The sequence below is a fragment of the Rhizobium sp. WYCCWR 11128 genome (genome assembly GCF_013416305.1).
GTDB lineage: Bacteria > Pseudomonadota > Alphaproteobacteria > Rhizobiales > Rhizobiaceae > Rhizobium > Rhizobium indicum.
In genome coordinates this window covers 1-115,343 of record NZ_JACCEZ010000002.1, presented here as the reverse complement: position 1 = coordinate 115,343, position 115,343 = coordinate 1, and the positions used below count along the sequence as shown (strand labels likewise).

The window sequence follows — 115,343 nt, the reverse complement described above, 5'->3', positions numbered from 1 at the left end:
TCACCCGTCACCGTGACGCCGGCGGCGAAGACCATCTTTCCGTCTCCCTCGAAGGTTTTGCCTCCATGGAGCAGTCAGGCTCCTTCGCCGTCTGGTGGGAAGCGCACGGCCTGAAATACGGCATTCCGGCCGAGGTCTCGGTAGCGCTGTCGAGAGGCCATGTCGTCGTCGCCAACGGCTCGCGCTCCGCGCTTCACCGCTTCCAGGCCGCCTTCCCGCGGCTGAAAGTCATCAACGTCACCGCCCGCCCCGAAGTGCTCGCCGGTCGGCTGGAGGCGCGCGGACGCGAGACGCATGAAGATATCATGGCCCGGCTTGCCCGCGGACCGCTGACGGTGCGTGGCGAATACGACGTGGTGGAGCTCGACAATAGCGGCTCGCTCGAAGAGGCCGAGCAGAAGATGATCGAGATCCTCGACGGATTGCTGACCAAGGCGCCCTGAACAGATCGAGAGGAAGGGCATGCGCGCCATCAAGGTGGTCGACTACGATCCTTCCTGGCCGCGGCTGTTTGCCGAGATCAGCACCGAGATCTCGATCCTGCTCAGTGGGCGCCTGCTTTCCATCGAGCATATCGGCAGCACGTCGGTGCCTGGCCTGCCGGCCAAGCCGAAGATCGACCTCGATGCCATGATGATATCCGACGCGTTCCTGCCGGCGGCGATCGAGATCGTGCGCGCTGCCGACTTCGTCTTCCACGGCGATACAGGCGAGCAACGATGGGCCTTCACCCGCGATCATGACGGTTATGGGTTCAAGCTCTATCTTTGCGGGCCCAATAACTACGCGCATCGGGACCGCATTCTGTTTCGCGATTATCTCAGGGGTCACCCCGAGAGGGCCAAGGCCTATGCCGATCTGAAACGCCGGCTGGCTGCGGAGGCAGGTGGCGATTGGGATTTTTATACCGTCGGAAAGACCGAGTTTGTCAGCGAGGCGGTTCGGCTGGCTGCGTTAAGGACGTAAAGCTGGAATCCGTCAGACGCCCTGGCCGCCGGCGATTACTCGCCGTCGCCCCGTCCCGATACGATCTCGCGCTTACCGACATGGTTGGCCGGGCCGACGAGACCTTCTTTTTCCATGCGTTCCACCAATGAGGCAGCGCGGTTGTAGCCGATGCCGAGGCGGCGCTGGATATAGGAGGTCGAGCATTTCTTGTCGCGCATGACGACCTTGACCGCCTGCTCGTAGAGCTCGTTGCCATCCTCGGAAGCCATGGCGCTCTTGTCGAAGACGGCGCCGGCTTCTTCCTCTTCCGTCTCTTCCTCCTCGTCGGCGGTGACGGTGTCAAGATATTCGGGGCGACCCTGGGTCTTCAGATGGGCAACGACCTTTTCGACCTCGACATCCGAGACGAAGGGACCGTGGACACGGGAAATCCGCCCGCCCCCCTGCATGTGCAGCATGTCTCCCTGACCGAGCAGCTGCTCGGCGCCCTGTTCGCCGAGAATGGTGCGGCTGTCGATCTTCGAGGTCACCTGGAAGGAGATGCGGGTCGGGAAGTTCGCCTTGATCGTGCCGGTGATGACGTCGACCGACGGACGCTGTGTCGCCATGATCAGATGGATGCCGGCGGCGCGGGCCATCTGGGCGAGGCGTTGGATCGCCCCTTCGATGTCCTTGCCGGCGACCATCATCAGGTCGGCCATCTCGTCGACGATGACGACGATATAAGGCATCGGCGTCAGGTCCAGCGCCTGGCTTTCCTCGATCGGAGTGCCGGTGCCCTTGTCGAAGCCGACCTGGACCATGACATGGATGGTCTCGCCCTTTTCGCGGGCCTGGGCGACGCGGTCGTTGTAACCGTCGATGTTGCGGACACCGAGGCGCGACATCTTGCGATAGCGCTCCTCCATTTCGCGCACGGCCCATTTCAGCGCCATGACCGCCTTCTTCGGATCGGTGACGACGGGCGTCAGCAGATGCGGGATGCCGTCATAGACGGAAAGCTCAAGCATCTTCGGATCGACCATGATCAGCCGGCACTGTTCCGGCGTCATGCGGTAGAGCAGCGACAGGATCATCGTGTTGATGGCGACCGACTTGCCGGAACCGGTGGTGCCGGCGACGAGCAGATGCGGCATCTTGGCGAGCTCGGCAATGACAGGCTCGCCGCCGATGGTCTTGCCGAGGCCGAGCGCCAGCTTGTAGCCGCTCTTCTCGAAATCCTGGCTCTCGATCATCTCACGGAAATAAACGGTTTCACGCGTGACATTCGGCAGTTCGATGCCGATGACGTTGCGGCCGGGGACGACGGCAACACGGGCCGAAAGCGCCGACATCGAGCGGGCGATATCATCGGCAAGGCCGATGACGCGCGACGATTTCACGCCCGGCGCCGGCTCGAATTCGTAGAGGGTGACGACAGGGCCGGGACGGACATGGATAATCTCGCCCTTGATGCCGAAATCCTCCAGCACGCTCTCCAGAAGCCCGGCATTCTGCTCCAGCGTCTCCTGCGACATGATCTCGCCGAGGCGTTCCGGCGGTTCCTGCAGCAGGGCGCGCGGCGGGAATTCATAGCCGGATGCGTCGATCCTTTCGGGCCTCGCGGCCAGGCGCGGCGACGGCAGAACCGCGGCGACGGGCGGCGTGCGCTGCGGCGCTGGTGCTGTCTGAGGGGCTGATGCAATTTGAGGGGTTGGCGTGACCTGAGTGGCTGGCGCAGGCTGAGGTGCCAGCATGACCGGTGCCTCGACAATAATGCGCCTGGGCTTTTCCAGGGACGGGGCGGCCGCAGGGCGCACGGCAACCTTCGTGGAGACCGCGGCGGGCTGCGGGGCCGGGCGGGAGACGACGGGAGCGGTTGCCGGCCGGCCGGGGCGCCATTCCATGATCCGGAACAGCGACGTGATCGATTCGGGCGAGGTCTCGGTCTTCGGGAACGATATCAACGGCGGCGCGCGAACCGGCTCGGCCTCTTCGAAGGCCATGACTTCCCAGAAGGCGAAATCCGAAATCGAGGAAAGCTCGGCGCTGGCGCGGAAAGCCGGCGCGCCGGGCTCGTCAAGCAAAGGTGACTGCTGCAGTTCGACCCTGTGCGGTGCTGCGGAAATTTCGTCCGGCTCCGGCAGATAGATATCGAACGGCACATCGACGGCAACCGGCTCTATCCGTATCGCCTGCTGTCCAATCTGCGAATCATCGCGAACCGACTCATTCGGCGCGCGCCGCCTGCTGATCAGCGTTTCCGGCGTGCGGGTGAAACGGACATTCGGGGCGAGGGAAAAGTTGCTCTGCCAGATGGGTGCCGCCGGCTTCTCCCCTGGGTTCTCCTCCGGAAGGTCCGTTTCAATCTCGCTGGAAAAATCTCCGGCATCCGTCAAATTGGTTCTGGGAAAACGCATGCGTCCGCTACTCACTCATGCTTTGTAAATTACGACCCTACCGGGATAGAAAAGGAAGGTTAATAAGTTCCTTCCTGCCGTATCGTTCCGATACGACCCCTTTGGGTAAATCGCTGCACTTTCAATGAGTTCTGGTGGCGAGAAAAATCTTTGCGATTTTTGGGGAGGCGCTCTAAAGCGCGTCGCAATCTTTCAGATTCGCTGCTGCCGCTTTAGGCTTTATTTCCACGCATGTCGTTGTCGCAAAACCGCTGCACACTTTTGCGCGACATGCTTTAGTGCGCCTCGTCCCAATTGGTGGCGGCGCGGGCATCGACCCTTAGCGGCACGCGCATTTCCAACGCCGGCATGGTGGCGTTTTCCATGACCGAGACGATTGTTGGCATCGCCTTTTCGACATCCTCGTCCTCGACCTCGAAGATGAGTTCGTCATGCACCTGCAGCAGCATGCGGACGCGATCGGCGAGGCCGACGTCAACAAGCGCCGGCTCTATCTTGATCATTGCCCGGCGGATGACGTCGGCAGCCGAGCCCTGGATCGGCGCGTTAATCGCCGCACGCTCGTTAAAGGAGCGCACGGAGGGATTGGACGAGCGGATTTCGGGATAGTTGATGCGGCGACCGAAGATCGTCTCGACATAACCCTTGTCGCGCGCCATGGCCTTTCGGCTTTCCATATAGTCGCGGATGCCGGGGAAACGCTCGAAATACTTCTTGATGTAGTCGCCGGCTTCCGAACGCTCGATCGAAAGCTGATTGGCGAGCCCGAAGGCCGAGATGCCGTAGATGATGCCGAAATTGATTGCCTTGGCGCGGCGGCGCACCTCGCCCGGCATGCCTTCTACCGGCACGCCGAACATTTCCGACGCCGTCATGGCGTGGATGTCGACGCCATCTTCGAAAGCCTTGGTCAGCTGCGGGATCTCGGCGACATGGGCAAGCACGCGCAGTTCGATCTGGCTGTAGTCGGCGGAGATCAGCTTGTGGCCAGGCGTCGAGATGAAGGCGGTGCGGATCTTTCGGCCTTCTGCGGTGCGAACCGGAATATTCTGCAGGTTCGGCTCGGAGGAGGACAGGCGCCCCGTGGTCGTCGATGCCAGCGAATAGGAGGTGTGGACCCGCTTGGTCTCCGGATGGACATAGCCGGGGAGCGCGTCGGTATAGGTGGATTTCAGCTTGGTGAGCTGGCGCCAGTCAACGATCTTGCGCGGCAGCTCCAAACCGGCGGCGGCCAGATCCTCGAGCACCTGCGCGGAGGTGGACCATTGCCCCGTTTTCGTCTTGTTGCCGCCGGCAAGGCCCATCTTGCCGAACAGGATATCGCCCAGCTGCTTCGGCGAGCCGATGTTGAACCGCTCGCCGGCCAGTACGTAGATCTCGTCCTCGAGCCTTGCTGCACCCTGGGCCAGTTCGCCGGAGAGGCGCGACAGGATCTGCCGGTCGACGGTGATGCCGCGCGCTTCCATGCGTGCCAGTACCGGCAACAGCGGCCGCTCCAGCCGTTCATAGACGCTGGTCAATCCCGCCGCCGCCAGCCGGGGCTTCAGCACCAGCCAGAGGCGCAGCGTCACGTCGGCATCTTCGGCGGCATAGTGGGTGGCGCGGTCGATATCGACCAGATCGAAGGTGACGTTCGCCTTGCCGCTGCCCGCCACGTCCTTGTAAGGAATCGGGGTATGGCCGAGGAATTTTTCCGAGAGCGGGTCCATGCCATGCGCGCCGGTGCCGGCGTCCAGCACGTAGGAGATCAGCATCGTGTCGTCGAAACTCCTGGTCTCGATGCCATAGCGCTTCAACAGCAGGTAGTCGTATTTCAGATTCTGGGCGACCTTGAGAACCGCTTCGTCCTCCAGCAATGCCTTCAACCGCGGCAGGGCATCGCCCATCGGGATCTGGTTGTCGGCAAGGCCGCCGCCGAGCAGATCGCCGACGCCGTTCTTATGGACAAGCGGCACATAGGCGGCGCGGATCTTCGTGCCGGTGGGATCGGCCGTATTGTCGGCGATCGCCAGCGAAAAGCCGACGAGTTCGGCCTGCATCGCATCCAGCGACGTGGTCTCGGTATCGAAAGCAACGAGGCCGGTCGCGCGCGCATCGGCGATCCAGCGGTCGAGCGTTGCCAGGTCGCGGATCGTGACATAGGCCGAATGATCGAAGGGCAGCGTCGCAAAGGCCTCGGCCCGAGCGTTGGCAAGATCGGCGGGCGAAAAGGCGCCTTCGACGGCGGTCTTCGCCCTCGCGCGCGGCGGCAGCGGCACGGATTCACCCGAAACGTCGGGGATGCCGCCGGCAACGGGCTCGGGCTCGGCCGCATCGAGATCCGGGCCGCGGGCCGTCTCACCCCATTCGATGCGGACGATCGCCGGTTCGATGGCGCCGGCATCGCAAGCGCAGGCTTCGGCGACGCGGCGCGTCAGCGTGGTGAATTCCATCGTCTTCAGGAAGCCTATCAGCTTCGGGCCGTTCTGCGGCTCCAGCACCAGCGCGTCGAGATCGAGATCGAGTGGCACATCGGTGCGCAGCCGCACGAGGTCGCGCGAGAGCCTGGCCATGTCGATATTGGCGAGGATCGTCTCGCGGCGCTTGACCTGCTTGATCTCGGCGGCGCGTTCGAGCAGCGTATCAAGATCGCCGTATTCCTCGAGAAGCTGGGCGGCGGTTTTCGGGCCAATGCCGGGAATGCCGGGAACATTGTCGACCGAATCGCCGGTCATCGCCTGCAGATCGATCATCTTTTCCGGCGGCACGCCCCATTTCTCGATGACATCGGGAATGCCGATCTGCTTGTCCTTCATGCTGTCATACATGTGGACATTGGGGCTGACGAGCTGCATCAGATCTTTGTCGGAGGAGACGATGGTGACATCGGCGCCAGTCGCTTCGGCCTGGCGGGCATAGGTGGCGATGATGTCGTCGGCCTCGAAGCCTTCGGTCTCGATGCAGGGCAGATTGAAGGCGCGGGTCGCCTCGCGGATGAGGCCGAATTGCGGGATGAGCTCTTCCGGCGGCGCAGATCGGTTCGCCTTATAGGCGTCGTAGAGATCCTTGCGAAACGTCCTGGCGGAATAGTCGAAGATGACGGCAAGATGGGTCGGCGTCACGCCGACATCGGTATTGCGCGCATCCCTCAGCAGCTTCCACAGCATGTTGCAGAAACCGGACACAGCGCCGATCGGCAGGCCGTCGGTCTTGCGGGTCAGCGGCGGCAATGCATGAAACGCCCGGAAGATGAATCCGGAACCATCGACTAGGAAGAGGTGATCGCCTTTTTTCATGCGTGCATGGATAGCGCGGGCATGGGACGAGGTCCATATAGAGTTCGGCATAAAATTCGGCGCGCGGAAAGGATTATGGCGTTCGGAGCGTCACACAGCGCCGCACGTCTTTTCGGACGCGCAAAGGACGCTGAGCACTTGGCGTTGCTGCATAATTTTATCCTTCCATCGATTCCGATCTCAGGAATTGTACGGCACGGATTCCGGCTCACCAAACTGTTACCGATTTGTAACCACGGCCCTCCCTTGAAAAACCACATTCTGAGCCACAAATCGATGTCACCGGCGCTTGATTGCGTCGCGGGTCTGATCACCGGCTTGTCCCCCGCCGCGTCAGGCTTGGACAAAGGCCTTATCCCCCTCTCCGGGCCTTTGTCCCCACTTTAAAGTCGCCATGGCCAACCTCCAGGCCATGGCGACTTTTGTTTTACCAGGCACTCGAAATTCTGATCGCCGCTTGCATGTTTAGGAGCATCGTATGCGATTTGCTGCATTGTCTCCGGCATGGTTTTGAGCCTAACTTGCAATCATGGGATTTAACCGCATGGATTCGGGAGCCTACCTTGCCAGCCAGCTGGCGAAAGGGTTTGCCCGCTCGCTGCACCAGCGCGCGGTTGGGCTCGGTTTTTCTCCGGGCCAGTTCCCCATTCTGCTGGAACTCTGGGCCGAGGACGGGCTGACCCAGAAACAGCTTCTCGAGCGGGTCGATATCGAACAGGCGACCATGGCCAATACGCTTTCGCGCATGGTCCGAGACGGGTTGATCGAACGCCGGCCGCATCCATCCGACAAGCGGGCGCAACTGCTCTTCCTGACGCCGAAGGCCCGCGCCATGGAGGCCGAGGCAATCGAGACCGCGCGCGAGGCCGACCTTGCGCTGTTTAAAGGGTTTCGAGTTTTCGAGCGCGAGCTGACACTCGAATATATCCGCCGGCTTCTGGAAAACGCCAAGGCGCTCTGACCACTGCATAATTCCTTAAATCGGAATCGACAGCGTCCTTTGCGCGTCTGAAAAGACGCGCGGCGCTGTAAGATCACTCGCCAGCACACTGTGCGCGTCGCAGCGACGGCGCGCCGGTTTCGATCTGTGCGGTCAGGACGTTTTCGTGGGCGGCAAGCTTGATGCTCGGCTCGATATCCGGCTTGCCGAGTAAAAGGCCCTGTACTTGCGTGCAGCCTTCCTCGACGACGATCCGGCGCTGCATCTCGGTTTCCACGCCCTCCGTCACGACAGGCATGCCGAGGCTATGACCTAGGCCGATGATGGCGCGCACGATCGAGCGCGCCGCCGCATCATGTTCCAGCACTCCGGTGAAACTGCGGTCGACCTTGATCTTGTCGAAAGGGAATGAACGCAGGTTGGAAAGCGAAGAAAAACCGGTGCCGAAATCATCCATGACGATGTGAACGCCGAGCTTGTGCAGCCGCAATAGTGTCGTCATCACCCGGTCGCGATCGCGAATGAGGGCCGCCTCGGTGATCTCGAGCTCCAGCCGGCCGGGCGCAAGCCCGGTTTCGGCGAGGATCGCCTCGATCCGCTCGCAGAGGTTCGGCAGCATGAATTGCACCGGCGAGAGATTGACGGCGATCATCAACGGCAGCGGCCAGCGCACAGCCTCCCTGCAGGCCTGCTGCAACACCCATTCGCCGAGTTGGACGATCGAGCCGCTTTCCTCGGCGATCGGGATGAAGATATCGGGCTCGGTCAAGCCGTGACCTGGCCGGTTCCAGCGCATCAGGGCCTCGTAGCCGCCGATCTCGCCGCTCAGCGCATCGAGGATCGGCTGATAGTCGACATGGATCTGATTACGGATGATCGCATGGCGCAGTTCGCTTTCGATCTGGCGGCGGTTCCGTGCCGCCTTATCCATGTCCGCGTCGAAGAAACAGACCTTGCCGCGACCGTCATGCTTGACGCGGTAGAGTGCAGTATCGGCATTGTTGCAGAGTTCATCAGCAGCAGCGCCATCCGCGGGATAGATTGCGATGCCGACGCTGACGCCGACGGCGGTCGGGTCGCGCGCCGTGTCCATCTCGGCGGCGAATTCGTCGAGGATCGCCGCCGCAAGCTTTTGCGCCGCCGCCGGCTGCTGCCCGGCGGGCTGAATGATGGCGAATTCATCGCCGCCGAGGCGGGCGATCGTATCGCTCTCATCGGCCACGCGGCGCAGGATCGAGGCGACCTTGCGGAGAATACGGTCGCCTTCGGCATGACCGAAGATATCGTTGACGGCCTTGAAGCGATCGAGGTCGAGATAGAAGAGGGCAACCTCGCTGTTCTTTCGTTCGGCCATCTGCAGCGCCTGCCGGATGCGGGTATCGAACAGCGACCTGTTCGGCAGATCGGTGAGCACGTCGTGGTGGGCGAGATGCTCGATCATCTCCTCGGCCTGCCTGCGCTCGGTGAGATCACGCACCGCCAGCACCTCGCAGTTGTGCCCGCGATAGACGATCCTGCTCGCGGTCACTTCGACGGCGATCTCCCTGCCGTCCCTGGTGTTGAGCAGCGTCTCGCTGGGTCTGTTCTGCCCAGTTCCCTGAATAGCAGTCAAAACAGCCGAGGGCGCCTTGCCGGCAAGACCGGCAAGCTTCCAGCCGGAGAGCCCCTGGAAGCGTTCATTGGCATCGATGATCCGGCCTTCCCGCAGGATCAGCAGCCCTTCCTGTGAGGCATTCGCGAGCCCCCTCAGATCCGTCAGGTGGCTTTCGATAAAGACCACCGCCAGCGCGATCAGAATGAGCGCCGTCGCCGCCACAACGACGATCGCAGCAAGCAGGCTGGCGTCGAGCACCGTTGCCGGAACTTGCTTGCCGGGATCCGGCACGAGCGTGATGCTAGCCATCGAGATGAAATGGAGCGCGCAGATCGCGAGGACGAAACTGATTGACGAGGCGAGGAGCCGCCTCAGTCCCTTCAATTGGAAAAATGCGTGGAAGGCGGCGCTCGACAACAGCGCTCCTGCGAGAACCGCACTCAGCGTCATGGAGGGATCATAAAGAATTGCCGCCTGCGTTTCGATCGCCTGCATGCCGGTCAGGTGCATGGAGGCGATGCCGAGCGCCATCAGGACGCCGCCGCGGATGCGAGAAAACCTGCCGCGGCTTTCCGAAGCGACGAGGATCGCCGCCCACGAACCGACAACCGACAGGAGGAAAGAAAGCGCCGTCAGGCCCAGTTGGTAGCCGATCGGCATGCCGCCGTCATAGGCCAGCATTGCGATGAAGTGGGTTGCCCATACGCCGGTGCCGAAAGCGAAAGCCGAGGCGCCGATCCAGAGCTTGCGCCGCCCGGCATCGCATTCCTGGGCGCGGGAAAGCAGCAGCATCGCCGCCATAGCGCCGACCAGGCAGACGGCGGCCGCCGCAAGCACCAGCCGCCAATCGTGGTTGTCCCGAATACATGTAATGACCGAAAACATCTGCCCCTCCCACAGCTGAATTCGGTCAGGTTATTTAGGTTATGCTAAATAACTGTAAATTGAATTAGAAATCTCTTCTATATTATCCAGCAAATCTTCCTGATATTGATCTTTGACCGACGGGCCTTTCGCGCCGCCGATTTTTGTTTTTCCGCCTCGCCTGCTTTTCTGGTTTGGTCTATCGTCCGGCCGAATTTCAAAAAAGGAGTCGAAAATGACCGATATCAATCAGGTGCTTGAGCGCGCGGACCAGAACCTTCCATCGAGCCTCGAAAAGCTGTTCGAGCTTCTGCGCATCCAATCGATTTCCACCGATCCCGCCTATAAAGCCGAATGCCGGAAGGCCGCCGAATGGCTCGTCGCCTATCTCGGGACGCTCGGCTTTACGGCCTCGCTGCGCGATACGCCTGGCCATCCGATGGTGGTCGCCCACCATGCCGGCGCTTCCGCCGATGCGCCGCATGTTCTCTTCTACGGCCATTACGATGTTCAGCCGGTCGATCCGATCGAGCTCTGGGAAAACGACCCGTTCGAGCCATCGATCAAGGATGTCGGCGAGGGCCGCAAGATCCTGACCGGCCGCGGCACCTCCGACGACAAGGGCCAGTTGATGACCTTCGTCGAAGCTTGCCGCGCCTATAAGGAGATCAACGGCGCGCTTCCCTGCCGCATCACCATCCTCTTCGAGGGCGAGGAGGAATCCGGCTCGCCGTCCCTGAAGCCCTTCCTCGAAGCCAATACCGCCGAGCTCAAGGCCGATTATGCGCTGGTCTGCGATACCGGCATGTGGGACCGCGACACGCCGGCGATCGCCGCGGCGCTGCGCGGTCTGGTCGGCGAGGAAGTGATCGTGACGGCCGCCGACCGTGACCTGCATTCCGGTCTCTTCGGCGGCGCGGCCGCCAATCCGATCCACATTCTCGTCGAGGCTCTTGCCGGCCTGCATGACGAGACGGGCCGCATCACGCTTGACGGCTTCTATGATGGCGTCGAGGAAACGCCTGACAACATCAAGGCCTCATGGGAGACGCTCGGCAAGACCGCGGAGAGCTTCCTCGGCGAAGTCGGCCTTTCCATTCCATCGGGTGAAAAAGGCCGCTCGGTGCTGGAACTCACCTGGGCGCGGCCGACCGCCGAAATCAACGGCATCTGGGGCGGATATACCGGCGAAGGCTTCAAGACGGTGATCGCCGCCAAGGCTTCGGCGAAGGTTTCGTTCCGGCTTGTCGGAACGCAGGATCCGGCGGCCATCCGCGAGGCTTTCCGCAGCTATATCAGTGCGAAGATTCCCGCTGATTGCTCGGTCGAGTTCCATCCGCATGGCGGCTCGCCGGCGATTCATCTTTCCTATGATTCGCCTGTTCTCACCAAGGCGAAGAACGCGCTTTCCGACGAGTGGCCGAAGCCCGCCATCGTCATCGGCATGGGTGGGTCGATCCCGATCGTCGGAGATTTCCAGAAGATGCTCGGCATGGAATCGCTGCTCGTCGGCTTCGGCCTCAGCGACGATCGCATCCACTCTCCGAACGAGAAATACGAGCTCGTCTCCTACCACAAGGGCATTCGCTCCTGGGTGCGGATACTTCGAGCGCTCGCTGCCTGAAGGAAAAGGCGCGGCTTCCATCAAGCTGCGCCACGCAAAGTCGCGACAAACAAAAAGGCCGGTTCGACCCGGCCTTTCGTCATCCGCTCATCTCAGTGCCAGTTCATCCGTGGTCAAGGAGCAAGCAGGTATTGCAGTGAGACTGCCGCCGAAAGGTTAACGAACCGTTAACAGTACCGGCCTTGCCGGAAGCACCATCGCGGCTCCAAGGCGCGGACAGACATTTCGCCGTTCAAGCTGCGTTCATCGCGAGCGACATATAAGCCATTGAAAGATAAGACGAATGATGACGCCCTGACAGCTGCGGGCGATCGCTCTGTCTTTTGTTTCAATGGCATATGCCAAGGAAACGCGGCCAAGCGCTGCCTGAAAAACGTGCCAACAAGGACTGAGAAGCGTGAAAAATCTCTTTGTTAAAATCGCAGCCGCCGGCATGCTTATGCTGGCGCCCGCCATAGCGCAGGCCGCCGAGGGCTACTCGACGGCGAACGTCAACATGCGTGCCGGTCCGAGCACCCGATATCCTGCCGTCGCCGTCATCCCCGCCGGTTCTTCCGTCGAGATCCGCGGATGCCTTTCCGAGGTCAATTGGTGCGACGTCGAATTCTACGGCGGCCGCGGCTGGGTTTCCGGCCAGTATGTGCAGGCCCTCTACCAACAGCGCCGCGTCTATGTCGGCCCGCAATATTACCGTCCGCTCGGCATTCCGATGATTCGCTTCAGCGTCGACAATTATTGGGACCGCTATTACCGCAACCGTGATTTCTATCGCGACCGTGACCGCTGGAGCCGCGGCCCGGATTATTACTACCGCGACCGCGACAATCGGGATCGCGACCGCGATCGGGATAACCGGGATCGCGACCGTAACTGGCGCGAGCGGGATGGCGACCGAGATGGGCGCGACCGCGATCGTGACTGGCGCGACGACAATCAAAGGAACGATCGGCAAAGGGACGATCGGCAAAGAGGTGAACGGCAGAGGGACGACCGGAGAGGCGATGATCGCAGGCCGGACCGCAGGAATTTTGATTGCCGCCCCGGCGATCCCTCTTGCGACGAATGAAACAGAAAGGGACGCAGCGACGTCCTCTTCCGAGGCTTGAAGCCAAGGGAAAAAGCCCGGCGCTCCCTTGGGAGGGATGCACCGGGCCTGATGTCGATCGGCACGCGTTGAGGGGAGACGGCCGATCATTCGCGGGACGTGAGGGGCTGTCCCGCTTCTTCATAAACAATCGCGAAGCCTATTGGTTCCGCCTGCCGCATAATTCCTTGAAGCAGAACCGATTTGAGGAAACACTATGCGGCAATTCAATGTGTTACAGCCTCTTTTATGTCTCTCGAAAAGACGCGCGGCGCGGTAATCTACGTCGTATAGCACGTAACTCACGCCACGCACTTCGGGCCTTTGTTTTCACGACGCATGCCGCCTTGCCGGCGAGCGCAAGACAGGAGCCGCGGGGGGAAGCATCGAACCTCGAATGCGATCACCGACAATTTGACGTGAAGCCATCGCGAGGCACTTGTTTTGCGAGATTCTTTATTGCAGTTTTGTGAAGTTGCGGATTGATTTTGATCCGTTCGAGGCTGGACCCTGATGACACAAGACTACCTGGCTTTCTTCGGGCTTTTCGGCCCTCGGGCAGCCGCCACAGATGTTACCGTTTGGCATAAACACAACCCCATCCTGCCTGTGCGCCTCACCGATGGGGCGAGCCTCAACCCTTCCGGCCAGATCTGGCGCCGCTTTCATCTGGGCGAGTGGGAATATAAGCAGGACCCGGAATCGCTCGACGATTACGAGGCCCGACAGTTCTGAAGGCCAATGCTGTCGCCCGGCGCGATCTGCTTTACTTTCCATTATTAATACCCCGTTAAATCGCCGCATTTACAGTTCAGTCGGATGATCACGGCGGCACTCAAAGCGCTCCAGCGTCCTTTGCGCGTCTGAAAAGACGCGGGGCGCTGGAGAAGGGCACCGTTATGCGAAGTTGGCTTCGCGATCGAACATGGGGTGTGACCGGTCCGCGATGGCAGGCAGAGGCAGATCAGGCGACAGAATAGAACCCTCCTTCAGCGGCCGGCCGGCACGCGACGATGACGAATTCTCGCTCGATGCCGACGATCGCATCGCCGGAGGCCGATCTCAGCGCCGCGGCGGCTCGAAACCCCCGCCGCAGCGCGCCGCCCCCCGGCGGCAGCGCGAGCCGACGGAGCGTGAAAGCGGCGGGGTTTTCGGCTTCATGCGCCGCGTGATCTACTGGTGCATCGTGCTTTTCATCTGGGCCGGCATCGGCGTTGCCGGGCTCGTGGTCTATTATGGTTCGCGCATGCCGAGCGCCAGCACATGGGCGATCCCAGAGCGGCCGCCGAACGTCAAGATCACCGCCGTCGACGGTAGCGTCATCGCCAATCGCGGCGCCACCGGCGGCGAGGCGCTGTCGCTCGAAAACATGTCGCCCTATATTCCGGAAGCCGTCATCGCCATCGAGGATCGGCGTTTCTATTCGCATTTCGGCGTCGATCCGCTCGGCCTCGGCCGGGCGATCGTGACCAATCTCACGGCTGGCCACATGGTCCAGGGTGGCTCGACGCTGACGCAGCAGCTTGCCAAGAACCTCTTCCTCTCCCCCGAGAGAACGCTGGAACGCAAGGTGCAGGAGGTGCTGCTGTCGCTCTGGCTGGAGCAGAAATACACCAAGGACCAGATCCTTGCCATGTATCTCAACCGGGTGTTCTTCGGATCGAACGCCTATGGCGTCGAGGCAGCCTCGCGTCGCTACTTCAACAAATCGGCGCGTGACGTAAACCTCGGCGAGGCCGCGGTGCTGGCCGGCCTGCTCAAGGCGCCGTCGCGGCTTTCGCCGGCCCGCGATGCGGAAGCGGCGAATGCACGCGCCCAGCTCGTGCTCGCGGCAATGCGCGAACAGGGTTTCATCACCGATTCCGAGGTCAAAACGGCGATGTCGCAGACCCCGGCTTCAGCCAAGAGCTACTGGTCCGGCGCCGGGCACTATGTCGCCGACATGGTGATGGACCAGTTGCCAAGCCTGATCGGCGACGTCAAGGAGGACGTCATCGTCGATACGACCATCGACAAGTCGCTGGAAAAGAAGGCCGAGCAATCGCTGGTCGACGTACTCGACAAGGAGGGCGGCAAGCTCGACGCCTCGCAGGCGGCCCTCGTCTCGATCGACGGCACCGGCGCGATCCGGGCGCTCGTCGGCGGCAGGGATTATGCGACGAGCCAGTTTAACCGTGCCGTCAAGGCCAAACGCCAGCCGGGCTCCTCGTTCAAGCCCTTCGTCTATGCCGCCGCACTCGAGAAGGGGCTGACGCCCTATTCGGTGTTCAACGACGCGCCGATCCGGATCGGCGACTGGACGCCCGAAAATTACGAGAAGAAATACAATGGCGAAGTGACGCTGGCGACCGCGCTTGCCAAGTCGCTGAACACGGTGGCCGCCCAGCTGGTGATGTATGACGGGCCGGATCAGGTGATCAAGCTTGCCCACCGGCTCGGCATCGAAAGCGAGCTGCAGCCGAACGCCTCGATCGCGCTCGGCACGTCCGAGGTGTCGCTGATGGAACTCACCGCCTCCTATGCCGCCTTCATGAACGGCGGCTACAAGGCGACGCCGCACGTCATCCGCCGGGTGACGACGGCCGAAGGCAAGGTTCTCTACGAAAATACCTATGACAGCCCGCCGCGCGTGCTGTCCGAGCAGATCGTCGCCCAGATGGATGCGATGATGATGGGCGTCATCGACAACGGCACCGGCAAGAGCGCCAAGATCCCCGGCTGGCAGGCGGCGGGAAAGACCGGCACGACGCAGAATTCGCGCGACGCGCTCTTCGTCGGCTTCACCAGCAACCTGACCACCGGGGTCTGGTTCGGCAATGACGACGGCAAGCCGATGAAGAAGGTGACCGGCGGCGGCTTGCCCGCCAAGGCCTGGAAGGAATTCATGATCGCCGCCCACAAGGGTCTTTCGCCGGCACCGCTCTTCGGCAACGGCCAGTTGATCGCCGATCCGAACAATGGTCAGCCGATGGCTGAGGCACCGGGTAATGGGCAGTCGGGCAGCGGACAACCGATGACGGCCGAGGCGCCGCCATCGACGATCGGCGGCATTATTTCCGGCGTCTTCGGCGGCAACGACAACGCAAACCGCTATCCGCAAGCGCCTGTCCGGCAGCAGGCGGCGACCTCCGGCAGCGGCCCGGTTCCGCCCTCAGACATTGCCGAAGGCGGCGGTTCTGGCTATGAGGGCATGGTGCCGCCCGGCGATGTCGGGGGTGCGCAGACCACCTCTTCCGTCCAGCCGCGGCGCACGACGCTGCTCGATCTGATCATGGGCCAGTGAGACCTTTGCTGCATGTCCTACACAAGCCCGATGCTCTAAAGCGCGTCGCGATCTTTCAGAGTCGCTCCTCGCGCTTCAGGTCTTTGTTTTACGCATGTCGTTGTCGCAAAACGGCTGCGCAGTTTTGCGCGACATGCCCGAAAAAATGGCCGCTTTCCGGACATGGGGCGACCTCTTTCCCGGCTGCTGTAAAAATTGAACGCAACACATTCGTTTTGCTGGATTCCGGGGCATTTCTCGCCTTGCAGTCCAGAAAACCGCTCCTTATATACGCCGCATCACCGCAATCACGATTGCGTAATCTCAAGTAGACCCATCCCGTAAGGGGCTGTCAGGGAAATGCCTTCTCGGGGTTCCGACAGCTTGCTTCAAGGAGAGAATGACATGGCAAAAGTAATTGGTATCGACCTTGGAACGACGAATTCCTGCGTCGCAGTCATGGACGGCAAGGACGCGAAGGTTATCGAGAATGCGGAAGGTGCGCGTACGACCCCTTCCATGGTGGCATTTTCCGATGATGGCGAACGCCTCGTCGGCCAGCCGGCCAAGCGCCAGGCAGTCACCAACCCGACGAACACACTCTTTGCAGTCAAGCGCCTGATCGGCCGCCGCTACGAAGATCCGACCGTCGAGAAGGACAAGCACCTCGTTCCCTTCACCATCGTCAAGGGCGACAATGGCGACGCCTGGGTCGAAGCCAATGGCAAGGGCTACTCGCCCGCACAGATTTCCGCGATGATCCTTCAGAAGATGAAGGAAACCGCCGAATCCTATCTCGGCGAAAAGGTCGAGAAGGCCGTCATAACCGTTCCCGCGTACTTCAACGACGCGCAGCGCCAGGCAACCAAGGATGCCGGCCGCATCGCCGGTCTTGAAGTCCTGCGCATCATCAACGAGCCGACTGCTGCGGCCCTCGCCTACGGTCTCGACAAGAAAGAAGGCAAGACGATTGCCGTCTACGACCTTGGTGGCGGTACCTTCGATATTTCGATCCTCGAGATCGGCGACGGCGTCTTCGAAGTGAAGTCCACCAACGGCGATACCTTCCTCGGCGGTGAAGACTTCGACATGCGCCTTGTCGAATATCTCGTCGGCGAGTTCAAGAGAGACAACGGCATCGACCTGAAGAACGACAAGCTTGCCCTGCAGCGCCTCAAGGAAGCTGCGGAAAAGGCGAAGATCGAGCTTTCGTCCTCGCAGCAGACCGAAATCAACCTGCCGTTCATCACGGCCGACGCCTCCGGCCCGAAGCATCTGACGCTGAAGCTGACCCGCGCCAAGCTCGAAAGCCTGGTCGACGATCTCGTCCAGCGCACGATCGCGCCGTGCAAGGCAGCGCTCAAGGATGCCGGCGTCACTGCTGCCGAAATCGACGAAGTGGTTCTCGTCGGCGGCATGAGCCGCATGCCGAAGGTACAGGAAGTCGTCAAGCAGCTGTTCGGCAAGGAGCCGCACAAGGGCGTCAACCCGGATGAAGTGGTGGCCCTCGGCGCCGCCATCCAGGCCGGCGTTCTGCAGGGCGACGTCAAGGACGTCCTGCTGCTCGACGTGACGCCGCTGTCGCTCGGCATCGAGACGCTGGGTGGTGTCTTCACCCGCCTGATCGAACGCAATACGACGATCCCGACGAAGAAGAGCCAGACCTTCTCGACCGCCGAAGACAACCAGCAGGCCGTGACCATCCGCGTTTCGCAGGGCGAACGTGAAATGGCTGCCGACAACAAGCTGCTTGGCCAGTTCGATCTCGTCGGTCTGCCGCCGTCGCCGCGCGGCATGCCGCAGATCGAAGTCACCTTCGACATCGACGCCAACGGCATCGTCCAGGTTTCGGCCAAGGACAAAGGCACCGGCAAGGAACAGCAGATCCGCATCCAGGCTTCCGGCGGTCTTTCCGACGCCGACATCGAGAAGATGGTGAAGGATGCCGAAGCCCATGCCAGCGAAGACAAGAAGCGCCGCGAGGCGGTCGAAGCCCGGAACCAGGCCGAAAGCCTGATCCATTCCTCGGAAAAGTCGCTGAAGGATTATGGCGACAAGGTTTCCGAGGCCGACCGCACCGCGATCTCGGATGCGATCGCCGCGCTGAAGACGGCGTCGGAAGCATCCGAGCCCGATGCCGACGACATCAAGGCCAAGACCCAGACGCTGATGGAAGTGTCGATGAAGCTCGGCCAGGCGATCTATGAAGCGCAGCAGGCCGAAGGCGGCGCTGCTGGTGATGCCTCCGCGGAAGGCGGCGACAATGTCGTCGATGCCGACTACGAGGAAATCAAGGACGACGACCGCAAGAAGTCCGCGTAATCCGCGACGGCGTGGTTATGCTTCAACACCTGATCCGGCTGCTCACCATGGCAGCCGGAAAATCCATTTCCGGGGTTTAATCCTTAATGGCAAAAGCGGACTTTTACGAAACTCTGGGTGTAGCCAAGACGGCGGACGAGAAAGAGCTGAAAAGCGCCTTTCGCAAATTGGCGATGAAATTCCATCCGGACAAGAACCCGGATGACAAGGACGCCGAGCGGAAGTTCAAGGAAATCAACGAAGCCTACGAGATGCTCAAGGACCCGCAGAAGCGGGCGGCCTATGATCGCTATGGCCATGCGGCCTTCGAGCATGGCGGCATGGGCGGCGGTGGCGGCGGATTTGCCGGCGGCGGTTTCTCCGACATTTTCGAGGATATCTTCGGCGAGATGATGGGTGGAGGGCGCGCGCGCCAGCGCTCGTCAGGCGGCCGCGAACGTGGCGCCGATCTTCGCTACAACATGGAAATAACGCTGGAAGAGTCTTTCTCCGGCAAGACGGCGCAAATCCGCGTTCCGACGTCAATCACCTGCGACGTCTGTTCGGGTTCAGGCGCCAAGCCCGGCACGCAGCCGAAGAACTGCGGCACCTGCCAAGGAACGGGGCGCGTGCGCGCGGCACAGGGCTTCTTCTCGATCGAACGGACCTGCCCGACCTGCCACGGCCGCGGCCAGATCATTCCCGATCCGTGCCCGAAGTGCCACGGCCAGGGCCGGGTGACGGAAGAGCGTTCACTCTCGGTCAATATTCCCGCCGGCATCGAGGACGGCACCCGCATCCGCCTGCAGGGCGAAGGCGAGGCCGGCGCCCGCGGCGGACCGGCAGGCGACCTCTATATCTTCCTGTCAGTCAAACCGCATGAATTCTACCAGCGCGACGGAGCCGATCTCTATTGCGCCGTTCCGATCTCGATGACGACGGCCGCGCTCGGCGGCACCTTCGACGTGGCGACGCTCGACGGCACCAAATCGCGCGTTACCGTGCCCGAGGGCACCCAGGTCGGCAAACAGTTCCGCCTCAAGGGCAAGGGCATGCCAGTGCTGCGTTCGGTGCAGACGGGCGACCTCTACATCCAGATCCAGATCGAGACGCCGCAAAAGCTCACCAAGCGCCAGCGTGAACTGCTTCAGGAATTCGAGCAGCTTTCCTCCAAGGAGAACAATCCGGAATCGACGGGCTTCTTTGCCCGCATGAAGGAATTCTTCGAAGGCTGAGCCGCGATCGACATGCCCATTACGAAAGCCGGGACGGAAACGTCTCCGGCTTTTTTGTTTTAAGAATCCTGATTTGCGACATTCGCGTCCATGCCGGCGAATCTGTCCCGGATCGATACGGCAGCGGGCGGGACGACGACTTGCGTTAACGCAGCCAGATGATGCCGCTTGCAAGTTTTCCAAATGAATTCAGTCTCTGCCGTCAGTGCATGACCCCGGGAGCCGGAATCGATTTCGGGGTCATGCACCAAATCAAAGTGATAGAGCGTCCTTAGCGCTAGCGGGAACAAACAAACCAAGGGTATCAGCCATGGCGCCAGCCTTTTCATCTCAGTCCGAAGACGTCGACGTTCTCGCCGGCGCCATCTACACATGGTGCGCTGAGCGCAACATCAAGCTTCGCAGCCAGCAAGGCCTTTCCATTGCCAGCATCGCGATCGACCTCTATCATGCCGGCCACCAGACGCAGGACGATCTGCTGATGGCGCTGCACGAATGCGAGATTCACTGAAGCGCGCGGCATCGAACCTCAATCAGGCGGTCTGCTTCCGGTCTTTGTCCTGATGCAGGTCATCCCCCCAATATTGCTGCACACCCGCAGGTGTCCGGAAATCATCCAGACCTTGAATAGGTCGTGCTTTCCGTGGGAACCGTGATTGCTGCGCTGGAATCAGGCGGTGGTTTCGGCCGCTTCGCCCGTCATGAGGGTGACGATAGTCTTGACCGCTTCCTTGCCTGCCGGTGAGTTCAGCTTGTCGTAGCTCAGCGCAAGCGCATAGGCGTCGGGGCTGAGTTCGACACGGCTGCCGAATGGCGACATGCCGGCACCCTCGAAGAGAGCGGAGATCTCGACGTCGAGAAAAACCGCGATCTGATGCAGCTTGCTGGCGGAAACGCGGTTCGCCCCCTTTTCGTATTTCTGGATTTGCTGGAAAGTCAGTCCGAGTGCTTCGCCAAGCTCGAGCTGAGAAACACGGCGAAGGGCGCGAAACTGTCTGACGTTGCGACCGACGATAATATCAACCGGATCTGGCACTTCATCACTCTCTTATACATAAACGGTCCGTTTACCATATCGCCTGCACCGGATAACTCAACCCTGCAGTTGCAAAATTCAACCAACTTTTTTTGGGCTTTACGTTACGTCAGTAGCCTTAGAGGATGGCGGCAAACCTTGAATATCCGGCGCTGGAAGACATTGGCAATGACTGTCTACGGGATCGGTTTGGCGATGTCAGGCCATCTCGGATGGTTGTATTTTTAACCGAATTTCGAAGCCCCGTGGCTGCCATTCCATCGGGAGGATGTCGGACACAAGGACTTCGGTCACGGGATCATCTGGAATATATGTCCTGCGTGGCGCCAGCCGCCGCGTCCTGACGTCCGGCTGCAGCGGCGGTACGCGATCCACGGCCCAAAAGCTGCCAGCCTTGCCATCGGCGCTGCTTCGGCTTAGCTGTCACGCTTTACGATTCCGGACATTCGATGCCGCACAAGGTTTCTCTTTCCCGTCTGAAGCTGACAGACTTCCGCAACTATGTGGCGGCGGCCCTTGCACTTGATGGTCGGCATGCCGTGCTGACGGGAGACAACGGCGCCGGCAAGACCAATCTCATGGAGGCCGTCTCGCTGCTTTCGCCTGGCCGCGGTTTGCGCCGCGCGGCTTATGGCGACATTACCCGCGTCGGCGCGGCCGGCGGCTTTTCGATCTTCACCGCGCTCGACGGCATGGAGGGCGACGTCGAGATCGGCACCGGCATCGAAACGGGCGAGGAGACCACCGCCCGCAGGCTGCGCATCAATGGCACGACGGCAAAGACTGTCGACGAACTGACCGACCATCTGCGCCTTCTCTGGCTGACACCGGCGATGGACGGCCTCTTTACCAGCGCCTCTTCCGACCGGCGCCGCTTTCTCGACCGGCTGGTGCTGTCGCTCGATCCCGCCCATGGCCGCCGCGCCAGCGATTTCGAGCGCGCCATGCGCAGCCGCAACAAACTGCTGGACGAAGGCCGCTTCGATCCTTCCTGGCTTGCCGGCATCGAGGAGCAGATGGCAAGCCTCGGCATCGCCATGGCGCTTGCCCGGCAGGAGATGCTCGGCCTGCTGACCCGGCTGATCGAGGAAACACGAGAAAGCTCGCCCTTCCCTTCGGCATCGCTGCAGCTCTCCGGCTTCATGGACGGCCAGTTCTCGCGCCCCTCGGTCGACCTTGAGGACGACTACGCGGCGATGCTGGCGGAGAACCGCTACCGCGATGCCGGCGCAGGGCGCACGCTCGAGGGACCGCACCGGGCCGATCTTATCGTGCATCACCGCGAAAAGGCGATGGAGGCGGAGCGTTGCTCCACCGGCGAGCAGAAAGCGCTGCTTGTCGGCCTGGTGCTTGCGCATGCGCGGCTCGTCGGCAATCTCACCGGCCATGCTCCGGTCCTGCTGCTCGACGAGATCGCAGCGCATCTCGACGAGGGCCGCCGCGCCGCGCTATTCGACCTTATCGACGGGCTCGGCGGCCAGGCCTTCATGACCGGAACGGATCGCGCGATGTTTTCAGCGCTCGGCGACAGGGCGCAGTTTTTCACGGTGGCCGACGGAAGGGTGTTCGAATGACCGAGGCGGCTTTTCCCGGCGTCGGACGTCATGATAACATCGGCGCCATGGAACCGCTCAGCCCGGAAGAAATCGCGCGCTATCACCGCCACATCCTGCTGCCCGAGATCGGCGGCGCCGGCCAGCAGAAGCTGAAAGCCGCCCGCGTGCTGGTGATCGGCGCCGGTGGTCTCGGTGCGCCGGTTCTGCAATATCTGGCCGCAGCCGGCGTCGGCACGCTTGGGATCGTCGACGACGACCGGGTGTCGCTGTCGAACCTGCAGCGCCAGGTGATCCATGATTCCGGCACGATCGGCGAATTGAAGACCGAGAGCGCTGCTTTCGCCATCGCCAGGCTCAATCCGCATGTCCGACTGATCCGCTTCGAAGAACGCTTCTCCCAGGAGGCCGCCCGCCGTCAGCTCTCAGGCTTCGATCTGCTGATCGATGGCTCCGACAATTTCGACACCCGTTATGCCGCCGCCGATGCGGCTGATGAAGCGCGCATTCCGCTCGTCACCGGCGCCGTCGGGCGGTTCGACGGCTCGCTGACGGTTCTCAAGCCCTATGAAACGGCTGAGGACGGAACGCCCAACCCTAGATATCGTGACCTGTTTCCGGAAGCGCCGCCGGCCGGGTTGATTCCCGCATGCGCCGAGGCCGGCATCATCGGCGCGCTGACCGGCGTCATCGGCACGATGATGGCGATGGAGGCGATCAAGCTCGTCACCGGCACCGGCGAACCGCTGGTCGGACGGTTGCTGCTCTATGACGCGCTCTCGGCTCGGTTTGATACCATCCGCTACAAACGACGCCGTACAACACAGAGACAGGCGGGATGAGGATTGTTCCGCTTGATCAAACTTTCACGCGCTGGGATGAACTGCTGGCGCTGATCCTTTCCGCCTTCGCCTCCATGAATGGCAGGATCGACCCGCCATCTTCGGCGCTCAAGCTGACGACGGCATCACTGGCCGAAAAGGCCGGAACCGAGATCGGCCATGTCGCCATCGACGGCGAAAAACTGATCGGCTGCCTCTTCCTGCGGCCGGAGGCCGATTGTCTCTATGTCGGCAAGCTCGCCGTTCTGCCTGAGGTGCAGGGCAAGGGCCTCGGCAAACGGCTGCTGACAATTGCCGAGGAGACCGCTGCGGCGCTCGGTCTTCCCGCCTTGCGGCTGGAAACGCGGATCGAACTCACCGACAACCACGCCGTCTTTGCCGCCTGGGGATTTTCCAGAACCGCCGAAAAAGCCCATCCCGGCTTTGCCAGGACGACGTTCATCGAGATGCGCAAGGTCCTTGCGTCTTGATGCGCCTCGCGTGATTCGATCCTGAGATGCGCTTAGAGCGGTTCAGCTTTTAACGGAAGCGCAGGACCGCTCTAGCCTTTTGTTTTTACGCAATTCCGGACGGAAAACCGCTTCGCACTTTTCCTGGAATTGCTCTAGCGGCCGGGCAGTACCCGATTCGGCGGCCTGTGACCGTCGATGAAGGTGCGGATATTGATGATGACCTTGTCGCCCATGTCGATGCGGCCTTCGATCGTCGCCGAACTCATATGCGGCAGCAGCACGACCTTGCCCTCATTGGCGAGCTTGATGAGCCTCGGGTTGACGGCAGGCTCGTTCTCGAAGACGTCGAGGCCGGCGCCGGCAATCCGGCCCTCCCTCAGGCATTTGATCAGCGCAGCTTCATCGACCACGTCGCCGCGCGCGGTGTTGACGAGATAGGCCGTCGGCTGCAGCAGCGCCAGACGGCGGGCCGAGATCAGGTGGAAGGTCGCCGGCGTCGACGGGCAATTGACCGAAACGATGTCGACGCGGGCGAGCATCTGGTCGAGACTTTCCCAATAGGTCGCCTCCAACTCGTCCTCGACGGCCGGATTGACGCGCTTGCGGTTGTGATAGTGGATCGACAGGCCGAAAGCCTTGGCGCGGCGGGCCACCGCCGTGCCGATGCGGCCCATGCCGACGATGCCGATCCGCTTGCCGTGAATGCGCCGGCCGAGCATCCAGGTCGGAGACCAGCCTGCCCATTCGCCCGGCTTATCGGTCAGCACGCGCGCACCTTCGCCGAGCCTTCTCGGAACAGCGAGAATCAGCGCCATGGTCATATCGGCGGTGTCCTCGGTCAGGACGTTCGGCGTGTTGGTGACGGTGATGCCCTTGCGCGCCGCCGCCTCGACGTCGATGTGATCGGTGCCGTTGGAGAAGCTCGCAATCAGCTTCATCTGCGGTCCCGCCTGTTCGATCAGCGCCGCGTCGATGCGATCGGTGACGGTCGGCACCAGCACATCGGCGGTCTTGACCGCAGCGATCAGCTCGGGAACCGAGCGCGGCGCGTCGTCGATGTTCAGCTCGGCGTCGAAGAGTTCGCGCATGCGGGTTTCGACGGCATCCGGCAGCTTGCGGGTGATGTAGACCTTCGGTTTTTTCTTCGCTGTCATGGCTGCCTGTGGTGCCTTGTTCAGAGGTCTTTAACCAAGAGGGGTGATAATTTTCCCATTCCGGGCATTTTCTACCAGACCCGCACGCGAAGACAAACAAAACTCGTGGTGCAGCCGGGGAATGTCAGAGCCCGGAGCGCGAGCAGGCCGGGCCTGCCCGCGAATTCGAGCAAACGGAAACTTCCATGCGCAGCAAAGTCCTGAAGTCCTGCCTCGCCCTTGCCATCGCTCTGGCTGCATCCATGGGAAGCGTCGAGTTCGCCCATGCGCAGGCGGCCAAGGGGCCAAGCGGACTGCCATTGCCACGTTTCGTCACGCTGAAATCCAAGCGCGTCAACCTGCGCATCGGTCCGGGAACGGATTACGCCGTGTCGTGGATGTACCTGAAATCCGGCCTGCCGGTAGAGATCATCCAGGAATACGACAATTGGCGCCGCATCCGCGATGCCGACGGCACCGAAGGCTGGGTCAACCAGTCACTGCTGTCAGGTCAGCGCGCGGCGATCGCCGCCCCGTGGATGAAGACCAAGGGCAAGGGCATCTATGTCAATCTGCGCCGCGAGGCGCAGCCCTCCGCCTCGATCGTCGCCAAGCTCGAACCCGGCGTGATGCTGACGATCGGCGAATGCAATGGCGACTGGTGCCGCGCCGAATCTGACGGCGCCTCGGGCTGGGTGGCGCAGTCGGAGATCTGGGGCGCCTATCCCGGCGAAGCCTTCAAATAAGCCCTGCCCGTTTGGCGGCCTCGGAAAGCGAGGTCATCGGGCGCGGGCCGATCTGCTGGATGACGATGCCGGCAGCCAGGCAACCGAGCTTGCCGCAATCCTCGAGAGAGCGTCCCTGCGTGTAACCATAGAGGAAGCCGGAGGCGAAGAGATCGCCGGCACCGGTCGTATCGACCACTTCCCTGATCCTGATCGCATCGACGTAAAAACGCTCGCGGCCCTTCAGGATGACGGCGCCATTCTCGCTCATCGTCACGGCGGCGATCTTGCAATCGGCGGCGATCCTGTTCAGCGCCTCCTCGAAATCATCGGTCTCGTAGAGCGACAGCGCTTCCTGGCGATTGGCGAAGACGATATCGACCTTGCCGGAGCGCATCAGATCGAGGAATTCGCCGCGATAGCGGTCGACGCAGAAGCTGTCGGACAGCGTCATCGACATTTCGCGGCCGTTTTCATGGGCGATGCGGGCACAATCGAGGATCGCTTCCTTGGCGCGCGGCGGATCCCAGAGATAACCTTCGAAATAGGTAACCTTGGCGTCGGCCACGACGTCGGTCTCGACGTCTTCCGGGCCGAGCTCGACGCAAGCGCCGAGATAGGTGTTCATCGAACGCTCGCCGTCCTCGGTGACGAAGATCATCGAACGCGCCGTCGGCGGGAAGGTGCCCTTCGGCCGGGTCTGGTAGTGGACGCCCTGGGCGCGGATGTCGTGCGCGAAGATGTCACCGAGCTGATCTTGGGCGACATTGCCGAAATAGGCAGCCTTGCCGCCGAGGCTCGCCACGCCCGCCGCCGTGTTACCGGCGCTGCCGCCAGAAGCTTCGAGCGCCGGTCCCATGCGCGAATACAAGAGTTCGGCGCGTTCGGCATCGATGAGGTTCATCGCCGCCTTGGTGATCTGGTTGTCAATGAGGAACTGGTCGTCGCAACGGGCAATGATATCCACGATTGCGTTGCCGACTGTCAGAACATCGAATCTTGTCATGAAATGGGGGGTCCCGGAGTTTGTGATAGCCGGGGTTTGGTCTTAGCGAAATTTCCGCGGTTTGGAAGGATAAATGGTGGATGGTCTCTCTATTTCTTCGCAAAAGTGCCGCCTAGTCGTCATGTCCCTGTCATTTTCAATATCTAGAAATACTCGCAGGAAGACCGGCATGAGCAGCTTTCAGTTGCAGCCGGGCTTACGAAGGATGATCCCTTCGATCTTACCGGCGCGATGCTGACCACGGATGAACTGGCAGCTTCGTGATCCGGATATCCGGCACGGCCGGAGCGGAAAAGCGGGCTGTGCCCGCTTTTTTTGTTTTACCGATGCGCCTGATTGAACGGCGATTGCCTTTTCAATCCAAGCCGTTTGCTGCTACTGCATAATTCCTTAAATCGGAATCGATTTAAGGATAAAATTATGCAGCAATTCAAAGTGCTACAGCGTCCTTTGCGCGTCTGAAAAGACGCGCGGCGCTGTAGACGTCGAATACTCCCCCGCGCAGAGCAGCCTCCCCTATGTCAGCCATCATTTTCGACGTCCTTCCCGTCTTCATTCTGATTCTCATCGGCTGGGTGATCGTTCGCAGCGGATTGATGGCGTCGAATGTCGGCGAAGCGCTCAGCGAATTCGTCTTCAAGATCGCCGTGCCGCTTCTGCTCTTCCGGACCATCGCCGAGGCGGATTTTCATGGCGCCTCGCCCTTCCGGCTCTGGATCGTCTATTTTTCGGGCGTTGCCATCACCTGGACGGCCGGCCATATCGCCGCCACACGCCTCTTCGGCCGTGACGAACGGATCGGCGTGCTGGCCGGCGTTTCCTCGGCCTTCGCCAACAATATCTTCATCGGCCTGCCGCTCGTCGAGCGGACCGTCGGCGACGAAGGGCTGGTGGCGCTGTCGATCCTGCTTGCCGTACATCTGCCCGTGATGATGGTCGCCGGCACGGTGCTGATGGAGCATGCCGAGCGCAAGATCGCCGGCAAAAGCGATCGCAGCATGGTGCTCGTGCTTCGCCAGATCGCAGTCAACCTCGTGCGCAACCCGCTGGTGATAGGCCTTGCGGCCGGCATGGCCATGCACCTTTCCGGTCTCACCATGCCGACGACGCTGGCAACGGTCGTCGGGCAGATCGCCGGCATTGCCGGCCCGGCGGCGCTGATATCGCTCGGCATGGCGCTGGAGAGATACGGCGTCTCCGGCAATCTCGGTATCGCCAGCGTCACCTCGAGCCTGAAGCTGCTGCTGCTGCCCGGCTGCGTCTGGGCGGCGAGCCATCTCCTCGGCCTCAGCCCCGAATGGACGGCAGCGATCGTACTGACCTCCTCCGTCCCTACAGGCGTCAACGCCTGGCTGATCGCCAATCGCTTCGGCGTCGGTCACAGCCTCGCCGCCTCGACGATCACCGTGACGACGGCGCTCGGCGCCATCACGGTCTCGCTCTGGGCCTATTTCCTCGGCGCCTGAGCTGATATCCGCACAAAGAAAAGCCCGGCTTGCGGGCCGGGCTTCGATGTCATGCGATTGTCTGCCGCGTCACTGCGTCGCAGCGTTCGGATCCGGCAGCGGCACCGGCGAATCGGCGAGCGTGTGGAGGTAGAGGATGACGTTGGCGCGCTCCTGATCCTTCGCCAGACCGGCAAAGCCCATGGCGGTGCCCGGAACGTCCTTTTTCGGCGCCAGCAGGAACTTGTTGAGATATTCGAAGGTCCACTTCTCGCTGCCACCCTTGGAGAAATCCTTCATGGGAGCGGAATAGGCGAAGCCTGCATGCGAGGCGACCGGGCGATCTACGACACCAAAGAGGTTGGGACCGACTTTGTTCGGCCCCCCTTTGGTGGCGTCATGACAGGCCTGACACTTCTTGAAGACCGTCTCGCCGGCCTTGGCATCTGCAGAAGCGAGCAATTGCGCAATCGGAACGGCAACGGCAGGCGCAGCCTCGCCGCCAGCAGCGGGCGCCTCTTCGGCAACGATCGCGAAACCTTCCTTTTCCGGTGCTTCGGAATGGAAGATTCCTTCGGACGCGATGGAGACCGACATCAGAACGAAAATCGTTCCGAGCAGCGCCCCCACGGCCGTATTGACGTATGAATTCATCTGCAATGCTCCCCTTGCAGCCGGCAGATCATAAACCGGACCATCTTGAAATCGCGCGGAACCTATGTCTTTTGGCTGTTCGTTGCAACTGTCTAAATGGTCTTGCGCATGAGACTTTTTGACACTTTTCAGCCCGGAATAGAAGGCCCGAACAATGAGTGATTCAAATTTAGGCGGCGTGCTCGTATTGATCCCGGCGCGCATGGCCTCCACCCGGCTTCCGGGCAAGCCGCTGGCCGATATTTGCGGTCTGCCGATGATCGTCCAGGTGGCGCTACGCGCCAGGGAGGCAGCCATCGGCCGCGTCGTCGTCGCCGTCGACGACACCCGAGTGTTCGATGCCGTGGCGGCGGCCGGCTTCGAAGTCGTCATGACCCGCGTGGACCACCAATCGGGTTCCGATCGAATCTTTGAGGCGCTGACGAAAGTCGATCCGGAGGGCAAGGCGAAAATCATCGTCAACATCCAGGGCGATCTGCCGACGATCGATCCCGAAACGGTGCGTGCAGCCTTGCGCCCGCTCGAGAACGAGGCGGTCGATATCGGCACGCTGACAACCGAAATCGACAATGAGGAGGACAAGACCGCGCCGCACATCGTCAAGATCGTCGGCTCACCGATTTCCGTCGCCCGGCTGCACGCGCTCTACTTCACGCGCGCAACCGCCCCTTACGGCCAGGGGCCGCTCTACCATCATATCGGCCTCTATGCCTATCGGCGCGCGGCGCTCGAACGGTTCGTCTCGCTCGGTCCCTCGACACTCGAAAAACGCGAATCACTGGAGCAACTGCGGGCGCTCGAAGCCGGCATGCGCATCGACGCCGAGATCGTTGACACGGTTCCGCTCGGTGTCGATACTCCCGCCGACCTCGAAAAAGCGCGGCGCATCCTCTCCGCAAAGTCGAACTGACGGAACCATCATGAACATCAAGACCAACAGGATCGCCTTCCAGGGCGAATTCGGCGCCAATTCCGACATGGCCAGCCGCGACATGTTTCCGACCATGGAGCCGCTGCCCTGCCAGACCTTCGAGGATGCGTTCACGGCGGTCGACAACGGCGATGCCGATATCGGGATGATCCCGATCGAAAACACGATCGCCGGGCGCGTCGCCGATATCCACCATCTGCTGCCGGAGTCGCGGCTGCACATCATCGGCGAATATTTCATGCCGATCCGCTTCCAGCTGATGGTGCTGCCCGGTGTTACCAAGGACGAGATCCGCACGGTGCACAGCCATATCCACGCGCTCGGCCAGTGCCGCAAGATCGTTCGCGCCAATGGCTGGAAGCCGGTGATCGCCGGCGATACGGCGGGGGCGGCGAAACTCGTGCAGGAAACCGGCGACCGCTCGATGGCCGCCTTGGCGCCACGCCTTGCCGCCGATCTCTACGGGCTCGAGATCATCGCCGAAAATGTCGAGGATACGGAAAACAACGTCACCCGCTTCGTCGTCCTGTCCCGCGACGAGGAATGGGCGCAGCGGAATTCGGCGGAAGAAAAGGTCGTCACCACCTTCGTCTTCAACGTCCGCAACATTCCGGCCGCGCTCTACAAGGCGCTCGGCGGCTTTGCCACCAACAACATCAACATGACGAAGCTGGAAAGCTACCAGCTCGGCGGAAAATTCGTGGCGACGCAGTTTTACGCCGATATCGAAGGCCATCCGAACGATCCGAACGTGCGTCGGGCGTTGGAGGAACTGCGGTTCTTTTCCGAGAAAGTCCGCATCCTCGGCGTCTACAAGGGGCATGCGATGCGAGGCCTGCTGTAAGGCAAGCCCCGCAAGTCGCCTGAATTATTTATCCGGCTCACAGACACGCAGCCGATGCCCATCCGGATCGAGCACGACGAAGGTCGGGCCGAAATCCAGTTCGGTCAATTCCTGGGCGATCGGCAGACCGCGCTGGCGCCAGTCTTCATAATGTCTGGCGACGGCATTTTCTCCTTCGACCATGAAGGCCACTTCGCCTCGATTGCCGATGGCGGAGGGCTGCGGCTCGACCTTGCTGCGCCGCCAGAGACCGAGCGTGAAACCGCCCTCAAGCGGAAAAGCGACGAAATTCGGCGCTTCCACAGCCGGTTCGCGGTTCAGCAGATTCCGGTAGAAGCTGGCGCTTTCACCCGGGTCCTTGACGTAGAGAATTATGAGATTGGGGCTGGTCATTTCGGTTCTCCCGTTGTTTAAGAATGGCGCCGCCAGAGATCTCGTCTGCTGACAAATTATGGCAGCAGACTACCGAGGGCGTTGCTATCGCAACGCCCCGTTCTCGTCGGGCAGAATGTTGATAGGGGTGGGCGGCCTAAAGCGGTCGCGCATGTCGTTGTCGCAAAACCGCTGCACACTTTTGCGCGATATGCTTTAGAGCGGAAAACGCTCCTCGCAGCGCGGGTCGCGTCCGTCGATGAAGCCGAGGTCGCGCTTCAGGTAATCCGGTGTCGCTTCAAGGTCGAGGCCGGTGCGGTCTCCTCTGCGAAATCGGAAAATGTTCATGACCAGGTGCAGCAGGCCTGACGGTGCTGACTGGCGGACATCGGCAAAAGTCTCGGCCGAAATGACATCGGCAAAGGACTCGGCCGCAAAACGGTCGTTGGTGAAATGAATGGCTGGAGGCGTTACCATGATCAGTACTCCTTCCTGGTGGATTGGCACTGATAATAACTCCATCTGCTGACAGTTTATGGCAGCAGCGTTCAGTTCTCCATCGGCACGTCCTGCGTCTCGCGCCATTCCTTGAGGAGCACCGTGCGGCGGCGTGGGTAGCGCGCCTCGTGCAAGGCCATGTCGATGATGCGGTCGGTGCGGAAGTGTCGAAAATCCTGGCGCAGTTCGCACCAGGCCATGAGGACGCGCACATGCTCGTAATAGCCGAGCCCGAAAGGCCAGACGCGGCGGCGCGAAATACGGCCCTGCTCGTCGCCATAATGCAGTTCGAGGATACGCTCCAGGCGGATCGCCCTGCGGATGGCCGAAACGTCCGCCTTGTCCTCGTCCCTGCGTTTGGGACCGACGAAAAGTGCTGCCGAATCGATCATCTCGCGCATATCGGCCGGCAGCACGGCGGCAATCTTGGCCAGGGCGTCGGCACCGGCACCGGCAAGGCGCGGCTCGGCGGCGCGGGCCACCCAGCGCGAGCCGAGCACCAATGCCTCCAGCTCTTCTTCGGAAAACATCATCGGCGGCAGCATGAAGCCGGGCTTCAGCACATAACCGATGCCGGCTTCGCCTTCGATCATCGCGCCCTGGGCCTGCAGGCTGGCAATATCGCGATAGAGCGTGCGCAGGCTGACGCCGGTCTCCTGGGCAAGCACTGTGCCGGTCACCGGCCGCCGGTAACGCCGGAGCGTCTGGAGCAGCGTCAGCAGCCGTTCCGAGCGGGCAACCGGCATGGCGCTACCGCTTCCACTCCACCCAGTCGCGCATCAGGCGGTGGGCGATCGCCCCTTTCGGCGGCGAGGCCCTGCCTGTCGCGCTCGGGCGTTCCAGCATCTCGATCGTTTCCTCGCGGGTGAACCAGCGGCAATCTTCCAGCTCGGTCTCATCGCGGCTGATTTCGGTGGATTTCGCCTCGGCGTAACAGCCGATCATCAGTGAATGCGGCATCGGCCAGGGCTGCGAGGCGTGATAGCGGATGCGGCCGGTGCGGATGCCCGATTCCTCCAGCGTTTCGCGGCGCACGGCGTTCTCGATGGTCTCGCCGGGTTCGAGGAAGCCGGCAAGACAGGAATACATGCCGGGCGCGAAATGCGGACTGCGGCCGAGCAGGCAGAGGTCGCGCTGCTCGTCGACCGTCAGCATGATGACGACGGGGTCGGTGCGCGGGAAGATCACGTGTTCGCAGGCAGCGCAGACACGTTTGTAGCCGCCGATGTGGATCTCCATCGCCGAGCCGCAGCGGCCACAAAAGCGATTGTCGCCATTCCAGCGGATGAGGCTCGCGGCCTGGGCGAATTCGCCGAGCAACACTTCGTCGATCAGCATTTCGCGAAACAGCGTGCGGCCGTCGGCAGGCTTGTACTGGCTGGTGAGGTCGTCGACGTCGATGCCAACGGGAACGGCAAGGCGCGGCTCGCCGCTCTTGCGGTAACCGAGAAGCACGGTCTCGTCCCAATCCGGCTGCAATTCCTGCAGCTCGTAGCGGGCAAAGAGCGGGTCGAGCACCTGGCCGTCATGCTTCAGCACCAGCTTATCCCTGGTGAAGGCGAAGATATGGGTGCCTTCCTTGGCCAGCGCCTTTTCGACGGATTGTTCGTCGCGATGCTCGGAATCGCGGTTGAGGTCGTTGGCGGCAAAGGCCGTGAGATTGCTGGGTTCCGGATGCGGCACATCCGAATCGAAAAGCGAATGACTCATGATGAAAGGGCTTCCCGCAGCTTCGCAATAAATTCGTCTCTCTTTCCGTCTTCGTAGGGTTCAGCGCGCCCGAAGCCCCAGACGGGACCCGGCCAATTGGCATCGCCTTCGAAGCGGGCAATGACATGAACATGAAGCTGGCGGACGATATTGCCAAGAGCCCCGACATTGATTTTTGTCGCGCCGGTGATCTCCTTCAGCGCCTTGGCGACCAGCTCCGTCTCGAAGGCAAGCAGCACCTGGTCGAGCGGCGTCAGCTCGAAGATTTCGGTGATGTCAGCCCGGCGCGGCACGAGAATGAGCCAGGGCCAGCGGGCGTCCCTCGACAATCTCAGATCGCAGAGACCGGTGACCATGATGCTGACGCTGTCGTTTTCCAGCCGGGGATCGAGCGCGAAACCTTTCAAAGGGCATTCCTCCTGTCTTTTCCTACGACTAGCAGTTTTTTCGCATGTTGGCTTGCTTTTGATGACGATATTGCCGATATGTGCATCCGGGAGGTTGGTGGTGGACGAGCCACTCGCCAACCGGGTCAGGTCCGGAAGGAAGCAGCCCTAACGAGCCCGGCACGGGTCATCGTGCCAGCCTCCCACCTTCTCTCCACGAAGTGCCCGACAGTCCGGGCGACAAGCAGGGCGATGAGCGACACCGAGCGACAATCAAAAGATGCCGCCTCGACGGGCACCGGATACCGAGTGCTGGCTCGCAAATACCGCCCCAAGGATTTTACGGACCTGATGGTCGGCCAGGAGCCGATGGTCCGCACCCTCACCAACGCCTTCGAGACCGGCCGCATCGCGCAAGCCTACATGCTGACCGGCGTGCGCGGCGTCGGCAAGACGACGACGGCGCGCATCCTGGCGCGGGCGCTGAACTACAAAACATCGGAGATCGACAAGCCGACGATCGACCTTCGCACGCCGGGCGAACACTGCCAGGCGATCATGGAAGGCCGGCATGTCGACGTGATCGAGATGGATGCGGCCTCCCATACCGGTATCGACGATATCCGCGAGATCATCGAGCAGGTGCGCTACCGGCCGGTTTCGGCGCGCTACAAGGTCTATATCATCGACGAAGTGCACATGCTGTCGACACAGGCCTTCAACGGCCTGTTGAAGACGCTGGAAGAGCCGCCGGAGCATGTGAAGTTCATCTTCGCCACCACCGAGATCCGCAAGGTGCCGATCACCGTGCTGTCGCGCTGCCAGCGCTTCGACCTGCGCCGCATCAGCGCCTCCGATCTCGTCGGGCTGTTCACGACAATCGCGGCCAAGGAAGGCATCGAGGCGGAAGCTGACGCGCTGGCGATGATCGCGCGTGCGGCCGAAGGCTCGGCGCGCGACGGCCTGTCGCTGCTCGACCAGGCGATCGCTCATGGCGCAGGCATCGTGCAGGCGGAAGCCGTGCGCGGCATGCTCGGCCTTGCCGATCGCGCCCGGATCGTCGATCTCTTCCAGCATATCGTCAAAGGCGATGTGGCCGCCGCCCTCGGCGAGTTCCAGAACCAGTACGAAGCCGGCGCCAATCCGGTGGTGGTGCTGACCGATCTTGCCGATTTCACCCATCTGGTGACGCGGCTGAAATATGTGCCGGATGCGGCAAACGATCCTTCGCTCAGCGAGGTCGAACGCACCAAGGCGGCGGAATTTGCGAAGGGCGTTGCAGTGACGACGCTGTCGCGCATCTGGCAGATGCTGCTGAAGGGCATTCCGGAAACGGAAGGCTCGTCGCGGACGGCAGGGGCGGCCGAGATGGTACTGATCCGGCTTGCACATGCCGCGCATCTGCCGGCGCCCGAGGATGCGGCGCGGCGGCTTGCCGAATTTTCGGGCGACAATGCCGGCCCGCGGCCCTCTTCCCCACCTTCCGGCAATGGCGGCAACAACGGAACACGGGTTTCCTATCAGGGCAGTGTCGCCGCACGCGCGCCGGAAACAGCACCGAGCAAGCCACAGCCTTCAGCGCCAGTGGCGATGCTGCGCGCCGTGCCGAGCAGCCAGCCGGAAACGACGCCTGTCGGGCGGATCGAAACCAAGCCCACTGAAGCGCCGAAGCCGCTCGTCCCGATCAATTCGGTCAACGATATCGTCAACCTCGCCACCGAGAAACGCGATCCGAAGCTGAAGGCGATGGTGCGCACCTTCTTGCGCCCGGTCCGGATCGAAGCCGGCCGGCTCGACGTCAGCCTGGCTCCCGGTGCACCGACGACGCTGCTCAACGAGCTTGCCGTCAAGCTGAAGGAATGGACCGGCATCCATTGGATCGTCAGCCTCAGCCGCGACGAGGGTCAGCCGACGCTTGTCGAAGCGGAGGCCAGGACCCGGGAACAGCATGTGATCGACGCGCGCCAGGACCCTGACGTGGCGGCAATCCTTGCGCATTTCCCCGGCGCCAAGATCATCGACGTGCGCGTGCGGGCGCCCGAACCGGAGGAGGAAGGCGAGGCGACGCCGCCGGCCGCCGCCGAATCCGAGGAAGGCGACATCCTGCCGGGCGACGACATAGAATTCTAGGTTTCAAGAAGGAGCGAGACGATGCGCGACATCATGGGCATGATGGGCAAAGTCAAGGAAATGCAGGCCAAGATGGAGCAGATGCAGGCGGAGATCGCCGAGCTCACGGCCGAAGGCAAAGCGGGCGGCGGTCTCGTCGCCGTCGTCATCTCGGGCAAGGGCGAGCTGAAGAGCCTGAAGATCGACCCGTCGCTGTTCAAGGAAGACGATGTCGAGATCCTCGAAGACCTGATCGTCGCCGCTCACAAGGACGCCAAGGACAAGGCCGAGGCGCTCGCAGCTGAAAAGACCAAGGCGCTGACGGCCGGCCTGCCGATCCCGCCCGGCTTCAAGCTGCCATTTTGAGGCGGCCCTCATATCAAGGTGTCAAGTGATCTAGTGCGCTTCGTCGGCTTGGGATTCCAGCATGGCCCGAAGCTTGTAGTGAATTGGGGCCGCGAGATATCGCGCCCGATCTGCGCCCTGAAGCCTTCGGCCGAAGGTCTCCATTAGCTCGGGCATCGTAATCTTGTCTCCCGAAAAAGACGTGTATTCCATCGGCATCCCGGGCTCGGCCACGCCGCCCCGGATGACGCGGCAATAGATGCCGGGACGGGCGGCGGCAGTGTAACGCTTGACGAATTTCGGATCGGCCATCCTGGCGGCGAAGGTGGCGCAGGGCATACGGCATGCCGTGACTTCGAGGATGAGATCGCCAGCGGCGAAGCGGTCGCCGACGGCGACGTCGCGATTGTCCAGATCTGATATCACCATGTTCTCGCCGAAAGTACCGGCCTCGTAGGGTCGGCCCAGCTCCTGCGCCCACCAGTCGAGTGTCAGCGATCCCTCGATATAAACAGCCTGGTCGACGCCGCCATGGTGTTTGCGGTTGCAGATCGCATCGCCGACCAGACCTTCGGCATCGATCATCACCGCGCCGTTGACGGCGTGTTTGAAGATGCCGGTCTTGTAGCTCTTGCCCGGCAGTCTTTCCGGATTGCCGGTGCACAAGGCCAGGATTTTCATGGGATGGCCGATCCTTCCGCGATTCCGTTTTCGTTCCATATCAGTTAAGAACGGCGCATGGCAAAACGAGTCACCGGACCCGAAATCGAAAAACTCATCCAGCTGCTGGCGAAGGTGCCGGGCCTCGGGCCGCGCTCGGCGCGCCGGGCGGCACTGCATCTGATCAAGAAGAAGGACCAGCTGCTCGGCCCGCTGTCGAATGCAATGGGCGAGGCCTATGACAAAGTGAAGATCTGCTCGCGCTGCGGCAATGTCGATACGGTCGATCCCTGCATTGTCTGCACCGACACGCAACGCGATCAATCCGTCATCATCGTCGTCGAGGACGTATCGGATCTCTGGGCGCTGGAGCGGGCAGGCGCGATGAACGCCGCCTATCACGTGCTCGGCGGCACGCTGTCACCGCTCGACGGGGTCGGTCCTGACGATCTCAACATTCGCGGCCTGATCGACCGGGTCGGCGAAGGCGGCATCCGGGAACTGATCATCGCGGTCAATGCCACCGTCGAGGGACAGACGACGGCGCATTACATCACCGACCAGTTGCAGGGGCTCGACGTGAAGATCACGCGGCTGGCGCATGGCGTGCCTGTCGGCGGCGAACTCGACTATCTCGACGAGGGCACGCTTGCGGCGGCACTTCGGGCGCGGACGGTGATATGAGAGGCTTGCGTATGTTGCACCACACCCCCCTCTGCCCTGCCGGGCATCTCCCCCACAAGGGGGGAGATCACAAGTGGCTTTGGTTTCCCGCTTCATTGTCAGTTTGCCGCGCAGAAACGTCGATTATCGGCGGAAACCTCCGCGCCCAGCCGATCTCCCCACCTGTGGGGGAGATGCCCGGCAGGGCAGAGGGGGGTGTTCCACGGCGGCTGCGGATATTCGCACTCACATTGGCGGCAGCTCTCCTGCCCCTCTCCTGTTACGCGGCCCCTTCAAAAGCCGATGTCGAGGTGCAGTTCGAAAAATGGGTGCAGGCCGACCTCTGGCCGGAGGCGAAGGCGAACGGTATTTCGGAGAAGGTCTTTCAAGCCGCTTTCTCCGGCATCACGCTGAACTGGAACCTGCCCGATCTCGCCCCGCCCGGTTTCCCGCCGCCGAAGGAGCAGAAGCAGACGCAGGCCGAATTTTCCTCGCCCGCTCCCTATTTCAACGAGGACCAGCTGAAGAAGCTTGCCGCAACGGGACGCGGCTTTGCCGCCCAGTATGGCTCGACGCTGAAGCGGATCGAAAAGACCTATGGCGTGCCGGGCTCGATAGTGCTTGCCATCTGGGGCCGGGAAACGGGCTTCGGCGCCGCGAAGATCCCGAATTCGGCGATCGAGGTGCTGGCGACCAAGGCCTTCATGTCGACGCGCAAGGAGATGTTCCGCACCGAGCTGGTGGCCGCACTCCATATTCTCGACGGCGGCGACGTCACACCTGCCAACTTCAAGGGTTCGTGGGCGGGCGCACTCGGCCAGCCGCAATTCATGCCGACCAGCTATCTAAAATATGCCGTGGATTTCGATGGCGACGGTCACCGCAATATCTGGACATCGGTGCCCGATACGCTCGCCTCGATCGCCAATTACCTGGTCAAGAAAGGCTGGCAGCGCAACCGCGACTGGGGCTTCGAGGTGTCGATACCGGAGGCGGTCTCCTGCGCGCAGGAGGGACCCGATCTGGCAAAGCCGCTGTCGCACTGGGCCTCGCTCGGCATCGACCGCATCTCCGGCAAGGGCTTTCCCTCCGGCGAAATGAAGGCTGAGGGCATGATGCTGGTTCCGGCCGGCCGAGACGGACCGGGATTCATCGTCACGCCGAATTTCTACATCATCAAGGAATACAATAATTCCGATCTCTACGCGCTCTATATCGGCAATCTTGCCGACCGGATCGCCTATAATGGCGGCGCCTTCCAGGGCAGATGGGGCGATGTCGGCAAGATGCTGCGCTCGGACGTCGCCGCCATGCAGAAGGCGCTGGAACGGCAGGGCTATGATGTCGGCGGTTCCGACGGTCTGCCGGGCTACAAGACCCGGCGTTCGATCGGCCAGTGGCAGGCAAAGAACGGCATGAAGCCGACATGCTTTCCGGAGGCTGCGATGAAGGGCAAGCTGAAGTAACCGGCTTCAGAGCGGTTCAGTTTTCATGCAAGCACAGAACCGCTCTTACTTTTTGTTTTTACGCAATTCCGGACGGAAAACCGCTTCACACTTTTCCTGGAATTGCTTCAGAGATTGCGTTTCAAACCTTCATGGCTGGCGACGAAACCGAGCTTCTCGTAGAAGCGGATCGCATCCCCTCGCGTCTTGTCCGATGTCAACTGCACGAGGCCGCAGCCGCGCTCGGCGCATTGGGCGATCGCCCATTCGATGAATTGTGCGCCGAGGCCAGAACCGCGAAGATCGCTTGCGACACGCACGCTTTCGATCTGGCCGCGCCACATGCCCGTCCTCGAAAGACCGGGAACAAAACTCAGCTGCAGGCAGCCGACGACCCGATCGGTCGCGTCATTGGCGACGGCCAGAAGCTGATTGGCGTCCGCCTCGATCGCGGCGAAGGCCGAGAGATAACGCGCGTCGACAGGATCCGAAACGATCTCCCTTCTGCCGCCAAGATCGTCATCGGCCAGAAGCCGGACGATGGCAGCCAGGTCGGATTGGTGAGCGAGCCTGAATCTGTACATGTTTGATCTCTGCACACCTGGTCTCAATGATGCAGATCGATCGGCGCCTTGTGGAAGACGTCGTCACCCGGCGGAATGGCCTGGCGTTCGATCATGCGGTGGACATGCAGCGGACCTTCGCCGCGGTGAAGCGCACGCAGCCTGTCGGTGTTTTCGGCATCGGCCTGCGTGCGCCGCTGGTTGTGCCTTATGTATTCGACCCAGGTCGGCGTATGGTAGGTTTCCGTCCAAAGGCTGGGATTTTCGAGATCACGCATCAGCGCCCAGTTGCGGGCGCCGTCGCGGATGCGGATACGGCGGCGCTCGCCCATCAATTCCATGAACTCGGCAAGGTCCTCGTCGGCAATCTCGTAGTCGACCTGGATGACGATCGGGCCGCTGCGCGGCGTGATGTCGAGACTGAGGGCCGGTTCGGTGAAGCGGTTCAGCGGATCGAGGTTGAGCGAGGCAAAGGCCGGCATGGAAAAGCGCAGGCCGATGGCGATGCCGAGCAGCATGACGACGGATGACATCAGCAGAGCATCGGCGACGCCGTAGCGATCGGCGGCAACGCCCCACAGCCAGCTGCCGCCGGCAATGCCGCCGAAGGTGACGGTCTGGTAGAGCGACAGCGCCCGGCCGACCACCCAGCGCGGCGTCGAAAGCTGGACGATGGTGTTGAACAGCGATAGTGCGGAGACCCAGCAGGCGCCTGAAACGAGCAGCCCGGCGGAGGTCAAGACGGCACTCGGGCTCAAGGCTGCGATGACCGCACTCAGTGCAAAACCGGCAAAGGAGAGGCGGATGATCATCTCGCTGGAAAGCACCTGGCGAAGCCTGGCATTCAGCACCGCACCGCCGATTGCGCCGATGCCGAAGGCGCCGAGCATGAAACCGTAGGTCAGCGGCCCGCCGGCAACGAGATCGAGGGCGACGACCGGCAGCAGCGCCAGGATCGAGCTGGCGCCGATGCCGAAGAGCAGCCCTCTGACGAGGACCTTTTCGAGATTGGGCGACATCGAGACATAACGCAGGCCGGCGAAGATGGCGCTGCCTAGCGCCTCCCGCGGAAGGGTCGAGACGGGCGCGGCTGGCCGCCAGCGCAGCAGGGCATAGATCAAGGCGAGGTAACTCAGCGTATTCACCGCGAAGGCTGCGGCCGCGCCGGCAGCAGCCACGATGACGCCGCCGATCGCCGGGCCGACGCTGCGGGTGATGTTGAAACCCATGCTGTTCAGCGTGACCGCTGCCGGCAGATCGGCGCGCGGCACCATATCGCCGACTGATGCCTGCCAGGAGGGATTGTTGAGCGCGGTGCCGCAGCCGATCAGGAAGGTGAAGAAGAGCAGCAGCCAGGGCGTGATCCAGCCGAGCAGGGCTGAGGCCGTCAGCAGCGCCGAGACCGTGAGCATCATGCACTGCGCCGTCAGCATGACCCGGCGGCGGTCATAATTGTCGGCCAGCGCACCCGATATCAGCGAAAACAGCATAATCGGCAGCGCCGTCGAGGTCTGCACCAGCGCGACCATGTCCTCCGAGGCGGTGATCGTCGTCATCATCCAGGCGGCGCCGACCGCCTGGATCAGGCCGCCGAAATTCGAAGAAAGGCTCGCGAACCAGATGGTGCGGTAGGTATCGTGCCGCAAAGGCGCCAATGTCGACGAAGTGTAGGCCACGATTTCTCCCGCTTTTGTTATTGCGCGCCAACGGCAATATATGCGCAAGACCGGCGCTGGCCATAGGCCTGTTCACGCGCGGCAAGCGAATTGGCCGAATCGGTCGCGGACCTTGCAATTTCGGAAAAACCCGACTATATGCCTCTCAAATTCTTGATCGCTTGATGAAGAGTGGGCCGCAAGGACCCGCTCTTTTTTATTAGCGCGATCGCCGAAAAAGCATGAAATTGCGAGGAGCGCACCGCTTGTCGGATCTGACAAACGCAGACAATGAACGTGAGCCGCGGCTGATAACCGAAACCGGGCTCGACCAGCGTCTTGCCGATATCATCGAACCCGTTCTCGTCGACCTGGGCTTCCGCCTTATCCGCGTCCGCATGATGAACCAGAACGGTGCGACGATGCAGGTCATGGCCGAACGCAACGACGGCACGATGACGGTTCAGGATTGCGAAGAAGTCTCGATGGCGATTTCTCCCGTCCTCGATGTGGAAGATCCGGTCGATAAAGAGTATCATCTGGAAGTGTCTTCGCCCGGCATCGACCGTCCGATGGTGCGGAAATCTGATTTCGTCCGCTGGCAGGGCCACCTTGTGAAATGCGAGACGTCGATCTTGATCGACAATCGCAAGCGCTTCCGCGGCAAGATCGTCGAAGCAGGCACAGATGGTTTCACGCTCGAGCGTGACCAGATCGCCTATGGGGAAGAGCAGAAGGTCACCATTCCCTTCACGGCGCTTAGCGATGCGAAGCTCATTCTGACCGACGACCTGATCCGCGACGCGTTGCGCGCCGACAAGCTGGCGAAAGCCCAGGCCGCCAACCAGAACGAAGCGGACGACGAAGAATAACCGATCAACAGACCGCTCCAGGGACGGGACCCCTGGAGTAAAGACGGAGAAACAAGACAATGGCAGTCAGTGCGAACCGGCTCGAACTTCTGCAGATCGCAGATGCAGTGGCGCGCGAAAAAGTCATCGACCGCGAGATCGTGCTGGCCGCAATGGCCGATGCCATCCAGAAGGCGGCACGCTCCCGTTACGGCACCGAGTCCAACATCCGTGCCGACATCAATCCGAAGACCGGCGAAATCCGCCTGCAGCGCCTGCTCGAAGTCGTCGAGAAGGCCGAGGATTATTCGACCCAGATCCCGCTGGAGCTGGCCCGCGACCGCAACCCGGACGCCGCACTCGGCGATTTCATCGCCGATCCGCTGCCGCCGATGGATTTCGGCCGCATCGCCGCACAGTCGGCCAAGCAGGTGATCGTGCAGAAGGTGCGTGAAGCCGAGCGCGACCGCCAGTTCGACGAATTCAAGGATCGCACCGGCGAAATCGTCAACGGCACCGTCAAGCGCGTCGAATACGGCAACGTCATCGTCGATCTCGGCCGTGGCGAAGGCATCATCCGCCGCGACGAAATGATCCCGCGCGAAAACGTCCGCTATGGCGATCGCGTCCGTGCCTACGTCTATGATGTCCGTCGCGAGCAGCGCGGCCCGCAGATCTTCCTGTCGCGTACGCATCCGCAATTCATGGTGAAGCTTTTCACCATGGAAGTGCCGGAGATCTACGACGGCATCATCCAGGTAAAGTCGGTCGCCCGCGACCCGGGTTCACGTGCCAAGATCGCGGTGATCTCGAACGACAGTTCGATCGATCCGGTCGGCGCCTGCGTCGGTATGCGCGGCTCACGCGTTCAGGCCGTCGTCGGCGAGCTTCAGGGCGAGAAGATCGACATCATTCCGTGGAGCCAAGACCCGGCGACCTTCGTCGTCAACGCCCTGCAGCCGGCTGAGGTCGCCAAGGTCGTTCTCGACGAGGATGCCGAGCGTATCGAAGTCGTCGTTCCCGACGAGCAGCTGTCGCTTGCCATCGGCCGCCGCGGCCAGAACGTCCGCCTCGCTTCGCAGCTGACCGGCTGGGATATCGACATCATGACGGAGGCCGAGGAATCGGAACGCCGCCAGAAGGAATTCAACGAGCGTACCAATCTGTTCATGGATTCGCTCGATGTCGACGAGATGGTCGGCCAGGTTCTGGCTTCGGAAGGTTTTGCCGCGGTCGAAGAACTGGCTTATGTCGATCTCGACGAAATCTCTTCGATCGACGGTTTCGACGAGGAGACGGCGCAGGAAATCCAGCAGCGCGCCCGCGAATTCCTCGAGCGTCTCGAAGCCGAGATGGACGAGAAGCGCAAGGCGCTCGGTGTTCAGGACGAACTGCGTGAAATCAACGGCATGACCGCCCAGATGATGGTGGCGCTCGGCGAAGACGGCATCAAGTCGATCGAGGACTTTGCCGGTTGCGCTGCCGACGATCTCGTCGGCTGGTCGGAACGCAAGAACGGCGAAACGAAGAAGTTCGAGGGCCTGTTCTCGAAGTTCGACGTCTCGCGCGTCGAGGCAGAACAGATGATCGTCCAGGCCCGCCTTTCGGCTGGCTGGATCACGCAAGAGGACCTGGCGAAGGGGACCGAAGAAGAGGTCACCGAAGCCGAACAAGAAGCATGATGACCGCGCATGAACCGGACGCTCCTCTCGAGGACGACGATCTTGCAGGTTATGACGTGAACGGACGCATGTGCATCGTGACGCGCGAAAGCGGATCGCCGGAAGAGCTGATCCGCTTCGTCGCCGCTCCCGATGGAACAGTTGTCGCCGATCTGAAGCGCGAGCTTCCGGGACGCGGATGCTGGGTGAAGATCGACCGGTCGCTGGTCGACAGGGCGGTGGCGAAGAAGCTCTTCGCCCGCGCGCTGAAGACGGATGTAAAGGCGGCGGACGATCTCGGCGCGAGTGTCGATCGGCTGCTCGCGGCGCAATTGATGCAGATGATGAACATGGCGCGGAAAGCCGGCCAGTTCGTCAGCGGGTCCTCGAAAGTGGATGCCGCGGTCAGAAGCGGAGCAGCCCTTGCGGTGTTCCACGCGACTGGTGCAGCGGACGATGGCGTCCGGAAAATCGACCAGGCCCGCAAGGCCTGGCACCTCGGAATGGAGACCGAGGAGGAGATACCTTCCTTCCGTCTCTTCTCGGAGAGCGAAATGGAAGGCCTGATGGGCCAGAATGCTTTTATCCATGCCGCAGTGCTTGCAGGGCAGGCGGGTGAAGGTGTAGTGAAGCGCGCAAAGATGCTCGAACAGTACCGTATTGGCGGTCAGTCCCGGGCAGCGGGCGGCGCTGGCCGGCAAAAACAATGAGGCGGTCACCGGCATCGGCCGGTCCCATCCTCATTGATCGACAGTATTGAACGACAGGGTCTGATCTAGTCATCGCTCCCTGTCCGAAGGAACGGGAACGAATGACCGATAGTAACGACGACAAGACAATCAGCGTAGCGGGCAAAAAGACACTCACCCTGAAACCATCGGGGATGAGCCAGGGCACCGTTCGCCAGGATATGGGTCGAGGTCGCACCAAGGCGGTCGTCGTCGAGACCCGTAAGCGGCGCCCGATGCGCCCGGAAGACGAAAAGCCGATCACACCCGTCGCTCCGCCGGCCCCCGTGCGCGCAGCCGAACCGGCGCCCGCACCCGTGCAGGCGCGTCCGCAGCAGCCGACGCCGGCACCGCGGGTTCAGCAGGGCAACAACAACCAGACGAACCAGCGTCCGCCGCAGCAGTCTCACCAGCCGCCGCGCCAGAACGATCGTCCGCGCCCGGTGGTGTTGAACCATCTGTCGCCGGAAGAGATGGACGCCCGCCGCCGCGCGCTTGCCGACTCCCAGGCGCGTGACGCCCAGGATGCGATCCGCCGTGCCGAGGAAGAAAAGCTCCGTGCCGCCGAAGAGGTTATCCGCAAGGCAGCCGAAGCGGAAGAAGCTGCCCGCCGGGCCGCTGAAGAGGCCGTCCGGCAGGCTGAGGCACCCGCTGTTGCTGAACCGGCAGCCGCAGAACCGGCTCCGGCCGAAGCACGCACCGACGCCGCACGGCCGCAGCAGCCCGCATCGTCGGCACCGGCCGCACGCCGGCCCGATGCGGCTGGAGCACCTGCTGCCCGTCCGGCAGCCGGCGCTGCCGTCCCTGGGGCCGTTCGCGGCCGCCGCGACGAAAAGGAAGAAGACGATCGTGGCGCAGCGCGCGGCGGTCCGGTCCGTGGCCGCGTCGTTCGCCCGGAACCCGCAAAGCCGGTCACGACTCGTCCGAAGACGGATGAAGAGCGCCGTCGCGGCAAGTTGACGATCACCACTGCCAACGTGGACGGCGAGGACAATGCCCGCGGTCGTTCGCTCTCGGCGATGCGTCGCCGGCAGGAGAAGTTCCGCCGCGGTCAGATGCAGGAAACCCGCGAGAAGATCTCCCGCGAGGTGGTTCTGCCCGAGACCATCACCATTCAGGAACTGTCGCAGCGCATGTCCGAACGCGCCGTCGACGTCATCAAGTACCTGATGAAGGAAGGCCAGATGATGAAGCCGGGCGACGTCATCGACGCCGACCTTGCCGAAATCATCGCCGGCGAATTCGGCCATACGGTCAGGCGCGTGTCGGAATCCGACGTCGAACTCGGCATCTTCAACGTGTCCGACGACGATGGCGAACTGGTCTCGCGCCCGCCCGTCGTTACCATCATGGGCCATGTCGACCACGGCAAGACCTCGCTGCTCGACGCCATCCGTCATGCCAACGTGGTCTCCGGCGAAGCCGGTGGCATCACCCAGCATATCGGCGCCTATCAGGTGGAGCAGAACGGTCAGAAGATCACCTTCATCGATACGCCCGGCCACGCCGCCTTCACGGCAATGCGTGCCCGCGGTGCGCAGGCGACCGACATCGCGATCCTGGTCGTCGCAGCCGACGACAGCGTGATGCCGCAGACGATCGAATCGATCAACCACGCCAAGGCGGCTGGTGTTCCGATCATCGTGGCGATCAACAAGGTCGACAAGCACGAGGCTGATCCGCAGAAGGTCCGCAACCAGCTGCTGCAGCACGAAGTCTTCGTGGAATCCATGGGCGGCGAAGTGCTTGACGTCGAGGTTTCGGCCAAGACCGGCAAGAACCTCGACAAGCTGCTTGAGGCGATCCTGCTGCAGGCGGAAATTCTCGATCTCAAGGCCAATGCGAACCGGACCGCCGAAGGCACTGTCATCGAAGCCCAGCTCGATCGTGGCCGTGGTTCGGTCGCGACCGTGCTCGTCCAGAAGGGCACGCTGCGTCCCGGCCAGATCATCGTCGCCGGCGACGTCTGGGGCCGCGTGCGCGCTCTCGTCACCGACAAGGGCGACCATGTGAAGGAAGCAGGCCCGGCAACGCCGGTCGAGGTTCTCGGTCTTTCCGGCACGCCGCAGGCCGGCGACAAGTTCGCCGTCGTCGAAAGCGAAAGCCGCGCCCGCGAAATCTCGGAGTATCGTCAGCGTCTGGCCCGCGACAAGGCGGCTGCCCGCCAGTCGGGACAGCGCGGTTCGCTGGAACAGATGATGATGCAGCGCCAGAGCGTCGGCATCAAGGAGTTCCCGCTGGTCATCAAGGGTGACGTGCAGGGCTCGATCGAAGCGATTGCCGGTGCGCTGGAGAAGCTGGGCACCGACGAAGTCCGCGCCCGCATCGTCCATTCGGGCGCCGGCGGTATCACCGAGTCGGATATCTCGCTCGCCGAAGCCTCGAACGCGGCCATCATCGGCTTCAACGTCCGTGCGAATACGCAGGCACGCCAGTTCGCCGAGCGCGAAGGCATCGAAATCCGCTACTACAACATCATCTACGACCTCGTAGATGATGTGAAGGCAGCGATGTCGGGCCTCTTGTCTCCAGAGCGGCGCGAAACCTTCATCGGCAATGCCGAGATCCTCGAGGTGTTCAACATCACCAAGGTCGGCAAGGTCGCAGGCTGCCGTGTCGTCGAAGGCAAGGTCGAACGTGGTGCCGGCGTCCGCCTCATCCGCAACGACGTCGTCGTTCACGAAGGCAAGCTCAAGACGCTCAAGCGCTTCAAGGACGAAGTGTCCGAAGTGCCGATGGGTCAGGAATGCGGCATGGCCTTCGAAAACTACGAGGACATGCGCGCCGGCGACGTCATCGAGTGCTTCCGCGTCGAACATATCACGCGCACGCTCTAAGCTGCTGCGCCTGAACTTTTCCCAAAGCCATCCGCCAGCCGGCGGATGGCTTTCGGACATCTGCTGACTTGACCTTTTGGACCAAAAGAGTCATGGACGCTCTCCTTTGACGGGTTCGATTCCCAGCCGCATCGGCAAATAGAGATAACAATGACCAGAGTAACTTCTTCCGCGCCTTCGCAGCGCATGCTGCGCATTGGCGAACAGGTTCGCGCCGCTCTCACCCAGGTGCTGCAGCGCGGCGAAGTGCGTGACGAAATCATCGAGGCGACCGTGATCTCGATCTCGGAAGTGCGCATGTCGCCGGACCTCAAGATCGCCACCGCCTATGTGACGCCGCTCGGCGTTTCCGACCACAGCATCGTCATCGAGGCGTTGAACCGTCATGCAAGGTTCATCCGTGGCCGGCTCGGGCCGCAGCTTCGGCAGATGAAATACATGCCGGAGGTACGCTTCCGCGACGATACCAGCTTCGACAACTACAAGAAAATCGACGAGCTGCTGCGTTCGCCCGAGGTGAGCCGCGACCTCGACGGCGATAATGACGAACAATAAACAGAAGAGACGCATGTCCAAACCACGCAAACCCAAAGGCCGGCCGATTTCCGGCTGGCTGATCCTCGACAAGCCGGTGGATTTCGGCTCGACGGAAGCCGTCTCCAAGATCAAGTGGCTCTACAAGGCCGAGAAGGCCGGTCATGCCGGCACGCTCGATCCGCTCGCCTCCGGCATGCTGCCGATCGCGCTCGGCGACGCGACGAAGACCGTCCCCTACGTGATGGACGGCCGCAAGATCTATGAATTCACGGTGAGCTGGGGCGAGGAACGTGCGACCGACGATCTCGAGGGCGAGGTGACCAAGAGTTCGGACAAACGCCCGAGCGAACAGCAGATTCGCGATATTCTGCCTGGATATATCGGTACCATCAGCCAGGTGCCGCCGCAGTTTTCCGCTATCAAGATATCCGGTGAGCGCGCCTATGATCTGGCGCGCGAAGGCGAAACCGTCGAAATCCCCTCGCGTGACGTCGATATCTTCCGGCTGACCTTGCTCGCCTGCCCGGACGCCGATAGCGCGCATTTCGAAGTGGAATGCGGCAAGGGTACCTATGTCAGGGCGCTGGCGCGCGATTTCGGCCGCGAGCTTGGCTGCTACGGCCATGTGTCCGGGCTGCGACGCACCTTCGTCGCGCCTTTCGCGGAAGAGGCCATGGTGCCGCTTGCGGATCTCGTGGCACTGGAGGCGATCGAGGATATGGACGAGCGCCTGGCGGCCCTCGACGCGCTGCTGATCAACACCTGCGAAGCGCTATCCTCCCTGCCCCATCTGGTCATCAATGACGACCAGGCGCACCGGCTGAAGATGGGCAACCCGATCCTGGTGCGTGGCCGCGATGCGCCGGTTGCCGAAAGCGAAGCCTATGCGACGGCCCGCGGCAAGCTGATCGCGATCGGCGAGATCGGCCAGGGGGAGTTCCGCCCGAAGCGGGTTTTCGCCTGAGCCTATCTGGCTTTCTGACAACGACAGCGATTGTCAGCCGGTAGCGATGCGATATCTTCCCTGTCGGGCCATAGCGGCCCGAGGGGCCATGGGGGCCCGACAGAGGGAAAGACTATGCGTGGAACTGCTATCGGAATCCTGACGTTCTTTTCGATGTTGCTTGCCGTCACCGGCGCTCAATCCGCCGAGCGCTGGGCCGAGCTTCCGGCCTTTCCTTCGATGCCGGTGGCAAAGACGAGCGGCATGGCCGAGGTGAACGACATCAAGATGTATTACGCCGAATACGGCGAAGGCGACCCGATCCTCTTCATCCATGGCGGTCTTGGAAATGCCGAGGTCTGGGGTCACCAGGTCGCCGATTTTGCCAAGGATCATCTGGTCATCGTTGCCGACAGCCGCGGACATGGGCGCTCGACGCGCAGCCAGCAGCCCTTCGGTTATGATCTGATGACATCGGATTATGTGGCACTTCTTGACTATCTGAAGATCGACAAGGTGACGCTTGTCGGATGGTCGGACGGCGGCATCATCGGCATCGACATGGCGATGAAACACCCAGAAAAATTGACCCGCGTCATTGCCCAGGCAGCCAACGTCACAACAGACGGCGTCAAGGCTGACGTCATGGACAATAAGACCTTCAACGACTACATCAACGTCGCCGGGGAGCAGTACCGGAAGCTTTCGCCGACGCCGAACGAATATGACGCCTTCGTCAAGCAGATCTCCGAAATGTGGGCAACCCAGCCGGCCTGGACGGCCGCCGATCTTGGCAAGATCTCGGTGCCGGTCACACTTGCCATCGGCGATCATGATGAAGCCGTAAAGCTCGACCATACGGAAATGATGGCAAAACAGATTCCGGGCGCCAAACTCGTCATCCTGAAAGATGTGAGCCATTTCGCCATGCTGCAGGATCCTGCAGCCTATGACGGGATGATCCGGGGCGCCATGGCGGGCCGTTGAAGCCGCCAAGGACGACCCCTCTTTCCATTGATCCATATTTGGTTTATAGGCAGCGCCAGCATCGGGTACGCCCGTTTGCATTCACGGCCAAAGCTGGACGACATCCCGGCTTTTGGCGACTTTAATCTCCTCCTCTTAGAAAGGATCACCCGATGTCGATCACTGCTGAGCGCAAGTCTGCGCTGATCAAGGAATATGCGACCGTTGAAGGCGATACCGGTTCTCCGGAAGTCCAGGTCGCGATCTTGACCGAACGCATCAACAACCTGACCGAACACTTCAAGGACCACAAGAAGGATAACCATTCCCGCCGTGGCCTGCTGACGATGGTTTCGAGCCGCCGCTCGCTTCTTGATTATCTCAAGAAGAAGGATGAAGGCCGCTATTCCAAGCTGATCACCAGCCTGGGTATCCGCCGCTAAGATTGTCCGGCGGGCGCTTTCCGAGCGCCCGCCGGATCCTGTTTCGGGACACGGCTCCCGATGAAATGTTCCAACCGCGCCCTATCTTTTAGCGGTGGAAAGACCGGCAGACCCGGATGGGCCGGTTCTGCCAAACCAACCGTTGACCTGTCATGGGGCAGGATTGCCGGATGCTTTCGGCCAAGGCTTGTCAGTGAGCTTTGGCCCGGTTTCTCAGGAACGCCTGAGGAAACCGAGGATGAAAAGCCTCCCGTTGTCTTGCCCGTGATACGTCACATTGATTGCGGTCGACTGTGCGCTGCGCCTTGATATCGGCGATGGCGCGTGCTCCCGCATTGAAGGACAAGACATGTTTGATACACACACAGTGGAAATCGAGTGGGCTGGCCGCCCGCTGAAACTCGAAACCGGCAAGATCGCCCGTCAGGCCGACGGCGCCGTTCTCGCCACCTACGGCGAAACCGTCGTTCTCGCCACCGTCGTCTCGGCCAAGGCGCCGAAGGCCGGCCAGGACTTCTTTCCGCTCACCGTCAACTACCAGGAAAAGACCTATGCGGCCGGCAAGATCCCCGGCGGCTACTTCAAGCGCGAAGGCCGTCCGAGCGAAAAGGAAACCCTGGTTTCCCGCCTGATCGACCGCCCGATCCGCCCGCTTTTCCCTGAGGGCTACAAGAACGACACGCAGGTTGTCGTTACCGTTATCCAGCATGACCTCGAAAACGATCCCGACGTGCTGTCGATGGTTGCCACCTCGGCTGCGCTGACGCTGTCCGGCATTCCCTTCATGGGCCCGGTCGGCGGTGCGCGCGTCGGCTACATCAACGGCGAATACGTTCTCAACCCGCATCTCGACGAGATGGACGAATCGAGCCTCGACCTCGTCGTCGCCGGCACCTATGACGCCGTCCTGATGGTGGAATCCGAAGCCAAGGAACTTAACGAAGACGTCATGCTCGGCGCCGTCATGTTCGGCCACAAGGGTTTCCAGCCGGTTCTCGACGCGATCATCAAACTCGCCGAAGTGGCCGCCAAGGAGCCGCGCGACTTCCAGCCGGCAGACTACTCCGCTCTCGAAACCGAAATGCTCGGCCTTGCCGAAGGTGAACTTCGCGAAGCCTACAAGATCACCCAGAAGGCCGACCGCTACGCCGCCGTCGACGCCGTCAAGGCGAAGGTGAAGGCGCACTTCCTCCCCGAGGAAGGCGAAGCCCGGTACACACCCGAAGAAGTCGGCGCGATCTTCAAGCATCTGCAGGCGAAGATCGTCCGCTGGAACATCCTCGACACCAAGAGCCGCATCGACGGCCGCAACCTCGAAACCGTCCGTCCGATCGTTTCGGAAGTCGGTCTTCTGCCGCGCACCCACGGTTCGGCGCTGTTCACCCGCGGTGAAACCCAGGCGATCGTGGTTGCCACCCTCGGCACCGGCGAAGACGAGCAGTATGTCGACAGCCTGACGGGCATGTACAAGGAGCGCTTCCTGCTCCATTACAACTTCCCTCCCTACTCGGTTGGCGAGACCGGCCGCATGGGCTCCCCGGGTCGCCGCGAAATCGGCCACGGCAAGCTCGCATGGCGCGCGATCCGTCCGATGCTGCCGACGCCTGAGCAGTTCCCCTACACGCTGCGCGTCGTCTCCGAGATCACCGAGTCGAATGGCTCGTCCTCGATGGCGACCGTCTGCGGTACCTCACTCGCTCTGATGGACGCCGGCGTTCCGCTGGCAAAGCCGGTTGCCGGTATCGCCATGGGTCTGATCCTGGAAGGCGATCGCTTCGCTGTCCTCTCCGATATTCTCGGTGATGAAGACCACCTCGGCGATATGGACTTCAAGGTCGCCGGTACCGCCGACGGCATTACCTCGCTGCAGATGGACATCAAGATCACCGGTATCACCGAAGAGATCATGAAGGTCGCCCTTGGCCAAGCCCAAGGCGGTCGCGTCCACATCCTCGGCGAAATGTCCAAGGCCATCACCGAAAGCCGTGGCCAGCTCGGCGAATTCGCTCCGCGCATCGAAGTCATGAACATCCCGGTCGACAAGATCCGTGAAGTCATCGGCTCCGGCGGCAAGGTCATTCGCGAAATCGTCGAAAAGACCGGCGCGAAGATCAACATCGAGGACGACGGCACCGTCAAGATCGCTTCGTCCTCCGGCAAGGAGATCGAAGCGGCCCGCAAGTGGATCCACTCGATCGTTGCCGAACCTGAAATCGGCCAGGTCTACGAAGGCACGGTCGTCAAGACCGCCGACTTCGGCGCCTTCGTCAACTTCTTCGGCGCCCGCGACGGCCTCGTCCACATCTCGCAGCTTGCTTCCGAGCGTGTTGCCAAGACCCAGGACGTCGTCAAGGAAGGCGACAAGGTCTGGGTCAAGCTGCTCGGCTTCGACGAACGCGGCAAGGTTCGCCTGTCGATGAAGGTCGTCGACCAGGCCACCGGCCAGGAAATCCCGAACGAGAAGAAGAAGGAAGAAGCGGCCGAATAAGCCGCCTTCCAGATTCAATACCGGGCGCGGGAATGCTTCCGCGCCCTTTTTTGTATCCTAAAGCGCGGCGCGATCCTTCAGATCGCTTACCGCACTTCAGGTCTTCGGTCTTGCGTGTGTCGTGCTCGCAAAACCGCCGAACACTTTTGCGCGACATGCTTTAAGACGAGACGAGACCATGAGCAGCGAGACGCTGAAGACCCTGTTCCATCCCTTTGCCAGCGGCACAGTCGCGGCGCCCGGCGAGGGCGAGCGCGTGCTCTTCCTCGGCGCCGAGGCAGGCTTTGCGCTGCCGGAAGGCTTTGCCGCCTCGCTCAGCGCCGTCCAGGGCTTCCGGCCGCTCTATCGCCAGCTGCTGGCGCAGCGGATCGAAGCGAAGCCGGAGATCGACGGCGAGGACTACGATGCGGCTCTGGTGCTCTGCACCAAGCACAAGGGCGAGAACGAGGCCAATCTCGCCGCTGCGATCGCCCGCACGCGGCTCGGCGGCCTGATCGTCATTGCCGGCGCCAAGGAAGACGGCATCCAGCCACTGCGCAAGCGGATGGAAGGTTTCAATCTCGCCGTCGACCATATGCCGAAATATCATGGCGTCGCCTTCTGGTTTGGCCGGCCGGCGGATGCCGACGAGATTATCTCCAAGCTGGCAAAGGCGCCGGTGCGCGTCGACGGTCGTTTCCAAGCGACTCCAGGCATGTTCTCGCATGACCGCATCGATGCCGGATCGGAGCTGCTCGCCTCGCGCCTGCCTGAGGATTTCACCGGCGACGTTGCGGATTTCGGCGCCGGATGGGGCTATCTCTCCGTCGAGCAGGCGCAGAAGTCGCGTGGACTGACGCGCCTCGACCTCTACGAGGCCGACCACGCGGCTCTGGAGGCTGCCAGGGATAATCTGGCTAAGAACTGCCCGAACGCGCCTGCACGCTTCTTCTGGCACGATCTGGCGGGTGAGCCGGTCAAAGACAAATACGATCTCGTCATTATGAACCCGCCCTTCCATGAGGGACACGCGGCCGATCCGGCGCTCGGCCAGGCAATGATCAAGACGGCCGCATCCGCCCTTCGCGGCGGCGGCCGCTTGATGCTCGTCGCCAATCGCGGCCTGCCTTACGAGCCCGTTCTGGCGGCAAATTTCAGGGAAAGCGGCGAAACCTGCCGCAACGCCCGGTTCAAGGTTCTCTGGGCGAAGAAATAAGCCTACGGGGCTTCGACGCTGATCCTATCATCGAACAACAAAAAGGCCGGGCGCATCATCTGCGCACGGCCTTTGAGTTTCAAATGGGGTAGCCGTTTACTCGACGTCCGCCCTGCGCAGCGCTTCCAGCGTCGGCATGGAGGTGACGTTGAAGCCGGCGTCGACGAAGTGGATTTCGCCGGTGACGCCGGACGAAAGGTCGGAGAGCAGGTAGAGAGCCGAGCTGCCGACCTGATCGATGGTCACGGTCTTGCGCAGCGGCGCATTGCGCTGGTTCCAGGAGAGGATCGCGCGCGCATCGGAGATGCCGGCGCCGGCAAGCGTACGAATCGGGCCGGCGGAAATGGCATTGACGCGGATTCCGCGCGGGCCGTAATCGGCGGCGAGATAGCGCACCGAAGCCTCGAGCGCTGCCTTGGCAACCCCCATGACGTTGTAGTTTGGGATGACGCGCGTCGAGCCATTATAGGTCAGCGTCAGCATCGCACCACCATCTTCCATCAACGGAGCGCAGCGCTTGGCGATCTCGGTGAAGGAGAAACAGGAAATGACCATGGTGCGGCTGAAATTCTCACGCGTCGTATCGGCGTAGAGACCCTTCAGCTCGTTCTTGTCGGAAAAGCCGATGGCATGGACGATGAAATCTAGCTTGCCCCAACGCTCCTGGATCGCGTCGACCACGGCATCGACCGAGGCGACGTCCTCGACGTCGCAGGGCAGCACGAAATCCGAGTTGACCTCGGCAGCAAGCGGCCTGACGCGCTTGCCGAGCGCATCGCCCTGATAGGTGAAGGCGAGTTCCGCACCCTGTGCGGCGAGAGCTTTTGAAATCCCCCAGGCGATCGAGTGGTTGTTGGCGACGCCCATGACGAGCCCGCGCTTACCCTGCATGATTCCCGTCATATTATTATCCGTTATAGCGCTGGAAGACGAGCGTGGCGTTGGTGCCGCCGAAGCCGAAGGAATTGGAGAGGGCAATGTCGATCTTGGCGTCGTCGATGCGCTTGCGCACAATCGGGACACCTTCGAATTCGGGATCGAGCTCGGTGATATGAGCGCTTTCGCCGATGAAGCCTTGCTGCATCATCAGCAGGGAATAGATCGATTCCTGCACGCCGGCTGCGCCAAGCGAATGGCCGGTCAGCGACTTGGTCGACTGGATATGGGGGATCTTCGAGCCGAATACTTCGCGGATGGCGCCGATTTCCTTGCTGTCGCCAACCGGCGTCGACGTGCCGTGGGTGTTGACGTAGTCGACATCGCCTTTAACGGTGGCGAGCGCCTGGCGCATGCAGCGGATAGCGCCCTCGCCCGAAGGGGCGACCATGTCGTAGCCGTCTGAGGTTGCGCCGTAACCGACGATTTCGGCGTAGATCTTGGCACCGCGGGCCTTGGCGCGCCCCAGCTCCTCGAGCACCAGCACGCCGGCGCCGCCGGCGATGACGAAGCCGTCGCGGTTGACGTCATAGGCGCGCGAGGCGCTGTCCGGCGTGTCGTTGTACTTAGAGGACATGGCGCCCATGGCGTCGAAGAGGTTGGACATCGTCCAGTCGAGATCCTCATGGCCGCCAGCGAACATCACGTCCTGCTTGCCCCACTGGATCATCTCGGCGGCGTTGCCGATGCAATGCGCCGACGTCGAGCAAGCCGACGAGATCGAATAATTGACGCCGTGGATCTTGAACCAGGTGGCGAGCGTGGCCGATGCGGTCGAGGACATCGCCTTCGGCACGGCGAAGGGGCCGATGCGCTTCGGGCTGTTGTTCTTGATGGTGATTTCGGCAGCTTCGATCAGCGTGCGGGTGGACGGACCGCCGGAGCCCATGATGATGCCGGTACGCTCGTTCTGAGCGTAGTCTTTCTCTTCCAGGCCGGAATCGGCAAGTGCCTGCTTCATGGCCACATGGTTCCAGGCGCCGCCCTGCGACAGGAAACGCATGGCGCGGCGGTCGACCAGTTCGGCAAGTTCCGCCGAACCGAGCTTTGGACTGCCCCAGACCTGGCACTTGAACCCATGTTCGGCGAAATCGCTCGAAAAGGAGATACCCGACTTTGCCTGCCGCAAGGATTCGGTGACTTCGGCCGCGTCGTTTCCGATCGAGGACACGACACCCAGACCTGTGACAACTACCCGTCTCATCTGATCAAACCTTTGTTGTTTTCGTCAGCCGCTCGAAATGCGGTTTCAGGCCGTCTTGTCTTTCGATAGACCGACGCGAAGGTCGGCCGCCTGATATATGGTCTCGCCGTCCGCCTTTAGCCAGCCGTCGGCGGTGCCGAGGACCAGACGGCCACGCATGACACGCTTGAAGTCGATGCCATATTCGATCAGCTTCGTCTGTGGCCGGACCATGCCCTTGAATTTCACTTCGCCGGTCGAAAGTGCCATGCCGCGGCCTTCTTCGCCGAGCCAACCCAGAAAGAAACCGGTCAGCTGCCACATGCCGTCGAGACCGAGGCAGCCCGGCATGATCGGATTGCCTTCGAAATGGCAGGGGAAATACCAGTCGTCCGGGCGTACGTCATATTCGGCCCGGAGGTAGCCCTTATCGAAGGTGCCGCCCGTTTCGGAAATGTCCGTGATGCGGTGAACCATCAGCATGGGCGGCAGGGGCAGCTGCGCATTGCCGGGGCCGAACAGCTCGCCATGTGCGCAAGCGATGAGTTCTTCATACGAGAAGCTGGACTGTCTGGTCGTCATAAAGTTTCTTTTTCCCCCCGCGTCAAGCCGATGGATGTGAACGTGTAGTCCAAGTTCTTCAGAAAATGAAGCACAAGCAAGGCAGCTTCATTCATCGCCCCGGACCAGGCTTGCGCCATTATTTGGTGGTCGCATACAGGAAGGCTAGGGCTGGGACCAGACCTATTTGCGTCAAAAGCCCGTTTTTGCCTCGTTTATCAGGCTCCCGTCCCCATTGAACTATTGAAAGGCTCCGATGCAAAAGTTATACCGCTTAAAGAAACATGATTGCTTTATGCCAGAATAACCGGAGTTGGTTTTGATGACGGGTGCATTCCCGATCGCAATAGAGGTAAGGCTGCGCGGTGCAGGCCTGCGCCCCACCCGCCAGCGCGTCGCGCTCGGCGACCTCCTTTTTGCCAAGGGCGACCGGCATTTGACCGTCGAGGAACTGCATGAAGAGGCGGTTGCCGCCGGCGTGCCGGTGTCCTTGGCAACCGTCTACAACACGCTGCACCAATTCACGGAAGCCGGTCTCATCCGCGTTCTCGCCGTCGAGAGCGCCAAGACCTATTTCGACACCAATGTTTCCGACCATCACCATTTCTTCGTCGAAGGCGAAAACGAGGTGCTCGACATTCCCGTCAGCAACCTGACGATCGCCAATCTGCCGGAACCGCCTGAGGGCATGGAGATCGCCCATGTCGACGTGGTGATCCGCCTGCGGGCGAAGCAGGGCTGACGACACCTCTAAAGCGACGCCCTTTAGATCTTTATTTTTATGCATGTCGTTGTCCCAAAACCGCTGCGCACTTTTGGGCGACATGCATTAGGCTTCACATGACATCGTCGGGATGCCGCCCGGGCTTGTGCCTGTACGTCGGGAAGGTCCAGCCGAACCACAGGGCGCCACCGCGCACCGCAAAGGCCGCCACGACGCCGCAGGCAGACGCCAGATAGAGCTGCATTCCGAGCGCATTGGCGGCCGTGAACACGCCGGCGCCGATAAGGGCTGCGGTCACGTAGATTTCCGGCCTCAACAGCACCGAAGGCTCGTTTGCCATCAGATCGCGCAGGATGCCGCCGAAGGTCGCCGTCAGCGTGCCGGTGACGATCGCAATCGTCGGCGAGCCGGTGGCGGCGAGACCCTTGGCGGCGCCGATCACGCAATAGGCGGCAAGGCCGATCGCATCCAGCCAGATCAGCAGGCGATAGCGCGATTCCAGCAGATGGGCGGTGAAGAAAACAATGACGCCCACGATGCAGCAGACGAGGATATAGGCGGGGTTCAGCACCCAGAAGACCGGCACGCGGCCGAGCACGATATCGCGCACGGTGCCGCCGCCCGTTCCCGTCACCATGGCGAAAAACAAAAAACCGATCAGGTCCAGTTGCTTGCGCGAGGCGGCGAGCGCACCTGTCGCGGCAAACAGCGCAATGCCGGCATAATCGAGATAGACGAGCAAGGACATGCGGCCCCCGGAACCGGCGAACAATTTCCGGAAAGAAACACGGCGGCAAGGGCGGCGCAAGGCGGCGCGGCCATAAAGGTGAAGTCTTTGTTTGCTGCATGTCGTTGTCCCAAAACCGCTGCACACTTCGGGCGACATGCATTGGGAGCCTTTATCCGAAAGAGGAAAGCCGTGAAAACGCTGGTGCTCGCCGTTCTGAATATCGTCCTGCTGCTTGCCATGCCGGCTGTCGCCCTCAGTCAGCAATCGCTGATCTCCGATCCTGAAATCTACGAGAAGAAACATTTCCAGGAGCAGTGCAAGACGGCCGAGTTTGCCGACGGCTTCATCATCCGGCAGGACATCAACAATGACGGCCTGATCGACGCGGTGGTCAACGAGGGCCAGCTGACCTGCGACGGGCAGAAGGGGCCGCAATGCAACGACGACGGCTGCACCTATAATTTCTACCTGCAGGTTGCCGAGGGCGGTTATTTCATGATCGCGACAGCGCAGATATACGGCTACGATTTCGTCCAGCGCTTCGGCAACATGGTGCTGGCGATGAAGATGCATCCGCGCTTCTGCGACCGCACCGAAGGTGATCCCTGCATCGTGACGGCACGCGTCCGCGGCACGAAATTCGTCACCATCTCGAAGAAGTAACTCACCACGCATAACCCCGAAAGATTTTCGGGGTTATGCGTGGATTCAAAGTGATAGAGCGTCCTTTGCGCGTCCTGGCGGACACGCGGCGCTCTAACCTCTTGTTCTTACGCAATTCCGGACGGAAAAACCGCTTCGCACTTTTCCTGGAATTGCTTCATTGCGGATAAAGTTCCGAGGTGCGGCCGGCGAGATAATAGCCGACCAGGCCGTACCATTCGCGGATCGCGGTCGCCAAGTTCTGCGCATTGAGGTTCGGCTGGGTGAAATCAAACCCCAGCCTAACTTGGCCGTCGGTGCGATAATCGGTCGGCCAGGGCACGATATCGATGCCGAGCTTGCGGAAGATGCCGACGGACCGCGGCATGTGGAAACCCGAGGTGATCAGCAGGCAATTGGAAAGGCCCTGGCTTGCCAGGAATTCCTTGGTGTTGACGGCGTTTTCGAAGGTCGTGCGCGATTGCCTCTCTTCGATCAGGCGATCCCTGCCAACGCCGAAGAGCGGGAAGAAACGCTCGGATGCCGCCGCATCACCTTCGTAGATGCCCGAAATGGAGCCGTCGCCGCCCGATACCAGAATGCGCGACTGCGGAAATTTCTGCGCAAGCCGCAGGGCTTCGATGAAGCGATCGGCTCCAGCATTGAATTCTATGCCGTGGCGCGCCGTGTTCACCTCGTTTTCGAAACCGCCGCCGAGCACGATCATGCATTGCAGGCTATCGGGATCTGCGGCGGGCTTTGCGAACCGCTGCTCGAGACCCTGCATCAAGAGGTTGCCGGCCGTGGTGTAGAGCGTGACGAAGAGGATGATGGCTGAACCAGCTGCGCCGAGGATACCTAAGATACGCCAGCGCAGAAGGCCGGCAAGCAGGGCAAAGAAGACGAGGAAGAATGCCAGCGACAGCGGCTGAGCGAAAATCCAGACAAGCTTCGAAATGACGAACAAGACCTACTCCTCGAGGATTGGCGGCGATCCTTCCTATCCGATTCGACGGTAACAGGAATGCGACGGTTTTATTTCGCGCGCGTGATGGCCGATCCGCTCGGTGCGACCTTCTGATTGAAGCGGCGCTGAAGCGGCCGAGGGATGAGCATGGCGGCAAGCGCAAGCACCATGGCGAAGAGGGAGACCAGCCACAGCGCATGTGCGCCCGTTAGCCGTGTCAGGACGGCCCCGGCGATCGCGCCGAGCACCATGCCGCCCCAGGGCACGATCTGGATCGTCCATTCGACACGACGATCGCCGATGATCCAGCGGCCGATGCCGCGGCCGAAACGCGACAGGGCGCCGGTCACGTAGGTCAGCCCGATCGGCAGGCCTTCGATATGCTCGACGGCAGCGTTCACCATGCCCATGGAAAAAACGATCATGTAGAACCGAACGAACAGCATGTTCTGCACCGTCATCATCGAGGCGAGCGCCAGAACCAGCCCGACGCAGCCGAGCACCACAAAGATGCGGCGCTCGGAGACATGAGCGATGATGACGCCGGCCGCATTGCCGAGCACGAAAACGACGATGGCGGAGATCAGGACCGCGGCGTGATAAAGATTGCCTTCGCTCAAGGCCAGGGCGGCCCGCGTCGTGTTTCCCGTCATGAACGAGACGAAATCGCCGGTCAGCAAAAGACCGGTGGCATCGGTCATGCCGGCCAGAAATGAAATCGAGCCGACCAGGGCGAGCCCGGTCAGGGTTCGTCGGGTACGGATGATGCGGCGGCGTCTTGCTCTGGTCATTGGCTGAAGGTCCTGGAGCCGAATCGCTGAGGTTGCGGCAACAAAGATAATTCCTTTCATTGAGGAATTGGCAAAGGCGCTCGGAAGGGGATGGGGCGGGCTTGAACGGCAAGACATTTTCGGCCATAGAGACGGCGTTGCTTCAGATCGAAGCTCCGTAAGCGTTTACGTCAATCAACGCGCAACCCGCCGATCGGCGCTGCGCGATTGTCTGATCGGCACCTTACGGAGATCAAAATGCCCAAAGGCAAACTCCCCAAACGTTACAATACGATCGTCATGCCGCTCATCCTCTCACTGTTGATGACATCAGTCGTCTCGGCGATCAGCATCGTGAGAGCACAAGGCCTGACCGCGCCTGCACTTGCCATGTGGCCCTCCGCATGGGCGCTATCCTGGGCGATCGCCTTTCCCGTCCTGCTATTGATGCTGCCGGTGGTAAAGCGGGTGACGGCTGTTATCGTCGAGATGTGAGGTGCGAGGCACCGGCGGGCTGTCAGAGCGGCCCGCCGGAGTTGCTCTGCCCGAGCCCGACTTCAGATATTTCCCGAAACCAAAGGCCTGCTCTTCATCGGAAAAAGCGAGATGGGTCTTGAGAGACCAAGGTGCGTATTTCGAGGTATGCAAAACCTCCCGAGCGTTGTGTTTTGCCAGGCGCGATTTCAAGTCACTCGTCACGCCAACCTCGCCCTGACAAGCCAACCCCAGGCCTTAGATCGTATACTCCGGTTCAGACAGGGTCTGGTCCATCGTAATGCCCGGAAGGTTAAAGTGGCGTTTGCCTACCTGCCTCGCCGGAATGCCGGCGACCGATGTGTAGGCTGTAACGGCATTCACGACCACGCTGCCTGCACCCACCTTGGCGCCGACACCAATTTCGATGTTGCCGAGAATCTTGGCCCCTGCTCCGATAAGAGCGCCGCGCCGCACCTTGGGGTGCCGGTCGCCGGTCTCCTTGCCCGTCCCTCCCAATGTGACGTTCTGGAGTATCGATACGTCATCCTCAACGACCGCCGTTTCGCCGATGACCAAGCCGCTCCCATGATCGAGCATGATGCTCCTGCCCATCTTTGCTGCGGGATGAATGTCGACGCCGAAAACCTCGGAAATTCGGCTCTGGATGTGGCGCGCCAAATGGAGGCGGTCATGATGCCAAAGCCAGTGGGCGACGCGTTGTCCCTGCAGAGCCACAAAGCCCTTGAAATAAAGGAATGGCGTCAGGATTTCCGTGTTCGATGGATCACGCTCCTTGATCGCGGTCAGATCGGCGGCGGCATCGGCGACAATATTGCGATTGCCGATGAACGCCTGGGCAATCACCGCCAGCAGTTCGTCATGGTCGAGGTCGTGATTGGCCAGTTTGATCGCGACCCGCTGAGCGAGCGCCTGGGCGAAACTCGCATGATAAAGCACTGCTGAATTCATGGCGCGCGTGAGTGTTGCATCCTTGGCCGAAGCATTGACGGCCTCCGCGCAAAGAGCCTCCCATATCGCGGCAACCTGAGGCGAAGGGGATGGCTCCGTCGACAGATTGCTCAAGCTGACCAGTGGAACCGTCATGCTAGCTTCCTTCTGCAGGCGGACGTCGCGACGTCCGGCATGCAGACGTTAGGTTAACCTGGCCCGCGATAGATGGTCTAAAATTACGGGGATCTTTGCCGCCGCTCTAAATACCGTGTCCGGTGAGATAGAAAAATCCGAGTGTCCGGCGGACGTCATGAAGCTCCGCCAGCGCATGTTCTCGTTCCAGATGAGCGGATGCAAAACGCCCGAGATCGAGTATCGGAAGCGTCCTTGCTGCAGCAGTCACGGCATTATCCTTTTTGCTGAACTCAGGTCGAGCGTCGGTGGGAAGATGAGCACTATGCCTTGCCCTTGCGGACAACGTCGGCAATCGTCACCTCCTTCGGAATGAGCTTGAGTTTGAAAAAGGTGTCGGCGATGTTCTGCTGCTGTGCGACGACGGTGTCGTCCAGGCTCTTGATCCCATAGGACTGGCGCTCGAGCGCCTTGACGAGGACAGGTTCAGGGATGCCGACCGATGGTGATAGCTCCGCAGCCGCAGCCGCGGTGTCGGACTTGGTCCATTCATCGATCTCGGAAATGGCGTCGATCAAGACATCAATGGCCTCGGCGTGACCATCGACCAGCGTCTTGGTGCCGAGATAGAACTGATGATTGGGAACGATGCCTTCGCCGTTTCTGAGTTCTCGCGCTTCGACCGCGACTTCCGCAGCTGCCTGGAAGGGATCCCAGATGACCCACGCATCGACCGCGCCCTTTTCGAAGGCTGCGCGGCCGTCGGCCGGGGCGAGGAAGGATGATTCGACGTCTTCATAGGTCAAGCCGGCTTCTTCGAGCGCCTTGACGAGCAGGTAATGGACGTTCGAGCCCTTGTTGAAGGCGACCTTCTTGCCCTTCAGCTCCGCGACGGACTTTATGGGGCTGTCCTTCGGGACAAGTATGGCTTCGCCGCGCGGGGCGGGCGGCTCGTGTGCGATGTAGACGAGCGGAGCGTTTGCGGCCTGGGCGAAGATCGGCGGCGTTTCGCCAGTCGATCCGAAATCGACAGCGCCGGCGTTCAGGGCCTCGAGCAGCTGGGGACCGCCCGGAAACTCGGTCCATTCAACCGTATAGCCGATGGGTTCCAGTTTCTTCTCCAGCGTGCCTTTGCCCTTGAGAAGCACCAGCGTTCCATATTTCTGGTAGCCGATACGCACGATCTTGTCAGCGGCGCCGGCCAGCCGAACATGCGTCAAAGGTGTCGCGATGGCACCTGCCACCACTGCAGTAAAAGCTCGCCTTGTGATCTTCATCATACCCTCCGGAATAAGACGAGACCAAATTAAAGCGTCTCTATATTTTTCATAGAATATACGTGCTCCGGTGTCGGCTTCTTCGAGATTCGCTTTTTTGTTCTGTTCCGACCGTGAGCAAAAAGAACTGCGCCGGGAAATCGATAACGCCAAGGCTGTGTTCAGGGCGCGACGCGCACGATCAGCTTTCCGAAATTTTTCCCTTCCAGAAGGCCAAGGAAAGCCTCGGGAGCGTTTTCAAGTCCGTCAATGATATCTTCCTTGTACTTGAGCCGTCCTTCGGAGATCCACGCTCCGGCCTGATGGGAGAAGTCAGGACGCTGGTCGGCAAATTCGCGCTGTATGAAGCCTCGTATGGTGAGGCTTTTCCGCAGGATGGCACGCATCACAGCAGGAAGCTGATCACGTCCGCTCGAGACAGAGGATGTTTCGTTGTAATGCGCGATGAGCCCGCAGACCGGTATGCGTGCGAAGTCGTTCAGCAATGGAAACACCGCGCTCCAGACGTGGCCACCAACATTCTCGAAATAGACATCGATTCCGTTCGGACAAGCGGCTGCGAGTTGTGCCGGAAAATCGCTCGAACGATGGTCTATCGCGACATCGAAGCCGAGCTCCTGGCGTAAGTGGTCACATTTCTTGGACCCGCCTGCAATTCCGACAACACGCGCACCGTAAATCTTTGCCATCTGCCCAACTGCCGAGCCAACCGCGCCGCTCGCTGCAGCGACCACAAGTGTTTCGCCGGCTTTGGGTTTGCCGATATTGCGAAGTCCGGCATAGGCCGTGAAGCCGGGCATTCCCAGAATGCCGAGTGCTGTCGTGATCGGTGCGGTTTCCGGATCGAGCTTCTGCAAGCCCGTACCATCTGAAATCGCATAGCTCTGCCAGCCGGAATGCGAGAGCACGATATCCCCCGCCGTGAACGCCGTGTTGCGGCTGCGCGCGACCTGCGTAACCGTGCCCCCTTCCATCACACCGCCGATTTCGACCGGCTTGGCATAGGACTTGGCATCGTCCATGCGGCCCCGCATGTAGGGGTCAAGGGAAAGATAAAGCGTCTTGAGAAGAACCTCGCCCTCGGCGAGATCCCGAACCGTCTCCCGCTCGAGCCGGAAATTCGCAGCCACCGGCTTTCCGGATGGGCGCGATGCAAGGACGATGCGGGTGATAACGGGTTGACTAACCATGGGTGTTCTCCTCTTCGAATTTCTCCTTGGTGTATCAGGAATTTGCTTCAAGCAAACCGAGCGCTCGCCATCTGGGGCCTACCGGCGCACCCTTTGTCGTCGGCGTCCGCTCACAACCGGCATGCCTGGAAATCCCAGCGCGATGGCTGCAATTAACTCGGATGCCTATGTGACAAGCTCGAACCCCTGTGGCGACGCAGCCTCGATTTGCCGACCGTGCGCCTGATACTTGCGGGAGATACCAGCGTGACCAGGTAGTTGATGTCTGGGGATAGACGGGAATGTTTTCATGCTCTTCTGCACCTGCAATCGGATCGATCGTAGCGGAGATTTCCGCATGCAACGATTCCAGCGGCACGCCTGATCGGAAGCATGGATGAGAAAGGTGTGGGTCTGGAGGGACTGCAGACCAAGGCATATCCGCACGAACGCTGGATCTATGAGCTTGCCCGGGGCCATGTTGAAGCGGCTTTGCCGACCATTGGTGAGACCATGCGCTAGCAGGCGCCCGCCATTCTCTGACGGAGAAGCGACACGCGCCAAGGAACGACGTTCTACGCTAACGGGACAGGACCGCAGCCCGCTGAGCCCCATTTTCGATCAACCCTTTTTATCGAAGGCGCTGAAAAGCTGGGCTAGAAACGCGACATCAACCAATGTCGTAATGGTCGGAGGATTTTGGAAATTAAACCGTGATGTTCCCAGGGGGCCATAGCCGTTTCTCAAAACATCGGGGTTTTCCGAAATCCGGTCGATCAAATAAGCCGTGCAAGGGAAGCAAAGATCAAGTCTCGCAGAAGAATACCGGGATTCACCGTCTTTGAGTCCATATCGAAAAACGAAACCGCGGTGGGCCTTCTCCATTGCGAGGATACACGATGCCTCCGAAGCATCGATCATCAAGCCCTCCTCGATCGCCTTTGCAAGCAGCGTCCTGAGGCTATGGGAGCAAGATACCCGGTCGTATTGCGAGTTTGATAGAGTCTTCCTCAAAAAGTGTTTGAGAGCCAATTCCATTGAATGGCTTAAAAGATGGCAGATTGGATCGTTGAGCATAATCTCACTTGGGGCGTTTTCCCAAGCTAGCCTCGCGGTATGCCAATACTGCACAGCCAGAATCATTTTCCGCCACGAGGTCTTATCGGCCATGAACGCCATCCTGGTATGCTACGGAAGGCGAAGGTTGTCAGATCGAATACACGATTGCACCCCGTCCATGTCCGACGACCGCGCAACGCAACTCTTGAAGTCATCATACGCAGACGCCATCGCCTTAGCTTTTTTTACGTAGTCGTCATGATCTGAAACACACATGAAGCCATTGTAGTCGCAAGTGCTGGAACGGAAGCATGAGGCGCTTTCTTCGACGCATTTACCCAGGCTGGAGCAGACCTTAGCGCCATATTCCAAACATGCGGGTTCCCTTCCGATCGGACAAGAAAAGCTTTGCTGGGCCAGTCCATTCGATGAGGACCATGCCAAGACCAAGAATGCAGCCGATAAAAGTCGTCTCACAAGACGTCCCCCAATATTCCGCCTACCACTCTTAGAACGTTCGTCATCTGTGTTTCTGATGCCGCTCATTCCGGCGGAGCACCCACTCTTCGATGATATTCATTGCCCGTATTTTCATTCATCAGGGTGACAGCGCCCGTGAAAACCTCAGAAAGCGGATGCGCCTGACAATAAACGTCCATCCAATAAAAAACCTGCTCGCGCTTCAGCTCGGCACCCTTCGCGAACCAGAATTCGGTTCCAGAGCCGACAGACAGCCCATTTAATAAGCCTATCAAATAGGTCTCGTAGACGTTCGAAGTTCTAACCTTTCTCGCTTCCGCCCACTGAGCGCAGTTCAAGATCCCCTCTATACTGATGCCGGATCGAGACACGGCTGGGGATGATAGGCAAGCTAGCGCGCAAATCGCGATATATACGGGCTTCATTTGTCGTCCTCAACTCACTCTAGATCACCGAGCGGGGTGTGAACCGCAAATATCGATCACTGAATATTGCAGCCACCGCTGTCGCATCGCCGGGTGTAGCTGCGGCTCAGATCAGGCGATTGGTAGGTACAGGCCATGATATAACCATTGGACTTTTCGGTATTGGTCAGTGACCAGCCCCTTCCATCTTGCGCATCGCAGAGCACCAGATAATGCGGTGGCTTATCGTCGCAACTCGCGAGAAACAGTCCCACAACCAGAAGAAGCCACCCGATCCGCATTCACCAACCTCCAGGACGAGACATCGTGCTTCTATTTCCACATAGGCTGCCATCCGCGGCGCAGTCGTAATAGGAGTAGCAGTTCCCGGGATAGCGACGAGAAGGCGCGTAGCCGCCCCCACAGTTGTTGGCACACACCGCCACTGCTCTGTACCAACAAGAGCTATTGCAGCGAGCGCTGCGGCCGCCTGGCTTTATTGCTGGACCATCTGGTAGCACTCCTGCGGAGCGATCCCACGTCGGGCTACTTCGCCCAACAGGCCCTAGTAGAAGCCCGGATCTTGCGTCTCCACCAGAGCCCGGCACAACGCGGCTTTGCTGGCAGCCTCCGGCTTCTTGTAAAAGTCCGCTTGCGTTAATGGTGCAGCTCGCGAGCACGAGCGAAAATCGCCACGGCGCCGAAGCGCCGAGCCATAAGGTACATTCTCACAGATAACCCCTCAGGGGCCCGAGGGAAGCATCGCAGAATTATGCACCACGTCAAATTGTATATTAATGTATCATTAACGCAGCTTTAGGATGCGCCAGCGGAGTTATCGTCACCCGGCCGCCTATCGGTCAGCCGTTTTCCACTGATTGCGCCATAATTGGCCAGCCGACTGTGGATGTTAGGCGTTGTGAAACTCTGCGATTAGCGTTCATTGGGCCAGAGACAGCTTCGCGCTTAGGACTTCGGCCTCCAGTTCACACTTCGAGGCACCTATGATGTCGAACGCAAAGGCAAAGCATCAATTTGAAAATCCATCACTGGCAACCGACCAGGAGCGTGTGGCTGCAAATATTGCAAAGATGGGTGCGGCGGTAGGCGTCAAATCGGAAACCGCTTCCTCGCCCAATTTGGCCGGGACCGATGTCGACCCTAAGAAAGACATGTCCGATGACGAGTTCGCGGCAACAGAGTTCGAAGCATGGGTTCGCGAAGAAGACGAATGGACCCCGCCATCAAACGAAGAGTGGGTTGGTCTGATTAACCCGCATCTAGTGACGATACGTATCGCTTGGTATGTGCTTCACAAGACAAAGCCGGAGCTGATCGATGTCGTACGCAAACTGTTGACGGAAGATGACGGTGAGGGGAAGGATATGGTCACTTCAACCTTCGATCATCTTTCTTCCACTTCCGACATGCTCAAGGGCATGCTTTCGATCGTGGATACTGCGTTGGCAAGATTGATAGTTGCCGGAATGAACATCCCCCATGCCGAGGATCAATAACCCTCATTGAGCGGAGATGATGGTGAGCCGCCGACGCGCTGTCGCCATCAATTCTTCGGCTTCTCAAGGAGCGCAAAGTGCCGACCGCCGGAGAGGATTCAATTCGACAGGAGGCTGATTACAAAAGAGACGCAGATGACCAGCATCCCTATACCCAGAAGCAGCGCTACTGCGACGGCAGGGACTCTTCCTGCAATGGACATTCGAACAACGTCTCTTTTGAAATCATACCGTGGCTTGGAGATTAGATTGCTGGCCATATAAATCAACGCAGCAATTGCCAATGCCGGAAGTACGTAGGCGTTCGTTTTCAGGAAATTTGCGACCGACGAGACGGTCGGGTTTGGCGGAAGCGCCTTGTCGGCAAAACCGACCGTAAAATTCACGACAGTGAAGACTGTTGCGACCACCCAGAGCAGAAAGGATTTCCGATTGTCACTGTTCCTTTTCTGCTCATTGAGCTTGAGATCGATGTAGTCCTTCGTCGCCTTAATCGATTCCTTTGATGACGCGTCATCGAACTCGGGCAAGGCCAGCGTTGGTTGAATGAGGTCTTTGCGACGCTTGATTATGTTCTTGTACGACTGCAGGTACGCCAGTATCCCGAGCGCCCGAACATGTTCAGTCGGATTTTCTTTTCTCTTCACCGTGATGATGTGAAAATAGAGGCTGTACATAATCTCCAAGCTCCAACTGAGGTCGTCAGGCCTCTCCTGGCGCTGGGTTGTGATGATTGTATCCGCGTCGTTTCCGTGGTGTTGATGCTGGTGGGTTAGGTCGCGTACAAAGAAATACGTCTGGTCAGCAATGCCGTGGTCGAGGTCGAACCCAATGTCGACAGCGTGTTCCTCAGTATTTCTCTCCAGATGAGGGTTTCCCCACTTCAGGTGGGACAGCGTAATGACGCCGTCGCGATTCAGAACCACATCCATGTACAGGTCGCACCGGCTGAGAAGTGCTTGGCTGAGGGCGAGATATTGCTGTTTTAAGCCAAGATTTAACGCTCCAGGATCAAGCGCCCGCATGGATCTCACGGTGCTACGAAAAATGTCGCTAGCCTTGCTCTCCTTGAAGGTCTTGCAGTGAAATATAAACACTTTGCCGATGAGTTTCGAGTCTGGCGAAGTGCGAGCGCGACGAGAGCGTGCACACAAGATGAATTGAAATTTTCCACTATATCCTAGAAGGCGTCCTACGATCGGTTCGAACAGGACGTCACTCAGTTGTCGGGACTGCAGCGCTGACACATATAGATGCGAGCCGTCGGCAGAATTGACGTATTCGGGCTCAGCCGGGTACCTGGTCTCCCCGATAAGCTTAAACGATAGTCGGCCGTTTACCGTCGGCACCCAGCCCTTGTAAAACATGCCGGTTTAAAGGACCTGATCGACAACATCGTTGCGGAGCTTGCCGTTAGGCTCGATGCGGTTCTTGCGCGTATTGTAAACGATACCCGCACGAACGCGTCCGTCCGGACTACCGTTGTGGCGTACGGTAGCTTGGCCGGAGATGGCAGCTCGCAAGGAAGGATAACGCGCTCGCGACTTTTGATATTCGATCTTGTCGAGCTTCGCGAGGCTGAACGCGAAGCGAATCAGGGATAGACCGATGGCGCCCGACGCCACGGCGAGAATTAGGTTTATTACCATGATTTCCCCCGAATCGAATTTCGTTGAGTGTACTACAAGAAACGCTTGACTCAAGGCGCAACCGCTTGTGCGTCGATTCGTTCCACGATCTAGCGCTAGGCGCTCGCCCTATCATCTGGCCATCTCCTAGTCAATTTACAACATATGGCTGAATGAAGGGTTATCGAAGGTTGCCGGATCACGTCAACAGAAGAACCCCATGCGTAAGGTCGCATGGTTCCCTGTGCTTCCCGGAAGGACAAGCGAGTCTAAATCTCTAACCACTTGAGAACAGGGAAATTATTTGGTGGAGCTAAGCGGGATCGAACCGCTGACCTCTTGCATGCCATGCAAGCGCTCTCCCAGCTGAGCTATAGCCCCATCAAGGTGGTCCGGCTCAGGGCCGGTCCTGGGATGCTCCTCAAGGCGTGCCCTGCGGAGTGGCGGCTTATTACTTCCGGATTCCGGAGATAGCAAGCCTAAAAAAATGCGGCCCGGAGAATTTTTTCCTCGCCGGGCCGAAATGCGGTCTCAGACTTCGTCTTCGTCGCCGGTGACGCCGATGATATCGCTCATGTCGTCATCATCGTCATCTTCGTCGGGTGTGAGGAAGGTATCGTCGTCGTCATCGCCTTCGATTTCGACATCGTCATCGCCGATATCGGGGATGTCGTCGCCGCCGGCGGCGTCATCGGCATCCTCAAGCGAAACCAGTTCGACTTCGGTGTTTTCAGTATCGACTTCCGCGACCTCGTCTTCCTCGGCAACTTCGGCGATCGCCGAGGTTTCTTCGAAGAAGGACAGAGGGTAGGACTTGCCGGTATAAGGAGAGACGATCGGATCCCGGTTCAGATCATAAAACTTCTTGCCGGTTTCCGGATCGGTACGCTTGGTTCCAAGTTCCGCTTTCGCCACTATAAGCCTCGTGTGAATAGCCGAATATGAGATTCGGCAGATGCCGTTCAAGCCGGCGTTCCATCGGAATTTATAAGCCGGTCCCCTTAATCGCTGTGGCTTCCCGTGTCAAAGCCAAACTTTGCGATCGAAGCCCGGGGTTTTTGGCAAGCCGACGGATGACCGCCCGGCGCGTTTATGTTAACGAGCCGCAACAGCTGCAGAAGCGGACGGGAATTGCGACCGGCCAAGCCTGTCTTGCGGCAAAAATAGACAGCGTTTGCAAAGGATTATGCATGCTGCACGGCTCTGCGCCCCGGCCCGCCACCGCCCGCAAATCCGCCGGTCTTACGGGCAGCGTCCGTATTCCGGGCGACAAATCAATCTCGCATCGTTCCTTCATGTTTGGCGGGCTTGCTTCCGGCGAAACCCGGATCACCGGTCTGCTCGAAGGCGAGGACGTGATCAATACCGGCCGGGCGATGCAGGCAATGGGCGCCAGGATTCGCAAGGAGGGCGCGCAGTGGGTGATCGACGGCACCGGCAACGGTGCGCTGCTTGCGCCTGACGCTCCGCTCGACTTCGGCAATGCCGGCACCGGCGTGCGGCTGACCATGGGCCTCGTCGGCACCTATGACTTTCGCTCCACCTTCATCGGCGACGCCTCGCTTTCGAAACGGCCGATGGGACGCGTGCTCAATCCGCTGCGCGAAATGGGCGTGCAGGTCAGCACCTCCGAAGGCGACAGGCTGCCGGTGACGCTCAGAGGCCCGGGAACGCCGAGCCCGATCCGCTATCGGGTGCCGATGGCATCCGCTCAGGTGAAATCGGCCGTGCTGCTTGCCGGCCTCAATACGCCGGGTGTCACCACCGTCATCGAGCCGGTGATGACGCGCGACCATACCGAAAAGATGCTGCAGGGTTTTGGCGCTGCCCTTTCCGTCGAGACCGATAGCGAGGGTGTGCGCACAATCCGGCTCGAAGGGCGTGGCAGGCTGACGGGCCAGGTGATCGACATTCCCGGCGATCCCTCCTCCACCGCCTTCCCGCTGGTTGCGGCGCTGCTCGTCCCCGGCTCCGACATCACCATCGTCAACGTGCTGATGAACCCGACCCGCACCGGGCTGATCCTGACGCTGCAGGAGATGGGGGCCGATATCGAGGTGGTGAATGCACGTCTTGCCGGCGGCGAAGACGTGGCGGATCTGCGCGTGCGCCATTCCGAGCTCAGAGGCGTGACCGTCCCCGAAGACCGCGCGCCGTCGATGATCGATGAATATCCTATTCTCGCCGTCGCCGCCTGTTTCGCCGAGGGGGCGACCGTCATGAAGGGGCTGGAGGAACTGCGCGTCAAGGAGTCCGACCGCCTTTCCGCCGTCGCCGATGGCCTGAAACTCAATGGCGTCGACTGCGACGAAGGCGAGGATTTTCTCATCGTGCGCGGCCGGCCAGACGGCAAGGGCCTCGGCAACGCTGCCGACGGCAGGGTCAGCACACATCTCGACCATCGCATCGCCATGAGCTTCCTTGTCATGGGGCTTGCCTCGGAGCATCCTGTCACGATCGACGACGCGGCGATGATCGCGACCAGCTTTCCCGAATTCATGCAGCTGATGACCGGCCTTGGCGCAAAGATCGAGGAGGTGCCGGAATGATGTGCCAGCCACCATTCCGCGAAGCCAAACTCATTTGCCGTTTCGGCGCGCTGCCGCAGGATTGATCACATGACGAACGAGACCTTCACCATCGCCATCGATGGCCCGGCGGCAGCGGGCAAGGGCACGCTCTCGCGCCTCATCGCAGAGCGCTACGGATATCACCATCTTGATACCGGCCTGACCTATCGCGCCACGGCCAAGGCGCTGCTCGATGCCGGCCTGCCGCTCGACGACGAGGCGGTGGCAGAAAAGATCGCAAGAGAGGTTGAACTCGCTGGATTGGATCGCGATATACTTTCCAAACATGAGATCGGCGAAGCTGCCTCGAAGATTGCCGTCATGCCGGCGGTGCGCCGGGCTCTGGTCGAAGCGCAACGGCGGTTTTCGGTGAAAGCGCCGGGAACCGTACTCGACGGGCGCGATATCGGCACGGTCGTCTGCCCGGATGCGCCGGTGAAGCTCTATGTAACGGCGTCGCCGGAGGTCCGCGCAAGACGCCGTTATGACGAGATCCTCGGCAAAGGCCTGACGGCGGATTTCGATGCGATTTTCGAGGACGTCAAGCGGCGCGACGAACGCGACATGGGACGGGCCGACAGCCCTTTGAAACCAGCTGATGATGCGCACTTGCTTGATACGTCGGAAATGAGTATAGAGGCCGCGTTTCAAGCTGCTCAATCGATCATCGATGCGGTCTTGAGCCGAAATGCCTAAATTCAAGCGATTTTGCGTGCTCTGAGCATGGATCGCTTCTAATACAGCAAGCCTGAAATTCCGTCCAAGCGCCGGATTGCCTTCGTCAGAGAGGGCGGACTGGGTTCAGGCCCGTTCAACGCAAACCAACCGGCGCATACGTGTCCGCTTCCGTTTCAGGACACGCAGGAGATTTTATGTCAGTAGCTACCCCCTCCCGCGAGGATTTCGCGGCTCTTCTCGAAGAGTCCTTTGCCAAGAACGACCTGGCCGAAGGCTATGTCACCAAAGGCATCGTCACGGGCATCGAGAAGGACGTCGCCGTTGTCGACGTCGGCCTGAAGGTTGAAGGCCGCATCGCGCTCAAGGAATTCGGCGCGCGCGCCAAGGACGGCCTGTTGAAGGTCGGCGACGAAGTCGAAGTTTATGTCGAGCGCATCGAAAACGCGCTTGGCGAAGCCGTTCTGTCGCGCGAGAAGGCTCGCCGCGAAGAAAGCTGGGTCAAGCTCGAAGCTAAGTTCGAAGCTGGCGAGCGCGTCGAAGGCGTGATCTTCAACCAGGTCAAGGGCGGCTTCACGGTCGACCTCGACGGTGCGATCGCCTTCCTGCCGCGTTCTCAGGTCGACATTCGTCCGATCCGCGACGTGACCCCGCTGATGCATAACCCGCAGCCCTTCGAAATCCTCAAGATGGACAAGCGCCGCGGCAACATCGTGGTTTCGCGCCGTACGGTTCTGGAAGAATCCCGTGCCGAGCAGCGTTCTGAAATTGTTCAGAACCTCGAAGAAGGCCAGGTTGTTGACGGCGTCGTCAAGAACATCACCGATTACGGTGCGTTCGTTGACCTCGGCGGCATCGACGGCCTGCTGCACGTCACCGACATGGCATGGCGCCGTGTGAACCATCCGTCGGAAATCCTGAACATCGGCCAGCAGGTCAAGGTTCAGATCATCCGCATCAACCAGGAAACCCACCGTATCTCGCTCGGCATGAAGCAGCTCGAGAGCGATCCGTGGGATGGCATCCAGGCCAAGTATCCGGAAGGCAAGAAGATTTCCGGTACCGTCACGAATATCACCGACTACGGTGCATTCGTCGAGCTGGAGCCGGGCATCGAAGGCCTGATCCACATCTCGGAAATGTCCTGGACCAAGAAGAACGTTCACCCCGGCAAGATCCTGTCCACGAGCCAGGAAGTCGAAGTCGTCGTTCTCGAAGTCGATCCGTCCAAGCGTCGTATTTCGCTCGGCCTCAAGCAGACGCTGGAAAACCCGTGGGCAGCATTCGCCCGCAGCCATCCGGCCGGCACTGAAGTCGAAGGCGAAGTCAAGAACAAGACCGAATTCGGCCTGTTCATCGGCCTCGACGGCGATGTCGACGGCATGGTGCACCTCTCCGACCTCGACTGGAACCGTCCGGGCGAACAGGTCATCGAGGAGTTCAACAAGGGTGACGTCGTCAAGGCCGTCGTTCTCGACGTCGATGTCGAGAAGGAACGCATCTCGCTCGGCATCAAGCAGCTCGGCAAGGATGCAGTCGGCGACGCCGCTGCTTCTGGCGACCTGCGCAAGAATGCAGTCGTTTCCTGCGAAGTCATCGCGGTCAACGACGGTGGCGTCGAAGTGAAGCTCGTCAACCACGAAGACATCACTTCCTTCATCCGTCGTGCCGACCTCGCCCGCGACCGCGACGAGCAGCGCCCTGAGCGCTTCTCGGTCGGCCAGGTGTTCGACGCCCGCGTTACCAACTTCTCCAAGAAGGACCGCAAGATCATGCTGTCCATCAAGGCTCTGGAGATTGCGGAAGAGAAGGAAGCCGTTGCCCAGTTCGGTTCGTCCGACAGCGGCGCTTCGCTCGGCGACATTCTGGGCGCAGCCCTGAAGAACCGCGGCGGCGAATAAGCCTCGCATCCGCCTTTGAATTGAAGAACCCGCCGGAGCGATCCGGCGGGTTCTTCATTTTCAGGCGATGGAAAAGTGCTAGAGCGGTTCAGCTTTTACGGAGCGCCGAACCGCTCTATCCTTTGTTTTTACGCAATTCCCGGCAAAACCGCTTGGCGCTTTGCTTAGGAAACCCGCTTCACACTTTTCCTGGAATTGCTCTATTCCCAGCCGACCATGCGCTGATAGAGCGCGTAGACCGGGTCATCGTCCGGGCGGCCTGGCTGATAAGCCGACGGTTCGGTATCGATCATCCTTGGCGTCCTCCGCTTGGGTGCGGCGTCGGTTTCTTCGGCGTCGGGCTCGGCATCCTCGCCGCCGGACTGCGCCTGCTGCTGATCCTCTGACGTATCGTCGCGGTGATGCTGATGCTGGTGATGCGTTTCGCCTGCCTTGTCGTTCGACGGCGTGTCCTTGGCGAACTGGTAAGGCAGCTGGGTATAGGCAAATCCCTCCGGCATCCTTGCCGCCAACGGCACATAGGAAGGCGCGGCCGTCTCGGGAACCGGCATCATCTGCGGTTGCGCGGAGATTTCTTTCGGCTGACGGACGGCCGCAGCCACGGTCTCAATATCCATCTGCGACGGACGGAGCGCCGCGGACTGGCGAGGATCGGGTGCTGTGAATTCGGCTGGCTGCCTGGTCAAGGTCTCGGTCGCATCGCTGATGACAGCGTCATCGAGGATCGCATCGATCTCCACGGCCGCCTCGACGGGAACATCCTCTAGCACGGTTTCGATGTCCTGCTCGCGGATGATGGTGGCGATCATCTCGGAGACTTCTTCGGTCATGGAGGCAACAATTCCTGCCCAGTTCCTGGGAATGACAGGATCGACCTTTTCCGACATCGCACCGGTTTCGATGGCAGGCGGCTCCGGCGTTGCCTGCGTATCATCGGCTGCTGCGGCTTCCGTCGACGAGGGTTGCCGGGTTTCAATCTCCTGCGACGCAGATTTTTCCGGGGCGACCTCCCTTGTGGTCGCCGGGGCGGACTGAGCCTGGTTTTCAGCCTTCGGCGCTTCCGGATCGGCAGCTTCCACGGCTTCGGCGATGACCGCTTCCTCGATGGTCGCCGGAGCTGCGGCCTCGACCATTGAATCGGCTGACGCCGTGTCTGCCGGCTGACGCATGGCGGCAGGCAGCCTGTCCTCATGCAGTCTTATCTCGGGCAGCCGGATCTCGGGGCGAGCTTCGGCGCGCATCGGCGATGCATCGTTCTGGCCATAGGAGCGGACGACCGCGCGGGCGGCGAGATCGCGATCCTTATAGCGGACGATTTCCAGATAGGCGACGATGCGAGCGGCTTCAGGGCCTGTCGGGTTCTTCAGGGCCTCGGCGATCGTCCGGAGCGGCACGCTATGCCCATTCTCGGCGAGCTGGCGCTCGACCTCGTCGATCCTTGCGGTTGGCAGCCGCCGGATGGCATCGGCGAGCCGAGAGGCGAAGGCAAGATTGCTCTCGTCCTCGCCACGATCCAGCGAGATCGAGCGACCTGCCGCATCGATGACATCGAAAAGGGCTTCGACCATGCGCTCGCGCGCCGCAAGGAGCAGAATATTGAGCTTGCCGGCAATGGCGGAATTGAGGTCTGAGGCTTCGACGGCGTTGACAGGCGCAGGGGCAATCACCGAGTGGCCGAGACCACCGGCGACGATCGCCGCTGTCTGACCCTGGGACGAAAAGCTTGCATTGGACGCTGCACGAACGGGAGTCAACATGGCATGCTCCTTTCGTAAAGTGACGATGAAAGCAGGCTCTAGAAAAGGACCGCGCTCATCCGGTCCCCTTGCATCCCAGCAGATCCTCCTGTCCGCATGACGCAGTTCCGGCGTCATCGAATGCATAAAAATTAACAGGAATGTTAATAAACAGGCGTTAATGAATCGCTAACGGCCGCGGACAAGTCTGCCGCCTGGTTACTAGCAAACGCAGAATGAAGGCAATTCGCTCAGCTGTGGGCGAAGATATCGGCCTCTTCCCAGCCGAGCAGGTCGAGCTTGGCGCGGGTCGGCAGGAATTCGAAACAGGCCGTCGCATGATCGTAGCGGCCGTCGCGGATCAGCCGTTCCGTCAGCTTATCGCGCAACGCATGCAGATAAAGCACGTCGGAGGCGGCATATTCGAGCTGGGCCGGAGACAGCCTCTCGGCCGCCCAATCGGAAGATTGCTGCGCCTTGGAGACGTCGACGTCGAGCATCTCCTTGAGATTGTCCTTGAGGCCGTGGCGATCCGTATAGGTCCGGATCAGGCGCGAGGCGATCTTGGTGCAGAAAACCGGGGTCGCGGTGACGCCGAAGGTATGGAAGAGCACGGCAATATCGAAGCGGCCGTAATGAAAGATCTTCTGATGGGTGGGGTCTTCGAGCAGGGCGACGAGATTGGGTGCTTCTTTTTGACCGGCGGCGATGCGGATGATATCGGCGGTGCCGTCACCCGGCGAAAGCTGGACGACGCAGAGCCGATCGCGGCGCGGCACCAGGCCGAGCGTTTCGGTGTCGATCGCAATCGCGCCGGTGTAGCGGGCGGCATCGGCCGCGGAAATATCGCCTTCGTGATAACGTATGGTCGCTGCCATGAGACTGTCTTTCGTTCGATGCATCCCCTACAGCGCCGCACGTCTTTTCGAGAGTCGCAAAGGACGTTGTAGCACTTTGATGGCTGCATAATTTTATCCTTAAATCGATTCCGATTTAAGGAATTATGCAGCAGCGCTATAGCGCAAAGGCGCAGAGTGCGAAACCGCTTTCCTGCTGCTGGAGCGCCTTGCGTCCTTAGCCGTTCAGAATGTCGGCGGCGTGTTGATCCAGAGAAGCACGGTTTCACCATCGTGGCGGTTGCGCCAGGAATGGTCGCGGCGGCTTTCGAAATAGAGTGAATCGCCGGGGCCGAGATCGAAGAACTGATCGCCGTCGAGCACCAGTTCGAGCCGGCCGGACAGAACATGCATGAATTCCTCGCCCTCGTGGCGATAGGCGCCCTCGCTGGCAGTACCCGGCGCCAGCACGAAACGATGGCAGTCCATCATCCGGCGGCCTTCGGCGAGAAGCTGCACCGCGACACCCGGCGTCGTTTCCGGCCACCTGCGCCATTCGCCGGCGCGCACCAGCGCCGGCACCTCCCCGCTTTCCTCACCCGAGAGGCGGGAGACGGTGGTGCCGTAATAGTCTGCCAGATCGTGCAGCGTCTTGAAGCTGACGCCCTGCGAGGTGCGCTCCAGCGTCGAGAGTGTCGACGAGGTGACGCCGATGTCGCCGGCCACCTGATCGAGTGTCTTGCCGCTCGCATGGCGCAGGCTGCGCAGCTTGCGGCCAAGGCCGGCATCCTGGCTTGCCTCGGCGCCGTCGGCGGAAGGCTCCTCGCTCTCCAGCGCCTCGCGAATTGCCGCGGGATTAAGGCCCCGCTCGACACGATACCAGGAAATGCGCTTCAGCCGCGCCACATCGTCGGCGCTGTATTGCCGATGGCCGGTTTCCGAACGGCCGGGAACCACCAGGCCCTGGCTTTCCCAGAGGCGCAGCGTCGAGGCCGAAACGCCCGCCAGCCGCGCGGCTTCCGCCACCTTGTAGCGCACAGGCCCGTTATCGTTCATCCGAAACTATCCCCGATTCTAATCGCCCCAGAACCTCCATCAAAAAGCGTGATGTTTGAAGCAAAAAATGCCGCTTGTTTTCTTGCAGGAAAAATGTAGGAGTTTTATATACATCTTGCAGAAATTATACAAGATAGCTTTCCACCCCCTCTCAACGCAGGAGCCATCGATGACCGCGACAAGCCTTACCGACCGGAAGAACGCCGCTATCTCACGCGGCGTCGGCATGACCACTCAGATCTATGCCGATCGCGCAGAGAATGCGGAGATCTGGGACAAGGAGGGCCGCCGCTACATCGATTTCGCCGCCGGCATCGCCGTTCTCAATACCGGCCACCGCCATCCCCGGGTCATCGCAGCGGTCAAGGATCAGCTCGACCGGTTCACCCATACCTGCCATCAGGTGGTGCCCTACGAAAGCTACGTGCACCTTGCCGAACGGCTGAACGCGCTGCTGCCTGGTGATTTCGAGAAGAAGACGATTTTCGTTACGACGGGCGCCGAAGCGGTTGAGAACGCCGTCAAGATCGCGCGTGCCGCAACCGGCCGCTCGGCCGTCATCGCCTTTGGCGGCGGCTTCCATGGCCGCACCTTCATGGGCATGGCGCTGACCGGCAAGGTCGTGCCCTACAAGGTCGGCTTCGGCGCCATGCCCGGCGACGTATTCCATATTCCCTTCCCGGTCGAGCTGCACGGCGTCACCGCCGATCAGTCGCTGGCGGCGCTGAAGAAGCTCTTCGCCGCCGATGTCGATCCGCAGCGCGTCGCGGCCATCATCATCGAGCCGGTGCAGGGCGAAGGTGGCTTCTACCCGGCACCTGCCGCCTTCATGAAGGCGCTGCGCGAGCTCTGCGACCAGCACGGCATCCTGCTGATCGCCGACGAGGTGCAAACCGGTTTTGCCCGCACCGGCAGGATGTTCGCGATGGACCATCATGAGGTGGCGCCCGACCTGACGACGATGGCAAAGAGCCTGGCCGGCGGCTTTCCGCTCGCCGCCGTCACCGGCCGCGCCGCGATCATGGATGCGCCGGGACCGGGCGGGCTCGGCGGTACCTATGGCGGCAATCCGCTCGGGATCGCCGCTGCCCACGCCGTGCTCGACGTCATTGCCGATGAAGATCTCTGCAACCGCGCCAACCAGCTTGGCGGACGGCTGAAGCAGCGGCTGGAATCGTTGCGCGAGACGGTGCCCGAGATCGTCGATATCCGCGGACCGGGCTTCATGAACGCCGTCGAATTCAACGACCGGACGACGGGACTGCCGAGCGCGGAATTCGCCAACCAGGTGCGACTGATCGCGCTCGACAAGGGCCTGATCCTGCTCACCTGCGGCGTCCACGGAAACGTCATCCGCTTTCTTGCACCGATCACCATCCAGGACGAGATCTTCGGCGAAGCGCTCGATATTCTCGAAGCCTCGATGCTGGAAGCGAGCGCGGGCCGTTAAGCGCACCCGACCCGGATTTCAATGGCTGCCGGCAACCGGCAGCCGCACTCCCTAGGAGGATATGACATGGCTTTCACCAGCGCACTGACCAAGCACGTTCCCTTCTCCTCGCCCCTGCTGCGCGATGCCGGCTATATCGACGGCGTCTGGACATCAGGCGATGCCACAAAGACTTTCAACGTGCTGAACCCGGCAACCGGCGAGCTGCTCGCCTCGCTGCCCGATATGGGTGCGGCAGAGACGCGGGCGGCGATCGATGCAGCCCATGCCGCCCAGCCGGGCTGGGCTGCCCGTCCGGCCAAGGAGCGCAGCGCGATCCTGCGCAAATGGTTCGACCTGATGGTCGTCAATGCCGACGAACTCGCCGCGATCCTGACCGCCGAAATGGGCAAGCCGTTCCCGGAAGCGCGCGGCGAGATCCTTTATGCCGCGGCCTATATCGAATGGTATGCGGAAGAAGCCAAGCGCATCTACGGCGAGACGATCCCCGCGCCTTCCGACGATAAACGGATGCTCGTCATCCGGCAGCCGGTCGGCGTCGTCGGCACGATTACGCCGTGGAATTTCCCGGCGGCGATGATCACCCGCAAGATCGCCCCGGCGCTTGCCGTCGGCTGCACCGTGGTCTCGAAGCCCGCCGAACAGACGCCGCTGACGGCGATCGCACTTGCCGTACTCGCCGAGCAGGCCGGCATTCCGGCCGGCGTCTTCAACGTCATCGTCGGGGTCGACGGCCCGGCAATCGGCCGCGAGCTCTGCGGCAATGAAAAAGTGCGCAAGATCAGCTTCACCGGTTCGACGGAGGTCGGCCGCATCCTGATGCGGCAGTGCGCCGACCAGATCAAGAAGGTGAGCCTGGAGCTCGGCGGCAACGCGCCCTTCATCGTCTTTGACGATGCCGATCTCGACGCTGCCGTCGAAGGCGCGATCGCCTCCAAATACCGCAATGCCGGCCAGACCTGCGTCTGTGCCAACCGCCTCTATGTCCAGTCGAACGTCTATGACGCCTTCGCCGCCAAGCTTGCCGCCAAGGTCGCCGAGATGTCGGTCGGCGACGGCTTCAAGCCGGGTGTCGTCATCGGGCCACTGATCGACGCGCAAGGCCTTGCCAAGGTCGAAGATCATGTCAGCGACGCGCTTGCCAAGGGCGCCAAGGTGCTGACCGGCGGCAAGCGCATCGACGGCGCCGGCACCTTCTTCACACCGACGGTGCTGACCGGCGTTGCGCGCGGCATGAAGGTGGCGCGCGAGGAGACCTTCGGGCCGGTGGCACCGCTCTTTCGCTTCGACACGGTCGAGGATGTCATTCAACAGGCAAACGACACGGAGTTCGGCCTCGCCGCCTATTTCTACGCCGGCGATCTGAAGAAGGTCTGGCGGGTGGCGGAAGCGCTGGAATACGGCATGATCGGCATCAATACCGGCTTGATGTCATCCGAGACGGCGCCCTTCGGCGGCATCAAGCAATCCGGCCTTGGCCGCGAAGGCTCGCGGCACGGCGCCGACGACTATCTGGAAATGAAATATCTCTGCATCGGCGGCGTTTGATCCGCCGTCTCATGGCGCAAGACACCCAACGACACGCGGCATTGCGCCGCGTGTCGTCAATAATGCGGCGGGCGAGTGATCGCTGGCGCGTCCAGCGACTGCTCCTCCAGCGACAGGAAGCGTTCGGTCAGCCGGTCGAGCTTGGTGCGCATCTGCTCGACGGTCTTCCATTGCTCGGCGAGCTGATCGGAAAGCTCTTCAATCGCCTTTGCCTGGTGGGCCAGCATTTCTTCCAGCCGGGTGATGTGGTTCGTCTCGTCGGACATCGATCCTCCTTTGCCGAAACCGGCAGAACAGATGGTTCTCCCAAAGCGGAAATAGGCCACCTCGTCAATGCTTTCCATGCCCGGCGCGGCCATGCGCAAAACTGTACCGTTTGGTTACTAAAAGACCTTGCCGCGCCTGATGTTGTGGGGTAGGCCGTTATCCATCAGGGAGGAATACTGATGGATGCAGGAAACGGCTTTCTTCATCCGGACCGGCTTTTTCCGGCTGATCCGGCAACACGGACCATCGCGCGAGACCTCTACGAGACGGTGCGCAATCTTCCGATCGTCAGCCCGCACGGGCATACCGAACCCTCCTGGTTCGCCGACGACAGGCCCTTCGAAGATGCGGCCTCGTTGCTGGTCATTCCCGATCACTATCTCTTCCGGATGCTGCACAGCGTCGGCGTCACCTTGGACGAGCTCGGCGTGCCGCGGCTCGACGGCAAGCCGGTGGCTGAGGGACGGGCGATCTGGCGGACATTTGCCGCGCATTATCATCTTTTCCGCGGAACGCCTTCGAGCCTCTGGGTCGACCACGCCATGTCGGCCGTGGTCGGCTGCACCGAGCCGCTGACGGCTGATAATGCCGATGCGCTCTACGACCATATCAATGCCCAGCTTGCCCTTCCGGAATTCCGCCCGCGGGCGCTGCATCAGCGATTCGGCATCGAAACGATCGCGACGACGGATGGAGCGCTCGATCCTCTGGCGCATCACCAGAAGATGGCGGCCGACGGCTGGATCGGCAAGGTGCGCACCACCTACAGGCCGGACAGTGTCACCGATCCCGATGCCGTCGGCTTCCGCGACAATCTCATCAAGTTCGGAGAGATCACCGGCACCGAGGTCACGCGCTGGGACAGCCTGATCGAGGCGCATCGGCGCCGGCGCGCCTATTTCCGCCAGTTCGGCGCCACCGCGACCGATCACGGCGTGCCCACCGCCTTCACCGCCGACCTGCCGCTTGCGGAAAAACAGGCGCTGCTCGACAAGGCGCTGAAGGGTCCGCTTTCGCCTGAAGAGGCCGAGCTCTTCCGCGGCCAGATGATGACCGAGATGGCCGGGCTTTCGGCCGAGGACGGCATGGTGATGCAGATCCATGCCGGCTCCAGACGCAATACCGACCGCGGACTTTTCTCGACCCGAGGCCCCAATATGGGCGCCGATATCCCGACACGCACGGACTGGGTCGGCGGCTTGAATGCGCTGCTATCAAAATATGGCCACGCACCGGGTTTGCGTGTGCTGCTCTTCACGCTCGACGAGACGACCTATGCACGCGAGCTGGCGCCGATGGCAGGCCATTGGCCCTGCCTGATGATCGGCCCGCCCTGGTGGTTCTACGACAGCCCGAACGGCATCCGCCGCTACCTCGACCAAGTCGTCGAGACGGCAGGTTTTGCCAATATGGCGGGTTTCAACGACGATACGCGCGCGCTGCTTTCGATCCCCGCGCGGCATGACGTCTGGCGCCGCGAAGTTTGCCGCTTCCTTGCCCAGCTCGCCGCCGAGCACCGGATTTCCAAGAAGGAAGCCGAGATCGTCGCGCGCGAACTCTCCTATGACAATGCGAAAAAGGCCTACAAGCTGTGAGCGATAGACTACAAAACCTGACCGGCCTTGCGCCGACGGCGAAACTTCCCGCCTATGACAGGAATGCGCTGAAGGCCGGCATCCTGCATCTCGGCCCGGGCGCTTTCTTCCGCGCCCATTTCGCACCCTTCACGGACGGCGCGCTCGCAGCCGCAGGCGGCGACTGGGGCATCGAGGTGGCAAGCCTGCGCACGCCCGATGTTGCCGACAATCTGAGCGCCCAGAACGGGCTCTATACGACGCTGATCCGCGATACCTCAGGCACGACGGCTGAGGTGGTCGGCTCGATCCTGAAGGCACATGTGGCGCCGCGCGATCCGGCCGGCCTGCTGGCGCGGCTCGAAGACCCCGATATCCGCATCGTCAGCATGACGGTGACGGAAAAGGCCTATGGTTTCGATCCCGCAACCGGCGGCCTTGACCTGAAACACCCCGACATCGTCGCCGACCTTGCCAACCGGCATGCGCCGCGCGGCGTCATCGGCTATCTCGTCGAAGGCCTCGCCCGCCGCCGGCAGAAGGGCATCGCGCCCTTCACGCCGCTGAGCTGCGACAACCTGCCGAGCAACGGCGCCGTGCTGAAGCGCCTGGTGCTGGAATTCACCTCCCGCATAGATCCCGACCTGCATCGCTGGATCGAGGCGAATGTGCCCTTCCCGTCGACGATGGTCGACCGCATCACGCCGGCCAGCACCGAGGCGACCTATGCCGATGCCGAACGGCTGACGGGCCGCACGGATATGGCGGCGATCGAGACCGAACCCTTTACGCAATGGGTCATCGAAGACCATTTCGCCAATGGCCGGCCGGCTTGGGAAAAGGTGCGCGGCGCACTGATGGTCGAGGAGGTCTCCTCCTACGAGAAGATGAAGCTGCGGATGCTGAACGGCGCGCATTCGCTGCTTGCCTATCTCGGTTATATCGGCGGCTATGAATTCATCCGCGACGTGATGGATGATGAAGCCCTGGCAGCCCTTGCCTACCGCCACATGCATGCAGCGGCGAGGACACTCGATGCAGTTCCCGGCATCGATCTCGATGACTATGCCAGCGAATTGATAGCGCGCTTTGCAAACAAGGCGATCGCACACCGCACTTATCAAATCGCCATGGACGGCACGCAGAAACTGCCGCAGCGGCTGCTGGAACCGGCAACCGAGGCACTGGCGCATGGCGACAGGGCAGAGACCTATGCGATCGCTGTTGCCGCATGGATGCGCTATGCGATCGGCGAGCACGGCAACGGCGAGCGCTACGAATTGCGCGATCCCAGGGCTGGCGAAATCGCCGCTCTGATCGCCGATATCCCGCGCACCGGCCTCGCGATCTCGGCGGCTCTTTTCACCCTTCCGGGACTCTTCCCGGCGGCCTTGACAGGCCACCGAGCCTGGACGCAGGATGTGGCTGACAAGCTGGAGATCCTGATCCAAGACGACCGCTTGCCGCTGTTCTAGGCAGCAGCCGCTACGCCTTCACCCGCGCCATATCCGGATCGTAGAGCGGCGACAGCGACACCCTGCAGGGGATGCGTTCCCGCGCGACGTCAAGCTCATAGGTGCCGGAGAGGACGAACTCTTCCGTCACCCCTTCGGGGCTGCGGACGTAGCCGTAGCCGATCGGCTTGCCCAGCGTATAACCGAAGCCGCCGCTCGACAGCCAGCCGACGCGCTTGCCGTCGCGATAGATCGTTTCGCGGCCGAGCAGCACGGCATCGGCATCCTCGGGAATGAAGCAGGCGAGGCGCTTCTTGACGCCTCCCGCAAGCTGCTGCCCGATCGCCTCACGGCCGCGGAAGGGAATATTCTTCCGCATCTTCACCGCCCAGCCGAGACCGGCCTCAACAGGCGTATGGTCGGGACCGATATCCGACCCCCAGGCGCGATAACCCTTTTCCAGGCGGCAGCTCTCAATGGCGCGGTAGCCGGCATTGACGAGGCCGAGCTCGCCGCCGGATGCCATCAGCACGTCATAGACCGTGGTCGCATATTCAACGGGAATATGCAGTTCGTAGCCGAGCTCGCCGACATAGGTGATGCGCAGGGCCCGCACGGGGCAGCCTGCAATGCCGACGGTCCTGACCTTGCCGAAGGGGAAGGCTGCATTCGAGACGTCGCTGCCCGTCACCCTTTCCAGCACGGCACGGGAATTCGGCCCCATCAGCGACAGCACGGAATAGGCGGAGGTGACGTCGACAAGTTCGGCATGCATCGCCGCCGGGATATTGCGTGCGATCCAGTCGAAGTCATGGGTGGCGAAGCCGGTACCGGTGACGATGTAATATTCGTTCTCGGCGATGCGGGCGACCGTCACGTCGCATTCGATGCCGCCCTTGTCGTTCAGCATCTGCGTGTAGACAAGCGATCCCACAGGCCTTGCGACATCGTTGGCGGCGATCCAGGATAGCGCTGCCTCGGCATCCCTGCCCTTCAGCACGAATTTGGCAAAGGAGGTCTGGTCGAAGATGACGGCCGCTTCGCGCACGGCCTTATGCTCGCGGCCGACCGCGTCGAACCAGTTCTGCCTGGTGTAGCTGTAGACATCCTTCGGCTCCTCGTTGGCGAAGAGATCGGCAAACCAGTTCGGCCGCTCCCAGCCAAGCTTTTCGCCGAAACAGGCGCCCTGCGCCTTCAGCCGGTCATAGAGCGGCGATTTGCGGCAAGGGCGGCCGCTCGAATGTTCCTCGAACGGCCAGGCCATGGTGTAATGCTTGCCATAGGCTTCGAGTGTGCGTGTCCGCACCCAGTCGGTATCGAAATGCGGCCGGCCGAAACGGCGGATATCGACCGGCCAGAGATCATAGGGCGGTTCGCCCTTCGTCACCCATTCGGCAAGCGCCATGCCGGCGCCGCCGGCCGAAGCGATGCCGAAGGCGTTGAAACCGGCGCCGACGAAGAAATTCTTCAGCTCCGGTGCCTCGCCGAGAATGAAGTTACCATCCGGCGTAAAGCTTTCCGGGCCGTTCAGCAGCTGCTTGACGCCGACGTTTTCCAGCGCCGGAACGCGGCCGAGCGCCTGTTCCATGATCTGTTCGAAATGGTCGAAATTGCTGTCCAGCAGCGTGTAGTGGAAACCTTCGGGGATGCCGCTTTTCGCCCAGGGAATTGGGTTCGGCTCGTAGCCGCCCATGACGATGCCACCGACCTCCTCCTTATAGTAGGTCAGGCGATCGGGATCGCGCAGCGTCGGCAGGTTGGAGGGCACGCCGAAGGATTCGGTGATGATGTATTGATGCTCGACGGAGACGAGCGGCACGTTGACGCCGAAGCGGGCGGCGAAGGCGCGCGTCCATTGGCCGGCGCAGACGACGACGCGCTCGCATTCGATGCGCCCTTGCGCCGTAACGACGGCGCGGATCTTTCCCTTGTCGATTTCGAGGTCGAGGACTTCCATATCCTCGAAGATCGAAACGCCCGACATGCGGGCGCCCTTTGCCAGCGCCTGGGTGATGTCGGAGGGATTGGCCTGGCCGTCGGTCGGGAGGAAGGCAGCGCCAACGAGATCGTCGACCGTCATCAGCGGCCAGAGATCGAAGGCTTCCTGCGGGGTCAGCAATTGCATTTCGAGGCCGAAGGACTGGGCGGTGGTCGCCTGGCGCCTGACCTCGGTCCAACGTTCCTCATTGCAGGCAAGGCGCAGGCCGCCATTCATTTTCCAGCCGGTGCCGAGGCCCGTTTCCGCCTCCAGCCGCTTGTAGAGATCGACGGAATAACCGAGAAGCTGGGTGATGTTGGCGCTGGTGCGCAGCTGGCCGACGAGGCCGGCGGCGTGGAAGGTGGTCCCCGAGGTAAGCTTCTTGCGCTCCAGCAGGACGGTATCGGTCCAGCCAAGTTTGCCAAGATGATAGGCCGTCGAGCAGCCTATGATGCCGCCGCCGATGACCACGGCTTTCGCCGTCTTCGGTAATTCCTTCGTCATTTATTGGTCCTGTTCAAAGGCTTGATAGGCGCGCTCGAAGCGCGCGAGATTTTCGGACGTATAGCCGGCGTAATCGAAATCGATGGTGGAATGGATTTCCGAAATCATGCTCCAGAGCGTCTCGCGCAGCAGCGAGGCACATTTCATCGCGGTATAGCGCCGGCTGAGATTATCGGTCAGCGGCCGGTCGAAATAGGTCTCCAGCATCGCGCGCTCGGCCGCTTCCGAGAGTTCGTTGTTGGAGGCCAATCCGCCAAGATCGAAAAGCGGCGTGTTGAATCCGGCATAGTCCCAGTCGATCAGCCAGAGCCGTTTGCCGTCATCGAGAAAGTTGGCGGCCAGCAGGTCGTTATGGCCGAAGGCGATCTCGAAAGGTCCTGCCGCTTCTTCCAACATATCAGCCTTGCCGACGAGCCCCGCCAGCAGCGGAAGATAGGCGCTCTTCGACACCTTCAGATTGGCGGCGTAGTCGCGGATGACGTGGAAGACCCAGAAGATCATAGCCTGGCCGCGGAAATGCCGGGCAATGTCGCGATGGCAGGCGCGGACCAGCGGCACGACCTGGGCCAGCATTTGCGGTGTCCTGATATCTTCCGGCGAAAGCGCTCTCGCCTCGATATATTCGAGCACCAGGACGCCCGGCGAATGGTGGATGACCGCCGGCGAAATGCCGGCTGCATGGGCGGCACGGCTTGCGGCAAGCTCGTTCTGCCTGTTGATGTGATGGATCGGAATATCGCTGCCGAGCCTGACCACGCAGCGCGCGACGGCATCGCTGACCAGATAATTCCTGTTGGTGATGCCGCCTGCTATCGGCGAGATTTCGATCGGGCCCTGCCAGATGCCAAGCGCATGAATCCTATCTTCAGGCGTCATGCTTGATCCCCCTGCGGCCCCTCCCGAAATGATGGGCCAGAGGAGGATCTGATGTCAAGCAGCGGCGCGCTTAGATCGTCTTGCCGGCGGCATCGAAGACGTGGCAGCGGGCCGGATCGAAGGAGGCCTTCACATTGGCGCCGCGCTCCACCTTCTGCTGGCCGTCAAGCGCGACGGTCAGGAGCTGGTTATCCGGCGTGGTGGTGTAGAGCATGGTGGCGCCGCCGAGATTTTCGACGAGATCGACGTTGACGGTCGAGAGCGTGATTGCGCCATCGGCCAGCGAAAGATGCTCGGGACGGATGCCAAAGGTGACCTCCTCTCCCGCCCCGCCTTTCAGCCGGCGTGGCAGGCGGACGGAATTGCCGCAGACATGGATGCTGGTTTCGGTCTCGCCGACCTGCTCGATGCGCGCCTTCAGAAAATTCATCTTCGGACTGCCGATGAAACCGGCGACGAAGCGGTTGGCCGGGTTGTTGTAAAGATCGAGCGGCGGGCCGACCTGCTCGATGCGGCCGGAATTCAGCACCACGATCTTGTCCGCCATCGTCATGGCTTCGACCTGGTCATGGGTGACATAGATCATCGTATTGCCGAGGCTGCGGTGCAGGCGGGAGATCTCGACGCGCATCTGCACGCGCAGTTCGGCGTCAAGGTTCGACAACGGCTCGTCGAACAGGAAGATGCGCGGCTCACGCACGATGGCGCGGCCGATGGCGACACGCTGGCGCTGGCCGCCGGAGAGCGCCTTCGGCTTGCGCTCCAACAGCTTCTCGATCTGCAGGATTTCGGCGGCGCGCTTCACCTTCGGCTGGATCTCGGCCTTCTTGTAACCCGCCGTCTCCAGGCCGAAGGCGAGGTTCTTGTAGACCGACATATGCGGATAGAGCGCGTAGGACTGGAAAACCATGGCGATACCGCGCTTGGCCGGCGCAACCTCGTTCATGCGCTCGCTGTCGAGCAGCAGCGCGCCGCCCGAAATCTCCTCAAGGCCGGCAATCATGCGCAGAAGGGTCGATTTTCCGCAGCCGGAGGGGCCGACAAAAACGACGAATTCGCCGGGATCGATCGTCAGGTCGATGCCATGGATCACATCCATCGCGCCGTAGCGCTTCTCGACCTTCTGAAGAACGACACTGGTTGCCATCTTCTCAAAACCCTCTCTTTTTATTTTGTCGGTTACTTCGTTCTTGCGCGCCAATCGGCGTATTTCGGACTATCGGGACCGACCGGCAGCGACACGTCAGCGCCGCTGTCGGAAGACTGGTAGATGGCGGTGACGAGTTCCAGCGCGCGGCGGGCGTCCTTTGTCGTCACCGGCAGCGGCGCATGGCCGCTGAGGAAAGCGTGGAACTGGCCCATCTGCGTGGTGAAACGCGGCGCGACCGGCTGCCAATCGCCAACCACCCTGTCGATCTGCTCGCGCACGTCGTCATTCGCGGCGATGATCTTCCAGGGGTCCTTGCCGGGGGTATAGGGCTCGTGACTGCTCTCGAAAGTGACATTCTCGAAGTGCAACCTGAGCCGGCTAATCTGTTCCTGCGAACCAAGCGTGCAGGAAAGCGAGACGAAGGCGCCGTTTTCCATCAGCAGGCTGGCGGAGGCACAATCCTCGACCTCGATATCGTTGACGCGGGTGGCGACGCGGCCAAAGACCCTTGCCGCCGGACCCATCAGATGCATCAGCATGTCGTGCAGGTGCAGCGCATGGGTGACGAGAACGCCGCCGAGTTCCGTCGCCCATTTGCCGCGCCAAGGAACCGCGTAATATTCCGGCTTGCGCAGCCAGAAGGTTTCGACCGAAGCGGTATAGGGCTTGCCGGCAATACCGGCGTCGATGATCCGCTTGGCCTTCTGAATGCCGTCGCCGTAACGGTACTGGAAGATCGGCATCAGCACGCCTTTGGCGGTCTTTTCTGCTGCCATGATGGTATCGACGGCGGCAAGCGAGCCCGTCAGCGGCTTTTCGCAGACGACATGTTTACCGGCGGCAAGTGCTGCGACCACCTGTTCCAGATGGATGCCGGGAGGGGTGCAGATATCGATGATGTCGATCGTGTCGTCGGCCAGCAGTTCCGCAAAAGAGGTGGTGCGCCGTTCGATGCCGAACTCGTCGCCGACCGCTGCCATGCGCTGCTCGTTCAGGTCGCAGATCGCCACGACCTTGAACTTGTCGGCATGCGGCAGGTAACCCTCGACGATATGGGAGCGGCCGATACCGCAGCCAACGATCGCGACCGTCCTGATGCTCATGTCGCTCTTTCCCGTCATCGCCATCAACGCTTCATGCCCGTCGTGGCGATGCCCTCGATCAGCAGGCGCTGGAAGAACAGGAAGAAGAAGAACACCGGCACGAGCGTCAGGGTCGACATGGCGAACAAACCGCCCCAATCCGATGCGCTGGTCGAGTCGACGAAGGTGCGCAGGCCGAGCTGGATCGTATAGGTGTTCATGTCGTTCAGGTAGATCAGCGGGCCGAAGAAATCGTCCCAGGTCCAGATGAAGGAGAAGATGGCGGCCGTTGCCAGCACCGGCAGCGACAGCGGCAGCATGATCTTCCAGTAGATGCGCCACGCGCTGCAGCCGTCCATCATCGCCGCCTCGTCCAATTCGCGCGGGATGCCGCGGAAGAACTGCACCATGAGGAAGATGAAGAAGGCATCGCTTGCCAGGAACTTCGGCACGACAAGCGGCAGGATGGTGTTGACCCAGCCGAGATCGAGAAAGAGCACATATTGCGGGATCAGCGTCACGTGATAGGGGATCATCAACGTGCCGAGCATGATCGCGAACCAGAAATTCCGGCCGGCGAAACGCAGCCGCGCAAAGGCGAAAGCCGTCAGCGAACAGGCGATGACATTGCCCGTCACGACCAGCACAGAGATGACCAGCGAATTCCAGAAGAACCGGCCGAAGCTGACATCGAGGCCGACCCAACCGCGTGCATAGGAGGAGAAATCGATCGACGACGGGATGAGCGAGGTCGACGAGAAGATCTCCGTTTCCGGCCTGACCGATGCCGAAACCATCCATAACAGCGGATAGAGCATGAGGAGCGAAGCGGCGATCAGCAGGGCGTGAATGATCAGCGACGCCGGCAGGCTGCGTTTGGTGATGTCGGATGGCGGCCTGGCCGCAGTGACGGAAGCGGTCATCTCAGTCATCGTAGTGCACCCAATAACGCGAGGTCAGGAAGGAGAAGGCGGTGAAGATCGCGATGATCACCACCAGGATCCAGGCGAGCGCCGAGGCATAGCCCATGCGGAAATTGCCGAAGGCTTCCTGATAGAGGTAGAGCGTGTAGAACAGCGTCGAGTTGATCGGACCGCCGGTGCCGCCGGAAATGATAAAAGCCGGCGTGAAGGCCTTGAAGGCATCAATCGTCTGGACGACGGCATTGAAAAAGATCACCGGCGTCAGAAGCGGCAGCGTGATCTTGTAGAATTGCCGGAACTTGGAGGCGCCGTCGAGGCTCGCGGCCTCATACATATCCTGCGGGATCTGGCGCAGGCCGGCCAGGAAAATAATCATCGGCGAGCCGAACTGCCAGACGGACAGCGCCACCAGCGTATAGATCGAATAGTTCGGATGCGAGATCCAGCTCGGACCTTCGATACCGAAATACGAAAGCGCGGCATTGACGAGGCCATCGCTGGCGAAAAGCTGGCGCCAGAGCACGGCGATCGCCACGCTGCCGCCCAGCAGTGACGGCAGATAGAAGATGGCACGATAGACCGACAGCCCGCGCAGGCCGCGGTTCAGCGCCATGGCGACCAGCAATGCGAAGGTCAGCTTGAACGGCACCGAGAAAACGACATAGGTCAGGGTGACATACATGGCGGCCGAGAATTTCGGATCCGCCGTGGCGATGCGCACGTAATTCGCCATTCCCACCCACCGCGGCGACTGAAGCATGTCGAAGTCGGTGAAGGAAAGGTAGAGCGAAATCAGGGCCGGCCCGAGCGTCAGCCCGAAAAAGCCGATGAGCCATGGAAGAAGGAAGAGATAGCCGGGAGCATTGGCATTCCAGAGACGCTTGAAGCGTCCTTCGGCCACGGCCCCCTGATATCTTTCCACATTGATGGCCCCTGCGGGCGTGCGCATCGCATTGCTCATACGGGATCAGCCTCGTGCGAGAATCTGCGTGATTTCAGCGACAAGCTGTTTGCCGCCGTCGGAGGGGGACAGCTGTCCGAAGCCGACCTGTTCGGCGATGTTGCGTAACATCAGCTCACCTTCACCGGCGCCGGCCGGCGGCGGCGGCGGCAATTTGCCGGCGAGTTCGCCAAGGCCGCTGACATAGGCCAGCGCAACCTTGCCGTTCTCATCAAGCTTTGCCGCGACGACCTCGCGCATGGCGCTCGATTCCGGAATGCCGCGTTCGACATCCAGAAGCAGCGCTGCCTCGGGGTTCTTGACGAAGAAATTGACGTAGTCCACGGCCATATCCACGGCTTTCGACTGGGCGGAAACCGAGAAGAACATCGAAGGCTTGCGATAGTGGCCGCCCTTCGATTCCGGCTTGATGCGCATGTAGTTGGTCAGAGCCAGCTTGTCCTTGTTCATTGCCTGATAGGCGACGAACTGGTTGGAATGGGCAAAACCGGCGGCCGACTTGCCGAGCGAGACCGTGTTGGTTTCGATATCGTTCTTGTCGAGAGCCTGGATATCGGCAGGAACACAGGCCCCGGCCTCACGGAACTTGGCCCACATGTCGTACCATTCGGAGGCATCGTCCACGTCGAAGGCGATCTTGCCGTCGGCGGTATAAAGCGCCTTGCCGCGCTGACGCAGCCAGTTTTCGAACAACGGTTCGCCGCCGCTGCCGTCGGCGAGGCCGAACATGCCCTTGCGTTTGCCTGCCTTGGTGATCTCCGCACCCATGCGGGCTAACTCTTCCCAGGTGGTCGCCTGGGTCGGCAGATCGACGCCGGCCTCCTTGAAGGCGGTGGTGTTCAGGACCGTAGCCGCCGAATTCGCGCCCAGGCTGACGCCATAGAGATGACCGTCGACGCTGCCGCCTTCGATCTGCGCCTTGTCGAAATCGTCGAGGTTGAGCTTGGCCGGCATATAGGATTCGAGCGGGGCGAGCGCGCCGCGCCGTGCATATTGGACGATATAGCGATAGTCCATCTGGATGACATCGGGCGCGTTGCGGCCGGCGACCTGGGTCGCAAGGCGCGGCCAGTAATCGCCCCAGCCGAGGAATTCGCCGGTGATCGAGGTGCCCGAATTCTTCGACTGATAGAGCTGCGATACCTTGTTGGTGCGGTCAGCGCGCGGCTGCGAGCCCCACCACAGGAGACGCAAGCGCTTTTCCTGTGCCAAAGCGCTGGTGCCCAGCGCCGAGAGCGAGAGAAGCGTGGCGCCTCCCGCGACGAAATTACGTCTGCTTACACGGAATGTCATTTCTTTTCCTCCTCCAAAGGGAAGCGCCTCCACACGCTTCCGAACCTAGTTACCCTTGCATAAATAACTAATTGGTTACAAGCTACGGGCAAAGCGGCGAGCGTGTCAAGCGGTGTCGCTCGCGGGGCTTTCAAATTCGGTTTTTACAATTTCGCACCGAAGGCTTATGAGCGCAACATGTGAGACGGAGGTGGAGAGATGAACGACAGCGGGGGGAATGGGGAAAAGAAAAGGTCTCGGCGCCCATCTACCGAACGGACGGCCCAACGCGATCCGGAGCGGACACGCGCTGCTATCCTTGACGCGGCAACCCGGGAATTTGCCGAAAACGGCATGGGCGGAGCTCGTGTCGACGCCATCGCCGAGCGCGCCGGCACCAACAAGCGCATGCTCTATCACTATTTCGGCGACAAGGAGCAGCTCTACCTCAGAGTGCTCGAAGAGGCCTATGTCGGCATCCGCACCGCCGAGCGCGCGTTGCATATCGGCGACCGCAGCCCCGAGGAAGGCATCAGCGAACTGGCGCTCTTCACCTGGCGTTATTTCCTCCAGCATCCGGAATTCCTCAGCCTGCTCGGCACGGAAAATCTGCATCGGGCCCGCTGGTTGCGCCAGTCCGTCCGGCTCAAGGAACTGCATTCGCATCTGATCGGCGAGCTTTCGGACGTGCTCGAGCAGGGAAAAAAGCAGGGGGTCTTCATCGAGTCCGCCGATCCCCTGCATGTCTACCTGACGATCGCCTCGCTCGGTTATTTCTACCTGTCCAACCAGTATACGCTTTCGACGATCTTCGGCCGCGACCTGATCGAGCCGACCCATCTCAATGCCTGGGAAAGGCATATCGTCCACGTCACACTGACCTCGATCAAGCGCTGAATCTCTAAATTCGGATTTGACTATTGACAGCCGCGTTGCTCTTCTGCCATCAAGTAACTGTTTAGTTACCGGCTCGGGAGGACCGGACGAGGATGCCCGCTCCCGCCGCAAAAATCTGCTGGGAGGAAAAAATGGCACGCTTGGGGATCATCTTGCACGGCGTCACCGGCCGCATGGGTTACAATCAGCACCTAGTGCGCTCGATTCTCGCCTTCCGCGACCAGGGCGGCATCACACTGAAATCGGGTGAGAAACTCGAGATCGACCCGATCATCGTCGGCCGCAACGGCGCCAAGATGGAAGAGCTGGCGAAGAAGCATAACATCAAGCGCTGGTCGACCGATCTCGATGCCGCGCTCGCCAATCCCGACGACACGATCTTCTTCGACGCCGGCACGACGCTGATGCGCGCCGAACTTCTGTCCAAGGCGCTCGATGCCGGCAAGCATGTCTATTGCGAAAAGCCGATCTCCGACGATCTGCAGGTGGCACTCGACCTTGCCCGCAAGGCGCGCGGCTCCGGCCTCAAGCATGGCGTCGTGCAGGACAAACTCTTCCTGCCCGGCCTGCGCAAGCTAGCGCTGCTCAGGGATTCCGGCTTCTTCGGCAAGATCCTCTCAGTGCGCGGCGAATTCGGCTACTGGGTTTTCGAAGGCGATTGGGGCGTGCCGGCCCAGCGCCCCTCCTGGAACTACCGCAAGGGCGACGGCGGCGGCATCATCCTCGACATGCTTTGCCACTGGCGCTATGTGCTCGATAATCTGTTCGGCGAAGTCAAAGCCGTCTCCTGCCTCGGTGCTACGCATATTCCGCGCCGCATCGACGAGCAGGGCAAGCCCTATGATTGCGACACCGACGATGCAGCCTATGCGACCTTCGAGCTCGAAGGCGGCGCGATCGCGCAGGTCAATTCCTCCTGGGCCGTCCGCGTCCGCCGCGACGACCTCGTCACCTTCCAGGTCGACGGCACGCATGGTTCGGCCGTCGCCGGTCTGACGAAATGCTGGAGCCAGCACCGCGTCAATACGCCGAAGCCGGTCTGGAACCCGGACCAGCCGCAGACGATCGACTTCTACAAGACCTGGGACGAGGTTCCGGATACCCAGGCCTTCGACAACGGTTTCAAGGCGCAGTGGGAAATGTTCATCCACCATGTCGTCGAAGACGCACCGTGGCCCTATGGCCTGGAAGCCGGCGCCAAGGGTGTGCAGCTTGCCGAACTCGGCCTGAAATCCTGGGCCGAGCGCCGCTGGCTCGACGTTCCCGCACTGGAGTTCTGAGCCGTGACGACGATCAATCTCCCTCTCGACGGCAAGATCGTTCCCTACACGCTGACCGGCACGCCGATCGCGCTCGCCAAGCGCGACGCCAAGGCCTTTCCGCGCATCGCCTATGCCGCCACCCATGTCGTAGCCGATCCGCTCGCCGACAACGATCCGTGGCTGACGCCGGCGATCGACTGGGAGCGGACGCTGGCCTTCCGCCACCGGCTCTGGGATCTCGGCCTCGGCGTTGCCGAGGCGATGGATACGGCGCAGCGCGGCATGGGCCTCGGCTGGCCGGAAGCGCGCGACCTCATCCGCCGGGCGCTCAGTGAGGCGGCCGGCCGCAAGGATGCGCTGATCGCCTGCGGCGCCGGCACCGACCATCTGACGCCGGGACCCGACGTCACCGTCGACACGATCCTCAGGGCCTATGAGGAGCAGATCGAAACCGTGGAGGCAGCCGGCGGCCGCATCATCCTGATGGCCAGCCGGGCGCTTGCCGCCGCCGCCAAAGGGCCGGGCGACTATATCCGTGTCTATGACCGGATCCTTCGCCAGGTCAAAGAACCCGTCATCATCCATTGGCTCGGCGAAATGTTCGATCCGGCGCTTGAGGGTTATTGGGGCAACAGTGATCATATTCAAGCCATGTCCACCTGCCTCGAGGTGATCGAGGCCCATGCCGACAAAGTCGACGGCATCAAGATCTCGCTGCTCTCCAAGGAGAAGGAAGTGGCGATGCGCCGCCGGCTGCCGAAAGGCGTGCGGATGTATACCGGCGACGATTTCAACTATGCCGAACTGATCGCCGGCGACGAAGCGGGCCATTCCGACGCACTGCTCGGCATTTTCGATGCGATCGCTCCGGCTGCCTCGGCAGCCCTCGAAGCGCTCGGCCGCAAGAGCAATCATGAATTCTTCGATCTGCTGGAGCCGACCGTGCCGCTATCGCGCCACATCTTCAAGGCGCCGACCCGCTTCTATAAAACCGGCGTCGTCTTCCTCGCCTATCTCAACGGCCTGCAGGATCATTTCGTCATGGTCGGCGGCCAGCAGAGCACCCGCTCGCTGACACATCTGGCCGAACTCTTCCGCCTGGCCGATAAGGCCCGGGTTCTCGCCGATCCGGAACTCGCAACGGCGCGCATGAAACAGGTGCTTGCCGTCCACGGCGTCAACTAAAGCACGGGCTGCTGCATAATTTTGTCCTTAAGTCGGAACCGATTTGAGGACAAAATTATGCAGCAATTCAAGGTGCTACAGCGTCCTTTGCGCATCTGAAGAGACGCGCGGCGCTGGAGTGATGGGAGGAGAATGACATGCAGGTCGAAGGACTTTCGATCAACCTGGCGACGATCCGCGAGCAATGCGGTTTTGCGCAGGCCGTCGATATCTGCCTGAAACACGGCATCACCGCGATCGCCCCCTGGCGCGACCAAGTCGCCAAGGTCGGTCTCGACGAGGCGGTGCATATCGTCAAATCGAACGGCATCAAGCTGACCGGCCTTTGCCGCGGCGGCTTCTTCCCGGCGGCGAACGATGGCGACTGGCAGAAAAACCTCGACGACAACAGGCGGGCCATCGATGAGGCGGCAGCGTTTTCCGCCGATTGCCTCGTGCTCGTCGTCGGCGGTCTGCCCGGCAGCTCGAAGGACATCGTCGCCGCGCGCCGAATGGTGTTCGACGGCATTGCCGCCGTTTTGCCGCATGCGCAGGCTGCCGGCGTGAAGCTCGCCATCGAACCGCTGCATCCGATGTATGCCGCCGACCGTGCCTGCGTGAACACGCTCGGTCAGGCGCTCGATATGTGTGAGCAGCTCGGGGAGGATGTCGGCGTTGCGGTCGATGTCTACCATGTCTGGTGGGATCCCGATCTTGCCAACCAGATCGCCCGCGCCGGCCGCATGAAACGCATCTTTGCCCATCACATCTGCGACTGGCTGGTGCCGACAAAGGACATGTTGCTCGACCGCGGCATGATGGGCGATGGTGTGATCGACCTCAAAGGCATAAGACGGATGGTGGAGGCCGCCGGTTTCTTCGGCGCTCAGGAGGTGGAGATCTTTTCGGCCGAAAACTGGTGGAAACGCCCGGCCGAAGAAGTGATCGCCACCTGCGTCGAGCGCTTCAGGAGCTGCTGCCAGGCCTGATTTCAGTATTTGTTTCATCACGCATGCAGGAGGATCATTCGATGGAGAAACGCCGTTTTGCCCTGATCGGTACGGGAAACCGCGGCACCACCATGTGGGGCAAGGATTTGCTTGCCGGCTGGCGTGAGCATGTCGACCTGACCGCCATCGTCGAGAAGAATTCGCTGCGCGGCGAGCGCGCCCGCAACATGATCGGCAGCAATGCGCCGCTCTACGAAAACATCGATTCGATGCTTGCCGAGCAGAAGCCGGATCTGGTCATCGTCTGTACGCCCGACCATACGCATGACGATATTGTCGTGCGGGCGCTGGAGTCCGGCATCGACGTCATTACCGAAAAGCCAATGACGACCTCGGTCGAAAAGATTCGCCGGATTCTGGATGCCGAAAAGCGCACTGGTCGCCGGGTCGACGTGTCCTTCAACTATCGCTATGCGCCGACGGCTGCGAAGATCAAGGAATTGCTGAATGCCGGCGAGATCGGCCGGGTCACCTCAGTCGATTTTCATTGGTATCTGAACACCAAGCACGGCGCCGACTACTTCCGCCGTTGGCATGCCTATACGGAAAATTCCGGCAGCCTGTTCGTCCACAAGGCCACGCATCATTTCGATCTGCTGAACTGGTATCTCGACAGCGATCCCGAAGCCGTCACCTCTTTCGCCGACCTGCAGAATTACGGCCGCAAAGGCCCGTTCCGCGGCCCGCGCTGCAAGCTCTGTCCGCACGCGCATGAATGTGACTACTATCTCGATCTAGAGGCCGATCCCTTCCTCGATTCACTCTACGAGGATCCCTCGAAGATCGACGGCTACTTCCGAGATGGCTGCGTCTTCCGCGAGGACATCGACATTCCCGATACGATGGTGGTGTCGCTCCGTTATCGTAACAATGTCCATGTCTCCTATTCGCTGAACACCTTCCAGCCGATCGAAGGCCATCACCTTGCCTTCAACGGCACTAAAGGCCGGATCGAGCTTCGTCAATATGAGGCCCAGCCCTGGGAAGAGCCGAAGGAGGACACGATCCTGCTCATCCGCAATTTCCCGAACGGTAGGGAGGCGGTAGAGCGCATCGTCGTTCCGCATTTCACCGGCGGCCATTACGGCGGCGACGACCGGATGCGCAACATGATCTTCAAGCCCGACATGGAAGACAAGCTTGCGCAACGCGCCGGCACGCGGGCGGGTGCCATGTCGGTGCTCTGCGGCATTGCGGCGCTGACGAGTTCGCGCACCGGCAAGGTGGTCGAGATTGCCGATCTCATGCCTGAACTTGCCAATGACGGTTCGCCAAATTCGCTGAGGACGTCGCGCTGATACCCTTCGATAGAGCGTTGTTTTTAAGCAATTCCGGACGCAAAACCGCTGCGCACTTTTGCTGGAATTGCTCTCAGCCGCTTGACGCGCCTCAGGCGATGTTTTCGAGATTTGCCTGATGGATCTGGTAGAGCAGCGGCTTGCCGGTCACGAAGCGCTCTATCTCATCCACCGCCATCTCGCCGAGGCGCGCCCGTTCCAGCCCGATGGCGCCGGCAATATGCGGTGTCAAAAAGACGTTCGGTAGATCGTAGAAAGTAGAACCTGCCTCCGGGATTTCCGGATCGGTGACATCGAGGACCGCGTCGATGCGACCGGTCTTGAGCGCTGAAAGCAGGGCGGCCTCATCGATGAGAATGCCGCGCGCCGTGTTGATGAGCGTCGCGCCGTCCTTCATCAGCGACAGCCTTCGCGCATCGATCATATGCTGCGTCGACGGCAGCGACGGCGCATGCAGGGAAACGATATCCGCTTGCCGCATCAATTCGTCGAGATCGACCTTTTCTGCTCCCAGGCCGGCGGCCTCGGCGGCATCAAGCGTCGGATCGGAGAGCAGCAGTCTATAGTCGAAGGGTTTCAAGAGCTCGATCACGCGCCGGCCGATGCGCGAAGCGCCGACGATGCCAACGGTGCGGCGATAGTTTCCGATCGCTTCGCGCTGCATCAAATGTGTCCGGTCGCGGTTTCGGTCGGCAACGTAGAGATCGCGGAAACGGAAGACGCGCTTGCCGGCGAAGATGATTGCCGCCAACGTGAATTCGGCCACCGGCACGGCGTTGGCCTCGGCCGAATGGCTGACCGGGATACCGGCTTCGAAGATGGCGTCGTCGATGACGCCTTTCACCGTGCCCGCCGCATGGACGATGAACTTGAGATGCGGCGCCGCAGTGGGAATTTCGGGCCCGACATAGGGCCCGCCCCAGCCGGTGATCAGGATTTCCGCCTCGGTCAGCAGACGTTTCGCACGCTCGTCGTCGAAGCGCTGCAGCGGCTTGGAATCAAGCAGGCGACCAATACTACTCAACCGGCGCAGGACCTCATCCGGCAGGACGTGCTGCGTGCGCGACGGTTGCATGGCAAGGATAATGGCCGGCCGGCTCATGGCATTTGTCCGGGCGCTTCGATGGCGCTGACTGTGACGCCCTTTTCCCTCACCAGGGCCTCCAGCACTGCAATCTCAGGTGCTTTCGGCGGTCTTGTCCAGGCGGACGAGAGGGCGGCGGGATCGTCAAGCGCCAGCACCGCCGTCACCAGGATGGTTTCACCGGCCGGAATCTGCCCACGCAGCTGCGGCACCAGGGTTTTCGCGACGATCACATTGGTGTTGGGCATTGCCTTCTGGACAATACCCGAACGTTTGACCGAAGAGCCGAGATCGAGAATGCCGGTGAAATCGGCTTCGCCGACCGCATAGGCAATCCCACCCGAAGCGGACAGCGTATCCAGCTCGAAATCCCGGCGGCCGATGGCAAATCCGCCTTCGGCAATCCGCAACGGCCGGCTTGTCCTGATCCTATGGAGGCGGATATGCCAGGGTGCGGCGGGCACGAGCCAGGTTTCGACGTCGACATCGGCAAAAGGCGACCATTTCGCAAACAGCACCTCGCCTGCGATCTTGGCTTCCTCGTTCGTTTCGCGCACGCGGTAGTGCAGGCCGTCATCGCTGAAGGCAAGCGCTGAATCGAAGGCAGCGAGCGCAAAGGCACGCTCATCGGCCTCGACGCTGAAGCCGTAGCGGGCCGAATAGGCGAACTTCGCATATTTTTCCGTGCCGCACCGCATCTGCAGGTTTTCCTGGCCGGAAGACAGCGCAACGACATCGCCGCCCGCCCGCATGATCACCATGCCGGGATGACGCTGGGAGACGATGTCAGGTGCTTGTTCCGGCACTTTTTCCTTCGCCGTCCAGAATGGGTGATCCTCAGCGATCGCCAGCGGCAGGAAGGCCTTGAAGGCCCAGTAGGGCGAGCCGGCGGAATTGTAGCTCTCCGACATTAGCAGGTTCGGATAGCCGAAACCGATCGACAGCACGCCGTCGCGATCGGCAATCGGCTTATCCTTCCACCAGCGCAGATGCTGCAGGCAGAGATGCTTGACTTCGCCCCAGGGCAGAGCCTCGACATCGGCAAAGGCGAGCGCCGACCAGAAGCCGGCACAGGCAAAACGATAAGTCAGGCTGCGGCCGAAGGGGATCGTCGCCCCGTCGGCGGCAAACCAGTGCCGGAAATCTCGGGCGAAGAGGACCGCGCGCTCGCGGTAGCGCTTTGCATAATCGTCGTCGACGAGCTTCGAATAGATCAGGCCATAGAAATGCATGGCGAAGGGAATGTAGTGGTCGATGCGGCGGACGTTTCCATCGCGATACCAGCCGTCACCGATATAGAAGCCTTCGAGCTCCTGCAGATATTGCCGCGTCAGGCTGCGGTCGAAATCGGCGCCGAGACGATCGAGCGCGATATCGACGAAGATCCGGAAGAATTTCCAATTGTTGTTGGCATAGTCGAACTGTCTGACATGCTTGAGATAGGCGACGACATTGCCGCGGGCGCGCGCATCGAGCGGCTCCCAGATCTTTTCCGGCACCAGCGCCAGGGCAAAACCGAGAGCGGCAAGCTCGACCATCCGCTGATCGCGGCCATTGACCTTTCCCCAATATTCCGGATGGGCGGGATCAGTGCCGTTTGCGAGACCTTCGGCGAAACGATGCCAGTGGGCGAAGTCGCCGTTGCCGGCGCCAAACGGCGCCAATCCCCAGAGCGGGCGGGCGAACCCTTCGAGATCGGCCGCCGCCCGGTCGAAATGGGCGGCGCCGCCATTGAGGGTGACGCGAGCATTACCCTTCGAGAAACAGGCAAGCAGCGGATCGAAGAGCGCAAGCAGGGCGCGGCTCATATCGGCGCGGGTTTCCAGCGGATTGCCGGCGAGCGGGTTGGCGCTGGCGGGATCATAGGTCATCGGTATCACTCACGGGTTCTAGAGCATGATGCCGAAAAGTGTGAGCGGTTTTCGGACGACATCATGCTCTAACTATTTAATTTAGCACAGGATTCAGATTTTAGGCCTTGGCCTAAATCATCCTGTTCTAGGCGTTCGGAACAGTCCCTCCCGGAATGGGAACGACCGCCTGGCAGATGTGGCGCGCAGAGGCCGTCCTGTTGCGGAAACGGGACAGCATCAGCGAAACGGCTTCGCGCCCGAGGGCTGCGCGGTCGACACGCATGGTGGAAAGCGCCGGATTGGTCATGAGCGCGCAGGGCAGATCGTCGAAGCCGACAATCGCGAAATCCTCCGGCACACGCAGCCCGGCCTCGGTAACGGCCTCGAGCACGCCGACGGCGATAAAATCATTCATGCAGAAGGCGGCGGTAAAACCAGCATTCTCGGCAAGTGCTTCTGCCGTGCGTTCATGCGCCTCTCGGCTGGCGCTGCCTTGAAGGGCTAGGGACAAGAGACGGCCCTCGGCGCCGGGGACGGCGGCGATCGCCGCCTCGAAACCGCGCACGCGCTCCCGGATCGTATGGCGGTGAGAGCCGCTCAGATGCAGGATGCGGCGATGGCCGGCCTTTATCAGCCGGCTGGTCGCCTCATAGGCGCCAAAGAAATTAGCCGGCGAAACGCCATCGAACTGCATCCTGGGATCGGTGCCGTTGACAAGAACGGTGGGGGTCATGCTGGCTTGCAGCCAGTCGCGCAACATCTCGTTCGGATCGATACCAACGAGAAAGAGACCTTCAGCGCCTGCGGTCTGCATATAGTCGCGCACGGCATCCGGCGTGGTTCGATCTTCGCGGACCAGCCGGACTTCGAAGGGCATACCCGCTTCGGCAGCGCCGGCGCGCAGGCCGTCAACGATCGCTTCATAAAAGACGCTGAGGGTGCCGGTGACGCCGTCGCTGGCAATCAGCGCCAGTCCCCCCGCAACCGCTTCGGAAGCAGGCTTGACGGGATAGCCGTTCTCGGCTGCCACCTTCAATATCTGCCGGCGCACGCTTTCGCTGATACCAGGTTCGTTGGCGAGCACGCGTGACACCGTGGAGACCGAGACGCCGGCCAATGTGGCTATATCGGCCTGACGCGGCCGTCTGATTTTTTGGTCGTTCATGGGGCAAACATTATGCAAATAATGCAAATTTGCAAGAAAATGATTGGTTCTTGCAATAAAAATTTTTTTGCGTAGTCTATTTGCTGAAATGCTCTGACAACGCCATTGGAGGATGGCAGCGGGCATATTGGAACAAGGAGGATATCATGCAGGTCAATCGCCGTTCATTCCTGATGGGTTCAGCCGGCGCGGCCGCCGGCCTCGCCTTCGGCGCCGGAAGCGCCATTCCGGCCTTTGCCGAAGACGCACAGTTGCGCGCCATGTGGTGGGGATCCAACGACCGCGCCAAGCGTACGCTCGAGGTTGCCAAGCTCTATCAGTCGAAATCGCCCGGGGTGACCGTGGTGGGCGAATCGCTCTCCGGCGACGGCTACTGGACGAAGCTTGCCACCCAGATGGCCGGCCGCGCCGTCGCCGACGTCTTCCAGCTGGAGCCCAGTACGATTTCGGACTATTCGAGGCGCGGCGCCAGCCTGGCGCTCGACGAATTCGTGCCCACGACGCTGAAGGTCGATAGCTTCGGGGCTGATATGCTGAAGCTCACCACCGTCGACGGCAAGCTTTATGGCATCGGTCTCGGCCTCAACTCCTTCTCGATGTTCTTCGACATTCCTGTCTTCGAAAAGGCCGGCCTGCCGTTGCCGACGCCCGATCTCACCTGGGAAGAATACGCCAAGCTCGCCGTCGAACTAACGAAGGCAGTCGGCAAGCAGGGCTTTGCAGGCGGACCTTATGCCGCCCGCTACGCCTACGTCTTCGACGCCTGGCTACGCCAGCGCGGCAAGAGCCTCTATGCCAAGGAAAGCGCTGCCCTCGGCTTCAACGCCGATGACGCCAAGGAATGGTTCACCTACTGGGAAGACCTGCGCAAGAAGGGCGGCACGGTCGCCGCAGACGTGCAGACGCTCGACCAGAACACGATCGACACAAATTGCCTGGGGCTCGGCAAGTCGGCGATCGGCATGGCCTATTCCAACCAGATGGTCGGCTATCAGCTGATCATCAAGAACAAGATCGGTATCACCACGCTGCCACGCGAGAAGAAGGGCGGGCCGTCTGGCCACTATTACCGTCCGGCGCTGATCTGGAGCATCGGGGCCACGACCAAACACGCCGAAGAGGCAGCGAAGTTCATCAATTTCTTCGTCAACGATGTCGAGGCCGGCAAGATCCTCGGCGTCGAGCGCGGCGTGCCGATGTCGCCGACGGTGCGCGAAGCCATCCTGCCCCAGCTCAACCCGACGGAGCAGGAAACGGTCAAATACGTCAATCTCCTCAAGGATCAGGTCGGCGAATATCCGGCGCCGGCGCCGATGGGATCGACGCAGTTCGATCAGCGCGTGCTGCGCCCGATTTGTGACGAACTCGCCTTCGAACGGGTCTCGCCCGCCGATGCGGCAACCCGGCTGATCGAAGAGGGTAAGGCAACGATCAAGGGATGATCGGTCGCCGGACATGAGAGGAGAGGCCCGCAACACCCCGGCGGACCTCTCTTTTTTTGGAATGTCAGTTGCCCAGGCTTTCGACCACGCGCCAGTCCGGCCGGCCGAGATTGAAGGGCCAAGCGTGCACATCCCGATCGTTGAAATAGACCACTTCCTGCAGATTGGGGAAGGCGCTCTGCTTCAACGTGACAGTTTCGATCCACGGCTTCATATAAGCGTCGCCGCCTTCATAGCCGAGCTCCGCCACCCAGACGGGCTTTCCGTAGCCGGCGACGAGATCATATCCCTGCTTCAGCGCTTCCGAGAAGGTCCGGTGCTCATTGTAGGCAAGCTCATCGTAGCGCTGCAGGCCGAAGACCGAGAGCCCGACGAGGTCGACATAATCGTCGCCGGGATAATAGGCCTCGAGGCCGGGGTCTCCCTTCGGCGACCACATGAGCTCGGTGCCGGGCGCCTCCTGGCGGACAATGTCCATCATCCGCCTGTAGGCCGTGATATAGTCCTGCGGGCTCCAGCCGGACCATGAAAACCGCCCCGACTTGTCTTCCATCTCCTGCCCCCAGCGAACGATCACCGGGCTTTTCAGCGCAGATATCATCTGCGCGATCGCACGCATGTTGACATCATAATCACCGCGCAGAACCTTTGCGCGAAGCTCCGCGGAGGTCAGCCGCCAATCGACGTCCCAGGACCATGGCTCCACGGTGATCAGCAAGTTGCGGCCTCTGGCCTGCGCATAGGCATCAGCGACGCGCAACGTCTCGAGGTCGACGTCCTCCCACGGCAGGAACAGGGCTTCGGTCGCGACATTCGCTTGGGCGCCGAAATCGCCGTGGGGATCGTAGGCACCGAACTTGATGCCGTCGGCGTGAAGCACGGGGCGCTTGTCGATGATCGTCCGCACGGCCGCGGCCGGGTTCGGGGCAATGCCGGCATATTGCACTTCGCTTCGGCCCGGCAGATCCGCGACACACAGTAGCAGCAGCGCTATCGCCGCGGTCGAGAGGTGGTTTTTCATCAGCTTCTTCACGGCTCACCCTCCTTTTCGGGCTACTTCCTGGCTCAGCAGGATCTGCTTCACTTCGCTTGCCTTCGCGCTCACGGTATCGGCGGGAACAAGCTTCTGGAATTCATCATCCTGACGAACCGATGCGTGGCGGAAGACATACCATTCGCCGTTCGGCTGGCGCCGCTGGTAGATCGTGTTGCCGATCTTGCGATGTCCGAAACAGGTGCTGGCGCGGGCCGCGCCCTCGGCATTCGTCCAGGTGGCGCGCATGCAGAGCTGGCCGAGATCGTCGACCACCCATCTGCCTTCAGCAAAGGACGGCTTCCCCTTGTCGTTGCTCCAGGCGACGAACCGCCGGCCGTCATCGAAGAAACGGCCGCCGCCGGTGTTCCAGGTCCAGGTCTTGTCGCCGTAGATCCGATAGAGCTCATAGGCGCTGAGCGGCGTCGGCGCCTCCTTTTTGGCGACCTCGGCGCCGTGCGCTGCCACCGGCAGGCACAGGCTGAGAGCAAGCGCTGCTCCCCATAGTCTCGATCCGATACTCATTACATCCTCCATACTCGACACTTGCCGGTTCCGCCGGCTCACGCACCCTGTTCGTCTCGGCCGGTTCTGCCGAAACCATTCCATTTCAGGTGGAATTTCACGATTCTGGTCTTGCCGCCGCCGAGGCCGGCGCCGGCCACGGCAAATTGCGTTTCGGTGAAACTGACGAACGTCTGGCCGTGCGAAAGAGCTTCGAGGCCGCGCAGGCCGTGGCTCCCCGCCTGCGTGCCGCCGGCGACAAAAATCGCAAGCCCGGTGGCTGTCGCAAGCCACAGCCCGCGCGATTGCGGCAGCCGCGGCAGATCGTTTTCGACCGCGTGGCGAATAACGATCAGTACCGTCAGCGACAGGTAGACCGAGAGGTTGATCATGGCGAAAACATAAAAACCCTGGGCGGCCGCGGCATCGGTCGCAAACATCATTGCGGCGGCGGAAAGGCCGGCGAGCCCGATATAGGGCGCGATGACGCGCAGCGGCAAAGACCGCTGCTGCTGCCTTCCCTTCGGCGTGATGCGGAAATCGACGAATGAGCCGGAGATATGGTCGCGAACAGCCGCAAGGCTGCCGGCGAGCGACCATGGCCAGCGCAGAAAGATGAAGGCAAGCCCTTCCCAGCCGAGCAGTTTCGCATCGTGCGGCCGGAAGGTTGCCGTTGCCCGCCAGAAGAAGGCAAACAGCGTCAAGACAATCGACATCGGCACGAAATGCAGCAGGAAATGCGGATAGGTGACATTGACGAAGACACGGCCCGTCAGCAGCGCGGCAACCGGCAGCAGGAACATCATGGCCATGAAGGCAGAAAAGAGCGGATACCAGAGCTGCGAGAACACGAACTGGAACCTCAGCCGCCAGGGCAGGTGCATGATGTGGTGGCGCGAATGCTGCAACAGAATGGTGACCAGGCTGCGCGACCACTGGAATTCCTGGACGACGAGGTCGGTGAAATTCGCCGGTCCGTCGCCATGCGCGATCGCATCGACGGCATGCACGCCACGCCAGCCGCCGGCATTCATCATCAGCGTCGTCGAATGGTCTTCCGCAAGTTCCGGGCCGAGGCCGCCGACCTGACGAAGGGCGGCGGTGCGAACCGCATAATGGGAGCCGATACAAAGAGGTGCCCAGCCATTGTTGTAACCCGTCTGCAGCGAACCGTGCAGGCTTGCCTCCGCATAGAGCCTGCCGCGCGCCGCCCAGCTTGTCCCGGCATTGGCATCACAAATGCTCGGAGCGGAGACATAACCGATCTCAGGATCGGCGAAGGGGCGCAGGATTTCACGGAGGTAGGTCGGCGTCGGCACATGGTCGGCATCGAACTGGGCGACGAAATCGTAGCGCGCATAGCCGAAATGGTCGTAGAAATAGGCGAGGTTGCCTTCCTTGCAACGCGTCCGGCGCGGCCAGGTGGTGCGATGATACTCCGCCACACCTTTTCGGGTGGAGATCAGCACGCCGTGCGCCGCACACCAGCGCCTGGTTTCCTCCGAAGGGTCCTCGTCGGCGAGCCAGACATCGAAATCGACGCCGATCTGGTCGAGCATCGCCTGCAGCGTAGTGCGGACGACGGCAAAGGGCTCGGACGGCGCCTTGGTGACGACCATAGCCACCCGCCCTTCCGGCAGCCCTGCGCGAGGGCTGACCGTCCTCGCATCGAGGAAGATCAGGATGAAATAGGCCGGCACAAGCGTGATCCAGGCAAGCACGAGGGTGACGAGCACGAAGGTGGCCCAGGAAATGATATGGGCGGTCTGGCACCACCAGATCCAGAAATAGCCGAGTGCCGTCAGCCAGCAGAGAATGCCGAAGCCATAGGCGACACGGTTCCAGCCGGTGAAAACAGGATCGAATGCATCAGCAGTGACGGCTTTGGCCGCCCTGACGCCATGGCCGATTTGCGAGACATTGCTCATGCCCTCATCTCCAGCCCGAAGGTGGGACCGGCGGTGCGGATGATCGTATCGATATCCGAGAAAGCCGGCGAGAAGCCGAGTTCCGCTTTCGCCCTTGCAGTATTGGCAAAGAGGATCGGCGGATCGCCGACGCGGCGGGAGCGATAACGCACAGGGACTTCGCGGCCGCTGGCGCGATGGATCGCCTCGAGAATCTCGCGCACCGAGGTGCCCCGGCCGGAGCCGAGATTGACGCTGAGCGAGCCGCCGTCCGCCAACAGATGATTGACGGCCGCGAGATGCGCCTGCGCGAGATCGCTGACATGAATATAGTCGCGAACACAGGTTCCGTCCTCGGTCGCATAATCGGTGCCGAAGATATCGAGCCGCTCCAGCCTGCCGGCGGCGGCGAGAAGGGCGCGCGGGATGAGATGGGTCTCGGGTTGATGACGCTCGGCGAGCTCGCCATCTGGATCGGCTCCGGCCGCATTGAAATAACGCAGTGCGGCAAAGCGGATGCCGTAGGCAGCGGCAAAATCCTCGAGCGCCATTTCGAAAATCAGCTTGGTGCGTCCATAGGGATTGACCGGGTGCTGCGGGCTTTCCTCCCGTATCGGCAGCGAGGCGGGGACGCCATAGGTGGCGCAACTGCTCGAAAAGATGATCCGGTCGATATCCTGGTCGAGGCAGGCCTCCAGCAATGTCAGACTGCCGACGACGTTGTTCCGGTAATATTTCCTCGGCATGTCGACGGATTCGCCAACATAGGCATTGGCACCACAATGGATGACGCAATCGGGCGAAAACTCGGCAAGGGTCCGGCGCAGCGCGGCTGCGTCGGCAAGTTCCGCCCGGATGAGCGGCCCCCAGCGGACACTGTCGGCATGTCCGGTCGAGAGATTATCGTAGGTAACCGGGATCATGCCGCCGCGCGACAGCGCTTTGCAGATATGACTGCCTATGAAACCGGCGCCGCCGGTGACGAGAATGTAGCGGGGCATCTCATACGACCTCCGCCTTCTCTGTGCCGGCGAGCAGTCCGTCGAAATAATCGACGGTGCGAGCCAAGCCGGTTTCGAGCCCGATGCGGGGCTGCCAACCCAGCTCGGCCATGGCCCGGGAAATATCCGGCCGCCGCTGACGGGGGTCGTCGGTGACCGCCGGCAGGTGGACGATACGGGAACGCGAGTTCGTCAGGTCCCGGATGATTTCCGCCAGGCGTCGAACGGTCATTTCGGTTGGATTGCCGAGGTTGATCGGGCCGTTGCAGGCGCTGCCGGCGGCCGAAAAACGCAGGAAACCCTCGATGAGATCGTCGACATAGCAGAAAGAACGGGTCTGCTGGCCATCGCCATAAATCGTCAGATCCGCGTTGCGCAGGGCCTGCACGATGAAATTGGAAACCACCCGCCCGTCGTCCAGGCGCATGCGCGGTCCGTAGGTGTTGAAGATGCGGCCGACCTTGATGTCGACGCCATAAGTCCTGTGATAGTCGAAAAACAGGGTTTCGGCGCTGCGCTTGCCCTCGTCATAACAGCCGCGCGGTCCGATCTGGTTGACATTGCCGCAATAGGATTCGTGCTGCGGGCTGTGGATCGGGTCGCCATAAACCTCCGACGTCGACGACTGGACGACGATCGCACCCGTCTTTCGCGCGCAATCCAGGGTGTTGACGGCGCCGAGCACGTTGGTGAGCAGCGTTCCCACAGGATCCCGCTGATAGTCGGGTGGAGAGGCCGGGGAGGCGAAATTGAAGATGAGCGACGCTTCGATGTCGAAGGGCTGGCGAACATCATGCTCGACGATGTGGAAGCGAGTGTTCGACGCAATGTGATCGACATTCGCACGGCGGCCGGTGGAAAAATTATCGAGGCATATGACACGGTGGCCGTGCTGCAGAAGCCTTTCGCAGAGATGTGAACCGAGGAAACCTCCCCCGCCATTCACAAGAACGGTGCGCAACGCTTGCGCTACCGGGATGCCTGACACTTCAGAATGGCTTTCGCTGGGAACGAAACTACGCATTACAAACTCCTTCCCATGGATTTAGTCTTTTGATTTATTTATGCGCTTCAAGTCTTCCTATCCGTCTGGATGTTCGTGAACTCCCCATCAAGGCATGAATAACTTTGTAGTTATTCTTAGGATAACTGATTTACTACTCAAATGATAAGACGATTAGCGTGAAGGTCAACTTTAAAAAGTTCAAGTATCCAAAATAATTACACAAGTATTCTTCAAGGTAACAGATGATTAATCACACTTAACACTTCTCCGCCACAATGCTTTCACCCGTCGCTCAAGCTCCACTCAATGCAGCTAATATAAAGGGGAAGGCGGGAGATTGGCCGAGCTCAACTGCACCGCCGGTCTTGCATCCGGAAGCGCCATATGCGAGGGGTTTTGGCATGTTGAAAAAACAAGATGCAGCGCAGCTGAAAGGCCGGCGTATCCGCTCGGCGATGTTCGTCTGGGGAACGGCGCTTCTTGCGATCGGACTGACGGCCTGCACGGTCGTCGACAACGATATCGCGGTCGTCGCGAAGAAGAATATCGCCGTGGTCGGGGCGCCGCGCGTTTCCAAGGCCTATGCCTATCCGGCAAATCGGGCCGAGCGCCCGGCGGGGGCAATGGTCCGCGCCGTAGCCTATCACGGCTCGGCGCCCTATATCTGCTCTCCAAGCGGCTTCGGACAGAAGTCACGCTGCTTTGCACGCCCCCCGATCTGAAGCAAAAGCGTCAGATCAATTGCGCCACCGGCCGGACATGTCGTCTTCACCGGCGGGATGCTCATTGAAGAAACGGGATGCAGCTTCCGTGCGGTTTCGGACGTTCATCTTCTTGTAGATGTTGCGGACGTGAACCTTCACGGTATTCTCGGAAAGATGCAGCTTGTCGGCGATGATCTTGTTCTGCGTGCCCTTGCATATGAGATCCAGGATCTGAACCTCCCGGGTCGTCAAAGCGGAGATGCTGTCGCGTCTCAGCTTGAGCGCATTGCTGCGGGCCGCATCGACCGATTTTGTCTGATAGAGCGAAGGCTCCAGCTGGGCGTTTTTGTTGGTGAGGCGATTGAGCAGTGCTGACGGAAAATGTTCGCCGCCCTTCATCAGCAGATCCACTGCAGCCATGAAGACATCGAGCCGCAGGTTGAGTGGCAGGACGCCATCGATGATCCGCGCTTCTACCAGCCGACTGACATAGGGCTCGAGCATGTCGATAGCTTCGACGACAAGTCCGATCGAGGTTTCAGGATGGTTTTCGCGGGCAGCCTGCAGCGCTTCGTGAAGCTCCGGGCCGGGTATATGATAAAATAAAACGAGTTTCATATCGCTGGCATCTTTTTCCAGCATCGGCTTTGTACTCGTTATGCTTGACACTTCACAGTTCGGAAATTTCTTTGCTAGTGCTTCTACCATGCATTCTGAAAATAGATCCGCCTTGGCCACCACTAGTATAGTATCTCCGGACGGACCCAACTTCCTTCCCTGGTCCGCATTCTCCATTCCTGAGCCTGTCATGAACATTTACGCCTCCCCTAGCGTTACACTTTACTAAAACGTTGAGCGATGGCGGGTATAAGATAGTAAGAAATGCCGGCCCCGAATGTCATCGCCTTATTTTTTAGACATTTCTTAATTATGTTAATACGGATTGAGAAGGAAGGAAATGGCCCAAAGTGATTAGTTTTAACGGACAAAAAACGATACGATACAAAGCTTTGGTTGTATTTTCGCTGCAATAGATACTTCAGGGCTATATTTGCTCCGACTATAGATGATCAGTTGAATGTAATATTTCAGTACAAATTGTCATATTTTAGTTATGTAGGGCGGGCCGGATATGAGACAGCAAACCGTAGACAGGTGCCTTTCCACCCCGCAGCGAATGCCCGGGAGCCCGGATTATCGCTGCTCGCCGACGACGCCGCCGAACAGATCTTAGCGCTCCGACGACAGGTGCTGTCCGAGGGCTATTCGGGCAGGGCGGATCCGCCTTAGCCCGAATTGGTGTCTATCGGATCCGAATTTTTTCCAGCATTCTGTGATCGTCGTCCAAGTGGCGACATGGAGAAGCCAGGTATTGTCATGCGTTTTTGATACACGGCCTCCATTATAGGGCAACTCAACGAAAAGAAAACCTGACCACTCCTTATCCTTTCAGGATTCGGAGCCGGATATGTGCGGCCTTGTACTGAGTACGTACGTTCCCAATACCAACGGTTTGATCAACAAATCGCGATGAAGCTGCAGATGACTGGTATCGAATACATCTGCCGATGTTAACCGCATCGGAGCGAGCGCGAGTAAAATCCCATTTGAGATGAGAGGGATTTCGAAAAGCTGCTCCGGTTTTTTCTGGAGAATGCAATGTCTGACGACACCGAAATCACCAAGGTCGGGGCGCTTGCCGACGGCTTTGCCAACAGCGCGATCAATTCGACTGAAATCGACGACGACTCGACCGGTTATGTCGGCGGCGTCGCCAATGGCGACAATCGCGACAATACCGACAACAGCGTCGACGTGGACGTCAAGGCGGAGATTGATGTCGCCGCCAACAATGGCGACAACCGCGACAACGAATATGACTGGAGCTACAAGTCCGACGACGATACGAGCACCAAGACCACGACGACTACCGACTCCAATAACGACTACGACTGGAGCTATGACAGCAAGTCGTACAGCGACAACGACACCGACACCAAGACAATCACGGACACCGATACGAAGACCGTGACCGACACCGATATCAAGACCGTTACGGAGACGGATACGGATACGAAGACGGTCTCCGACAGCAACAACACCTCCGACAGCTTCAACAAGACGGACACAGACTTCGCCGTCATTGAGGACGTCAAGGACTCCAACCTCGGCGTTGCCGGACACGACCTCACCTTCAACCTCGGGGACGACTTTTCCTTCACTCTCGACGTCGACAGCATCCTGAACAATTCGCTGACCGGCGCAGGCAATGACAGCGGCTTCAGCGCCGTCCAGGCGAACCATCTGGCTGACCAGGATAGCGCCTGGAACATCAAGATGGACAATGAAGGCGCCCAGAACCACCTGAATGCCAATGGCGGCACAGCCAACAGCGCAGAAGGCATGGAGATGGACGGCAAGGGCTGGGATCTCAAGGCCGGCGACGATGCCAACGGATCGAGCACGGCCGACGCTTCGGCGATCCTTGCCAATTCCGGCTTCCACCTCGAGCTCGTTCAGGGTGCGAACCTGCTCAGCAACACAGTCGACTCCAGTGTCATCGGCGGCAATTCTCATGCCTCCGACGTCGGCGAGGATACCAGCACCTGACACGACCTCCAGCGACCAAGACGAACTGCACCGGCTCAAGCCGGTGCAGTTTGACTGCTTGAAAACGATTTGACGACCACACCACGGCTCCCGGCGGGCGCCACCAAGGCCGATCGTCATCTCGAATGGGAGGGCCGAACCATGCATATCGAGAAGATTTCGGAAATCATTGCGCACTTCATCGGTCTCTTCGAGATGACGACCGACGAGATGAGGTTGCGTACCAACTATGCCGAAGGCGCAGGACCGGGCGCGGATGGACCGGCTCTGCCGGATCAGGATGCCTTTACCGCCGCCTTCTCTTCCGATCTCCAGCTCAAGGACTACGATCCGGGCATCAATTACAAAAGCGGCAGCTACGAAATCGAATTTGGCCCGGCGCGCCATTTCGGCCGCGTCTTCGAAGAGAGCCTCGAGAAGCTGGCGGCGATTGCCGGAAAGGACATCCCATTACCGCATTTCGGCGATCCTACAGATATCGTGCTCACGGATGAGCCGGAACTGACAGTCTTTGCCGGGCCTGGTTCGGCGATCAGTCATGTCCTCCAGGTCAACGCCCTCTACGACGACGACTATCTCGATATGACGGATGGCGTCCATGCGCCTCGAGACACGAGTTTCGTCATCGAGCGGCTCGCGGATTTCAGCACCAAGGCCGAGATCTTCACGCCTTTTGCGAGCCTCCACCGCACCGATACCTATGATGGCGCCCTGAAGATCGCCGAGGATCTCGAAAACTATATCCAGAACGCCCAAAATACCGAGGACAGCAGCGCAACCTCGCTCGGCACCGACGCGACGCATGAGTTCGTCCGCCTCGACCCCGAGGTCAACGACACCGTCTACATCAACGGCAAGGCCGAGATCGATATACCGGTCCTCGACGACTTCCTTCCCGATCGCGGTCTCGCCAAGCTCCCGGAAGAGCCCGACGACACCCAAACATCGATCGAGCAGGACGACCCGAGCGGCAACAGCCTTGAGGTGACCGCCGGTGCAAATCTCGTCGTCAACGTCGCCTCGGTGATCAACACCGGCGTCATCACCTCGGTCACGGCGGTGATGGGCAATTATCACCAGGTCGACGCGATCTCCCAGGCCTTTGTCTACAGCGACAACGACGAGATCGCCTCGGCGCTGCATTCATCCGGCCATTCGGCCGAAGAGGCGGGAACAGTCGCCAAGAATATCGCCCTCTTCGAACACAGCACTTTCGAAGCATCAAGCCATGCCGACACAGATGCAGCCGAGCCGACCTTCCCGAACAGCTGGCGCGTCAGCGTCATCGACGGCGACGTCTCCTTCGTCCAGTGGATCGAGCAGTATCACTTCGTCACCGACAACGACACGATGACGGTCACCACCTCAGGGTCCGAAGCCACGGTTCTGACGGGCGGCAACACTTCGATCAATTTCTCCTCCTTTTTCCAGATGGGCCTGCAATATGATCTGGTGATCATCGGCGGTAATGTGCTGGACATCAACAGCATCACACAGATCTCGCTGCTCTACGACAATGACTGGGTGCGGGCAGAGGGCGACCTCGATCCCGGCGCCGACATACAAACGGGCAACAACCTGATCTGGAATTTCGCCTCGATCCACAATGTCGGGACGGGCGGCCCGTTCGAGGCCATGCCCGACTACATGGTCGACACGCAGAAGGCGATCGAAGATCGCGATCCCAACATGCCGGAAGGGCTGTCCTTCGATGTGAATTTCCAGGGCTATGCCGGGCTGAACGTGCTCTACATCACCGGCAATCTCTATGACATGACAATCATAAAGCAGGTCAGCATCCTCGGCGATTCCGACGATGTCACCCAGGCGGCATCGACGCTCCTCGACAATAATCCCGATGCAACGGTCACGATCGACACCGGCAGCAATGCGGTCGTCAACATCGCCGAGATCGTCGACTACGACAGTTTCGGCCAGACGACCTATCTGGCAGGCCAGCTCTATTCAGACGCCATCCTCATTCAGGGCGGGCTGGTGGAGCATGACACGACACAGCCGCAGCCGGCCGACGACAGACTCGCCAACGAGGTCATCGCCTTTCTCGACAACGACGATCCGACAGGCGGCGATTGTGCTGACGGCGTCATCAATGCCGGGCAGGATTTTTCATGGTCGTCGACGCATCCCGCCGACGTAATGCAAGCCATGGTCGCCTGACCTTGAGTATTGCGAAGGAACCACGATGAACCAGATTTCGAAACAAGTCTTTGCGGCAGGCAGCGCCCTCGATCTGAGGTCGGGCACTATTCCCTCCGCTGCCCCCTCGGAAACGGCGATGACCGACGTGTGCATCTCCGCGATCGACGAGGCGGTCGAGAACCTTCGCAGGCTGAGCGGTGCGGCTGCTTCGTCTCCCGATGAGCGCAAGGAGACGTCCGAAGCTGCGGCAAACGAGGCTGCCGATACCGGACGCGCAAGCGCAACGCAGGCGCCCCTCCCGGAAAAGACGGCGGTGCCGGAAGCTCAAGTGGAAACGGCACCTCCTGTCGCGGTGGTGCAGGGCCCGGCGACAGCAAAACCGGCGGAAGCGCCGGCCCAGCCGCGGATCGAAGCGCGAGTGGCTCCCGAACTGCCGAAAGAGAAGACCGAGCTTAAATCGAGCCCGACGATGCCCTTCGGCAAGACCATCGAAGGAGAAAGCGGTCCGATCAGCGAGAACGACAGGCGGCTGCGCACCGGCGGCGGCGGAAACGGCAAGGATTCCGATCCCGGGGGCGGCGGGGGCGGGGGCGGGGGAAGCGGCGGGGGGTTTCACAAGCG

General features: G+C 60.9%; 102 protein-coding genes, 1 tRNA gene, 1 other RNA gene and 1 pseudogene (1 of these 105 running past the window's edge). 53 read left to right on the top strand and 52 right to left on the bottom strand.

Annotated features, from left to right (window positions below):
- Both phnN and HX898_RS08130 read left to right on the top strand, forming a co-directional pair.
- Positions 1-443: the 3' portion of a phosphonate metabolism protein/1,5-bisphosphokinase (PRPP-forming) PhnN gene (gene phnN, locus HX898_RS08135; RefSeq protein ID WP_138332111.1), read on the top strand. It extends 154 nt beyond the left edge of the window; 443 of the gene's 597 nt are visible here — the last part of the coding sequence; its start codon lies beyond the left edge, outside the window; the stop codon is at positions 441-443.
- A 19-nt stretch (positions 444-462) separates the two neighbouring features.
- Positions 463-966 (top strand): GrpB family protein, encoded by a 504-nt coding sequence (locus HX898_RS08130; protein ID WP_180194400.1) that lies wholly within the window; start codon positions 463-465, stop codon positions 964-966.
- A gap of 35 nt (positions 967-1,001) precedes the next feature.
- Here the strand turns inward: HX898_RS08130 and HX898_RS08125 are convergent, their stop codons facing one another.
- Together HX898_RS08125 and polA are read right to left on the bottom strand one after the other, a co-directional pair.
- Positions 1,002-3,347 (bottom strand): DNA translocase FtsK, encoded by a 2,346-nt coding sequence (locus HX898_RS08125; protein ID WP_180194399.1) that lies wholly within the window; start codon positions 3,345-3,347, stop codon positions 1,002-1,004.
- Between the two features lie 275 nt (positions 3,348-3,622).
- Entirely contained in the window at positions 3,623-6,622 is a 3,000-nt protein-coding gene (gene polA, locus HX898_RS08120; protein WP_180194398.1) for a DNA polymerase I, read from the bottom strand.
- A 544-nt stretch (positions 6,623-7,166) separates the two neighbouring features.
- Between polA and HX898_RS08115 the strand changes: the two genes are divergently transcribed.
- Positions 7,167-7,583 (top strand): MarR family transcriptional regulator, encoded by a 417-nt coding sequence (locus HX898_RS08115; RefSeq protein WP_003583451.1) that lies wholly within the window; start codon positions 7,167-7,169, stop codon positions 7,581-7,583.
- Positions 7,584-7,656: 73 nt separating this feature from the next.
- On the opposite strand, the gene HX898_RS08110 is transcribed toward HX898_RS08115, so the two are convergent.
- Complete coding sequence (locus HX898_RS08110; RefSeq protein WP_180194397.1) at positions 7,657-10,041, bottom strand: EAL domain-containing protein; 2,385 nt, start codon at positions 10,039-10,041, stop codon at positions 7,657-7,659.
- A gap of 214 nt (positions 10,042-10,255) precedes the next feature.
- Here HX898_RS08110 and HX898_RS08105 point away from each other — a divergent pair, with 214 nt between their 5' ends.
- The 7 genes from HX898_RS08105 to HX898_RS08075 all read left to right on the top strand — a co-directional run bounded on the left by HX898_RS08105 (position 10,256) and on the right by HX898_RS08075 (position 20,037).
- Complete coding sequence (locus HX898_RS08105) at positions 10,256-11,644, top strand: dipeptidase (RefSeq protein WP_138332106.1); 1,389 nt, start codon at positions 10,256-10,258, stop codon at positions 11,642-11,644.
- A 397-nt stretch (positions 11,645-12,041) separates the two neighbouring features.
- Positions 12,042-12,710, top strand: coding sequence for an SH3 domain-containing protein (locus tag HX898_RS08100; protein WP_180194396.1), 669 nt, complete (start codon positions 12,042-12,044; stop codon positions 12,708-12,710).
- 531 nt (positions 12,711-13,241) lie between these two features.
- Positions 13,242-13,463 carry a hypothetical protein gene (locus HX898_RS08095; RefSeq protein ID WP_138332104.1) on the top strand — a complete coding sequence of 74 codons (222 nt, stop codon included), beginning with the start codon at positions 13,242-13,244 and terminating at the stop codon, positions 13,461-13,463.
- A 211-nt stretch (positions 13,464-13,674) separates the two neighbouring features.
- Positions 13,675-16,011 carry a transglycosylase domain-containing protein gene (locus HX898_RS08090; protein ID WP_180194395.1) on the top strand — a complete coding sequence of 779 codons (2,337 nt, stop codon included), beginning with the start codon at positions 13,675-13,677 and terminating at the stop codon, positions 16,009-16,011.
- Positions 16,012-16,395: 384 nt separating this feature from the next.
- Positions 16,396-18,312 carry a molecular chaperone DnaK gene (gene dnaK, locus HX898_RS08085; protein ID WP_062944862.1) on the top strand — a complete coding sequence of 639 codons (1,917 nt, stop codon included), beginning with the start codon at positions 16,396-16,398 and terminating at the stop codon, positions 18,310-18,312.
- Positions 18,313-18,398: 86 nt separating this feature from the next.
- Positions 18,399-19,526, top strand: coding sequence for a molecular chaperone DnaJ (gene dnaJ, locus HX898_RS08080; protein WP_017995672.1), 1,128 nt, complete (start codon positions 18,399-18,401; stop codon positions 19,524-19,526).
- A gap of 310 nt (positions 19,527-19,836) precedes the next feature.
- Positions 19,837-20,037: a hypothetical protein gene (locus HX898_RS08075; protein ID WP_003544370.1), complete on the top strand. Its 201-nt coding sequence runs from the start codon at positions 19,837-19,839 to the stop codon at positions 20,035-20,037.
- A gap of 159 nt (positions 20,038-20,196) precedes the next feature.
- On the opposite strand, the gene HX898_RS08070 is transcribed toward HX898_RS08075, so the two are convergent.
- Positions 20,197-20,562 carry a helix-turn-helix transcriptional regulator gene (locus tag HX898_RS08070; RefSeq protein WP_017962753.1) on the bottom strand — a complete coding sequence of 122 codons (366 nt, stop codon included), beginning with the start codon at positions 20,560-20,562 and terminating at the stop codon, positions 20,197-20,199.
- A gap of 449 nt (positions 20,563-21,011) precedes the next feature.
- Here HX898_RS08070 and recF point away from each other — a divergent pair, with 449 nt between their 5' ends.
- From recF to HX898_RS08055, 3 genes are read left to right on the top strand one after another with little or no spacing between them, the layout of a single operon-like run.
- Positions 21,012-22,136 (top strand): DNA replication/repair protein RecF, encoded by a 1,125-nt coding sequence (recF, locus tag HX898_RS08065; RefSeq protein ID WP_180194394.1) that lies wholly within the window; start codon positions 21,012-21,014, stop codon positions 22,134-22,136.
- Positions 22,133-22,957: a molybdopterin-synthase adenylyltransferase MoeB gene (locus HX898_RS08060; protein WP_138332100.1), complete on the top strand. Its 825-nt coding sequence runs from the start codon at positions 22,133-22,135 to the stop codon at positions 22,955-22,957. The genes recF and HX898_RS08060 overlap by 4 nt, the downstream gene beginning before the upstream one ends.
- Positions 22,954-23,427: a GNAT family N-acetyltransferase gene (locus HX898_RS08055; RefSeq protein ID WP_138388508.1), complete on the top strand. Its 474-nt coding sequence runs from the start codon at positions 22,954-22,956 to the stop codon at positions 23,425-23,427. The genes HX898_RS08060 and HX898_RS08055 overlap by 4 nt, the downstream gene beginning before the upstream one ends.
- Before the next feature lie 134 nt (positions 23,428-23,561).
- On the opposite strand, the gene HX898_RS08050 is transcribed toward HX898_RS08055, so the two are convergent.
- Positions 23,562-24,563 (bottom strand): D-glycerate dehydrogenase, encoded by a 1,002-nt coding sequence (locus HX898_RS08050; RefSeq protein WP_011649963.1) that lies wholly within the window; start codon positions 24,561-24,563, stop codon positions 23,562-23,564.
- Positions 24,564-24,748: 185 nt separating this feature from the next.
- Between HX898_RS08050 and HX898_RS08045 the strand changes: the two genes are divergently transcribed.
- Positions 24,749-25,288, top strand: coding sequence for an SH3 domain-containing protein (locus HX898_RS08045; RefSeq protein ID WP_011649962.1), 540 nt, complete (start codon positions 24,749-24,751; stop codon positions 25,286-25,288).
- Here HX898_RS08045 and HX898_RS08040 read toward each other — a convergent pair.
- Positions 25,281-26,273 carry an adenosine kinase gene (locus HX898_RS08040; protein WP_020052350.1) on the bottom strand — a complete coding sequence of 331 codons (993 nt, stop codon included), beginning with the start codon at positions 26,271-26,273 and terminating at the stop codon, positions 25,281-25,283. The genes HX898_RS08045 and HX898_RS08040 overlap by 8 nt on opposite strands.
- Before the next feature lie 518 nt (positions 26,274-26,791).
- Here HX898_RS08040 and HX898_RS08035 point away from each other — a divergent pair.
- Entirely contained in the window at positions 26,792-27,739 is a 948-nt protein-coding gene (locus HX898_RS08035) for an AEC family transporter (RefSeq protein WP_062944866.1), read from the top strand.
- Positions 27,740-27,808: 69 nt separating this feature from the next.
- Here the strand turns inward: HX898_RS08035 and HX898_RS08030 are convergent, their stop codons facing one another.
- Positions 27,809-28,372 carry a cytochrome c family protein gene (locus tag HX898_RS08030; protein WP_065281772.1) on the bottom strand — a complete coding sequence of 188 codons (564 nt, stop codon included), beginning with the start codon at positions 28,370-28,372 and terminating at the stop codon, positions 27,809-27,811.
- Positions 28,373-28,526: 154 nt separating this feature from the next.
- Between HX898_RS08030 and HX898_RS08025 the strand changes: the two genes are divergently transcribed.
- Together HX898_RS08025 and HX898_RS08020 are read left to right on the top strand one after the other, a co-directional pair.
- Positions 28,527-29,282, top strand: coding sequence for a 3-deoxy-manno-octulosonate cytidylyltransferase (locus HX898_RS08025; protein WP_138388510.1), 756 nt, complete (start codon positions 28,527-28,529; stop codon positions 29,280-29,282).
- A 10-nt stretch (positions 29,283-29,292) separates the two neighbouring features.
- A complete protein-coding gene (locus HX898_RS08020) occupies positions 29,293-30,147 on the top strand; it encodes a prephenate dehydratase (RefSeq protein ID WP_003544355.1) in 855 nt (284 codons plus the stop codon).
- A gap of 24 nt (positions 30,148-30,171) precedes the next feature.
- Here HX898_RS08020 and HX898_RS08015 read toward each other — a convergent pair whose 3' ends face one another.
- The 5 genes from HX898_RS08015 to HX898_RS07995 all read right to left on the bottom strand — a co-directional run bounded on the left by HX898_RS08015 (position 30,172) and on the right by HX898_RS07995 (position 33,134).
- Positions 30,172-30,540, bottom strand: coding sequence for a VOC family protein (locus tag HX898_RS08015; RefSeq protein WP_003555800.1), 369 nt, complete (start codon positions 30,538-30,540; stop codon positions 30,172-30,174).
- Between the two features lie 195 nt (positions 30,541-30,735).
- Positions 30,736-30,996 (bottom strand): hypothetical protein, encoded by a 261-nt coding sequence (locus HX898_RS08010; protein ID WP_138332094.1) that lies wholly within the window; start codon positions 30,994-30,996, stop codon positions 30,736-30,738.
- A 71-nt stretch (positions 30,997-31,067) separates the two neighbouring features.
- Complete coding sequence (locus HX898_RS08005; protein ID WP_138332093.1) at positions 31,068-31,763, bottom strand: YafY family protein; 696 nt, start codon at positions 31,761-31,763, stop codon at positions 31,068-31,070.
- 4 nt (positions 31,764-31,767) lie between these two features.
- Entirely contained in the window at positions 31,768-32,727 is a 960-nt protein-coding gene (nudC, locus tag HX898_RS08000) for an NAD(+) diphosphatase (protein ID WP_011649957.1), read from the bottom strand.
- Positions 32,724-33,134, bottom strand: a complete 411-nt coding sequence (locus tag HX898_RS07995; RefSeq protein WP_012759659.1) for an HIT family protein — start codon at positions 33,132-33,134, stop codon at positions 32,724-32,726. Before HX898_RS07995 ends, nudC begins: the two co-directional genes overlap by 4 nt.
- An 89-nt stretch (positions 33,135-33,223) precedes the next feature.
- Between HX898_RS07995 and ffs the strand changes: the two genes are divergently transcribed.
- From ffs to HX898_RS07980, 3 genes are all read left to right on the top strand, one after another.
- Positions 33,224-33,320: signal recognition particle sRNA small type (gene ffs, locus HX898_RS07990), an RNA gene on the top strand.
- A 45-nt stretch (positions 33,321-33,365) separates the two neighbouring features.
- Positions 33,366-35,243, top strand: a complete 1,878-nt coding sequence (locus HX898_RS07985; RefSeq protein WP_180194393.1) for a DNA polymerase III subunit gamma/tau — start codon at positions 33,366-33,368, stop codon at positions 35,241-35,243.
- 21 nt (positions 35,244-35,264) lie between these two features.
- Entirely contained in the window at positions 35,265-35,588 is a 324-nt protein-coding gene (locus tag HX898_RS07980; protein ID WP_003555794.1) for a YbaB/EbfC family nucleoid-associated protein, read from the top strand.
- A 30-nt stretch (positions 35,589-35,618) separates the two neighbouring features.
- Here HX898_RS07980 and HX898_RS07975 read toward each other — a convergent pair whose 3' ends face one another.
- The gene (locus HX898_RS07975) at positions 35,619-36,248 is read right to left on the bottom strand and encodes an MOSC domain-containing protein (RefSeq protein ID WP_180194392.1); all 630 of its coding nucleotides are present in this window, start codon (positions 36,246-36,248) and stop codon (positions 35,619-35,621) included.
- Positions 36,249-36,305: 57 nt separating this feature from the next.
- Between HX898_RS07975 and recR the strand changes: the two genes are divergently transcribed.
- A complete protein-coding gene (gene recR, locus HX898_RS07970) occupies positions 36,306-36,911 on the top strand; it encodes a recombination mediator RecR (RefSeq protein WP_003555792.1) in 606 nt (201 codons plus the stop codon).
- 173 nt (positions 36,912-37,084) lie between these two features.
- Positions 37,085-38,356 carry a lytic murein transglycosylase gene (locus HX898_RS07965; RefSeq protein WP_180194391.1) on the top strand — a complete coding sequence of 424 codons (1,272 nt, stop codon included), beginning with the start codon at positions 37,085-37,087 and terminating at the stop codon, positions 38,354-38,356.
- A 107-nt stretch (positions 38,357-38,463) separates the two neighbouring features.
- On the opposite strand, the gene HX898_RS07960 is transcribed toward HX898_RS07965, so the two are convergent.
- Positions 38,464-38,919: a GNAT family N-acetyltransferase gene (locus tag HX898_RS07960; protein WP_171599930.1), complete on the bottom strand. Its 456-nt coding sequence runs from the start codon at positions 38,917-38,919 to the stop codon at positions 38,464-38,466.
- A gap of 23 nt (positions 38,920-38,942) precedes the next feature.
- Entirely contained in the window at positions 38,943-40,622 is a 1,680-nt protein-coding gene (locus HX898_RS07955; RefSeq protein WP_173862984.1) for an MFS transporter, read from the bottom strand.
- 197 nt (positions 40,623-40,819) lie between these two features.
- Between HX898_RS07955 and rimP the strand changes: the two genes are divergently transcribed.
- The 10 genes from rimP to HX898_RS07905 all read left to right on the top strand — a co-directional run bounded on the left by rimP (position 40,820) and on the right by HX898_RS07905 (position 53,202).
- The gene (rimP, locus tag HX898_RS07950) at positions 40,820-41,425 is read left to right on the top strand and encodes a ribosome maturation factor RimP (protein WP_003544329.1); all 606 of its coding nucleotides are present in this window, start codon (positions 40,820-40,822) and stop codon (positions 41,423-41,425) included.
- Positions 41,426-41,484: 59 nt separating this feature from the next.
- A complete protein-coding gene (gene nusA / locus HX898_RS07945; protein ID WP_138332086.1) occupies positions 41,485-43,086 on the top strand; it encodes a transcription termination factor NusA in 1,602 nt (533 codons plus the stop codon).
- Positions 43,083-43,775, top strand: a complete 693-nt coding sequence (locus HX898_RS07940; RefSeq protein WP_017989926.1) for an RNA-binding protein — start codon at positions 43,083-43,085, stop codon at positions 43,773-43,775. The genes nusA and HX898_RS07940 overlap by 4 nt, the downstream gene beginning before the upstream one ends.
- 101 nt (positions 43,776-43,876) lie before the next feature.
- Positions 43,877-46,630, top strand: coding sequence for a translation initiation factor IF-2 (gene infB / locus HX898_RS07935; RefSeq protein WP_138332085.1), 2,754 nt, complete (start codon positions 43,877-43,879; stop codon positions 46,628-46,630).
- 150 nt (positions 46,631-46,780) lie between these two features.
- A complete protein-coding gene (gene rbfA / locus HX898_RS07930; RefSeq protein ID WP_138332084.1) occupies positions 46,781-47,185 on the top strand; it encodes a 30S ribosome-binding factor RbfA in 405 nt (134 codons plus the stop codon).
- Between the two features lie 13 nt (positions 47,186-47,198).
- On the top strand, positions 47,199-48,131 hold the full coding sequence (gene truB, locus HX898_RS07925; RefSeq protein ID WP_180194390.1) for a tRNA pseudouridine(55) synthase TruB: 933 nt from the start codon (positions 47,199-47,201) through the stop codon (positions 48,129-48,131).
- A gap of 114 nt (positions 48,132-48,245) precedes the next feature.
- Positions 48,246-49,097 (top strand): alpha/beta hydrolase, encoded by an 852-nt coding sequence (locus HX898_RS07920; RefSeq protein WP_138332082.1) that lies wholly within the window; start codon positions 48,246-48,248, stop codon positions 49,095-49,097.
- Positions 49,098-49,249: 152 nt separating this feature from the next.
- The gene (rpsO, locus tag HX898_RS07915) at positions 49,250-49,519 is read left to right on the top strand and encodes a 30S ribosomal protein S15 (protein WP_003544317.1); all 270 of its coding nucleotides are present in this window, start codon (positions 49,250-49,252) and stop codon (positions 49,517-49,519) included.
- A gap of 349 nt (positions 49,520-49,868) precedes the next feature.
- A complete protein-coding gene (pnp, locus tag HX898_RS07910) occupies positions 49,869-52,007 on the top strand; it encodes a polyribonucleotide nucleotidyltransferase (RefSeq protein ID WP_138332081.1) in 2,139 nt (712 codons plus the stop codon).
- A gap of 178 nt (positions 52,008-52,185) precedes the next feature.
- A complete protein-coding gene (locus tag HX898_RS07905) occupies positions 52,186-53,202 on the top strand; it encodes a class I SAM-dependent methyltransferase (RefSeq protein ID WP_138332079.1) in 1,017 nt (338 codons plus the stop codon).
- A gap of 96 nt (positions 53,203-53,298) precedes the next feature.
- On the opposite strand, the gene fabI is transcribed toward HX898_RS07905, so the two are convergent.
- Genes fabI through fabA form a run of 3 tightly spaced genes read right to left on the bottom strand, consistent with a single transcriptional unit; the run spans position 53,299 to position 55,903 of the window.
- Positions 53,299-54,105, bottom strand: a complete 807-nt coding sequence (gene fabI / locus HX898_RS07900; RefSeq protein ID WP_138332078.1) for an enoyl-ACP reductase FabI — start codon at positions 54,103-54,105, stop codon at positions 53,299-53,301.
- Positions 54,106-54,109: 4 nt separating this feature from the next.
- Positions 54,110-55,342 carry a beta-ketoacyl-ACP synthase I gene (gene fabB / locus HX898_RS07895; protein WP_138332077.1) on the bottom strand — a complete coding sequence of 411 codons (1,233 nt, stop codon included), beginning with the start codon at positions 55,340-55,342 and terminating at the stop codon, positions 54,110-54,112.
- Between the two features lie 45 nt (positions 55,343-55,387).
- Entirely contained in the window at positions 55,388-55,903 is a 516-nt protein-coding gene (gene fabA / locus HX898_RS07890) for a 3-hydroxyacyl-[acyl-carrier-protein] dehydratase FabA (protein ID WP_017962726.1), read from the bottom strand.
- A 301-nt stretch (positions 55,904-56,204) separates the two neighbouring features.
- On the opposite strand from fabA, the gene irrA reads away from it, so the two are divergent.
- Complete coding sequence (irrA, locus tag HX898_RS07885) at positions 56,205-56,624, top strand: iron response transcriptional regulator IrrA (protein WP_003544303.1); 420 nt, start codon at positions 56,205-56,207, stop codon at positions 56,622-56,624.
- Between the two features lie 94 nt (positions 56,625-56,718).
- Here irrA and HX898_RS07880 read toward each other — a convergent pair whose 3' ends face one another.
- Positions 56,719-57,354 carry a trimeric intracellular cation channel family protein gene (locus HX898_RS07880; RefSeq protein WP_129422258.1) on the bottom strand — a complete coding sequence of 212 codons (636 nt, stop codon included), beginning with the start codon at positions 57,352-57,354 and terminating at the stop codon, positions 56,719-56,721.
- A 171-nt stretch (positions 57,355-57,525) separates the two neighbouring features.
- Here HX898_RS07880 and HX898_RS07875 point away from each other — a divergent pair, with 171 nt between their 5' ends.
- A complete protein-coding gene (locus tag HX898_RS07875) occupies positions 57,526-57,999 on the top strand; it encodes a hypothetical protein (RefSeq protein WP_003544300.1) in 474 nt (157 codons plus the stop codon).
- Between the two features lie 157 nt (positions 58,000-58,156).
- On the opposite strand, the gene HX898_RS07870 is transcribed toward HX898_RS07875, so the two are convergent.
- Together HX898_RS07870 and HX898_RS07865 are read right to left on the bottom strand one after the other, a co-directional pair.
- The gene (locus HX898_RS07870; RefSeq protein ID WP_138332076.1) at positions 58,157-58,945 is read right to left on the bottom strand and encodes a YdcF family protein; all 789 of its coding nucleotides are present in this window, start codon (positions 58,943-58,945) and stop codon (positions 58,157-58,159) included.
- Positions 58,946-59,013: 68 nt separating this feature from the next.
- The gene (locus HX898_RS07865) at positions 59,014-59,736 is read right to left on the bottom strand and encodes a YoaK family protein (RefSeq protein ID WP_138332075.1); all 723 of its coding nucleotides are present in this window, start codon (positions 59,734-59,736) and stop codon (positions 59,014-59,016) included.
- Between the two features lie 237 nt (positions 59,737-59,973).
- Here HX898_RS07865 and HX898_RS07860 point away from each other — a divergent pair, with 237 nt between their 5' ends.
- Entirely contained in the window at positions 59,974-60,210 is a 237-nt protein-coding gene (locus HX898_RS07860) for a DUF2798 domain-containing protein (protein ID WP_012759639.1), read from the top strand.
- Here the strand turns inward: HX898_RS07860 and HX898_RS33150 are convergent.
- From HX898_RS33150 to HX898_RS07830, 7 genes are all read right to left on the bottom strand, one after another.
- Complete coding sequence (locus tag HX898_RS33150; protein WP_246697908.1) at positions 60,157-60,444, bottom strand: GIY-YIG nuclease family protein; 288 nt, start codon at positions 60,442-60,444, stop codon at positions 60,157-60,159. The two genes, HX898_RS07860 and HX898_RS33150, sit on opposite strands and share 54 nt — an antisense overlap.
- A 3-nt stretch (positions 60,445-60,447) precedes the next feature.
- Positions 60,448-61,296, bottom strand: a complete 849-nt coding sequence (gene cysE, locus HX898_RS07855) for a serine O-acetyltransferase (protein WP_138332074.1) — start codon at positions 61,294-61,296, stop codon at positions 60,448-60,450.
- A 106-nt stretch (positions 61,297-61,402) separates the two neighbouring features.
- Positions 61,403-61,546 (bottom strand): 2-oxoglutarate and iron-dependent oxygenase domain-containing protein, encoded by a 144-nt coding sequence (locus tag HX898_RS07850; protein ID WP_246799810.1) that lies wholly within the window; start codon positions 61,544-61,546, stop codon positions 61,403-61,405.
- Positions 61,547-61,598: 52 nt separating this feature from the next.
- A complete protein-coding gene (locus HX898_RS07845) occupies positions 61,599-62,552 on the bottom strand; it encodes a sulfonate ABC transporter substrate-binding protein (protein WP_138332073.1) in 954 nt (317 codons plus the stop codon).
- A 161-nt stretch (positions 62,553-62,713) separates the two neighbouring features.
- A complete protein-coding gene (locus tag HX898_RS07840; RefSeq protein ID WP_180194764.1) occupies positions 62,714-63,742 on the bottom strand; it encodes an NADP-dependent oxidoreductase in 1,029 nt (342 codons plus the stop codon).
- Positions 63,743-64,342: 600 nt separating this feature from the next.
- A complete protein-coding gene (locus tag HX898_RS07835; RefSeq protein WP_180194389.1) occupies positions 64,343-64,891 on the bottom strand; it encodes a hypothetical protein in 549 nt (182 codons plus the stop codon).
- A 431-nt stretch (positions 64,892-65,322) separates the two neighbouring features.
- A complete protein-coding gene (locus tag HX898_RS07830; RefSeq protein ID WP_180194388.1) occupies positions 65,323-65,598 on the bottom strand; it encodes a hypothetical protein in 276 nt (91 codons plus the stop codon).
- 1,070 nt (positions 65,599-66,668) lie between these two features.
- Here HX898_RS07830 and HX898_RS07825 point away from each other — a divergent pair.
- On the top strand, positions 66,669-67,181 hold the full coding sequence (locus HX898_RS07825; RefSeq protein WP_180194387.1) for a hypothetical protein: 513 nt from the start codon (positions 66,669-66,671) through the stop codon (positions 67,179-67,181).
- Positions 67,182-67,279: 98 nt separating this feature from the next.
- Here the strand turns inward: HX898_RS07825 and HX898_RS07820 are convergent, their stop codons facing one another.
- The 4 genes from HX898_RS07820 to HX898_RS07805 all read right to left on the bottom strand — a co-directional run bounded on the left by HX898_RS07820 (position 67,280) and on the right by HX898_RS07805 (position 69,724).
- Positions 67,280-68,206 carry a hypothetical protein gene (locus HX898_RS07820; protein ID WP_180194386.1) on the bottom strand — a complete coding sequence of 309 codons (927 nt, stop codon included), beginning with the start codon at positions 68,204-68,206 and terminating at the stop codon, positions 67,280-67,282.
- Positions 68,207-68,554: 348 nt separating this feature from the next.
- The gene (locus tag HX898_RS07815) at positions 68,555-68,830 is read right to left on the bottom strand and encodes a hypothetical protein (RefSeq protein ID WP_180194385.1); all 276 of its coding nucleotides are present in this window, start codon (positions 68,828-68,830) and stop codon (positions 68,555-68,557) included.
- A 284-nt stretch (positions 68,831-69,114) separates the two neighbouring features.
- Positions 69,115-69,190: transfer RNA gene (locus HX898_RS07810), tRNA-Ala, on the bottom strand.
- 150 nt (positions 69,191-69,340) lie between these two features.
- Positions 69,341-69,724, bottom strand: a complete 384-nt coding sequence (locus HX898_RS07805; protein ID WP_017966434.1) for a TIGR02300 family protein — start codon at positions 69,722-69,724, stop codon at positions 69,341-69,343.
- Between the two features lie 275 nt (positions 69,725-69,999).
- On the opposite strand from HX898_RS07805, the gene aroA reads away from it, so the two are divergent.
- The 3 genes from aroA (at position 70,000) to rpsA (ending at position 73,955) form a co-directional block, all read left to right on the top strand.
- On the top strand, positions 70,000-71,358 hold the full coding sequence (aroA, locus tag HX898_RS07800; protein WP_180194384.1) for a 3-phosphoshikimate 1-carboxyvinyltransferase: 1,359 nt from the start codon (positions 70,000-70,002) through the stop codon (positions 71,356-71,358).
- Positions 71,359-71,427: 69 nt separating this feature from the next.
- Entirely contained in the window at positions 71,428-72,075 is a 648-nt protein-coding gene (cmk, locus tag HX898_RS07795; protein WP_180194383.1) for a (d)CMP kinase, read from the top strand.
- Positions 72,076-72,251: 176 nt separating this feature from the next.
- The gene (rpsA, locus tag HX898_RS07790; protein WP_003544285.1) at positions 72,252-73,955 is read left to right on the top strand and encodes a 30S ribosomal protein S1; all 1,704 of its coding nucleotides are present in this window, start codon (positions 72,252-72,254) and stop codon (positions 73,953-73,955) included.
- 200 nt (positions 73,956-74,155) lie between these two features.
- Here rpsA and HX898_RS07785 read toward each other — a convergent pair whose 3' ends face one another.
- The 3 genes from HX898_RS07785 to HX898_RS07775 all read right to left on the bottom strand — a co-directional run bounded on the left by HX898_RS07785 (position 74,156) and on the right by HX898_RS07775 (position 77,583).
- On the bottom strand, positions 74,156-75,712 hold the full coding sequence (locus HX898_RS07785) for a hypothetical protein (protein ID WP_180194382.1): 1,557 nt from the start codon (positions 75,710-75,712) through the stop codon (positions 74,156-74,158).
- Positions 75,713-75,942: 230 nt separating this feature from the next.
- Complete coding sequence (locus HX898_RS07780; protein ID WP_138388528.1) at positions 75,943-76,569, bottom strand: ribonuclease D; 627 nt, start codon at positions 76,567-76,569, stop codon at positions 75,943-75,945.
- A 204-nt stretch (positions 76,570-76,773) separates the two neighbouring features.
- The gene (locus tag HX898_RS07775; protein ID WP_138332065.1) at positions 76,774-77,583 is read right to left on the bottom strand and encodes a MerR family transcriptional regulator; all 810 of its coding nucleotides are present in this window, start codon (positions 77,581-77,583) and stop codon (positions 76,774-76,776) included.
- A 169-nt stretch (positions 77,584-77,752) separates the two neighbouring features.
- Between HX898_RS07775 and HX898_RS07770 the strand changes: the two genes are divergently transcribed.
- Positions 77,753-79,033: a 4-aminobutyrate--2-oxoglutarate transaminase gene (locus HX898_RS07770; protein ID WP_138332064.1), complete on the top strand. Its 1,281-nt coding sequence runs from the start codon at positions 77,753-77,755 to the stop codon at positions 79,031-79,033.
- Positions 79,034-79,099: 66 nt separating this feature from the next.
- Positions 79,100-80,581 carry an NAD-dependent succinate-semialdehyde dehydrogenase gene (locus HX898_RS07765; protein ID WP_138332063.1) on the top strand — a complete coding sequence of 494 codons (1,482 nt, stop codon included), beginning with the start codon at positions 79,100-79,102 and terminating at the stop codon, positions 80,579-80,581.
- 56 nt (positions 80,582-80,637) lie between these two features.
- Here HX898_RS07765 and HX898_RS07760 read toward each other — a convergent pair whose 3' ends face one another.
- Positions 80,638-80,847, bottom strand: a complete 210-nt coding sequence (locus tag HX898_RS07760) for a SlyX family protein (protein WP_138332062.1) — start codon at positions 80,845-80,847, stop codon at positions 80,638-80,640.
- A 180-nt stretch (positions 80,848-81,027) separates the two neighbouring features.
- On the opposite strand from HX898_RS07760, the gene uxaC reads away from it, so the two are divergent.
- Together uxaC and HX898_RS07750 are read left to right on the top strand one after the other, a co-directional pair.
- A complete protein-coding gene (gene uxaC, locus HX898_RS07755) occupies positions 81,028-82,443 on the top strand; it encodes a glucuronate isomerase (RefSeq protein WP_180194381.1) in 1,416 nt (471 codons plus the stop codon).
- Positions 82,440-83,897: a mannitol dehydrogenase family protein gene (locus HX898_RS07750; protein WP_171599948.1), complete on the top strand. Its 1,458-nt coding sequence runs from the start codon at positions 82,440-82,442 to the stop codon at positions 83,895-83,897. Before uxaC ends, HX898_RS07750 begins: the two co-directional genes overlap by 4 nt.
- Before the next feature lie 10 nt (positions 83,898-83,907).
- Here the strand turns inward: HX898_RS07750 and HX898_RS07745 are convergent, their stop codons facing one another.
- From HX898_RS07745 to HX898_RS07715, 7 genes are all read right to left on the bottom strand, one after another.
- Complete coding sequence (locus HX898_RS07745; RefSeq protein WP_180194380.1) at positions 83,908-86,358, bottom strand: FAD-dependent oxidoreductase; 2,451 nt, start codon at positions 86,356-86,358, stop codon at positions 83,908-83,910.
- Positions 86,359-87,234 carry a phosphotransferase gene (locus HX898_RS07740; RefSeq protein ID WP_171599950.1) on the bottom strand — a complete coding sequence of 292 codons (876 nt, stop codon included), beginning with the start codon at positions 87,232-87,234 and terminating at the stop codon, positions 86,359-86,361.
- A 70-nt stretch (positions 87,235-87,304) separates the two neighbouring features.
- Positions 87,305-88,381: a sn-glycerol-3-phosphate ABC transporter ATP-binding protein UgpC gene (ugpC, locus tag HX898_RS07735; protein WP_180194379.1), complete on the bottom strand. Its 1,077-nt coding sequence runs from the start codon at positions 88,379-88,381 to the stop codon at positions 87,305-87,307.
- A 32-nt stretch (positions 88,382-88,413) separates the two neighbouring features.
- Positions 88,414-89,511: a Gfo/Idh/MocA family oxidoreductase gene (locus HX898_RS07730; RefSeq protein ID WP_180194378.1), complete on the bottom strand. Its 1,098-nt coding sequence runs from the start codon at positions 89,509-89,511 to the stop codon at positions 88,414-88,416.
- Complete coding sequence (locus HX898_RS07725; protein ID WP_064653678.1) at positions 89,511-90,389, bottom strand: carbohydrate ABC transporter permease; 879 nt, start codon at positions 90,387-90,389, stop codon at positions 89,511-89,513. Before HX898_RS07725 ends, HX898_RS07730 begins: the two co-directional genes overlap by 1 nt.
- Before the next feature lies 1 nt (position 90,390).
- Positions 90,391-91,350, bottom strand: coding sequence for a sugar ABC transporter permease (locus HX898_RS07720; RefSeq protein ID WP_017962699.1), 960 nt, complete (start codon positions 91,348-91,350; stop codon positions 90,391-90,393).
- A gap of 6 nt (positions 91,351-91,356) precedes the next feature.
- Positions 91,357-92,643 carry an ABC transporter substrate-binding protein gene (locus HX898_RS07715; protein ID WP_180194377.1) on the bottom strand — a complete coding sequence of 429 codons (1,287 nt, stop codon included), beginning with the start codon at positions 92,641-92,643 and terminating at the stop codon, positions 91,357-91,359.
- A 198-nt stretch (positions 92,644-92,841) separates the two neighbouring features.
- On the opposite strand from HX898_RS07715, the gene HX898_RS07710 reads away from it, so the two are divergent.
- The 5 genes from HX898_RS07710 (at position 92,842) to HX898_RS07690 (ending at position 98,253) form a co-directional block, all read left to right on the top strand.
- Positions 92,842-93,519 (top strand): TetR/AcrR family transcriptional regulator, encoded by a 678-nt coding sequence (locus HX898_RS07710; protein WP_138332054.1) that lies wholly within the window; start codon positions 92,842-92,844, stop codon positions 93,517-93,519.
- Positions 93,520-93,650: 131 nt separating this feature from the next.
- Positions 93,651-94,799 (top strand): Gfo/Idh/MocA family oxidoreductase, encoded by a 1,149-nt coding sequence (locus HX898_RS07705; protein ID WP_180194376.1) that lies wholly within the window; start codon positions 93,651-93,653, stop codon positions 94,797-94,799.
- A gap of 3 nt (positions 94,800-94,802) precedes the next feature.
- Positions 94,803-95,966 carry a dihydrodipicolinate synthase family protein gene (locus tag HX898_RS07700; RefSeq protein ID WP_180194375.1) on the top strand — a complete coding sequence of 388 codons (1,164 nt, stop codon included), beginning with the start codon at positions 94,803-94,805 and terminating at the stop codon, positions 95,964-95,966.
- Positions 95,967-96,103: 137 nt separating this feature from the next.
- Positions 96,104-96,934: a sugar phosphate isomerase/epimerase family protein gene (locus tag HX898_RS07695; RefSeq protein WP_180194374.1), complete on the top strand. Its 831-nt coding sequence runs from the start codon at positions 96,104-96,106 to the stop codon at positions 96,932-96,934.
- 41 nt (positions 96,935-96,975) lie between these two features.
- The gene (locus tag HX898_RS07690) at positions 96,976-98,253 is read left to right on the top strand and encodes a Gfo/Idh/MocA family oxidoreductase (protein ID WP_138332051.1); all 1,278 of its coding nucleotides are present in this window, start codon (positions 96,976-96,978) and stop codon (positions 98,251-98,253) included.
- A gap of 91 nt (positions 98,254-98,344) precedes the next feature.
- Here HX898_RS07690 and HX898_RS07685 read toward each other — a convergent pair whose 3' ends face one another.
- From HX898_RS07685 to HX898_RS07675, 3 genes are all read right to left on the bottom strand, one after another.
- Entirely contained in the window at positions 98,345-99,355 is a 1,011-nt protein-coding gene (locus tag HX898_RS07685) for a hydroxyacid dehydrogenase (protein WP_180194373.1), read from the bottom strand.
- Positions 99,352-101,208 carry a DUF2264 domain-containing protein gene (locus tag HX898_RS07680; protein ID WP_180194372.1) on the bottom strand — a complete coding sequence of 619 codons (1,857 nt, stop codon included), beginning with the start codon at positions 101,206-101,208 and terminating at the stop codon, positions 99,352-99,354. Before HX898_RS07680 ends, HX898_RS07685 begins: the two co-directional genes overlap by 4 nt.
- A gap of 127 nt (positions 101,209-101,335) precedes the next feature.
- Positions 101,336-102,355 (bottom strand): LacI family DNA-binding transcriptional regulator, encoded by a 1,020-nt coding sequence (locus HX898_RS07675; RefSeq protein ID WP_138388544.1) that lies wholly within the window; start codon positions 102,353-102,355, stop codon positions 101,336-101,338.
- Between the two features lie 146 nt (positions 102,356-102,501).
- On the opposite strand from HX898_RS07675, the gene HX898_RS07670 reads away from it, so the two are divergent.
- Positions 102,502-103,797: an ABC transporter substrate-binding protein gene (locus HX898_RS07670; RefSeq protein ID WP_138388545.1), complete on the top strand. Its 1,296-nt coding sequence runs from the start codon at positions 102,502-102,504 to the stop codon at positions 103,795-103,797.
- Positions 103,798-103,861: 64 nt separating this feature from the next.
- Here the strand turns inward: HX898_RS07670 and HX898_RS07665 are convergent, their stop codons facing one another.
- Genes HX898_RS07665 through HX898_RS07645 form a run of 5 tightly spaced genes read right to left on the bottom strand, consistent with a single transcriptional unit; the run spans position 103,862 to position 109,266 of the window.
- A complete protein-coding gene (locus HX898_RS07665; protein WP_180194371.1) occupies positions 103,862-104,830 on the bottom strand; it encodes a glycosyl hydrolase in 969 nt (322 codons plus the stop codon).
- 3 nt (positions 104,831-104,833) lie between these two features.
- Positions 104,834-105,355: a DUF995 domain-containing protein gene (locus tag HX898_RS07660; RefSeq protein WP_180194370.1), complete on the bottom strand. Its 522-nt coding sequence runs from the start codon at positions 105,353-105,355 to the stop codon at positions 104,834-104,836.
- Between the two features lie 38 nt (positions 105,356-105,393).
- Positions 105,394-107,262, bottom strand: a complete 1,869-nt coding sequence (locus tag HX898_RS07655; protein WP_180194369.1) for a glycosyltransferase family 2 protein — start codon at positions 107,260-107,262, stop codon at positions 105,394-105,396.
- Complete coding sequence (gene galE / locus HX898_RS07650) at positions 107,259-108,242, bottom strand: UDP-glucose 4-epimerase GalE (protein ID WP_138332043.1); 984 nt, start codon at positions 108,240-108,242, stop codon at positions 107,259-107,261. The genes HX898_RS07655 and galE overlap by 4 nt, the downstream gene beginning before the upstream one ends.
- Before the next feature lies 1 nt (position 108,243).
- Positions 108,244-109,266, bottom strand: a complete 1,023-nt coding sequence (locus HX898_RS07645) for a UDP-glucuronic acid decarboxylase family protein (protein WP_180194368.1) — start codon at positions 109,264-109,266, stop codon at positions 108,244-108,246.
- A gap of 383 nt (positions 109,267-109,649) precedes the next feature.
- On the opposite strand from HX898_RS07645, the gene HX898_RS07640 reads away from it, so the two are divergent.
- Positions 109,650-109,970 (top strand): hypothetical protein, encoded by a 321-nt coding sequence (locus tag HX898_RS07640; protein WP_180194367.1) that lies wholly within the window; start codon positions 109,650-109,652, stop codon positions 109,968-109,970.
- A 15-nt stretch (positions 109,971-109,985) separates the two neighbouring features.
- Here the strand turns inward: HX898_RS07640 and HX898_RS07635 are convergent, their stop codons facing one another.
- Positions 109,986-110,768 carry a response regulator transcription factor gene (locus HX898_RS07635; RefSeq protein ID WP_138332040.1) on the bottom strand — a complete coding sequence of 261 codons (783 nt, stop codon included), beginning with the start codon at positions 110,766-110,768 and terminating at the stop codon, positions 109,986-109,988.
- An 843-nt stretch (positions 110,769-111,611) separates the two neighbouring features.
- Between HX898_RS07635 and HX898_RS07630 the strand changes: the two genes are divergently transcribed.
- From HX898_RS07630 to HX898_RS07620, 3 genes and pseudogenes are all read left to right on the top strand, one after another.
- A complete protein-coding gene (locus HX898_RS07630) occupies positions 111,612-112,562 on the top strand; it encodes a fibrinogen-binding protein (protein ID WP_180194366.1) in 951 nt (316 codons plus the stop codon).
- 141 nt (positions 112,563-112,703) lie between these two features.
- A complete protein-coding gene (locus HX898_RS07625; RefSeq protein ID WP_180194763.1) occupies positions 112,704-114,740 on the top strand; it encodes a hypothetical protein in 2,037 nt (678 codons plus the stop codon).
- Between the two features lie 25 nt (positions 114,741-114,765).
- Positions 114,766-115,343, top strand: a pseudogene (locus HX898_RS07620) (type I secretion system permease/ATPase); the annotation flags it as partial.

Excerpts from the sequence above, each read along its gene's own strand:
- HX898_RS08125 (WP_180194399.1), bottom strand. The coding sequence starts at position 3,347 with ATGCGTTTTCCCAGAACCAATTTGACGGATGCCGGAGATTTTTCCAGC.
- aroA (WP_180194384.1), top strand. The coding sequence starts at position 70,000 with ATGCTGCACGGCTCTGCGCCCCGGCCCGCCACCGCCCGCAAATCCGCC.
- HX898_RS08050 (WP_011649963.1), bottom strand. The coding sequence starts at position 24,563 with ATGACAGCGAAGAAAAAACCGAAGGTCTACATCACCCGCAAGCTGCCG.
- HX898_RS07635 (WP_138332040.1), bottom strand. The coding sequence starts at position 110,768 with ATGTTCATGACAGGCTCAGGAATGGAGAATGCGGACCAGGGAAGGAAG.
- HX898_RS07695 (WP_180194374.1), top strand. The coding sequence starts at position 96,104 with ATGCAGGTCGAAGGACTTTCGATCAACCTGGCGACGATCCGCGAGCAA.
- HX898_RS07865 (WP_138332075.1), bottom strand. The coding sequence starts at position 59,736 with ATGACCAGAGCAAGACGCCGCCGCATCATCCGTACCCGACGAACCCTG.
- HX898_RS07675 (WP_138388544.1), bottom strand. The coding sequence starts at position 102,355 with ATGAACGACCAAAAAATCAGACGGCCGCGTCAGGCCGATATAGCCACA.
- HX898_RS08055 (WP_138388508.1), top strand. The coding sequence starts at position 22,954 with ATGAGGATTGTTCCGCTTGATCAAACTTTCACGCGCTGGGATGAACTG.
- HX898_RS07840 (WP_180194764.1), bottom strand. The coding sequence starts at position 63,742 with ATGGTTAGTCAACCCGTTATCACCCGCATCGTCCTTGCATCGCGCCCA.
- HX898_RS07775 (WP_138332065.1), bottom strand. The coding sequence starts at position 77,583 with ATGAACGATAACGGGCCTGTGCGCTACAAGGTGGCGGAAGCCGCGCGG.
- HX898_RS07965 (WP_180194391.1), top strand. The coding sequence starts at position 37,085 with ATGCCCGGCAGGGCAGAGGGGGGTGTTCCACGGCGGCTGCGGATATTC.
- HX898_RS07765 (WP_138332063.1), top strand. The coding sequence starts at position 79,100 with ATGGCTTTCACCAGCGCACTGACCAAGCACGTTCCCTTCTCCTCGCCC.
- rpsA (WP_003544285.1), top strand. The coding sequence starts at position 72,252 with ATGTCAGTAGCTACCCCCTCCCGCGAGGATTTCGCGGCTCTTCTCGAA.
- HX898_RS08040 (WP_020052350.1), bottom strand. The coding sequence starts at position 26,273 with ATGACAAGATTCGATGTTCTGACAGTCGGCAACGCAATCGTGGATATC.
- HX898_RS07770 (WP_138332064.1), top strand. The coding sequence starts at position 77,753 with ATGACCGCGACAAGCCTTACCGACCGGAAGAACGCCGCTATCTCACGC.
- HX898_RS07710 (WP_138332054.1), top strand. The coding sequence starts at position 92,842 with ATGAACGACAGCGGGGGGAATGGGGAAAAGAAAAGGTCTCGGCGCCCA.
- polA (WP_180194398.1), bottom strand. The coding sequence starts at position 6,622 with ATGAAAAAAGGCGATCACCTCTTCCTAGTCGATGGTTCCGGATTCATC.
- HX898_RS07975 (WP_180194392.1), bottom strand. The coding sequence starts at position 36,248 with ATGAAAATCCTGGCCTTGTGCACCGGCAATCCGGAAAGACTGCCGGGC.
- HX898_RS08130 (WP_180194400.1), top strand. The coding sequence starts at position 463 with ATGCGCGCCATCAAGGTGGTCGACTACGATCCTTCCTGGCCGCGGCTG.
- HX898_RS08030 (WP_065281772.1), bottom strand. The coding sequence starts at position 28,372 with ATGAATTCATACGTCAATACGGCCGTGGGGGCGCTGCTCGGAACGATT.
- HX898_RS07845 (WP_138332073.1), bottom strand. The coding sequence starts at position 62,552 with ATGAAGATCACAAGGCGAGCTTTTACTGCAGTGGTGGCAGGTGCCATC.
- cmk (WP_180194383.1), top strand. The coding sequence starts at position 71,428 with ATGACGAACGAGACCTTCACCATCGCCATCGATGGCCCGGCGGCAGCG.
- HX898_RS07670 (WP_138388545.1), top strand. The coding sequence starts at position 102,502 with ATGCAGGTCAATCGCCGTTCATTCCTGATGGGTTCAGCCGGCGCGGCC.
- HX898_RS07835 (WP_180194389.1), bottom strand. The coding sequence starts at position 64,891 with ATGGCCGATAAGACCTCGTGGCGGAAAATGATTCTGGCTGTGCAGTAT.
- HX898_RS08035 (WP_062944866.1), top strand. The coding sequence starts at position 26,792 with ATGTCAGCCATCATTTTCGACGTCCTTCCCGTCTTCATTCTGATTCTC.
- HX898_RS07820 (WP_180194386.1), bottom strand. The coding sequence starts at position 68,206 with ATGCGGGCGCTTGATCCTGGAGCGTTAAATCTTGGCTTAAAACAGCAA.
- dnaJ (WP_017995672.1), top strand. The coding sequence starts at position 18,399 with ATGGCAAAAGCGGACTTTTACGAAACTCTGGGTGTAGCCAAGACGGCG.
- HX898_RS07815 (WP_180194385.1), bottom strand. The coding sequence starts at position 68,830 with ATGGTAATAAACCTAATTCTCGCCGTGGCGTCGGGCGCCATCGGTCTA.
- HX898_RS07880 (WP_129422258.1), bottom strand. The coding sequence starts at position 57,354 with ATGTCCTTGCTCGTCTATCTCGATTATGCCGGCATTGCGCTGTTTGCC.
- rbfA (WP_138332084.1), top strand. The coding sequence starts at position 46,781 with ATGACCAGAGTAACTTCTTCCGCGCCTTCGCAGCGCATGCTGCGCATT.
- HX898_RS08115 (WP_003583451.1), top strand. The coding sequence starts at position 7,167 with ATGGATTCGGGAGCCTACCTTGCCAGCCAGCTGGCGAAAGGGTTTGCC.
- HX898_RS07725 (WP_064653678.1), bottom strand. The coding sequence starts at position 90,389 with ATGACCGCTTCCGTCACTGCGGCCAGGCCGCCATCCGACATCACCAAA.
- fabA (WP_017962726.1), bottom strand. The coding sequence starts at position 55,903 with ATGACGACCAGACAGTCCAGCTTCTCGTATGAAGAACTCATCGCTTGC.
- HX898_RS07690 (WP_138332051.1), top strand. The coding sequence starts at position 96,976 with ATGGAGAAACGCCGTTTTGCCCTGATCGGTACGGGAAACCGCGGCACC.
- cysE (WP_138332074.1), bottom strand. The coding sequence starts at position 61,296 with ATGACGGTTCCACTGGTCAGCTTGAGCAATCTGTCGACGGAGCCATCC.
- HX898_RS07920 (WP_138332082.1), top strand. The coding sequence starts at position 48,246 with ATGCGTGGAACTGCTATCGGAATCCTGACGTTCTTTTCGATGTTGCTT.
- HX898_RS08110 (WP_180194397.1), bottom strand. The coding sequence starts at position 10,041 with ATGTTTTCGGTCATTACATGTATTCGGGACAACCACGATTGGCGGCTG.
- HX898_RS08015 (WP_003555800.1), bottom strand. The coding sequence starts at position 30,540 with ATGACCAGCCCCAATCTCATAATTCTCTACGTCAAGGACCCGGGTGAA.
- HX898_RS07625 (WP_180194763.1), top strand. The coding sequence starts at position 112,704 with ATGCATATCGAGAAGATTTCGGAAATCATTGCGCACTTCATCGGTCTC.
- fabI (WP_138332078.1), bottom strand. The coding sequence starts at position 54,105 with ATGACGGGAATCATGCAGGGTAAGCGCGGGCTCGTCATGGGCGTCGCC.
- HX898_RS07655 (WP_180194369.1), bottom strand. The coding sequence starts at position 107,262 with ATGAGCAATGTCTCGCAAATCGGCCATGGCGTCAGGGCGGCCAAAGCC.
- HX898_RS07720 (WP_017962699.1), bottom strand. The coding sequence starts at position 91,350 with ATGAGCAATGCGATGCGCACGCCCGCAGGGGCCATCAATGTGGAAAGA.
- pnp (WP_138332081.1), top strand. The coding sequence starts at position 49,869 with ATGTTTGATACACACACAGTGGAAATCGAGTGGGCTGGCCGCCCGCTG.
- ugpC (WP_180194379.1), bottom strand. The coding sequence starts at position 88,381 with ATGGCAACCAGTGTCGTTCTTCAGAAGGTCGAGAAGCGCTACGGCGCG.
- HX898_RS07705 (WP_180194376.1), top strand. The coding sequence starts at position 93,651 with ATGGCACGCTTGGGGATCATCTTGCACGGCGTCACCGGCCGCATGGGT.
- galE (WP_138332043.1), bottom strand. The coding sequence starts at position 108,242 with ATGCCCCGCTACATTCTCGTCACCGGCGGCGCCGGTTTCATAGGCAGT.
- HX898_RS07685 (WP_180194373.1), bottom strand. The coding sequence starts at position 99,355 with ATGAGCCGGCCGGCCATTATCCTTGCCATGCAACCGTCGCGCACGCAG.
- HX898_RS07745 (WP_180194380.1), bottom strand. The coding sequence starts at position 86,358 with ATGACGAAGGAATTACCGAAGACGGCGAAAGCCGTGGTCATCGGCGGC.
- HX898_RS08090 (WP_180194395.1), top strand. The coding sequence starts at position 13,675 with ATGGCAGGCAGAGGCAGATCAGGCGACAGAATAGAACCCTCCTTCAGC.
- HX898_RS07715 (WP_180194377.1), bottom strand. The coding sequence starts at position 92,643 with ATGACATTCCGTGTAAGCAGACGTAATTTCGTCGCGGGAGGCGCCACG.
- HX898_RS07985 (WP_180194393.1), top strand. The coding sequence starts at position 33,366 with ATGAGCGACACCGAGCGACAATCAAAAGATGCCGCCTCGACGGGCACC.
- HX898_RS08010 (WP_138332094.1), bottom strand. The coding sequence starts at position 30,996 with ATGGTAACGCCTCCAGCCATTCATTTCACCAACGACCGTTTTGCGGCC.
- HX898_RS07660 (WP_180194370.1), bottom strand. The coding sequence starts at position 105,355 with ATGAGTATCGGATCGAGACTATGGGGAGCAGCGCTTGCTCTCAGCCTG.
- nudC (WP_011649957.1), bottom strand. The coding sequence starts at position 32,727 with ATGAGTCATTCGCTTTTCGATTCGGATGTGCCGCATCCGGAACCCAGC.
- HX898_RS07730 (WP_180194378.1), bottom strand. The coding sequence starts at position 89,511 with ATGGCGATGACGGGAAAGAGCGACATGAGCATCAGGACGGTCGCGATC.
- HX898_RS07825 (WP_180194387.1), top strand. The coding sequence starts at position 66,669 with ATGATGTCGAACGCAAAGGCAAAGCATCAATTTGAAAATCCATCACTG.
- fabB (WP_138332077.1), bottom strand. The coding sequence starts at position 55,342 with ATGAGACGGGTAGTTGTCACAGGTCTGGGTGTCGTGTCCTCGATCGGA.
- nusA (WP_138332086.1), top strand. The coding sequence starts at position 41,485 with ATGGCAGTCAGTGCGAACCGGCTCGAACTTCTGCAGATCGCAGATGCA.
- HX898_RS08105 (WP_138332106.1), top strand. The coding sequence starts at position 10,256 with ATGACCGATATCAATCAGGTGCTTGAGCGCGCGGACCAGAACCTTCCA.
- recF (WP_180194394.1), top strand. The coding sequence starts at position 21,012 with ATGCCGCACAAGGTTTCTCTTTCCCGTCTGAAGCTGACAGACTTCCGC.
- dnaK (WP_062944862.1), top strand. The coding sequence starts at position 16,396 with ATGGCAAAAGTAATTGGTATCGACCTTGGAACGACGAATTCCTGCGTC.
- uxaC (WP_180194381.1), top strand. The coding sequence starts at position 81,028 with ATGGATGCAGGAAACGGCTTTCTTCATCCGGACCGGCTTTTTCCGGCT.
- HX898_RS07980 (WP_003555794.1), top strand. The coding sequence starts at position 35,265 with ATGCGCGACATCATGGGCATGATGGGCAAAGTCAAGGAAATGCAGGCC.
- HX898_RS07785 (WP_180194382.1), bottom strand. The coding sequence starts at position 75,712 with ATGTTGACTCCCGTTCGTGCAGCGTCCAATGCAAGCTTTTCGTCCCAG.
- HX898_RS08025 (WP_138388510.1), top strand. The coding sequence starts at position 28,527 with ATGAGTGATTCAAATTTAGGCGGCGTGCTCGTATTGATCCCGGCGCGC.
- HX898_RS07640 (WP_180194367.1), top strand. The coding sequence starts at position 109,650 with ATGTTGAAAAAACAAGATGCAGCGCAGCTGAAAGGCCGGCGTATCCGC.
- HX898_RS07740 (WP_171599950.1), bottom strand. The coding sequence starts at position 87,234 with ATGACGCCTGAAGATAGGATTCATGCGCTTGGCATCTGGCAGGGCCCG.
- recR (WP_003555792.1), top strand. The coding sequence starts at position 36,306 with ATGGCAAAACGAGTCACCGGACCCGAAATCGAAAAACTCATCCAGCTG.
- infB (WP_138332085.1), top strand. The coding sequence starts at position 43,877 with ATGACCGATAGTAACGACGACAAGACAATCAGCGTAGCGGGCAAAAAG.
- HX898_RS08045 (WP_011649962.1), top strand. The coding sequence starts at position 24,749 with ATGCGCAGCAAAGTCCTGAAGTCCTGCCTCGCCCTTGCCATCGCTCTG.
- HX898_RS07960 (WP_171599930.1), bottom strand. The coding sequence starts at position 38,919 with ATGTACAGATTCAGGCTCGCTCACCAATCCGACCTGGCTGCCATCGTC.
- HX898_RS07760 (WP_138332062.1), bottom strand. The coding sequence starts at position 80,847 with ATGTCCGACGAGACGAACCACATCACCCGGCTGGAAGAAATGCTGGCC.
- HX898_RS07680 (WP_180194372.1), bottom strand. The coding sequence starts at position 101,208 with ATGACCTATGATCCCGCCAGCGCCAACCCGCTCGCCGGCAATCCGCTG.
- HX898_RS08005 (WP_138332093.1), bottom strand. The coding sequence starts at position 31,763 with ATGCCGGTTGCCCGCTCGGAACGGCTGCTGACGCTGCTCCAGACGCTC.
- HX898_RS07630 (WP_180194366.1), top strand. The coding sequence starts at position 111,612 with ATGTCTGACGACACCGAAATCACCAAGGTCGGGGCGCTTGCCGACGGC.
- HX898_RS07860 (WP_012759639.1), top strand. The coding sequence starts at position 59,974 with ATGCCCAAAGGCAAACTCCCCAAACGTTACAATACGATCGTCATGCCG.
- HX898_RS07780 (WP_138388528.1), bottom strand. The coding sequence starts at position 76,569 with ATGGCAGCGACCATACGTTATCACGAAGGCGATATTTCCGCGGCCGAT.
- HX898_RS07940 (WP_017989926.1), top strand. The coding sequence starts at position 43,083 with ATGATGACCGCGCATGAACCGGACGCTCCTCTCGAGGACGACGATCTT.
- HX898_RS08075 (WP_003544370.1), top strand. The coding sequence starts at position 19,837 with ATGGCGCCAGCCTTTTCATCTCAGTCCGAAGACGTCGACGTTCTCGCC.
- irrA (WP_003544303.1), top strand. The coding sequence starts at position 56,205 with ATGACGGGTGCATTCCCGATCGCAATAGAGGTAAGGCTGCGCGGTGCA.
- HX898_RS07645 (WP_180194368.1), bottom strand. The coding sequence starts at position 109,266 with ATGCGTAGTTTCGTTCCCAGCGAAAGCCATTCTGAAGTGTCAGGCATC.
- HX898_RS08020 (WP_003544355.1), top strand. The coding sequence starts at position 29,293 with ATGAACATCAAGACCAACAGGATCGCCTTCCAGGGCGAATTCGGCGCC.
- truB (WP_180194390.1), top strand. The coding sequence starts at position 47,199 with ATGTCCAAACCACGCAAACCCAAAGGCCGGCCGATTTCCGGCTGGCTG.
- rpsO (WP_003544317.1), top strand. The coding sequence starts at position 49,250 with ATGTCGATCACTGCTGAGCGCAAGTCTGCGCTGATCAAGGAATATGCG.
- HX898_RS08060 (WP_138332100.1), top strand. The coding sequence starts at position 22,133 with ATGACCGAGGCGGCTTTTCCCGGCGTCGGACGTCATGATAACATCGGC.
- HX898_RS07905 (WP_138332079.1), top strand. The coding sequence starts at position 52,186 with ATGAGCAGCGAGACGCTGAAGACCCTGTTCCATCCCTTTGCCAGCGGC.
- HX898_RS08095 (WP_138332104.1), top strand. The coding sequence starts at position 13,242 with ATGACACAAGACTACCTGGCTTTCTTCGGGCTTTTCGGCCCTCGGGCA.